The sequence below is a fragment of the Pseudomonas sp. Xaverov 259 genome, assembly GCF_019352915.1.
GTDB lineage: Bacteria > Pseudomonadota > Gammaproteobacteria > Pseudomonadales > Pseudomonadaceae > Aquipseudomonas.
In genome coordinates this window covers 1-114,705 of sequence record NZ_JAAAFV010000005.1, presented here as the reverse complement: position 1 = coordinate 114,705, position 114,705 = coordinate 1, and the positions used below count along the sequence as shown (strand labels likewise).

Here is a 114,705-nt window from a genome sequence, read left to right as displayed (position 1 = left end):
CAATGCCGATGCCGAGCATGCCCGGAGGGCACCAGCCGGCGCCCATGGTCGGAACGGTCTTGAGCACCCAGTCGACGATCGAGTCGGACGGGTTGAGCATGGCCATTTTCGACTTGTTCTCGGAACCGCCGCCCTTGGCTGCCACGTCCACTTCCACGGTGTTACCCGGGACGATGGAGTAGTGGATCACAGCCGGGGTGTTGTCCTTGGTGTTTTTACGGCTGCCTGCCGGGTCGGCCAGGATGGAGGCCCGCAGGACGTTTTCCGGCAGGTTGTAAGCCTGGCGCACGCCCTGGTTGATCATGTCGTCCAGACTCATGGTCGCGCCGTCCCAACGCACGTCCATGCCTACGCGCACGAACACGGTGACGATACCGGTGTCCTGGCAGATCGGGCGATGGCCGGTGGCGCACATGCGCGAGTTGATCAGGATCTGGGCGATGGAGTCACGGGCTGCCGGCGATTCTTCGCGCAGGTAGGCTTCGTGCATGGCCTGGATGAAATCAACGGGGTGGTAATAGGAAATGAATTGCAGGGCGTCGGCAACGCTCTGAATCAGGTCGTCTTGCTTGATCACGGTCATGAGTCGCGCTCCTCTATAAGGGAACATTCAATAAAGGTGGCTTCAGTGTTGCATCGGTCGGCTGAAACCACCTTTCCAAGGCACGCCAATGGTGCAGGCGCGACGCTAAAAAGGCGCGGCAGTATAACCCGACGCGGTGGCCGATACACCCGACTATGGTCAAACTGTCGCAGGCATGATTCCCTGTGCGGGTCCCTTCTGATTGAGCCTTTATATGCCTGAACTGCACGTCGGCGAACGCCACTGGTCGGTAGCCACCGGCAGCAACCTGCTGGATGCCTTGAACCAGGCGGGTGTGGCCGTGCCTTACAGTTGCCGGGCGGGCAGTTGCCATGCGTGCCTGGTGCGTTGCCGTGGTGAGGTGGGTGATAAGCAGCCTGATGCCCTGAGCCCGGCGCAGCGTCAGGACGGTTGGCGTCTGGCCTGTCAGTGTGAGGTTGTCGCAGATTTACAGGTTGAAGCATTCGACCCACTGCACGATGGTTTGCCCGCGCAAGTGGTGGGTGTCGACTGGTTGAACGCCGATGTACTGCGCCTGCGTCTGCAACCCGAACGTGGCCTGCGCTATCGCGCCGGGCAACATCTGGTGCTGTGGGCAGGGCAAGTAGCGCGCCCGTATTCGTTGGCCAGCTTGCCCCAGGAAGACCCGTTTCTGGAGTTTCACCTCGATTGCCGCCAGCCGGGCGAATTCAGCGATATTGCCCGGCAGCTACAGGTGGGCGACAGCCTGCGCCTCGGCGAATTACGCGGTGGGGCACTGCAATACGATCCTGACTGGCAGTCGCGGCCACTTTGGCTGCTGGCGTCGGGCACCGGCCTCGGGCCGTTATGGGGCGTGCTGCGCGAGGCGCTACGGCAGGATCACCAAGGCGCCATCCGCGTGATTCACCTGGCCCATGATGCCGATGGGCATTATCTGGCCGAACCCTTGGCGCAATTGGCTGCGCAGCACGCGAACCTGACTGTGGAGCTGTGGACGGCGGCTGAGTCGGCCCAGGCATTGGCGCAACTGCGGCTTGTTTCGCGGCAAACTCTGGCCTTACTCTGCGGGCACCCCGCCAATGTCGAAGCGTTTTCCAAACGCCTGTTCCTGGCGGGGTTGCCGCGCAATCAACTGCTGGCCGATGTGTTCCTGCCGCGTGGTTGAGCGCTGACTTTTCCAGCCGCGAGATTCGCCATGACCGACGCCATCCTGCTGCAACGCGAAGGCGGGCTGCTGACCCTGCAGCTCAATCGCCCTGACAAGAAAAATGCCCTGACCCGCGCCATGTATACGCAACTGGCCGAGGCGCTGGAGCAGGCTGATGCGGACTCAGATATCCGTGCGGTGCTGATCCAGGGCAGCAATGCGTGTTTTACCGCCGGCAACGACATCGCCGACTTCCTCGAACAGCCGCCCAGTGATCTGGACAGCCCGCCGTTTCACTTCATGAAAAGCCTGCTCAACTGCCGCAAGCCGGTGATCGCGGCAGTGGCGGGTGCGGCGGTTGGTATCGGTACGACCCTGTTGCTGCATTGCGACCTGGTGTATATCAGCCGCGATGCACGCTTGCGCATGCCTTTCGTCAACCTGGGGCTGTGCCCGGAATTTGGCTCCAGCCTGATCCTGCCTCGGCTGTTGGGGCATGCGAAAGCGGCTGAATTGTTGCTGTTGGGCGAAGGCTTTACCGGCGAGCAGGCGGCGGCGTGGGGGATTGCGACTGAGGCGATGGGTAGCGGTGAAGCGGCGCTGGCCAAGGCTCGGGAGGTCGCGCAGCGTTTTGAAACCCTGGCGCCGGGAGCGGTGCAGGTCAGCAAACAGTTGATGAAAAGTGTCGACCGTGAACAGTTGCGGCAGGTGATCGAGGAAGAGGGGGCTTTGTTTGTGCAGCGTTTGAAGTCGCCGGAGGCGATTGCGGCGTTGTCGGGGTTCATCACCCGGCGCTGATGAGGCTATCGCAGGCAAGCCAGCTCCCACATTGGAATGCGGTCAAGTGTGGGAGCAGGCTTGCCTGCGCTGAGGCCCTTTGATTCCACACATTCCCAGGCCTTTAAATACAAAAAGCCCCGCCATTCACATGGCAGGGCTTTTGTTTTTCAGCGTGTCAATCAGTACTGCGGGTCGCCCACGTGCAGGATCTTCATGCCATTGGTGCCACCGGTAGTGTGGTAGCTGTCGCCCTTGGTCAGGATGACCCAGTCGCCTTTCTCTACGACGCCACGCTTGACCAGTTCGTCGATCGCCTTCTGGCTCACTTCGTTAGGGGCCAACGAAGCCGGATCGAACGGGATGGTATACACGCCACGGAACAACGCCGCACGGGCCTGGGCTTCGCGGTGTGGGGTGAACGCGTAGATCGGTACCGACGAACGGATACGCGACATGATCAACGGGGTGTAGCCACTTTCGGTCAGGGCAATGATCGCCTTGACGCCCGGGAAGTGGTTGGCGGTGTACATGGCAGCCAGGGCGATGCTCTGGTCGCAGCTTTCGAACACTTTGCCGATACGGTGGCTGGAGGTCTTGCTGGTCGGGTGCTTTTCGGCACCGACGCAGATACGCGCCATGGCCTGTACGGCTTCCAGCGGGTAAGGGCCGGCAGCACTTTCAGCCGAGAGCATCACGGCATCGGTGTAGTCGAGTACGGCGTTGGCCACGTCGGACACTTCGGCACGGGTCGGCATCGGGTTCTGGATCATCGACTCCATCATTTGGGTCGCCACGATCACGGCCTTGTTGTGGCGGCGTGCGTGCAGGATGATCTTCTTCTGGATACCGATCAGCTCGGCGTCACCGATTTCCACGCCCAGGTCGCCACGGGCAACCATCACGGCGTCGGATGCATTGATCAGGGCGTCGAGGGTTTCGTCATCGGCCACGGCTTCGGCGCGTTCGATCTTCGCCACCAGCCAGGCGGTGCCGCCGGCTTCGTCGCGCAGTTTTCGGGCGTATTCCATGTCGGCGGCGTCGCGCGGGAAGGACACGGCGAGGTAGTCCACTTCCATTTCGGCGGCGAGCTTGATGTCGGCCTTGTCTTTTTCAGTCAGGGCTGGCGCCGTAAGGCCACCGCCGCGACGGTTGATGCCTTTGTGATCGGACAGCGGGCCACCGATGATCACGGTGCAGTTCAGCTCTGTCGAGGAGGCCGTGTCGACGCGCATGACCACGCGGCCGTCATCGAGCAGCAGTTCGTCGCCGACGCCGCAGTCCTTGACCAGATCCGGGTAGTCGATACCGACGACTTCCTGATTGCCTTCGGTCAGCGAATGGCTGGTGGAGAAGGTGAACTTGTCACCGATCTTCAGCTCAATGCGCTTGTTGGCGAATTTGGCGATACGGATTTTCGGGCCTTGCAGGTCACCCAGCAGGGCCACGAAGCGGCCGTGCTTGGCGGCCAGGTCACGCACCAGCTTGGCGCGAGCCTTGTGCTCGTCCGGGGTGCCGTGGGAGAAGTTCAGACGGGCAACGTCCAAACCAGCCAGAATCAGCTGTTCGAGGACTTCCGGCGAGTTACTGGCCGGGCCAAGGGTGGCGACGATTTTGGTACGACGGACGGACATGCACAGACTCCTGAGTTCAAGCGCTGGGGAAGGCTACTATGCTCTTTGGTTGTAGTCATTGTTCGTTTGCACTACTTATCGAAGATTCGCTTGTTTTCGCTCCAATTGAATAGATGAACACCCTTGAAGATTTTCGACGCGGGGTCGATACACTGCACAAGACAGGAGAACCCCCATGCGAATTTTGCTCATTGCTGCCCTGGCCGTCAGTGTTGTCGGCTGTACCCGTTGGTCGATGGACCATCATTTGAACAACGCTTACCGCGCCTATGGGGTGGGTGATTGCGAGCGCGTGACCCTGGAATTGTCCCAGGTGGACCGCGAGAGCCGTACCCGTCGGTATGTGCAACCGGAAGTTTCGATGCTGCGCGGGCAATGCCTGGAGCGCCAGAAGCTGTTTGTCGATGCGGTGCAAACCTACCAGTTCATCATCAATCAATACCCGTCCAGCGAGTATGCCTACCGCGCCCGCGCCCGGCTCGACACCCTGCAGCAACTGGGGCATTACTCCGGCGCGAGTGTCGCGCAGCCACGACCCGCATCACTTTGATGATATTTATCATTCCATAGCTGGCCCGTCGCCAGTCTTAAGCTATTCTTTGAATGTCTGTTTGTACAAGTTTATGTTCAAACGGATGAGTTGCTTGGGATTGGCAGCAGTAGGGCGATCAAGCGCACGCTGATTTCGCACCAATTTCCAGGGAGAGCGAACATTCAGTGTTCGTTCCGAATAACTGGCGCGGCCACTGATATGGCCAATGGATGGCGATTTCATCATGTTTACCGACCGAAGGATTCAGCGGCATCAGTTGTCTGGTTTCTTGAAAGTGTTCAACCGGCTTACGGATAAGCCTATTGGCTACTTAGGGAATCTATCCGAAGATGGGCTGATGTTGATCAGCCAATTACCCATGATGGTTGATGTAGCATTTGAACTGCGTTTGAAAATCCCCATGGCAGACGGCGAGTTCCAGGCCATTGACCTCACGGCGATGTGCTTGTGGAGCCACGAAGATGTCAATCCGCAGCACTATGACTCAGGGTTTCGCGTGGTCGAAGCGCCTGAGGCTTATGGGCAATTGATCAGTGCCCTGTGCCACTACTTCAGCTTTGATCCTCTGCAGGCTTCCGCCTAGGCCTGGCGCGCTGTCGACCCGGCTCGGATGGGGTTAGCCGAGCGTGTGGTCGTGTGCTTGAGTCATAAAACACCGGCCTTTTTCCAGTTCAGATAACGCGTCACCAAGGCGGCCCCCAGCCCCGAAGGTGGCGTATCGAGCACCGATAAACCGTGGGCACTCAAGCGCTCATGCAGATCGTTTCTCTTGTTGAGATAGTCGACAGTCCCGCTGTAGGCCAGCGCTTCAGGCAAGGTTTGCACCGGGGCCTGGCGCAGTTGGTCGAGTACGTCTTCGCGCAGGCTGGCGACCAGCACCCGGTGTTGCCGGCTGATGCGCTTAACCGCTGCGAGTAATTCCTCATCATCTTCATCGCGAAGATTGGTCACCACGATCACTAATGCCCGACGTTTTTGCCGGGCCAGTAATTGGCTGGCGGCGGCCGCATAGTCGGCAGTGCGTCGGGTGGTATCGAGGTCGTAAACGGCATTGAGCAATACGTTCAGTTGGCCGCTGCCCTTGACGGGCGCCAGGTAGCGTGGCTGGTCGCAGGCAAAGGTGCACAGGCCCACGGCATCGCCTTGGCGCAAGGCAACGTAACTGAGCAACAGGCAGGCATTGAGGGCGTGGTCGAAGTGAGCGAGCTCCGAGTCCTGGCTGCGCATGCGCCGGCCACAATCGAGCATGAACACTATCTGCTGGTCGCGTTCGTCCTGATATTCCCGCGCGATGGGCGTGCGCTGGCGCGCGGTGGCCTTCCAGTCGATCTGCCGCAGGCTGTCGCCTTCGCGAAACTCGCGCAACTGATGAAACTCCAGCCCCAACCCGCGCCGTTGGTGTTGCCGAACCCCCAACTGGCTCAACCAATTGTCCACGCCCAACACCTGTGCGCCGTACAAACGGGCGAAGTCCGGGTACACACGGGTTGTATCGCGGGCCTCTACAAACCGCCTCGCAGACCACAGCCCCAGAGAGCTGGGCAGGTGAACCTCGCAGTGACTGAAAGTAAAGTGCCCACGCCGCAAGGGCCGCAATCGATAGCCCAGTTCGCTTCGCTGGCCTGGGAGCAGTTCGATGGCCTGCGGCATATGCTCCACGCTCAGCCCGTCGGGTGCGTGGTCGAATACCTGCACGGTCAGCGGCTGCGGGTAGTCATGTTCAAGGGTCAGGCGTACCTCACCCCAACGGCCCAGGGCCAGGCTGCCGGGCATCTGCCGTTGCACCCGTGGGCACGGAAGGCGCCGCAGGCGCAGGGCGTCCAGCAGCGCCAACAGAAACAGCGCCAGCAGCAGGCCCCACGCCACCTTATGCAGCGTGTCGGGCACCTTGAGCTGCAGGGCCGTAGCCGTACCCAAGAGGGTGTTCAAACCCAAGAGGACACCGAGCCAGATCAGCAGCAGACGAGTTGGCTTCATGGCCGGGTCATTGCCGAGGTGCCGGAATCTGGTCCAGCAGTTGCTTGAGCACCTGGTCCACTTCCAACCCGTCAATGTCCAATTCGGGAGCGATACGCACCCGATGGCGCAGCACCGCCAAGGCGCAGCCCTTGATATCGTCCGGGGTGACGAACTCGCCGCCGCGCAGCAGGGCCCGGGCGCGGGCACCGCGTACCAGAGCGATGGAGGCGCGCGGCCCTGCACCGATCGTCAGCCCTGGCCAACTGCGAGTGGCGCGGGCCAGGCGCACGGCGTAGTCGAGTACTTGCTCATCCAGCGGCAGTTCGCTGGCAATTTGCTGCAGCTGCAACACGTCCTCTGCCTGCAGCACCGTGCGCAGTGGCTGCACATCCAGCATGTCGGCCCTGGAAGAACGGGTAACTTCGCGCACCATCTCCAGTTCCTGCTGCGCATCGGGGTAGTCCATGCGCACTTTGAGCATGAACCGGTCCAGTTCGGCCTCGGGCAGGGGATAGGTGCCCTCCTGTTCGATGGGGTTCTGGGTTGCCAGCACCATGAACGGTTGGCCAATGGGCAGCGCCTCGCCCTCGAGGGTGACTTGGCGCTCCTGCATGGCTTCAAGCAGGGCGGCCTGGGTCTTGGCGGGCGCGCGGTTGATCTCATCGGCCAGTAACAGGTGGGTGAACAGCGGCCCCTTGCGCAGCTTGAACTGCTCACTGTGCAGGTCGTACACGGCGTGGCCGGTGACATCGCTGGGCATCAGGTCCGGAGTGAACTGGATACGTGCAAAGTCACCACCAAAACAGCGGGCCAGCGCGCGAACCAACAGGGTTTTGCCCAGGCCTGGCACACCTTCGAGCAGTATGTGGCCGCCGGCGATCAAGGCGGTGAGTACGTCGTCGATCACCTGGTCCTGGCCAATCACCGCCTTACGCAGTTCAACACGCAGAGCCTGTGCCTGCTGGCTGGCCTTGTGAAGGCTTTCGGCAGTCGGGGCGGTAGCCGTTGGAAATTCGCTCATAGGGCATTCCTGAGAGTTTGCAGGCTCGCCACCTGACGGCTGAAATCGGCGCTGGTGAGCCGTTTTGCCGGGAGTGGGTCGAGGGCCTGGCGGATGACGTGGGAGGGTTGGCGCGTCAGGCGTTCGAGGACCTGCCACTGTGCGTCGCTGTCGAGCTGTTCAAAACCTGGGTGGCGCCGTCGTGCAGCCCGCTGGATATCACGCTGCAAGGCGTGCAGCAGCGTGCCATGGCCACTGCGGCGCAGCAGGAAGTCGGCACTGGCCTTCAAGTGTTCCTGTAACTGGCGACGGGCCTTGGGGGCGGGCGCCTGGGTCGGCCCCTGACGCATGCCAGCGTGCCAGAGTGCCAGGGCAATCAGTGCGCAGAGCGCCACCAGTGCCTGGGGGAAGTTGCGCATTAACAGGGTAAGCAGGTCGTCCACGTCGCTGTTGAACAGCAGCGTTACCTCCGTCCCCCGGTTGAGATACCACAACAGCCAGGCGTTATCGTGTTTGCCGATGCCTGGGGTTTTCCACAGGTCGCTGTCGGTCACAACCGTTACGCTGCCTTGCCCGAAGTTGCGTTGCATCAAATGGCTGGATTTGGCGCTGTTGGCGGAAAACTGTGCCAGGTGCTTGGGGTCGGTGAGGCTGAAGGTGGTATAGAAGCTGAAATAGGCCGGGGCGGTCTCATTGTCGACGTAGAGTTTGGTCAGGTCCGGTACTTTCTTTTTGCGTGGGGAAGCAAGCTCGTCAAGGCCCACGCTGAGTGTTTGGTGGAAGTCCAGTCGATCCAGCAGCAGGTCGCCGCTCTTGCCGGTTTCCTCATCCCAAAGCGCTTCGGCAACCAGCAGCAGATGGCCGCCGGATTTTGCCCAGTCCAGCAGTTGCTCAGCCTGGCGTGGGGTCATGTTGCTGCGCTCGCCCAGCAACACCAGGCTATGTCCTATGGCTGGCAGGTCGGCCAGGTGTTCAAGGCTGTAGGCGTGTTCCACTGCCAGACCCTGCTGGCGCAGGAAGTATTCGGCCGCAAGGTAGGGGTTGGCCGTGGCTTGTGGGGACGGGCCGCGATCGACTATTTCGTCGTAGGGAATCGCTTTGTGCCAAACGTAAAGGCCACCGGCCCCAAGCAGGCAGGCCAGTAGCAGCCCGACCCATAGCAGGGGGCGCTTCATTGGGCGACTCCGGTATTGAACAAGGCGCGCCAATCGCGGCACAGTTGCTGGTGTACCAACGCCGGCGGAAGGCGGTGGCCATAGGCGAGGTTTTGCCAGTGGTGTGTCAGTGCGTCACTGAAGGCCTGCAGTTGTGGTTGTTGCAGCAGGTGGATGCGCTCCAGAACCTGGCCTTCGGTATCGGCGCTTTTCAGGGGCAGGTTGAAGTCGTGCAGCAGCCGGTTGAGCAGCCCGCGATACAGCAGACCGAGGGCTTCCCTGGGGTGGGTGGGCCACAGTTGTTCGGCGGTGCTGGCGATGTCGTCAGGCAAGGTGTCGCTGCCCAACGCCAGGCCGAATAATTGCGCCGGGGCCGCCTTGGCGGTTTTGGCTTTGGCGGGGCCGCGTCGACTGACAAAGGTGTGCAGCCACTCCCTATAGCGCCAGACCACCAGCGCCAGGCCAGCCGCCAACAGGCTCCAGAGCAGAACCTCCAGGCCGAGGGCGGCGTTTCTGAAGGTATCGCTGTTGAATCTGTCCAGTAGCGCCTGAAGCCAGGCCGGAAGTTTACCGTCACCCTTTACCTTGGGTTTCGCGACGTTTTTTTCGTCACCAAAACGATAGCGTGTGACGGTTTCCGGGTTCTTGAACGGGGGGCTGTCCAGCAGCGTCTTGATCGATTGGCTGGCGGCCTGGGTGGTGACCTGCTTGGCCGGCTCGGGTTCGTCCGCCATGGCCGGGTGGCTGAATGGTACGAGTATCAGCACAGCCACCAGCAGCAACGGTGCGACGCTGGTCAGGCGTTGGCGTAACCGGCGGAACACCAGTTCAAGGTCCCAGGCTTCCAGCACGGTGCGGCGGTTGAGGTACAGGCTGAAACCGCAAGCGACATAGATGGGCTCCCAGAACACCAGAATCAGCGCGTAGAAGGCGTTACTCAAATGCTCCAGCCACAACCCTTCCGAGCCGCTTGCCAGCGCCAACCGTTGCCAGTCCCAATCCAGTTCCAGTTGCTGTGGGATGAACAGGTAGAACAGTGCCATGCAACCGAACCACAGGCCGATTTCCATATGCACGCCAATCGTGGTCAGCCAGCGTGCAGCACCCGCGTTGCGTTGCAGCAGCATCCCCAGGCGTTTTTGACGGGCATCGCCATCCAGGCCTTCGAGCTGGCTCACCGGCATGACAAAGCTGCGGCTCAGGCTCAGTCGCCTCCAGGTCAGGCTGGCCAGCAGTTGGCCTTTGAGCAGGCGCGGCCATTGGCGCACAGCCTGCTTGAGGCTGGGTGTCTCGCCAAACAAGGCCTTGGAGAAGATGTACAGTGGCAATCGGTCAAAGGCCGGTTTTAACCACCAGAACACAAACATGGCCATGGACGGGTAGCGCCACAGCAGCACGGTCAGCAAAATGAATATCGGCAACGTCACCATTGCCCAACTGCTCATTAACAGCAGTCGATATTCCTGGGCCATCAGTACACCCAGGTCCATGGCCTCCCAGGAAGTGCGGGGCCGAATCACTACGCTGGCCTCACTCAGGCGCATGCTGAGTCCGCCCGGCAAGCGTGAGGTAGGCGGCAACCAATAGCCACAGCCCGGCGCCCGTCAGGTATTTGATCCAGGGAGCGATGGTGGTGGAGGAAGACCAGTAGGCTTCAATAAACGCCGCGATCAGCAGCAATAGCATGACGCCGCAGAGCATCCGCACGCTTTTGCGTGCCGCCAGCTGCAGCGATTCTCCGCGTGTCAGGCGCCCGGGAGCAATCACCGCCCAGCCCAATTGCAAGCCTGCCGCCCCGGCCAGGGCGATGGCGGTGAGTTCGAACGCACCGTGGCCGATGACAAACGACCAGAAGGTCTGGCCATAGCCGATCTCGGTGAGGTGGCCGGAGATGGCGCCGATGATCAGGCCGTTGAAAATCAGAAAGAACACGCTGCCCAAACCAAATAGCAAACCGGCGGCAAAGGTCTGGAAGGCAATCCCGATGTTGTGCATCACGTAGTAGCCGAACATCATCCAGTCTTCACTGGAAGCGCGGTCGGCGGCACGCCCCAGGTGGCCAGCATCCGGGTCATACATGCTGTGCATTTCGGCGACCTGCGCGGGGCTCACGATGCTGTAGATAAGGTCTGGAAACAGGTAGACCAGCAACGCAACGCCCACCAGGCTGCCGAAGAACAGCACGCCGGCGATTAACACGAAACGCCATTGTTCGCGCACCAGGCGCGGGAAGCCCGCCAGGATGAAACCCAGTACATTCGCGCCCAATTGGCTGCGGTGGCGATACAACTGCTGGTGGCCCCGCAACGCCAGTTGTTGCAGGGGATCTATCAGATAGCTGCTGTAGCCACGCTCCTGGGCCAGGGCGAGGTGCTGGCACAGGCGTCGATAATGGTGGGGGAAGTCAGACATATCGCTGGCCTTGGCCTTGCCTTGCTCCAACTGTATGAGTTGTGCGGTGAAGGCTTGCCACTGCGGCTGATGGCGGCTCTCGAACAGGCTCTGCTTCATGCTGGCCCCACTAAGCCGCGCGCCACGCCATTGAGTTGTTCTACCGCGCGAGCCGGCGATACGTGTAACGGCGTTGCCAGGATGGACGCCAGTTCGTGCACCCGATCGGCGGACAACTCACTTTGGCGTTCAGCGAAACCCAGTATGGCGCGTTGTTCGCTCAGCTCCAGCGTGAAGGGCAGGCGCAGGGCGGCGGCTTGAGGCACCTTTGGGCGCGCCAGTGGCTGTTCGCGGTAGACCACCAGGGTGCCCGCAGCGAGGTCGCCGAGCCGTTTGAAGTGAGGGTGTTGCAGGCAACTGATGGCGCCGAGGAAGTAGCCCAAAGGCAGCATGTCGACAAAGCGCAGCAGGTTGCGGATGAGTGAGGCGGGCCAGCCGATGGGGGTGCCATCGTCCTGAATGACGCGCAAGCCCATCACCTGCTTGCCCGGAGAGCAGCCCTGGTTAAGGACTTCGAACAGCACCATGTACCACCAACTGATCAAGAACAGCAGCAGCGAGCCCAAGCCAATCCCGATATTGCCAAGCAACGCCAGCGGCACGAGCAGGATGCCCATGATCAAGCCGCGCACACCCAGGTCGAAAGCAAACGCCAGTGCCCGTGGCATCAGGCCGGCCGGGCGCAAGGGCAGGTCTATGCCCTCGGGAGTCTCGATCGGGTAGTGGGTATCCAACGGAACTGATGGCATTGCGATCCTTGGCAGTGCAGGTGGCTTGAAGACACGGATGCTAGCAGTGTCGACGATGGAAGCAACCTTTCAAGGTTTTGCTGGATATTTGTACAGCAATCTATCGCTGGCCCCGGGTGCCTTGCAGCGCCTAGACTTTGCCAATCTTCAGTACAGGAACAGCCCGTGACCACCATTTTCTGGTACGACTATGAAACCACCGGCATCAACCCGCGCAGCGATCGCCCGTTGCAGGTCGCTGGTATTCGTACCGACCTCGAGCTCAACGAGGTCGGCCCACCGGTCAACCTTTATTGCCAGCCAAGCGACGATATCCTGCCGCATCCGGCTGCCTGCGCCATAACCGGTATCACTCCCGGCATTCTGGCGGAAAAAGGCCTGGCCGAAGCCGACTTCATGACCCGCGTGCACGCCGAGCTGGCTGCGCCAGGGACCTGTGGTGCCGGCTACAACACGTTGCGCTTTGACGATGAAATGACGCGCTACAGCCTGTACCGCAACTTTTTTGACCCGTATGCCCGAGAGTGGCAGGGCGGCAACAGTCGCTGGGACTTGATCGATGTGGTTCGCACGGCTTACGCACTGCGCCCCGAAGGTATTGAGTGGCCGCAGCAGGACGGGCGAGTCACCCTCAAGCTTGAGCGTTTGACCCAAGCCAATGGCATTGACCATGGACAAGCTCACGATGCCCTGTCGGACGTGCGTGCCACCATAGCCCTGGCCCGTCTGATCCGCGAGAAACAGCCAAAACTGTATGACTGGCTGTTTCAACTGCGCAGCAAGCAGCGGGTGATGGATCAGATCCGCCTGTTGCAGCCCATGGTGCATATTTCCGGGCGTTTCTCCGCCGAGCGTCATTACCTGGGTGTGGTGCTGCCCCTGGCCTGGCACCCGCGCAATCGCAATGCGTTGATTGTCTGTGACCTTGGCCTCGACCCGCAGGGCTTGCTCGACCTGGACGCAGAAACCTTGCGCCAGCGGCTCTACACGCGCCGTGATGAGTTGGCGCAAGGTGAGTTGCCAGTGCCGCTCAAGTTGTTGCATATCAACCGCTGCCCGGTGGTCGCGCCATTGAGTGTGCTGCGCGCACAGGATCGCGAACGCTTGAACTTCGATATGGACGTGTGCCAGGCACGGGCACTGCGACTAACTGACGCACAGGAAGTTTGGCGCGACAAGTTGGCCGCCGTTTATGCCGAGGAAGACTTCGCGCCGAGCACCGACCCGGAGCAGCAGCTCTATGACGGTTTTATCGGTGACCGCGACCGACGGTTATGCGAACAAGTCCGAGTGGCTGAACCCTCACAGTTGGCTCGTCAGCAGTGGCCTTTTGATGATCATCGATTGCCGGAATTATTATTCCGTTACCGCGCTCGTAACTTTCCTGACACCTTGGACAACGATGAGCAACAACGCTGGAAACTTTTCTGTCAGCAACGTTTGTCAAACCCGGAGTGGGGCGCACCCAATACCCTGTTGGCATTTAAACAGGCGCGTGAGGAGTTGGCTGTTAGTGCTACATCGTTTCAGTGCCAGGTGCTGGATGAATGGCAGGAGTATGCCGACTCTTTAGCCGCTCGCCTGGACCTGTAGTCAGGCACTTGCAGAGTATTCGGACAATAAAAAACGCCAGCAAGCTGGCGTTTTTAATGTGTTACCTAGCAGGCCGTAGCCCGATCAGGCTTAGCCCAGCAGGGTAGCCCAACCTTCAACCACGTCGCCGCCCCACTTGGCTTTCCACTCTTTCAGAGTCTTGTGGTTGCCACCTTTGGTTTCAATCACTTCGCCGTTGTGCGGGTTTTTGTACTGCTTGACCTTACGAGCACGTTTGGTGCCGGTAGTTTTCACAGCGCCACGCGGGGCTTTAACTTTAGATTCCGGATCCAACAGCGCGATGATGTCACGCAGGGATTTGGAGTACTCACCCATCAGGGTGCGCAGTTTGCCTTCGAATTCCAGCTCGGTTTGCAGCTTGTCGTCTTGCGACAGGTTCTTCAAGCGGGCTTGCAGTTCTTTGATAGCTTCTTCGGTGGCGCGGTATTCGTTGATCAGGGACATGTGGACTACCTTATGTAGAGCGCTGATTGACAGTGAGTGGCCTAATAATAGTCAGGCAATTTCCGCAAGTAAACATTTAAGGAAGCATTTATGTGAATTACGTCGAGTGTTTGTGGCCCTGCTATGCAATCGAGTTAATTAGTAGGTGGTAGGCATAAAGATAATTCTGTTTTATTTCGGATAATTGCCTGCGTGTGACGGGGGCGCTCATATAACGGCGGTAAAACCTTACGCTATTAAGGGGTGTCACCCGCGCCGGGCGACAGAATAAGGTGCAAGGAATACTGCAGTTTTTCTGCGTAATCGCTAGAATGGCGGCCTTTGCGAAGTTCTGGAGTTTCCCCCTAATGCGCACTTTTCGGCTGGTGATTGCTTGCCCGGACCGGGTTGGCATCGTTGCCAAAGTCAGTAACTTTCTGGCCTCCCACAACGGCTGGATCACCGAGGCGAGCCATCACTCGGACGATCTCAGCGGTTGGTTTTTCATGCGTCACGAGATACGTGCCGACACGCTGCCCTTTGGTCTTGAAGCGTTTCGCGAGGCGTTTGCGCCGATCGCCGAAGAGTTTTCGATGACTTGGCATATCACCGACACGGAGCAGAAAAAACGTGTTGTGCTGATGGCCAGCCGCGAGTCCCACTGCCTGGCCGACCTGCTGCACCGCTGGCACAGCGATGAGCTCGACTGCGAGATAGCCTGTGTGATCTCCAATCACGATGACCTGCGCAGCATGGTCGAATGGCATGGCATCCCGTACTACCACGTGCCGGTCAACCCACAGGACAAGGAACCGGCATTCGCCGAAGTCTCCCGCCTGGTCAAACAGCACGAAGCCGATGTGGTCGTGCTGGCGCGTTACATGCAAATCCTGCCGCCGGAACTGTGCAGTGAGTACGCCGGCCGAGTGATCAACATTCACCACAGCTTCCTGCCGTCGTTTGTCGGGGCCAAGCCCTACCACCAGGCCTCCCTGCGCGGTGTGAAGTTGATTGGCGCAACGTGCCACTATGTCACTGAAGAGCTCGACGCCGGTCCGATCATCGAACAGGACGTTGTACGCGTCAGCCACAGCGACAGCATTGAAGACATGGTGCGTTTCGGCCGTGACGTCGAGAAGATGGTGCTGGCCCGTGGCCTGCGTTACCACCTGGAAGATCGCGTGCTGGTACACGGCAACAAGACTGTGGTGTTCTGATAGCCGCGTTTAAGTTGTAGAAAAAAGGGCCTGGGCGTTAAATCGTCCCAGGCCCTTTTTTGTCCGCAATGAAGGATTAAGCGATGAGCGATCCACTCGATAAAGCCACCTCCAAAGCCCCGGCGACGCTGGGCGAAGGGTGTTTGAGCCGTTTTGACCCGGATGACCTGGACGCTGAGGACGGCACCGAGTTTCCCGGTGCCGCCGAGTTGTGGCGCCAGGAACACACTAAAACCGATCCCGAGCAAGCCTAGCGGCCCGCCGCCTTAACGCTCGGCGGGCGCAGGGGTCAGATGCGGAAGCTGCCCACCAACTGTTTCAAGCGTGCGGCCTGTTGTTCCAGGTCGGTACAGGCGCGTAGGGTGGATTGCAGGTTTTCCACACCTTCCTGGTTGAGGGTGTTGATCTCGGTGATGTCCATGTTGATCGACTCTACTACCGAGGTCTGTTCCTCAGTGGCGGTGGCCACGGACTGGTTCATGCCGTCGATCTCGCCAATGCGCTGGGTCACGCTGTTGAGGCGCTCGCCGGCCAGGTTGGCGATGTCCACGCTCTCCAGGCTATGGCGCTGGCTTTCACTCATGGTGCTGACTGAATCGCGGGCGCCGACCTGCAGCTCCTCGATCATCTTTTGCACTTGTTGCGCCGACTCCTGCGTGCGGTGCGCCAGGTTGCGCACCTCATCGGCCACTACCGCAAACCCACGCCCGGCTTCCCCGGCCCGCGCGGCTTCGATGGCGGCGTTCAGCGCCAGCAGGTTGGTTTGCTGGGAGATGCTGGTGATCACTTCCAGAATTTGCCCGATGTTCACGGTCTTGCTGTTGAGCGCTTCGATATTGCTGCTGGAGGCGCTGATCATCTCGGACAGTTGGTTCATTGCCTTGATATTGCGCTCGACCACTTGCTGGCCGTCTTCGGCCAAGTGCCGGGCATCGCTGGCCTGATGGGAAGCCTGGGCGGCGTTACGTGCAATTTCCTGTGCAGCCGCGCCCAGTTCGTTGATGGCGGCGGCCACGCTGTTGGTGCGGTTGGCTTGCTCGTCAGAGTTGACCATCGACGAGTTGGAAGCGCTGACCACACGCAGGGCCACTTCATTAACCTGCTCGGTGGCCGAGGACACTTCGCGAATCGAGGTATGAATACGTTCCACGAAGCGATTGAAAGCGTTACCCAGTGTGCCGAACTCGTCGTGATTCTGGATGTTCAGGCGGCGGGTCAGGTCACCCTCGCCATCGGCGATGTCCTGCATGGCGCGGGTCATTACGTGCAGGGGTTGCAGCAGCACACGGATCAGCATGCCGAGCAGCGCGATGATGATCACGACCGCGATAATCGTGGCGATGACGGCCGAGGTGCGAAATTTGCTGAGCATGGCGAAGGATTTATCTTTATCCACCGAAATGCCCAGATACCAGTTCACCGACGGCAGGCCTTTGATGGGGGTAAAGGTCACGATGTTGTCTTTGCCATTGGCCTCGACTTCGCTGAAATCACCACTGATCTTCGGGGTGTTTTTCGGGTACATGTCGGCGAGCGTCTTCATCACCAGGTTCTTGTCCGGGTGCACCAGCACTTTGCCGTCAGCGCTGACCAGGAACGCGTAGCCCATGCCGCCGAAGTTCAGCGCACCGATGTTATCCACCAGCGTTTGCAGGCTCAGATCGCCGCCGACCACGCCGATGCTTTGCCCGGCCTTGGCGCTGGGGGTGGCGACGGAAATGATCAACTGGCCGGTCGCCGCGTCGATGTAAGGTTCGGTCAGGGTTGAGCCGTTGCTGCTTTGGGCGCCTTTGTACCAAGGGCGCACCCGAGGGTCGAAACCGTCCGGCATCTTGGTGTCAGGGCGGATGGTGAAGGCGCCTTTGCTGTCGCCCACGTAGGTGGCCATGAACGAGGATGTCAGACTTTTCTGTTCGAGCAGGCCAGCAACTACGGCGGGTTCAGGGTTGATGGCGATGTTCTGTGCCGCGTTTTCGACCAGGGCAATACGCCCGGTGAGCCAGGTTTGAATGTTGCTGGCGGTGACATCGCCCATTTCGTGCAGGTAATTATTGAGGTCGTCGCGAATCGCGTTGCGTTGCAGGTAGTCGTTGTAGAGGGTAAACAGTGCAAAAGCGGCGATGACGATAAGGGAGGCTGCAAGCAGGATTTTGTGGCTGAAGCGCAGGTTTTTATTCATGGCTTGTAGGGTCCGCTATGGTCTTAATATCCGAAGCGCGTCCTCGTGGGACGCGCAAAATGACAGCGTCAAAAAAGGTGTGATACTGCTTGTGATAATTCCGGTGGTCCCTGTGAGAACTATCTGACCTATTTTTAGACTTTGTGGGTCTTACCTCTGTCTGTATCGACCTGACGGCACTAAAGATTAACCAAAGGTGACGAAATGCCTGATTCCTCGCAACTCCTTATCGGCGCCGGCCTGGACGGCCAGCCCATTGCCCAGGCCATGCGCCTGGCCAATCGTCATGGGTTGATTGCCGGCGCCACCGGCACAGGTAAAACCGTCACGTTGCAGCGCTTGGCGGAAGCCTTCAGCGATGCGGGTGTGGCCGTGTTTGCCGCTGATATCAAGGGTGACCTGTGCGGCCTTGGCGCTGCGGCCAACCCGCAAGGCAAGGTGGCCGAGCGCATTGCTGGCATGCCCTTCCTTAATTACACGGCCAAGGCGTATCCGGTAACACTGTGGGATATCCACGGGCAGTCCGGTCATCCATTGCGCACTACCATCAGCGAAATGGGGCCGTTATTGCTTGGCAGCCTGCTTGAGCTTACCGACAGCCAGCAATCGGCACTCTATGCGACCTTCAAGGTGGCCGACCGCGAAGGCCTGTTGCTGCTGGACCTCAAAGACCTCAAGGCCTTGCTCAACCATCTGCGTTATCACCCGGAGCTGCTGGGCGACGACGCGGCGCTGATGACCACCGGCTCCAGCCAGGCGCTGTTGCGGCGTTTGGCGGTGCTGGAGCAGCAGGGCGCCGAAGCCTTGTTCGGCGAGCCGGCCCTGCAACTTGAAGATATCTTGCAGCCGGCCAGCGATGGTCGCGGGCGCATCCACCTGCTGGACGCAAGCCGTCTGGTGCATGAGGCGCCCAAGGTCTATGCGACCTTCCTGCTGTGGCTGCTGGCCGAGTTGTTCGAGCAACTGCCCGAGCGTGGCGATGCCGACAAACCGCTGCTGGCGCTGTTTTTCGACGAGGCGCATTTATTGTTCGCCGATACGCCCAAGGCATTGCAGGATCGCCTGGAGCAAGTGGTGCGGTTGATTCGTTCCAAAGGCGTGGGTGTGTACTTTGTCACTCAATCCCCAGGGGATTTGCCCGACACGGTATTGGCGCAACTGGGCCTGCGTATCCAGCATGGCCTGCGGGCGTTCACCACCAAAGAGCAGAAATCCCTGCGTGCGGTGGCGGACGGTTTTCGCCCCAACCCGGCGTTCGATACCTTGTCGGTGTTGACCGAGTTGGGCACCGGTGAGGCATTGGTAGGTACGTTGCAGGAAAAGGGTACGCCGGAAGTGGTCCAACGCGTACTGGTGGCGCCGCCGCAATCGCGGATCGGGCCGCTGAGCGAAGCCGAGCGCGCCGCGATCATCGCCAGTTCGCCTTTATTGGGGCGCTACGACAAGCCGATTGACCGTGAGTCGGCCTATGAAGTGCTGATGGCGCGCAAGGAGCTTGGCCCGACGGAGGAGGCCAAGCCGACCGCCGAAGAACCGAGCTTTACCGACAAGGCTGGGGCGTTCCTGGGGACTACCGCGGGCAAGGCGCTCAAATCCGCCATGCAGCAGGCGGCCAATCAAATGGGACGGCAGTTGGTGCGCGGGTTGTTGGGCTCGTTGCTGGGCGGCAGCAAACGCAAGTAGTGGCTCAGGGCTTGGGCCTGGCGTGGGCGGCCAACCGCTCCAGTGCTGCGCGCAAGCCCGGATCGCTGATGCCGTCGGCCGTGGCTTGAATGGTTTCGGCGGCGTTCTGCGACAGGTCCATGGTGTGGCCCACTGCACCTTGCTGCACGGTGGGCGGCTGCACCTTGAACTGGATGCGGGTCAGGCTCGCAAACTCATCAAATGCCATTAATTGCCGCTGCAAGCGTTTTTGCTGGTAGCGCAGGCGGGTTGCCCAATGCCCGTCGGTGACAATTAACAGTAAATTGCCTTCGCGCCACGACGCCACATGGCAATGTTCGCGTGCGGCAGGTTGCAGTTGGCTCTCTACAAGGCGTTGCAAATGGCCCAAGCGTTGCGCGTGGCCGAAGATGGCTTTCAACGGTTTGGCTTCGCGGAGCAACACGCTGGGCGCGCGGGCTGTAAGTGGGCGAAACGCCATGTCTAGACACCTTAAGTAACAGAGCTGCCATCTTAGCAGAAAGCGCCTGTGCGGCCCCAGGCAAAGCGATAGCAGGGCAATGCGAGTGAAATCAATAGGTAACTTCTGCGCTTGATGGGTTGAAGTTCCGGCAAAAGCCCTTATTTTAAACAAGCCCTCTCACAGCGCCATGCCAGCATCGGGGAATAACGCCACTTTCCTCACCCACGATTCCGGGTAGAATGCGCGTTCGCATGCGGCCGTGAGGGCTGCTCGGGCCACTCACGGTGCGCCCTCCATCCCTATGTGTGGAAGAACCTGCCGATATGTTTGCGCCTTTGTTAAAGAAACTTTTTGGAAGCAAGAATGAGCGCGAAGTCAAACGCATGCTCAAGACGGTGCAGCTGGTCAATGCCTTCGAAGAGCAGATGGTTGCCCTGTCGGACGAGCAATTGCGCGCCAAGACCGAAGAGTTCAAGGCCCGCATAGCCAAAGGTGAAACCCTCGACAAGCTGTTGCCTGAAGCCTTTGCGGTCGCCCGTGAAGCCGGTAAGCGTGTCATGGGCATGCGCCACTTCGACGTACAGTTGATCGGTGGCATGACCTTGCATGAAGGCATGATTGCCGAAATGCGTACCGGTGAAGGCAAGACCCTGGTGGCAACCCTGGGCGTTTACCTCAACGCATTGTCCGGCAAGGGCGTGCACGTTGTGACGGTGAACGACTACCTGGCTCGCCGGGACGCCAACTGGATGCGCCCGCTGTATGAATACCTCGGCCTGACCGTCGGCGTAGTCACGCCGTTCCAGCCGCCGGAAGAAAAGCGCGCCGCTTACGCGTGTGACATTACCTACGGCACCAACAACGAATTCGGTTTCGACTACCTGCGCGACAATATGGCGTTCAGCATGGAAGAAAAATTCCAGCGCGAACTCAACTTTGCCGTGATCGACGAAGTCGACTCCATCCTCATCGACGAAGCGCGTACCCCGCTGATCATCTCCGGCCAGGCCGAAGACAGCTCGCGCCTGTACACCGAGATCAACAAGTTGATCCCGCGCCTGGTGCAGCACGTTGAGGAAGTGGAAGGCGTGGTGACCAAAGAAGGTCATTTCACCATCGACGAGAAGACCCGCCAGGTCGAACTCAACGAAGCCGGTCACCAGTTTGTCGAAGAGATGCTGACCCAGATCGGCGAGCTGGCCGAGGGCGAAAGCCTCTATTCGGCGCACAACCTGGGCCTGTTGACCCACGTGTATGCCGGCCTGCGCGCCCACAAGCTGTTCCATCGCAACGTTGAATACATCGTCCAGGACGGCCAGGTCGTACTGGTTGACGAACACACCGGCCGTACCATGCCGGGTCGTCGTCTGTCCGAAGGCCTGCACCAGGCCATCGAAGCCAAGGAAATGCTCAACATCCAGGCCGAGAGCCAGACGTTGGCGTCCACCACCTTCCAGAACTACTTCCGTCTGTACAACAAACTGTCCGGCATGACCGGTACAGCCGACACCGAAGCGTTCGAATTCCACCAGATCTACAGCCTGGCCGTGATGGTGATCCCACCGAACAAGCCGCTGGCGCGTAAAGACTTTAACGACCTGGTGTTCCTGACGGCCGAAGAGAAGTACGCGGCAATCATCAACGACATCAAGGACGGCATGGCCCAGGGTCGTCCGATCCTGGTGGGTACTGCCACCATCGAGACTTCCGAGCACGTGTCCAACCTGCTCAACAAGGAAGGCATCGAGCACAAGGTCCTCAACGCCAAGTTCCACGAAAAAGAAGCCGAGATCATTGCCCAGGCCGGTCGCCCAGGCGCACTGACCATCGCCACCAACATGGCCGGTCGTGGTACCGACATCCTGTTGGGCGGTAACTGGGAAGTGGAAGTTGCAGCACTGGAAAACCCAAGCCCTGAGCAAATCGCTCAGATCAAGGCTGACTGGCAGAAACGCCACCAGGCGGTACTGGAATCCGGTGGTTTACAGGTGATCGCGTCCGAGCGTCACGAATCGCGCCGTATCGACAACCAGTTGCGTGGTCGTGCCGGTCGCCAGGGTGACGCCGGTTCCAGCCGCTTCTACCTGTCGCTGGAAGACAGCCTGATGCGTATCTTCGCCTCTGATCGGGTGAAGAACTTCATGAAAGCCTTGGGCATGCAGTCCGGTGAAGCGATCGAGCACCGCATGGTGACCAACGCCATCGAGAAGGCCCAGCGCAAAGTTGAAGGCCGCAACTTCGACATTCGTAAGCAACTGCTTGAGTTCGATGACGTCAACAACGAACAGCGTAAAGTGATTTATCACATGCGTAACACGTTGCTGGCCGCCGACAACATTGGCGAAACCATCGCTGATTTCCGTCAGGACGTGCTCAACGCCACCGTCAGCGCACACATCCCGCCACAATCCCTGCCTGAGCAGTGGGATGTTGCCGGCCTGGAAGCTGCGTTGAAGAGCGACTTCGGTGTGGACTTGCCGGTTCAGCAGTGGCTGGACGAAGACGACCACCTGTACGAAGAAACCCTGCGCGAGAAGCTGATGACCGAGCTGCTGGCCGCGTACAACGAGAAAGAAGAGCAGGCGAGCGCCGAAGCACTGCGCACCTTCGAGAAGCAAATCGTTCTGCGTGTGCTGGATGACCTGTGGAAAGACCACCTGTCGACCATGGACCACCTGCGTCACGGTATCCACCTGCGTGGCTACGCCCAGAAGAACCCGAAGCAGGAGTACAAGCGCGAGTCGTTCACGCTGTTCTCCGAGCTGTTGGATTCGATCAAGCGCGATTCGATTCGCGTGCTCTCCCACGTTCAGGTGCGCCGCGAAGACCCGATCGAGGAAGAAGCCCGCCTGCGTCAGGAAGCCGAGGCACTGGCTGCGCGCATGCAGTTCCAGCATGACGAAGCACCGGGCCTGGAAGCGCCGGAAGTCTTGGGCGAAGAGGTCGATGTGGCCCTGGCTCAAACCCCGGTTCGCAATGACCAGAAGTTGGGCCGCAACGAGCTGTGCTGGTGCGGTTCGGGCAAGAAGTTCAAACACTGCCACGGCGAAATCAACTAAGATTTTTGCCTGACGCTGCAACACCCTGCGCCGCGACCGGCCTTTGCCGTCGCGGCGTTTTGCCATTAATTTCACCGTCGATCACGACGGCACAGACATCACCTATTTTTAAGGAGCGCATTCATGGCTGTTGGTCTTGGTCCTTTGCCCACTTTGCACCCGGTCGCCGGTTTTGAACTCGGTATCGCTTCGGCCGGCATCAAGCGCCCAGGGCGCAAAGATGTAGTGGTGATGCGCTGTGCCGAAGGCTCGACGGTTGCGGGTGTGTTCACGCTCAACGCGTTTTGCGCCGCACCGGTGATCCTGGCCAAGCAACGCGTGGCCGGCTCGATCCGTTACCTGCTGACCAACACTGGTAATGCCAACGCCGGTACCGGCGAGCCAGGCCTGGTTGCCGCTGCGCGCACCTGCGCCAAGCTGGCCCAACTGACCGGCGTGGATGCCAGCCAAGTGCTGCCGTACTCCACCGGTGTGATCGGTGAGCCGCTGCCGGTGGAAAAAATCGAAGGTGCGCTGCAAGCCGCTTTGGACGACCTGTCTGTGGATAACTGGGCGGCTGCGGCCACCGGCATCATGACCACCGACACCTTGCCCAAAGGCGCGAGCCGCCAGTTTGTACACGATGGCGTGACCGTCACCGTCACCGGCATCAGCAAGGGCGCGGGCATGATCCGCCCGAACATGGCCACCATGCTCGGCTACATTGCCACCGACGCCAAAGTCTCTCGTGACGTATTGCAGCGCCTGATGCTCGACGGCGCCAACAAGTCGTTCAACCGCATCACCATCGATGGCGATACCTCGACCAACGACTGCTGCATGCTGATCGCCACCGGCCAGGCCAACCTGCCGGAAATCACCTCCACCGAGGGCGCGCTGTTCGCCGCATTGAAGCAGGCGGTGTTCGAGGTGTGCATGGACGTGGCCCAGGCCATCGTGCGTGACGGCGAGGGCGCAACCAAGTTTGTCACGGTTGAAGTCAACGGCGGCGGCAATCACCAGGAATGCCTGGATGTGGGTTACACCGTGGCCCACTCGCCACTGATCAAGACCGCACTGTTTGCTTCCGACCCGAACTGGGGCCGCATCCTCGCTGCCGTCGGCCGTGCCGGTGTGCCGGACCTGGACGTCAGCAAGATCGACGTATTCCTCGGTGACGTGTGCATTGCCAGCCGTGGTGCTCGCGCCGAAACCTACACCGAAGCCCAGGGCTCGGCGGTGATGCAGCAGGAAGAAATCACCATCCGCATCGAGTTGGGTCGCGGCGAGTGCAGCGAAACCATCTGGACCACCGACCTGTCCCACGAGTACGTGAAGATCAACGCGGAATACCGCACCTGAAAGCCAAGAGGAAAGCCTGGTGAAACGAGTGCATGTAGCAGCCGCGGTGATCCGTGGCGTCGACGGCAGGATCCTGCTGGCACGCCGTGCCGATACCCAGCATCAAGGCGGTCTCTGGGAGTTTCCCGGCGGCAAGGTGGAGGCTGATGAGTCGGTCGTTGCCGCGTTGTCTCGCGAGTTGCAGGAAGAGCTTGGCATTGAGGTCAGTACGGCGCGCCCGCTGATCAAGGTGCAGCATGACTACCCGGACAAGCAGGTGTTGCTGGATGTCTGGGAAGTCTCGGCCTTTACCGGCGAGCCCCACGGTGCCGAAGGGCAGCCGCTGGAATGGGTGATGCCACGGGACTTGCTCAACTATGAGTTCCCGGCGGCGAATGCACCGATTGTTGCAGCTGCCCGTTTGCCCGCTGAATACCTGATTACCCCGGGTGAGCTGGAAACGCCGACCCTGCTGCGGGGCATTCAAAAAGCCATTGCCGGTGGCATCAAGCTGATTCAACTGCGTGCGCCCAATGGTTACGACCCTAAATACCGTGACCTGGCGGTGGACGCGGTGGGGCTGTGTGCCGGCAAGGCGCAACTGATGCTTAAAGGGCCGTTCGAATGGCTGGGGGATTTCCCTGCCGCCGGCTGGCACATGACCTCGGCGCAATTGCGTAAATACGCGAGCAAAGGCCGACCGCTGCCGAAGGATCGCTGGTTGGCGGCTTCTTGCCACAACGCCGAGGAGCTGGCGCTGGCAGAGATGATGGACGTGGATTTTGTCACGCTGTCGCCGGTGCAGCCGACCCAGACTCATCCTGATGCCCAGCCGTTGGGTTGGGAGCAGGCGGCAGAGTTGATCCGTGGGTTCAGCAAACCGGTGTTTCTGCTGGGCGGTGTGGGGCCGGCTGAGCGGGAACAGGCTTGGGCAGCCGGGGCTCAGGGTGTGGCAGGTATTCGCGCGTTCTGGCCTGAGGTTTGATGATCGTTCCCACGCTCCGCGTGGGAATGCAGCCATGGACGCTCCGCGTCCCAAAGCGTGACGCCGAGCGTCACAAGAGGCATTCCCACGCAGAGCGTGGGAACGATCTTAGTGGGGCTTCGCCGCCGCCTGCCACAACACTTCCGCTACACCCTGGCGCTTGGCAATCACCCGCGCCGCCACAAACAACACATCCGACAACCGATTGATATACGCAAGCCCCACGCCTTCCAACGGCTCAATCGCATTCAACTGCTGACACCGCCGCTCCGCACTGCGCGCCAGGCTGCGGCACACATGGGCCTGGGCAATCAACGCTGAACCGCCGGGCAAGATGAAGTTCTCCAACGGCCCGACCTCCTCGTTCCAACGATCAATCGCCGCTTCCAGCCGGTCGACTTCTGCGGCATTCAACGCTTTGTACACGGGCATCGCCAACTCACCCCCCAAGTCGAACAAGCGGTGCTGGCAAGGTGTCAGCACCTCAATCAGCTCGTTGAGCTGCGGGTGCTTGCCGCTCTGTTCTTCAAGGCTGGCCAGCAGCAAACCCAACTGGCTGTTGAGCGTATCCACCTCGCCAATCGCCTCCACGCGAGGGTGGTCCTTGGGTACGCGACGGCCATCGCCCAGGCCTGTCTCGCCCTTGTCGCCGGTGCGGGTGTAGATCTTCGACAGGCGAAAGCCCATGGTCATTGCTCCAGTTGAGTCAGTTCATAGGGTGGGATTTGGCTGCTGGCCAACGGCAGGCGCAGGGTAAAACAGGTGCCCTGGCCGAGGGTGGAATGCACTTCCATCTGGCCTTTATGGTTATTGGTGATGATGAAGTACGACACCGACAGCCCAAGCCCGGTGCCTTGGCCGATTTCCTTGGTGGTGAAGAACGGCTCGAACGTGCGTTTGCGCACGTTTTCGCTCATGCCGATGCCATTGTCTTCCACCTGGATCTCCGCCCACGGCGGGTTGAGGCGGGTGCGCAGGATAATGCGCCCCGGCTCGCTGTCGTCTTCGCGCAGGTGAATGGCCTGCGCAGCGTTTTTCAGCAGGTTGAGCAGCACCTGTTCCAGCTCGTTGGCGGTACCCGGCACCGGGCCCAGTTGTGGGTCGAACTGGCGGATGATCGCCTGGCCCTTGAAGTCAAAGCCGATGGTCAGGTCGAAGTCGTTACCGGCAATTTCCACGGCCTGGTCGATCAGTGCCGGCAAATCGCACGGCGCCATCTGGCGGTTGCTGCGGCGGCTGAAGCTGAGCATATGGGTGACGATCTTCGCCGCCCGCGCACCGGCTTGCTGGATGCCATCGAGCAGTTGCGGGACTTCGCGGCTTTGCAGGTAGTGGTTGACCGTCTCCAGCTCGATCCCGGCCTGTTCGGCGTGTTCCAGGTTCCTGGGCAGGTCGGGAGACAGGCGTCGGCGGATGTTCTGTACGTTATGCAGGATCGCCCCCAGCGGGTTGTTGATCTCATGGGCCATGCCTGCAGCCAGGCCACCGACAGAGAGCATTTTTTCCGACTGCACCATCATTTCTTCCAGGGACAAACGCTGGGTGATGTCGTCGATACGGATCACCACGCCGCGCCCGGCACCGCCCATCAATGGGTAGAAGGTCAGGGCGTAATGCTTGGGTTCATCGTCCTTGATCCAGGTGACGCGTTCGATGCGTTCGACCGTGTGCTGCTCCACCGTGGCCTTTATCTGCGGCAGGTACGGTTTGAGCGGCTGGAAGGCGAGGAAGATCGGCTGGTTCAGCGCTTCATCCAGGCGTGTGCCGGAAAGTGCCGTGGCTTCCTGGTTCCATTGGGTGACGTAAAGTTGTTCATCCAGGGCTATCAGCGCCGACGGCATCGAGTCGATGATGCTGTTGAGGTAGTTCTGGAAACCGGTGAGCTTTTTCTCGATCTTGCTGCGCACCTGCACTTCCAACTCCAGCTTGCGGTTGGTGTGGCGTGTTTCTTCGGCCAGGCCCTGGGCCTGGTCGTAGGCTGCCTGAGAGTCGTCCCGCGCACGTTTGAGCTGCTGCTCGCGGGCTTCGATGCGCGACAACATGGTGTTGAAGGCTTCGGCCAGGCTGCCGATTTCATCATGGTTGCCGCGCCCGGCACGCAGGGCGTAGTTCTCTTCACGGGTTACCTGGCGTGAGAGTTCTTCCAGCTCATGGATCGGGCGGGTGATCAGGCGTTTGATCTGGCGAGCGATGACCAGCCACAGCAATACGCTGAAAATCAGGATGCCGAGGCTGGCAGTCAATGTGCCGGTATAGAAGGCCACCGGCAACTCACTGCTGGCCACCAACAGCAAATGCCCGGACGGCTGGCCGGCGCGGGGCAGGGTGATGACCTGGTTGCTGCGAAATTCGGTGAGGCGCCAGGCTTCGATATGTCGGTAGTTTTCCGGCAGGTGCAGGCGGTTGCCGTGCTGCATCTGTGCGAGCAAGGTGCCTTCGCCGTCGTACAGCGCGGCGGCGCGCAAGGGTGAATAGCTGGTCAACTCATTGAGCAGGGCGTCGGCCTTGGCCGGGGACTCAAGGGCTTCGGCGGCGAGGGCGGGGTTTGACACCAATCGACCGATGGCCTGCAGCGCCTGGGGTGCCATGCTTTCCTGGGAAATCCAATAGGCGGCGCTGATAAACGTCAGGTTGGCCACCAGCAATACGGTGGTCAACAGCACCAGCAGGGCGGCCAGCAGTTTCTGCCCTACCGGTAGGTTTTCTAGACGCTGGCGCAGTGGCATCAGGTTTTTTCCAGGTGATAGACAGGTAGGCAGGGTAGCGCGTGCCTCAGTCGCTGGCCAATCCGCGTGAGTGCAAGTCGTCGACCAGGCGCGCCTGCAACTGTTGCAGATGGGGCAGCACCAATTGATGGCGTGCTGCCGCCTGGCACGCATAGCCGAGCAGGTAGCTGATTTCGGTGCGACGGTTGTTGGCCACGTCCTGATACATGGAGGAATAGTTGGCCGCGGTGGCCTGGATCACCCGTTCCACTTCGCTGTGCAAGTCTTGTGCGGCGGCGGGTTGGCCGCAACATTCGAGCAACTCGCTCAATTCGGCGCACAACGTCGCGACTTCACAGTGATGGGCTTGCAGGCCACCGTTGCGGCACTGGTAAAGCACGGTCAATGGGTTGATGGCGCAATTGAGCGCCAGCTTGCGCCACAAGCGCGTGAGGATGTCGGTGCTCCAATCATGGGGAATGCCAGCGGCGTGCAGGTCGTCCAGCCACAGCGGGGCAGTGGGGTGGCTGGAGTCCCCCAGCCAGGTGAAGCCGTGGCCGGCGAAGACCACGCGCCAATCGCCGTCGCGAAACGCGCCTTCGGTGCTGGAGGCAAAGATACAGCGGGCCTGGGGCAATTGCGCGGCCACCGCATCCTGGCTGCCAAGGCCGTTTTGCAGCAGGATCAGTTCAGCGTCGGGTGCCAGTCGGTGTTGCAGCTGTGCGATGGCGCTTTGGGCGTCGTAGGCTTTGCACGCCACCAGCAGGCGATGAATCGGTCCGGGGCTGTCAGGTGTTTCGCCAATCACCGGGTAAGAATTTTCTATGCCGTGTTCCACCAGGGTCAGGCCGCCCGCCTCGCGATAGCTGGCCAGGCGCGCGGCATCGCGCACTATCAGCCGCACGGGCAGGCCCGCGCGTGACAAGCGCGTGGCCCAGAGGGTGCCCAGGCTGCCGGCGCCGAGAATATGCCAGGTGGTCGACATCAGTTTGTGCTCCGTAGGGTCGCCTGCGATGAATGGCGCGAAAGAACCGCTATAATGCCTCGGCATTTTAGCTTGGGCGCGCTCCATCTCTACTGAGCCCGCCCCTTATATTGGAGAAATGACATGCCTTCGTTCGACGTGGTATCCGAACTGGACAAACACGAAGTCACCAACGCCGTCGAAAACGCCGTCAAGGAACTGGACCGTCGCTATGACTTGAAGGGCAAGGGCAGCTTCGAGTTCAAGGAAAAGGAACTGACCGTCAACCTGACCGCTGAAGCCGATTTCCAGCTGGAAGCGATGATCGAGATCCTCAAGCTGTCGTTGGTCAAGCGCAAGATCGACGCACAGTGCCTTGAAATCAAGGACGCCTATGCCTCGGGCAAGCTGATGAAGCAGGAAGCCGTGCTCAAGGAAGGCATCGACAAGGAGCTGGCGAAGAAGATCGTTGCTCACGTCAAAGATGCCAAGTTGAAAGTCCAGGCTGCCATTCAGGGTGAGCAAGTGCGTATCACCGGCAAGAAGCGTGACGACCTGCAAGAAGCCATCGCCGCCCTGCGCGCCAAGACCTTCGACATGCCGCTGCAGTTCAATAACTTCCGCGACTGATGGCACATTGGGGAACCTGTAGGCGTTTTTAACGTCCCACGCCCCAGAAACAGTGCCTACACTTGAGCCCTTCGGGGCTCATTTGCGTTTTAAGGCAGTCAATTAAGCCGCACATCCGCGCAACAGGAGAAGATAGATGGATTTAAACGCTGAAATGGATCACCTGATCAAGACCTCGCAGTCCTGGATCCCCATGATCATGGAATACGGCAGCCGTGTGTTGCTGGCGGTGATCACCCTGGCCATCGGCTGGTGGCTGATCAACGTATTGACCCACCGCGTGGGGCGCTTGCTGGCGCTGCGTAACGCCGACCTGGCGTTGCAGCACTTCATCACCAGCCTTGCGAACATTGCGCTTAAAGTCATGCTGATCGTCAGTGTGGCCTCGATGATCGGCGTGGCCACCACCTCGTTTGTCGCCGCGATCGGTGCCGCCACCCTGGCCATCGGCCTGGCGTTGCAGGGCAGCCTGGCGAACTTTGCCGGTGGCGTGCTGATTCTGCTGTTCCGCCCGTTCCGCATTGGTGACTGGATCGAAGCCCAGGGCACGTCCGGGACTGTCGACAGCATCCAGATCTTCCACACCGTGCTGCGTACTGGCGACAACAAGACCGTGATCGTGCCCAACGGCATCCTGTCCAACGGCATCATCACCAACACCAACCGTCAGCCGACCCGCAAAGTAGTGTTTGATGTGGGTGTCGACTACGAAGCCGATCTGCAGAAGGCCCGTGAAGTGCTGTTGGAGCTGGCCAAAGACCCACGCGTACTGGCCGACCCAGCGCCTGTGGCCGTGGTGTCGACCTTGGGTGACAGTTCGATTACCGTCTCCCTGCGTTGCTGGACCAATACCCCGGATTATTGGGACGTGGTGTTTATGCTCAATGAACTGGCGCGTGATCGTTTGAAAGGCGCGGGTATTGATATTCCGTTTCCACAGCGAGTTATTCGCGTGATGCAAGAGCCGCTTGCCAAATAACTAAGCGGCAGGCTGTCGAACTTGGCCGTTAGGTCAGGTTCGACACCTGAGGTTAGTTTAGTTACTTAGCTTGCTAGTTATTTTTTCTTTGTAATAAAGCTGAAACAAAAAAGCCGCTCCCTTGCAAAACAGGGGAGAGGCTTTTTAATTAAGGCCCAAGCCTTAAGTCATCATTGTAATTAAATGGCTAATTACAAGATGTTCAGCGGGTATTGCGCGATCAGACGCAGTTCGTCGATCGACGCCGAACCGTAGTACACGCCATCAGACGAACGATAGGTCGCTTGACGAACGCGCAGGCTCAGGTCTTTTGCCGGGCCGCTCTGAACCACGTACTTGGCTTCGATGTCACGTTCCCACTCTTTGCCGTTCGAAGTGGTGCCAGTGTTGGCGCCGCTACCGCTGACATAACGAGTCATGAAGCTCAGGCCTGGCACGCCGAAAGTGGCCATGTTCAGGTCGTAGCGAGCTTGCCAGGATTTTTCGTCTTCAGCGTTGAAGTCGGAACGGGCAATGGAGTTGGCCAGGAAAATCGTGCCGCCGCCGTCTACGCCGTAGCCGTAGTCACCGTCACCGCTGACTTTCTGGTAGGCCAGGGTGAAGGTGTGAGCCTGGATGGTGTACGCGCCTTGCAAGCTGTACGCACGGTTATCCAGTTTGGTGGTGTTGTCTTTTTCTGCGCGTTGCAGGCCAAGACCATCGCTTTTGGTGCTGTAGATATTGAAGTCAACGGCCAAGGACTGTTCGTTGCTCAGCGCGTGAGTCCAGTTCAGGTTGGCGTAGGTTTTCTTCCAGTAGTCTTCGGTCTTCGCGTAGTAGAGGCTGGCGCTGACTTCCGGCGTCAGGGCGTAGACACCACCGATGAAGTCGGTTTTGGTCAGGCCCAGGCTGTCATGGAACGTCTGTGCTTGTGCCACGCTCGAGGTGAAGTGACCGCCTTCGAGTTTCAGGCCCTTGATCTCGTTGCTGGTGATCGAGATACCTTGCGGCAGCTCTGGCAGCAAGCGGCTGTCGTCGGAAGCGAACACCGGCGCGGTGGTGTACTGGTCGCCGACTTTAAGCACGGTGTCGGAGATGCGGAACTTAACGGCGCCGCCGCCTTTGGAGTAGTCGTCTTGCGAGCGACCGTCGGCCCCGGTAGGGAACAGGCCAGTGCCCGAACGACCCTTGCCGCTGTCCAGTTTCACGCCCAGCAGGCCGATCACGTCAACACCGACACCGATGGTGCCTTGGGTGTAGCCCGACTGGAACAGGCCGTTGAAGCCCAGGCCGGTTTCGTTGACGCGGCTTTTGCCGGTGTCGTTGTTACGGAAGTCGCGACCGAAGTTCAGGAGGCGAGTGTTGATGCTGAAAGTGCTGTCTTCAACAAAGCCCTTGGAATCGTCCTGGGCGGACGCCATTGCGAACTGCGAGGTGCCTGCTGATACAGCCAGGGCGATCATGCTCCACTTCATCACGCGCATCGTGATTTGCTCCTTTGGTTTTAGGAAGAGTACTGCCGTCCCACCTGTATTTTTATCTGGGCGGCTCTTTCTTTTTTGTGTCGGCGCAAAGTTATATCACGCAGACCCTATTGACGATACTTACTCATCTATCCTTTCAGCTTCTTTACGAGGCTGTCGTAAATTGCTATTTCCCTGTCGCAAATTCACAGCCCGAGTGTTACCAGGCTGACAACTAAAGTGCAGTGTTCATACCCCTTGCGAATTTTGAACTCATCCTTGAAATGCACCTGAACGCTACTGTTTCTTGTCGCGTAACACCTGTATCCAAACGGGTGCCGTTGCCGACGATACGGGTGTGAATGCAACAAGCGTGCACAAAGCGGTAACCGAATGTCATTTTTTCGTGAAAAACGTTACGGCCGTGTAAAAACCGCATAAGCACGGGCTTTTTACGTCGTTTGGTTTGGGCTTGACGCCCCGCTGAAACACCCGTTGGGAGGTACAAAAATCCTGTGCCAGGGCAAAGCGTTACCGGTTCACCCCTTGAGTGGGTAATTGGCGGATCCCTTTGAGGCACGGGTGGGTCATTTTGGTGCATCCCCCTGAGGCCCGATTTAGCGTAGCTCAAATATTTGTCTGCCTCGAAAGGGTGCGTACTTTTTTGCCCGGTTGCCTCAACGCTCCCGCATTCGCCGTGAAGCCTTGGGCATTCGAAGGTATGCTGGGCACCTGAAATTGACCTGCCGAACGGAGTGCCGCGTGTTCGCCTTAGACCAACGCCTGCAACAAGACACACTGGCCATTGGGGACTTCCCGCTCTGCCGCCTGCTGCTGTCCAACGACGCCAATTACCCCTGGTTCATTCTGGTGCCGCGCATCGACGGTATCAGCGAAGTGTTTCAACTGGATGTCGCCGATCAGCAGCGGTTGTGGCAAGAGACGACCGCCCTGGCACAGTTGCTTAATGAAGGGCTGGCGGCCGACAAGATGAACATCGGCGCGCTGGGTAATGTGGTCAGCCAGTTGCACGTGCATGTGATTGTGCGCAAACGTGACGATGCGGCCTGGCCGGCACCGGTCTGGGGCAAACACCCGGCCCGGCCTTATACCGACGAGCAGGTGGCGGCGATTCGCAGCCAATTGCGCGGGTTACTGCCTGCCGACTTCATCTTTACCCAGGACTGAATCATGGACCTGCAAGACCGCGTTACCGATCTGGAAAGCCGCCTGGCCTTCCAGGACGACACCATCGAGACCCTCAATGACATCCTGGTCACCCAGCAGCGTGCGGTGGAGCGCCTGCAAATGCAGATGACGGCGCTGCTCAAGCGCCAGGAAGAAATGGGCGGGCAGTTCGAGACCTCCGAAGAAGAAGCGCCGCCGCCACATTATTAAGCGGCCTTGGTTAAATAGCCGTGCATAAAAAACCGCGATCCAGCTCAGCCGGATCGCGGTTTTTTTATGCGCTGCGGGTAGGAATCAGCGACGCGGCAAGGCCGCAATCACGTCTTCGGCTTGCAGGCCTTTGTCGCGGTTCATGACGGAGAACTCCACGCGCTGGCCTTCGACCAGTACGCGATGGCCTTCGCCACGGATGGCCCGGAAGTGGACGAAGATATCGTCGCCCGAATCGCGGGAAATAAAGCCGAAGCCTTTGGAGGTGTTGAACCACTTGACGGTCCCGGTATCCCGGTTGGTCATGTCGTAGTTTTGCGACGCCGCGGCAGGCGACGAACGGTAGAAGCTGATGGCCAAGTGAAGAACGATGGCGACCACAGCAATCACCAGGCTGAGCAGGATGGCCGGGTGGCCGCCCACTTCAGGCATAGGTGCCAGGAGGGTGAGGGTTTGCACGACAACGGTCAGTACCAACAGCGCGCTGACCAGGTTTTGCAGTTGATGACGCGTGCCTTTGTTCCAGTAAGGGATTACCGGTGCGAGCGTCAGGTTAAGAAGGCCGAACAAGGCCAGGTACAGGGCGTCGTGTTGTTCCAGGTACGGCAGGCTTTCAGGCTGCAGACTCGGAATAAAGGACAGCAGCAACGCTGCAACGCCCGTCAGGAGGTGGACGATTTTCAACATTTTGATTAACTCACGTTAAGACGGATCACAAGGAAGAGCTGACTGGCACGGTTCGCTTCTGAACAATGGGAGGCGTTGGGCACGTGCGCGGGTATCAGCCTATGTGGCGTGCCGCAGAGATAAACGGCAACCACACGCCGTCTATTTAACAGCAAAGGCTGTGCCTACTCAAATCAAGCATTTCGGGGTGTTGCCAGCGCCATGGCATTTCTGCGTCAAACGCTTGTCCTAGACAGTGGCGTGCCGTGCGAGCGGTAATTTTAGCGTTTTCCGACTCGTCACACAGGTTAGCCCGTTGCTGACAGGCGCAGCCGTGGAGAGGGGCGATATGTCGCACGCTGCCTGCCTGTACCGGGCTGCACACCGTCGGCACTCTTGCTAGAGTGGACCTGCACCTGATCAATGAATGTTCGTCAATTGAAGGGGAAAGACATGGCAATCGATATTGGTATCAGTGAAGAAGACCGTAAATCCATCGTCGATGGGCTTTCACGGCTGCTGTCCGATACCTATGTACTGTATTTGAAAACCCACAACTTCCACTGGAACGTTACCGGCCCCATGTTTCGTACGCTGCACTTGATGTTCGAGGAGCAGTACAACGAACTCGCGCTGGCGGTGGACTCCATTGCCGAGCGTATCCGCGCTCTGGGCTTCCCGGCACCGGGAGCCTATTCGATCTATGCGCGGCTGTCTTCGATCAAGGAAGAAGAGGGCGTGCCCAGCGCCGAAGAGATGATCAAGCAACTGGTGGCCGGCCAGGAAGCCGTCACGCGCACCGCACGCGGTATTTTCCCGTTGCTCGACAAGGTCAGTGACGAGCCGACCGCCGACCTGTTGACCCAGCGCATGCAAGTTCACGAGAAAACCGCGTGGATGCTGCGTTCCTTGCTTGAAAACCAGTAAAAGCCCCCCTGAGTGGCGCCTCCCTGGCGTCGCTCGCTTGTTTCTCCGCACTTCCTGGCGTTGTCCTACAACTTTCCAATCCGCGTCTTCTGGCTGCCCCTCTCGCCCTGCTGTTTTATAGGCTCACTGCCCAATGGGAGAAACCCATGGGCTGCTGTTTGGCAATGGAGTGTCAGGTGTATGTCACGCGGAGTGGGTAATGGAGTGATGGAAACCACTGGTTTTCACAAGATAAAGGTCGACCCCTTTGCCAAAGGGTTCGACATGGGACTGGGCAAGCCGCTGTCCCGGTCGGTCAGGCTCAACGGGTTTTCCACCTGCCTGCGTCTGGAGCAGATCTATTGGAATATCCTCACGGAGATAGCCAGGATCAATGCCTGTTCAGTCAGCGCGTTGTTGTCGTACGTCGATCGGGAAGTGCATTTGCGTTACGGGGGAGTGAAGAACTTCAGCGGGCTGGTGCGGGTCGTGTGCGTGGTCCACGTATTAAAAGATCGCGCCAGCGCCACGGGCCTGGATTAAACCGCCGGTTACGAAGCGGCCCGCCGTCAAGGCGGGCCGGGCTTCGGGCAGAAAGCCGGCTGCACTGTGTCGATTTACCAGATATAATCCCGCGCTTTGCTGCGCGTCCCTGGCTTATCCACAGGGTGGGCGTGGTGCAGTTACGATCTGATCGCCGAGACATCTCCATGCCCATGTACGACTATCAATGTGCTTCCTGTGGTCATCAGTTGGAAGCCATTCAGAAGATCAGCGCCGCGCCGCTGGTCGATTGCCCAGCCTGCCAGGCACCTGAGCTGAAGAAGATGTTGTCCATGCCGGGCTTCCGCCTGAGCGGCGGCGGCTGGTATGAGACCGACTTCAAGACCGGCGCCAAGAAGAATCTGGCGGGCGGCGACAAAGCAGACTGAGTTGAACTCTACGCGCAGGCTCCTGCATTATCCGTCCCCTGCTTAACTGTACGGTGACGAGGCGAGCCTCCATCGAATTTCGAATTACGAGAAGTGAAACCACTACCATGATGCGCAGCCACTATTGCGGCCAACTGAACGAGACCCTGGATGGTCAGGAAATCACCCTTTGCGGATGGGTTCACCGTCGCCGCGACCACGGCGGGGTAATTTTCCTCGATATCCGTGATCGTGATGGTCTGGCCCAAGTGGTGTTCGACCCGGACCGCGCCGAGAGCTTCGCCGCCGCCGATCGCGTGCGCAGCGAATACGTCGTTAAAATCACCGGCAAGGTGCGCCTGCGCCCGGCCGGTGCTGTAAATGCCAACATGGCCTCCGGCGCCATCGAAGTGCTGGGTTATGAGCTGGAAGTGCTGAACGAGTCGGAAACCCCGCCGTTCCCACTCAACGAATACTCCGACGTGGGCGAAGAAACCCGCCTGCGCTACCGCTTCCTGGACCTGCGTCGTCCGGAAATGGCCGAGAAGCTGCGCCTGCGATCGCGCATGACCACCAGCATCCGCCGCTTCCTCGACGAAAACGGCTTCCTCGACGTCGAAACGCCGATCCTGACCCGGGCCACCCCGGAAGGCGCGCGTGACTACCTGGTGCCAAGCCGTACCCACGCCGGTTCGTTCTTCGCATTACCGCAATCGCCGCAGCTGTTCAAACAACTGCTGATGGTTGCCGGCTTCGACCGTTACTACCAGATCGCCAAGTGCTTCCGTGACGAAGACCTGCGCGCTGACCGCCAGCCTGAATTCACCCAGATCGACATCGAGACCAGCTTCCTCGATGAAAAAGAGATCATGGGCCTGACCGAGCAAATGATCCGCAACCTGTTCAAGGAAGTGCTGGACCTGGAGTTCGGCGAATTCCCGCACATGACCTTCGAAGAAGCCATGCGCCGTTACGGTTCCGACAAGCCAGACCTGCGTAACCCGCTGGAACTGGTGGACGTGGCCGACCAGCTCAAAGCAGTCGACTTCAAGGTATTCAGCGGTCCGGCCAACGACCCGAAATGCCGTATCGCCGCCCTGCGCGTGCCTGGCGGCGCGAGCATGCCGCGCAAGCAGATCGACGACTACACCAAGTTTGTCGGCATCTACGGTGCCAAAGGCCTGGCGTACATCAAGGTCAACGAGCGCGCCAATGGCGTTGACGGCCTGCAATCGCCGATCGTCAAAAACATTCCGTTGGACAACCTGAACGCGATCCTGGACCGCGTCGGTGCAGTCGATGGCGACATCGTGTTCTTCGGTGCCGACAAGGCCAAGATCGTCAGCGAGGCCTTGGGCGCGCTGCGTATCAAGCTCGGTCACGACCTGGACCTGCTGACCTGCAAGTGGGCACCGATGTGGGTCGTCGACTTCCCGATGTTCGAAGAAAACGACGACGGCAGCTTCAGCGCCTTGCACCACCCGTTCACCGCGCCGAAGTGCTCGCCTGAAGAGTTGGAAGCCAACCCGGCCGGCGCTCTGTCGCGCGCTTACGACATGGTGCTCAACGGCACCGAGCTGGGTGGCGGTTCGATCCGTATCCACCGCAAAGAGATGCAACAAACGGTGTTCCGCCTGTTGGGCATCAACGAAGCGGAACAGGAAGAGAAGTTCGGCTTCCTGCTCGACGCCCTCAAGTACGGTGCGCCGCCGCACGGTGGCTTGGCGTTCGGCCTGGACCGTCTGGTGATGCTGATGACCGGCGCCCAGTCGATCCGTGAAGTGATCGCCTTCCCGAAAACCCAGAGTGCTGCGGACGTCATGACCCAGGCGCCGGGCGTAGTGGATGCCAAGGCGTTGCGCGAACTGCACATCCGTCTGCGCGAGGCGCCGAAGGCTGAGTAAGGCTGCGGCGTGAAAGCGCAATAAGGTTTTACGCAGTCAAAAAGGCGCATCTTCGGATGCGCCTTTGCGTTTAAAAGAGGGAATTCCTGCCTGGGGCGGGATTGATAAGGTTTCTAGAGAATTTCGGAGTTGTGTTATGGCTGGCCATTCCAAGTGGGCGAACATCAAGCACCGCAAAGAGCGTCAGGATGCCAAGAAAGGCAAGATCTTCACCAAGTGGATTCGCGAACTGACCGTCGCCGCCCGCCAAGGCGGTGGTGACCCAGGTTCCAACCCGCGTCTGCGCCTGGCGCTGGACAAGGCCTTGGGCGCAAACATGAGCCGCGACATCATCGATCGCGCGGTGGCCCGTGGTGCCGGCGCTGCCGACACCGACGACATGGTCGAGCTGAGCTACGAAGGCTACGGCCCGGGCGGCGTGGCGGTGATGGTCGAGTGCATGACCGATAACCGCAACCGCACGGCGGCGGCTGTGCGCCATGCCTTCAGCAAATGTGGCGGCAACCTGGGCACTGACGGTTCGGTGGCTTACCTGTTCGAGCGCAAAGGGCAGATCACGTTTGCGCCTGGCACCGATGAAGACGCCTTGATGGAAGCCGCGATGGAGGCGGACGCCGACGATGTGGTGACCAACGAAGACGGCTCCATCGACGTGTTCACCTCGTTTGCCGGCTTCTATGCGGTGCGTAACGCGCTGGAAGCCGCTGGTTTCAAAGGCACCGACGCGGAAATCGTGATGCTGCCCACCACCAGTGCCGAGCTGGACCTGGACGGTGCACAGAAAGTGCTGAAGATGCTGGACATGCTCGAAGACCTGGATGATGTGCAGAACGTCTACTCGAATGCCGACATCCCGGAATCCGTAGCCGAGCAACTCACCTGAGCACAATGAAAATCCCCTGTGGGAGCTGGCTTGCCTGCGATAGCATCACCTTGGTTTTGCACAAGTACCGAGGTGTCTGCATCGCAGGCAAGCCAGCTCCCACATTTGATTGTTGTTGGCCGCAAGAATTGTGTTTACCCAACCCGCAGGCGTTATGACTTTAATCCTTGGTATCGACCCCGGTTCGCGCATCACCGGTTTTGGCGTGGTGCAACACACCCCGCGTGGCTGCATCTACGTCGCCTCGGGCTGCATCCGCACCGGCGCGGGTGAGTTGGCCGAGCGCCTGCAGATTGTGTATCGCGGCGTGCGTGAAGTGATCCAGACCTACGGGCCGGTCACCATGGGCATCGAAAAAGTCTTCATGGCCAAAAACGCCGATTCTGCATTAAAGCTCGGCCAGGCGCGTGGCGCTGCTATTGTGGCCGGTGCGGAGGAGGGCATGGAAATCGCCGAATACACCGCGACCCAGGTCAAACAGGCCGTGGTCGGCACCGGCGCGGCGAATAAAGAGCAGGTGCAGATGATGGTCATGCACATGCTCAAGCTCACCTCAAAGCCGCAAATCGACGCCTCCGACGCCCTGGCCATTGCCATTTGCCATGCGCATACGCGCTCCAGCCTCTTGCCACATGGCCTGGGCACTGCACGCAGTCGTGGCGGGCGGCTGCGTCTCTGATAGCATCAGCGCAATCGTTATTTCCGGTCAGACCGTGTTCTGACCCCAAGCTTTAAGGATCTGAACCGTGATTGGACGCTTGCGCGGCACCCTGGCTGAGAAACAGCCGCCGCACCTGATTCTGGATGTAAATGGGTTGGGGTATGAGCTGGAAGTGCCCATGACCACCCTGTATCGCCTGCCGTCGATTGGCGAGCCGATCACCCTGCACACGCATTTGGTGGTGCGCGAAGATGCGCAATTGCTCTATGGTTTCATTGGCAAGCGCGACCGCGACTTCTTCCGTGAGCTGATTCGCCTTAATGGCGTAGGGCCAAAGCTGGCGCTGGCGTTGATGTCGAGCCTGGAAGTGGACGAGCTGGTGCGCGCAGTGTCGGCCCAGGACACGTCAGCGTTGACCAAGGTGCCCGGTGTCGGCAAAAAAACCGCCGAGCGCCTGCTGGTCGAACTCAAGGACCGTTTCAAGGCCTGGGAAGTGGTGCCGAACATGTTTGCCCTGGTACCGAACCAGCCGGACATGCCGGCCGGCCAAGTCGCCAGTGCCGAAAGTGATGCCGTCAGCGCGCTGATTTCCCTGGGCTACAAGCCCCAGGAGGCCAGCAAAGCCGTATCGGCCATCAAGGACAAGAACCTGAGCAGCGAAGACATGATCCGCCGAGCCCTGAAGGGAATGATTTAAGTGATTGAAGCTGATCGTCTGATCGCGGCCACCGGTCCGCGCGACCGAGAAGAAGTCCAGGACCGCGCCATTCGCCCCGTCAGCCTTGCCGACTATATCGGCCAGCCGACCGTGCGCGAGCAGATGGAGTTGTTTATCCAGGCGGCGCGCGGGCGCAACGAGTCCCTCGACCATACGCTGATCTTCGGCCCGCCGGGCCTGGGCAAGACCACCCTGGCGATGATCATTGCCCAGGAGATGGGCGTGTCGATCAAGTCCACCTCCGGGCCGGTGCTGGAGCGTCCGGGCGACCTGGCCGCGCTGCTGACCAACCTTGAGCCGCACGACGTGCTGTTTATCGACGAGATTCACCGGCTGTCGCCGATCGTCGAGGAAGTGCTGTACCCGGCCATGGAAGACTTTCAGCTCGACATCATGATCGGCGAAGGCCCGGCCGCTCGCTCGATCAAGCTCGACCTGCCGCCGTTCACGCTGGTCGGCGCCACCACACGTGCCGGGATGTTGACCAACCCGCTGCGAGACCGTTTCGGCATTGTTCAACGTCTAGAGTTCTATAGCACGGCGGATCTCGCGACGATTGTCAGCCGTTCGGCGGGCATTTTGGGCCTGCCGCTGGACCCGGAAGGTGCGTTCGAAATCGCCCGTCGCGCCCGTGGCACGCCGCGTATCGCCAACCGCTTGCTGCGTCGTGTGCGCGATTTTGCCGAAGTGCGGGCCAAGGGGCATATCACCAAGGCCGTGGCGGATTTGGCCTTGAACCTGCTGGATGTGGACGAGCACGGCTTCGACCACCAGGATCGACGTCTACTCTTGACCATGATTGAGAAGTTTGACGGCGGCCCGGTCGGCGTGGACAGCCTGGCAGCGGCGATCAGTGAAGAGCGCCATACCATTGAGGATGTGCTGGAGCCCTACCTCATCCAGCAAGGTTACATCATGCGTACGCCAAGGGGCCGCGTGGTCACGCGCCACGCGTATTTGCACTTCGGGTTAAACATTCCGTCACGATTGGGCGAGATGCCTGTAGTAGACGAATTCCCCGATGCAGTGGACGATTAATAACACCACGCCAGACGATTTATCTGAAGTTTGTGCTGTCCTAGTGGCTGGTGTCGTCATTCAGTCGTTAGAAATGCTGAATAGAATGCAAAAACAGTTGCCCAGCCGGATTGGCAACCTGAGGAGTAAGCACTAGAGTATGCGCGCGCAAAACGGGGATCAGTCGTTCGCACATCGCTGTCGCGTTTATTACGAGGACACCGATGCCGGCGGCATCGTTTATTACGTCAACTACCTCAAGTTCATGGAGCGGGCTCGAACCGAGCGGCTACGGGAGCTGGGCTTTGCCCAATCCCAGCTGGCAGGGGAGGACCTGTTATTCGTCGTGCATTCCAGCGAGGCGCGCTACCACGCACCGGCGCGACTGGACGACGAATTGCTGGTCAGCGCTGAAGTTATCGAATTGAACCGTGTCAGCCTGCGCTTTAAACAGCAGGTCAGGCGGGCAACGGATGCAACGCTGCTCTGTGAGGGGCAGTTCCTGGTGGCCTGTGTGCGCACCAATAGTTTGAAACCCCGGGCCATTCCCGAAGCTCTACGTGCGGCCTTTGCCGGCGTAAGCGGCGCGGGTAAACAATCAAAGCAGGAGATTTAGCGTGGAACCTACCGTCGTCGACCATTCCTCCATGTGGAGCCTGGTCAGCAATGCCAGTGTCGTGGTTCAACTGGTGATGCTGGTCCTGGTAGCCGCATCGGTTACCTCTTGGGTCATGATTTTTCAGCGCAGCAACCTGCTGCGTGCCGGTCGACGTGCCCTGGAGAGCTTCGAGGAGCGCTTCTGGTCGGGTATCGACCTGTCCAAGCTGTACCGTCAGGCCGGTAGCAACCCGGACCCGGATTCGGGCGTAGAGCAGATCTTCCGCGCCGGTTTCAAGGAATTCTCGCGCCTGCGCCAGCAACCGGGCGTTGACCCGGAAGCAGTCATGGAAGGTGTGGCCCGTGCCATGCGCGTTGCCATCTCCCGCGAAGAAGAAAAGCTTGAGCAAAGCTTGCCGTTCCTCGCCACTGTTGGCTCCGTGAGCCCGTACATCGGCCTGTTCGGTACCGTGTGGGGCATCATGAACTCCTTCCGTGGCCTGGCCCAGGCGCAACAAGCGACCCTGGCCACCGTGGCCCCGGGTATCGCTGAGGCCTTGATCGCCACTGCGATCGGCCTGTTCGCCGCTATTCCCGCAGTAATTGCTTACAACCGTTTTGCCGCCCGTGGCGAAACCTTGATCAGCCGTTACTACACCTTCGCCGATGAATTCCAGGCGATCCTGCACCGTAAAGTGCACACCAGCGAAGAATAAGCAGGTAATTTCCAATGGCTTTAATCGCTCGAGCTCGCAAAAAGCGCAAGCCGGTCGCCGAGATGAACGTAGTGCCTTACATCGACGTGATGCTGGTGCTGCTGGTTATCTTCATGGTGACCGCGCCGATGCTCAATCAGGGCGTGAAGGTTGATCTGCCCAAGGTTTCCAGCGAAGCCTTGCCGCAAGACAACAACACTCAGGTCCTGACCATTTCGATCAAGGCTGACAAGACCTATTACTGGAACCTTGGCAGCGAAGTCGACACCCAGAAACAGCAGGACAAGGCCATGACCTTGCCGCAGATGACGGACGCGGTGACCAAGATCATCCGGTCCGGCAACGAAGGCGGCAAGCACACGCAGGTGTTCATTCGCGGCGACAAAGTGGTCGACTATGGCTCCGTCATGGGCGCCATGGGCGGGCTGCAGAAGGCCGGCGTGGGTAACGTTGGCTTGATTACCGAGGCGCCCTGATGCAGCAACAGCGAGAGCCGTCCGCCTCGGAAAGCTACTTCTGGCCTAGCGTCTGGGCAATTGCCCTGCACGTCCTGGTGTTTGGCATGCTGTTCGTCAGCTTTGCCATGACCCCGGACCTGCCGCCAGCCAAGCCGATCGTGCAGGCGACCCTGTATCAGCTGAAATCGAAAAGTCAGGCCACCACCCAGACCAATCAGAAGATTGCGGGTGAGGCCCAGAAGTCGGCTGCGCGCCAGACTGAAGTCGAGCAGATGGAACAGAAGAAGGTCGAGCAGGAAGCGGTGAAGGCTGCTGCGGAACAAAAGAAAGAAGAGGCGGCTCAAAAGGCCGAGGAATCGAAAAAGGCTGACGAAGCCAAGAAAGCTGACGAGGCCAAAAAGGCTGATGAAGCCAAGAAAGCCGACAAAGCTGCCGAAGCTAAAAAGGCTGAAGAGAAACAATTGGCTGATATAGCCAAGAAGAAGTCTGAAGAAGAAGCCAAAAAAGCTGCCGAAGAAGAGGCCAAGAAAAAGGCCGCTGAAGAAGCCAAGAAGAAAATAGTCGAAGACGCGAAGAAGAAAGCCGCCGAAGACGCCAAGAAAAAAGCTGAAGCAGACGAGGCGAAGAAAAAAGTCGCCGACGACGCGAAGAAGAAAGCTGCCGCCGACGCCAGCAAGAAAAAGGCCCAGGAAGCAGCGCGTAAATCCGCCGAAGAGAAAAAGGCCCAGGCCTTGGCAGATTTGCTCTCCGACACGCCGCAGCGTCAGCAAGCCTTGGCCGATGAGCGTGGCGATGAAGTCGCGGGCAGTTTCGACGACCTGATTCGGGCGCGGGCAGCGGAAGGTTGGACACGTCCACCTTCGGCACGCAAAGGCATGACAGTAGTGCTGCAGATCGGCATGTTGCCGGACGGTACGGTGACTTCGGTCAGCGTGTCCAAGTCCAGTGGTGACGGTTCGTTCGACAGTTCGGCGGTTGCCGCGGTCAAGAATATTGGCCGGTTGACCGAGATGCAGGGAATGAAACCAAGCGACTTCGCTCCCTATCGTTCATTCAAGATGACATTCACACCTGAGGATCTAGCCTTGTGAGAAACCTTCTTCGAGGAATGCTTGTCGTTATTTGCTGTATGGCAGGGATAGCGGCGGCGGATGAAAAGAACATCCTGGTTACCAGCGGCAGCGATCGGGCCACCCCGATCGCGGTAGTACCGTTTGGCTGGCAGGGCGGCAGCGTGCTGCCGGATGACATGGCCCAGATCGTCAGCGACGACCTGCGCAACTCCGGCTACTACGCGCCGATTCCGAAAGGCAACATGATCAGCCAGCCAACCCAGGCCAGCGAAGTCATCTTCCGTGACTGGAAAGCCGTAGGCGCCCAGTACCTGATGGTCGGCAGCATTACGCCGGCCGGCGGTCGCCTGCAAATCCAGTACACGTTGTTCAACGTGGCCACCGAGCAGCAGGTCCTGACCGGCAGCGTATCGGGTACCGCCGAACAACTGCGGGACATGGCGCACTACATCTCGGACCAGTCGTTTGAAAAACTCACCGGTATCAAAGGTGCGTTCTCGACACGTCTGCTTTATGTAACGGCTGAGCGTTTCTCCGTAGACAACACGCGTTACACCCTGCAGCGTTCGGACTACGACGGCGCCCGCGCCGTGACCTTGCTGCAGTCCCGTGAGCCAATCCTGTCGCCGCGCTTTGCGCCGGACGGCAAGCGTATTGCCTATGTGTCGTTCGAACAGCGCCGCCCGCGCATTTTCGTGCAGCACATCGACACCGGTCGTCGTGAGCAGATCACCAACTTTGAAGGCCTCAACGGTGCCCCTGCGTGGTCGCCGGATGGTTCGCGCCTGGCGTTCGTGCTGTCCAAAGATGGCAACCCGGACATCTACGTGATGAACATGGCTTCGCGCCAGATCAGCCGTGTAACCAGTGGCCCGGGCATCAACACCGAACCGTTCTGGGGTAAGGATGGTTCGACCATCTACTTCACCTCCGATCGCGGCGGCAAGCCTCAAATCTACAAAACAAGCGTAGGTGGCGGTGGCGCAGAACGCGTGACCTTTATTGGTAACTACAATGCCAATCCTAAGCTTTCGGCCGATGAAAAGACGTTGGTAATGATTCACCGTCAGGATGGTTTCACTAATTTCCGGGTTGCGGCCCAGGATTTGCAGCGTGGAACGGTAAAAATCCTCACAGATACCAACCTTGATGAGTCAGCCACTGTTGCGCCCAACGGCACCATGGTAATCTACGCCACCCGCCAGCAGGGCCGGGGAGTCTTGATGCTCGTGTCCATTAATGGACGCGTAAGGCTCCCGCTTCCTACCGCACAAGGCGAAGTCAGAGAACCATCCTGGTCCCCTTACCTGAACTGACGCGGCGCTACAAAAAGAATTGCTTAACACACTGGGGTTCATTAGGAGTTTCACGATGGAAATGCTGAAGTTTGGTAAGTTTGCTGCTCTGGCTCTGGCTCTGTCCGTAGCCGTTGGTTGCTCGTCTAAAGGCGGCGACAACGCCGGTGAAGGCGCAGCTGTTGATCCAAACGCTGGTTACGGCGCTAACACTGGTGCAGTTGACGGCTCCCTGAGCGAAGAAGCTGCTCTGCGCGCTATCACCACTTTCTACTTCGAATACGACAGTTCTGACCTGAAGCCAGAAGCCATGCGCGCTCTGGACGTTCACGCGAAGGACCTGAAAGCTAACGGCGCTCGCGTTGTTCTGGAAGGTAACACTGACGCCCGTGGTACTCGCGAGTACAACATGGCACTGGGCGAGCGTCGTGCGAAAGCCGTTCAACGCTACCTGGTACTGCAAGGTGTTGCTCCAGGCCAACTGGAACTGGTTTCCTACGGTAAAGAGCGTCCAGTTGCAACTGGCAACGACGAACAGTCGTGGGCTCAAAACCGTCGCGTCGAACTGCGTAAGTAATTCGTCATGCGAACGTGCCGTCGTGCTCTAACTGTATTGGCTCTCAGCCTCGCACCGCTTGCGGTGTGGGCTGCGGTTCCTGTGGAAGATAGCAACTCTGGCTATAACAATAGCGGGAGCAGTTATCCGCCAGCGGGTTATGGCACGAACGGCGCCTATGCTGGGGGGCCGGCAACTGCCGCTCCCTCGGCACAGGGCGAACTGTTCAACCAGCTGCAACGTATGCAGGATCAATTGTCGCAGCAACAAGGCACCATTGAGATCTTGCAGAACCAAGTGAACCAGCTGAAGCAAGAAGGCCTGGAGCGTTACCAGGATCTTGATCGACGTATTGGAGCCGGCGTAACACCTGCCGCAACTCCTGATAATTCTTCTGCCGGTGGTGCGCCAAGCGCCGCCGCCGGTGGTGCAGCAGCAGGCGCAGCGGCGGCCAGCCAAGCGCCTGCCGCCAGCAGCGAACCAGGTGATCCGGCCAAGGAAAAGCTGTATTACGATGCAGCTTTCGACCTGATCAAAGCCAAGGATTTCGATAAGGCCAGCCAGGCCTTTACCGCATTCCTGCGCAAATACCCTAACAGCCAATACGCGGGCAATGCCCAGTACTGGCTGGGTGAGGTGAACCTGGCAAAGGGTGATTTGCAAGCGGCAGGCCAGGCCTTTGCCAAGGTCAGCCAGCTGTACCCAAAGCATGCCAAGGTGCCTGACTCGCTGTATAAATTGGCTGATGTAGAGCGCCGCCTGGGTCACACCGACAAGGTCAAAGGCATTCTGCAACAGGTGGTTGCCCAATATCCGGGTACCTCCGCAGCCCAGTTGGCCCAGCGGGATCTGCAGCGCTTGTAAGCGATGCAGCCCGTTTAGAAGAAACCCGCGCCTGGCGCGGGTTTTTTCGTTAGAATCCACGCCCTTTTATGAAACACGCTTTTTGGGGCCTACGCGTTGGCGGGGTTCCTTGAAGTGCCTGACGGAGGCGGACAGCCTGTTTAGCTGTTACGCCCGTGGCGACTATGCAAGACACATTACGTATTACCGAAGTTTTTTACTCGTTACAGGGTGAAACGCGCACCGCTGGCCTGCCTACCGTATTTGTACGGCTGACCGGCTGCCCGTTGCGTTGCCAATACTGTGACAGCGCCTACGCCTTCAGCGGCGGTACCGTGCGCACCCTCGACGACATCATCGAGCAGGTTGCCGGCTTCAAGCCGCGTTACGTCTGTGTGACCGGTGGTGAGCCCCTGGCCCAGCCCAATGCCATTCCGTTGCTCAAGCGGCTGTGTGACGCTGGCTACGAGGTGTCACTGGAAACCAGCGGTGCCCTGGACATTTCCGCGGTCGACGCGCGGGTGAGTCGGGTGGTTGACCTCAAGACCCCAGGTTCCAAGGAAGCGCACCGTAACCTCTACGACAACATGGACTTGCTGACGGCCAACGATCAGGTCAAGTTCGTGATCTGTTCGCGCGACGACTATGACTGGGCGGCCTCCAAGCTGATCCAGTACAACCTCGACCGCCGTGCCGGCGAGGTGCTGTTCTCGCCGAGCCACCATGACCTCAACGCCCGCGACCTGGCCGACTGGGTGGTAGCGGACAACCTGCCGGTGCGCCTGCAATTGCAGTTGCACAAATACCTGTGGAACGATGAGCCGGGGCGCTGACATGACCGAGCAAAAGCGCGCGGTCATCCTGCTCTCTGGCGGTCTCGATTCCGCCACGCTGGTAGCCATGGTCCGTGCCCAAGGCTACCGCTGCTACACCCTGAGTTTCGACTACGGCCAACGCCACCGCGCCGAACTGCACGCTGCCGAGCGTGTTGCCCGCGACCTGGGCGTGGTCGAGCACAAAGTGATCGGCCTCAACCTCAATGGCATCGGCGGCTCGGCCCTGACGGACAGCAGCATCGATGTACCTGAAGCGCCCAGCGAAGGTATTCCGCTCACCTACGTGCCGGCGCGCAACACCGTATTCCTGTCCCTCGCGCTTGGCTGGGCCGAAGTACTGAAGGCCCGCGACATCTTTATCGGCGTCAATGCTCTCGACTACAACGGCTACCCGGACTGCCGCCCGGAATACGTCGAGGCATTTGAGCGTATGGCCAACCTGGCAACCAGAGCCGGTGTAGAAGGCCAGGGCTTTCGCATTCAGGCACCGCTGCAGAACATGAGCAAGGCAGACATCGTGAAGGCTGGCGTAGGACTTGGCGTCGATTACGCGCTGACAGTTTCCTGCTACCAGGCAGACGATTCCGGCCGTGCCTGTGGGAAATGTGACGCTTGCAGACTGCGAGCAGAAGGCTTCGAAAACGCCGCAATTGCGGACCCAACGCGTTATTTCTGATTTATTTAAAATAAGGTGTTGAATAATCCTTAGAAATCAGTATTATACGCGCCACCACACAGCGGGTCGTTAGCTCAGTTGGTAGAGCAGTTGGCTTTTAACCAATTGGTCGTAGGTTCGAATCCCACACGACCCACCATTTTTGGCGGTTTAGAAAATCCGGAAGGCCCACGCAAGTGAGGATTTCCGGGTTTTTTTTTGCCTTTGATTTGAGCGGTGCTTGCCGGCGCTCAGCCTGCATAGCCCTCACGGTGATAATGCCCGGGGCAGGCGAGCGACGACCGCATTCGCTGAGTGCCCATGGGCCGAGCGCAGCTGTTTAGCAGCCGGCCGGACTTGTACAGAGTGATGCTGCTTAACTTCCCGTCTTGAAAGTGCCAATGCGTTGTCCGTCTCTCAGCCCTAGCCATCCAATTGAATATTGTCAGTGCTTGATAAAGTACTAATAATTGACACCGTGTCTTTTCTTATAAGGCGCGGTTTAACCGTTGTTAACTAGTTGCATCGGCTTATTGATTTTTTAAATTCCAGCCAGCAGGCCGAGTTTACGCTAGTCATTACGAGGGTGTGACGCTCTGTGGCGGCGGCCACTTGAAAAAAAAGCCTATGCGTCATATTGACACTCCCAAAGCGATCTACTTAACTGGCCGCAGTCACGGAAGTCGAGCTGGAACCTAATCACGGAAGACTCTTATGAATGTGCTCTTGATGCATCCCATCGCGGATTGGTCGGTCCAACGCATTGCGCAGCTGTGTAAGGTTAATGGTTGGCAACTGACTATTATGACCATTCGCTCTTCTGGTGTGGGTGACGGTATTTCCGGTTTGCATGAGTGGCTGCGGGTCGACAAGTTAAGTGAGGCACTCGCCGATATGCGTGAGGCGATCGGCGATCGTCGTTTTGATGTTGTTATTCCCGGTAATGAGTTTGCCGTGGTCGCAGCAGAAGTGTTAGCCAAGTGGCTGGGCATTTACCATAACGATATTGATAAAATTAAGTTGGCGCGCAATAAGGCCGCTATGCGCCAGGCGTTTGAGGCGGCGAATATACCGCAGCCGAAAGTCAGGGCGCAGGTTGCTTCGATGGAGGCGTGTCGTGCGCTTGACTGGGCTGCTATTGCCATGCCGGTGATCGTCAAACCGGTGGATATGGCGAGCAGCCTGTTTGTCCGCAAGTGCGACACGGTCGAAGAAGTGGAGCACACGCTGGCGCAGATCTTTGCGTTTGAGCGCTCAATGATTACCAACTATGACTTTCAGCGACAGGCCTTGATCGAGGAGTTTGTCGAAGGCCCGGAGTTCAGCCTGGAATGCGTGATTGATCAAGGTGTCCTGCGCCAGCAACTGTTGACCAAGAAATTCGTTTCGCCCTTTCCCGGCTGCTTCGAGATCGGCCACATCAGCGGGGTTGCGGTCCCGCCCAGGCATGTCGAGGCGCTGAGCGTGCTCAGTGAAAAGATCGCGGCCATGTGGGGCATGCCCAATGGCATCATGCATATCGAATTCAAAATGACCGACGAACACCTGTGGGTGATCGAAGCCGCCGCTCGGGTGCCCGGCTGCCGGATACCCGAACTGGTGCAAATCCGGCATGGGGTGCAGATTGAAGAAACCTTCATTCGTTTGCGCGCAGGCTTGCCCTGGACACCTGTCGAAGCTTCAACCGATGCGCATGAAGAATGGGTAGGTATTCGCTTTTCCTTCCCAGAGCGCGCGCAGGCGGTGGTGACGTCCAATATCCAAGTTCTCCAGGAACACCACGACGACGACCATGTCATGGACGGTGCGGATGCATTTTCGGTCGATCGGCGTACGGGTTTCGTATTTGCCCGCAGTCAATCATTTGAAGAACTTTGTCGTTTTATCGGTGAAGTCTGACGTTGTTACTTCAATCGCGTTTATAAGCTCGGCCAGTAAGGCGTGCGCGTGCGCTTGTCGAACTGTTAGTCGTTGAGTTGTTTAATTCGTTCCGTTACTGAGACCTGTGAATAACGGCGCCTAATAGCGTCGCTATTCCGAATGCGTCGCAGGTGCGAGTGGTCAAACAGTCTGTAGTGGAACTATTGCTGTCTCACTTACGTCCATGTGTGTCTATTACTATGCATAAAAAAACGATAGAAACGCTCACCGATATTGAGATTCGTGGTCTTTCTTCACACTACAGTCTGGCGGATGGGCATGCGTACCAAGATGTCGATGACTGTTATAAAACTATTATCAATAGTTTGCCGGAGTGTTGGGGTGAAGCGCGGACTCGGCCAATACCTCAGTTGGAGTTTGCGTTTAAACAAGCGTACGCCACCCTGGCGGGATCGCCTGCACTGGCCGGCATTACGCAGTTCAAGATTTGCCCTACGGCATCGAACTCGATTGATATCGTTGGCGCCTTTTTGGCGGAGCTGAATATAAAGACCGCCCTGATCGAACCCACGTTCGATAACCTCGCCTTATTGTTGAAACGCCGTTCGGTAGAGTTGGTCTCCATTTACGATGATCTGCTGGTGGACGCGGCGCGTCATGATGGATTAGGCCCGGATGTGCTCGACGAGAGTATTCGCGCGCTGTTCCTGGTCAACCCTAACAACCCCACCGGGCGCGTGTTGAGCGAGCCGGAATTTCGCGCCATCGTCGATTACTGTGCGCAGACCGGCACCAAGGTCATCCTTGATAACAGCTTTCGCCTGCATAACCGTCGCCCCTTTGACGACTACCGGTTGCTGGTGGAGTCCGGTGTCTCGTTCATTTGCATCGAGGACACCGGCAAGGTGTTCCCGACGTTGGACATGAAAGGCAGCCTGCTGGTCTATTCCGAAGACAACCGTGTGCTGATGGACCGTATCTACAACGAGATTTTCCTGTGTACTTCGGCGTTTTCCCTGGTGGTGCTGGAAAAATTCCTCAGCGTTACCGCCCAAGTGGGTTTGCATAAAACGGTATGGCGCACGGTTGATACGCACCGTCAGTTACTGCGTGCGGCGCTGGACCTCTCGACCCTGGAAGTGGACCTGAGTGCGCGCCATTCCTCCTTGAGTGTCGAATGGCTCGATTGCAGCCTCGCCGGTCTGGATGACTTTCGCGTGTGCTCACAGTTCGAACAACAGGGCATCACCGTGCTGCCGGGGCGAATGTTCTATTGGAACAGTCACCACGTGCCTGCTCACCAGCACAACTTGAGGGTCAGCCTGCTCAAACCCCATGCCAAGTTCGCGGATGCGGTGGATCGCCTGAGCCTGTCTGTCGGGCGCAAGCTGATCATGCCGTTGGGCGTGCCTGCCACGCTCGGTAGCTGAGGCCGGATCAAGATGACGATCTACGATACCCAGGCACACCACGCCGACATCGAAGCGATCCGTTATTTGTCCAAGGTCGCCAGCACGAACCAGCGTACCGACGCCAAGCAGGTGTTTTATTCGCGCCAGGCCTACGACACCCTGGAAAACCAGCAGCACGTAGCGCGCCTGCTCCCGGCCCGGCTCAAGGCCTATCGGGCCGCGTCGCGGGGTGAACCGCTGGAAGGGCCGTCCATGGTTGCACGGCTGTCGGCCTTGGTGGATCACGCATTCCAGAACACGGTGCTGTATCGCAACCTGTATACGGCAGCAGGTTTCACACTCGGCGACATCCGCACACTGGCTGATTTTGCGGCGTTGCCGGTGATCACCAAGCAGGATTTGCGCGATTGTCCCGAGCATGAGCGTATCTGTCAGTCAGTTGCACAGCCGTCCTACACGTCCAGGACTTCCGGCTCGTCCGGCGCGGCGTTGAGTGTGAAGTACGGTGACCAGCAGTATGTGGAGTCGATGACCCACTACCTGTGGCAATTGGAGCAGGCACTGGGTAAGCCGGTGGATCCGCAGCGCTGGATTTACAACATCCATCATGCGCGCTGGTGGTTGTCTTCGGTGCAGGGCCAATACCGCACGTTTGCGATCAATGATTTGCCCCCGCTGGAGGCATTGGCGGCGCACCTGGACGTGCTGCGCCCACAAGTGCTGGTGACCTTGCCCAGTTACCTGGCGACCCTCGTCGCCCATGGGGTTGACCTCAAGCAATACGGGGTCGAGGCGATCACCACCAATTCGGAGCAAAGCTCGCCCCTGGAACGCCGCCAGTACGAGGCCTACTTCGGCATGCCCGTGCGCGATGAGTATTCCAGCGTTGAACTCGAACAAATCGCCTTCGAGTGCTCCCACGGGCGCCACCATGTGCTTGAGGGCAGTGTGTACGTTGAAACCCTTGATCCGGATGCGGACGGCGTCGGCACGGTAGTCGGCACTAATCTGCAGGCATGGCACATGCCCATGATCCGCTACAACCAGGGTGACCTGGCGGTGATGGCGCAAGAGCCCTGCGGGTGCTCGGCACACACGCCTGCGCTGATGCATTTGCACGGGCGCCGTAATGCCTCGTTTCAGGCGCGCGATGGGCGCGTGGTGCCGTCGGCCTCGATATTGGGCATCGTCGATGACTTTCTGATGCGCACCGGCAATGGGGTAGAAGCCTATCGGCTCTACCAGATGAGTGTTGACGAAATGGCGCTGTACCACACCGGGGCCTGCCAGCGACTCGACAGCACCGCCCTGCAACAGCAACTGCAGCGTTTGTTCGGGCACGCGTTGGTATTGAACCTCAAGCACGTCGACGAGTTGCCGCAGCAAGCCAGCTACAAACGACAACTGCTGGTCAGCCTGGTCATGGCGTGAGCCGGTCATTCACAGTCAGGGATGAACATGAAAAAACTTCTAGTCACCGGTGACGGTTACGCGCCTCATCATTTTGCCTCGCTGCGCACGGCAGGCTACGACATCCGTCATCTGCCGGGAGATGCGCCCCACTCGCAGGTACTCGATGAGCTGGCGGATACGTCGGTGCACCTGCTGGGTGGTTCGGAGCGCTTTGGCGCGCACGAGTTTGGCCTGGCGAAAAAGCTTGAGTTGATATCGTTCGTCGGCACGGGGATTGGTGCCTTTGTCGACGAAGCGTTGGCGCACACCCATGGCGTCAAGACCCTGCACACACCGCCAGTAATGGCGCCTGCTGTCGCTGAGCTGACCGTAGGCCTGTTGTTGTGCGTGTACCGTGCCATCTGCGTACAAAACCGTGAGGTCAAGCAGTCGCAGGCTTCGCCATTGGTATCCCGCGAGCTGGCGGGGGCGCGAGTCGGGGTGATTGGCCTGGGCAATATTGGTCGGCGCGTTGCGGCCATGCTCAGTGACACCTTTGGCGCGCAGGTCGCTTACCACTCGACAACCCGCAAGCCCGAGGCCGAGCAGGCACACAACTTAAGCTACATGGCACTCGATGACCTGCTGCGTCGCAGTGAGGTGGTTGTCCTCGCGTTGCCGACCAACGCCCAGACCGAAAACATCATCAACGCGGCGCGTCTTGCGCTGTTGCCAGCGTCCGCTGTGCTGATCAATACCGCAGGTCCGCGGCTGGTCGATCCGCACGCGCTCAAGCTGGCCCTGGACACCGGTGCATTGGCCGCTGCGGCATTTGACGGTTACTACGCCGAGCCTCTGCCGCATCCGGCCGACGACCCCTGGGGCTTGCTGGCATTGCCGGATGACAAGTTCATCATCACCCCGCACACCGCCGCCAAAACCCCGCAAACCTGGGAGCGTATGGTCGAGCACGCGGTCAGCAATGTCCTTAACCATGCGCGCGAGGCCCAGCGATGAGTGTTGCTCAAGCCAAGGCAGTGCCAGGCGCGGAGGCGATCGAGCGGTTTGTGCGCACGTTGCCCTGTGAAGTCATCACGCTCCAGGATGCGCATTACGACGAAGCGCGACAGATCTACAACCGTTTTCACGATATGTACCCGGCCGCACTGGTGCGCACGCTGGATCATGCTTGCCTGCGCCAAGTGCTCAGCTTTGCCATGGCGCAGGGTGTGGAGCTGGCGATTCGCGGCGGTGGTCATCATATCGGCGGCCTGGGCACCAGCCATCAGGGCATCGTGATTGATTTTTCGCCGTTCCAGCAGGTGCAGTTGGACCCCGCCAATGGCGTTGTTCATGTGCAGCCGGGCGCCACCCTCAAAGCGCTGGATGAGGCCCTGTGCCCGCATGGCTGGGTGGTGCCCACCGGCACCGTGAGCCAGACCGGCCTGGGTGGCCTTACCCTCGGCGGCGGTATTGGCTGGCTGGTGGGCGCCTATGGGTTGACGTGCGACAACCTGGTCGGTGCCGATGTCATGCTCGCCGATGGCAGTGTTGTGCGTGCCGGGGAGGGCGCGCACAAAGACTTGTTATGGGCGCTGCGCGGCGGCGGTGGCAATTTTGGTGTCGTGCTGTCTTACACCTACCGTCTGAATCGATTGCCCGACGTGTGTTGCGGTGCGTACCGGGTGCAGTGGTCCAGGGTGCCCGACGTGCTGGCCAAGCTGGTTGAATTCATGCTGCAGCGCTGCCCGCCGCAGTTGACCATCGCGCCGGCTTTCTTGCGCGATGCCGACGGTGAGCCCTACCTCTCGATTGATTTCTGCGGCTTTGAAGCATGCCCGGACGGTTTGCGTGAGTTGGCCGTGGTAGCCGCCGGCTGTGAGCCCGACAACATCCGCCGCTGGGACTTTGCCGACTGGCAAAGCAGCTTCGATGCAAACTTTCTCCCGCCCATGCGCGGTTACTGGAAGGCCAAGTACCTGACCCAACTGACCGCAGCGGACATTGCCCTGTTAATCACCCACTACGAGCAGGCACCGCGCGCGGCCCGTTGCACTATCACCCTTGAACATCTGCACGGTGCTTTCCGTGAAATGCCTTGCGAGGAGTCTGCCTTCGGCCACCGGCAGATGAACTTTGGCGTACTGATATCGACCCGCTGGCCCACGCCTGCGGACGACCCAGCGCACGTGGGCTGGGTACGCGGGGTGGCCAGCGAACTGGACCCCCATGGCCGTTGTGGCAGTTACGTCAATTACAGCCCGCTGGACAAGGATGACCAGGTGAGCAGCCTGTACGGCGATCACCACCAAAAGCTCAAGCGCCTCAAAGGTCTTTACGACCCGCAGAACCTGTTTCGCCGCAATCACAACTTATAAGAAACCGCGCAGGCAGTATGCGCCACCGGGACGTGTGTACTTATGGACAATTCAGCTTCGGACGATGTGACCTCCAGTGGCGCCCTATGGCGTCATGCCAGAAGCCATGGCTATGCGGCCCGGCTCAAAGACCTTCAGCAGCGCCGAGCCTTGGCCACCGCCTGGGCAATCGCGCTGGATTACCTGTTGATCGGCGCCGCCATGCTGGTGACGTTCAACCTGGGCTGGCTGGCGCTGTTGCCGGCGTTATTGCTGATCGGCAATCGACAGCGCGCGCTGGTGGTATTGATTCACGATGCGTCGCACCGCTTGCTCTGCAACAGCGGTAAAGCCAACGACCGCATCGCCAAGTGGCTGTTGTGCCCGCCGATGCTGATTTCCCTGTCGCGTTATCGCACCCTGCACTTGCAGCATCACCAACACCTGGGCGACCCGCAAAAGGACACCGATTACCTGCACGACGAGGCCCTGATTGCCCAGGGTTGGTGGGCTACTTACCGTACGCAGTTGCTGGGTCGCAGCAATTTGTTCACAGCCTGCTTTGGCATGCTTGCCCGCATGACGCCAGGCGAGCGGTTGACCACCGCCACGTGGTGGGCGCTGGCCTTGGCGGGCGTTACGACTGCCTGGGGCGTGCAAGGGCTGGGGTTGTTTATGGCCTTATGGGTGACGGCGAGAATAGGGGTGTACCACCCGATCATCAGCTTCGTGATTATTTCCGATCACGTCGGCCTGGTACCCGGCACAGTCGTCAGCTTTACGCGTAACCACCCCGGCAATCTGGCCTCGCGGTTTATTCATCCCCACAACAACGGTTGGCACCTGGCTCACCATTTGATGCCGGGCCTGCCTTTTCACGCGTTGCGTTCGGCCCACGGGGTACTGATGCAATGGCCGCCGTATCGCGATGCCGAGCACTGCGAAAAGTACTTCAGCGGCCCGCAAAGTGTCGTCGCGTCCTGGTGTCGCAAAAGCCGCCGTTGGACGCTGCCGGCCCTCGACCTGCTGTCGCGCCGCTGACCCACAAGGATGAACCCTATGAACGACACAAAAAAGGCGTTTGCCAACAGCGAGTACGCCGCCGTGCGTGAGGTCCTGCTGTGTGTGCCTGCCCTGCACATGCCCGCGCCGGGTAAGCAGGTATTTGCGGCGCCGCAATTGGCCAGTCAACAGCATCTGTGCCTGGTGCAAGCGTTAACGGATGAGGGCGTGGTCTGCCGTTTCATTGAGTCCGACCCGCAGCTGCCGTACCAGTGCTACACACGTGACAGTTGCGTCATTACTCCCTGGGGCCTGCTCGTCACCCGCATGGGCTTCACGCCACGCAAGGCCGAACAGGACGCGATGCTGCGCTACGCCAAGGCCAGCGAGACCCCCATCTGGCAGCAGGTGAGTGTCGGCTCGCTGGAAGGCGGCGACGTGATGCTCATACGGCCAGGGCTGGTGCTGATCGGCGTCAACGGCGTGCGCACCACTCGAGAGGCTGCCGAGCAGGTTGCGCACTGGTTTGAAGCCGAGGGCTGGAGCGCGCGCGTCGTCGAATACCCCACGACCTTTCGGCACCTGGACATTCTTGTGGGCGTGATTGGCTCGCACGACCTGCTGTGCGCCACCGATGCGCTGCACCCGGCCGACCTGGCCTGGCTCAGGGCGCTGGGCTACCACCTGCATACGGTGCCGCTGGGTGAATGTCGCACCATGGCGTGCAATACCCTCAACCTGGGTGACGGCAGAGTCGTCACCCATGCGCGAAACGCCTTCGTCAATCAATACCTCTCGGGCCTGGGGGTGCGCACGGTGCCGGTTGACATCAGTGAGTATGCCGACGATGACGGCGGTGTGCATTGCCTGGTCCAGGCACTGGTGCGAGATGCGGCACCGACGTTGAACCGCGCGGATCTTCTTCCATCGGCAGGGGCTTTTCATGTTTAAACGCGATTATCAGTTTCCGGGCTGTGAACACTACCTGGACGCCTCGGCGAATTTGAAGCAGTTGCTCGCCAACGACGACGTAGCCACGCGCGATGGCATTCACCGTGCCTTGCTGGTGTGGCGCGGCGGGTTTGCCTCCAACGCTTTATCAGCGGCTTTCGATACTGCTGACTGGCCGATTCGGCTGTTGGAGGCGATGCCGCCGTCCGAGGCCTGGCCGTGGAAATGGGTTGGCGCTGACACCAGCGAAACCGACCCGACCAGGATCATGCAGGCCGTTCAGCGCGCCAGCGGTGTTGAACACACGCCACAGGGCAATGTGCACCTGACCCTTGAACTGCGTCGCTACGAAGAAAAACACAGCACCGTAGGCGACCTGGCCTGGTGGAAAAGCCGTCAGCAGGTGCTGGAACAGAGCGGCGAGTTTGGCCGCGCCTTTATTACGACGCTGCTGCGCGCGTTCGAGAGCGCGCAGGCCGCCGGCTCTGAGTTGTTCACCGAGCAGCTGTCAATTGTGATCTCAAAAGATCCGCAGTCCGTGCTCTTCACTCTGACCCCGACCCTGCACGCCGATGAGTATTACGCTCGCCGCCAGACTGCCATTGTCTCGTTGCTGGAAACCGGTTGGGACAGCATCGGTGGTGCCGTCTTCCTGCCTAAACGTTCAATGCAGGCGTTATGGCACCTGCGCCCGATCACCTTGCAACGGCTGCAAGACGAATTCGACGATGAAGTGCTGCTGCGCACTGAAAGCGGCGACGTAATGATCTACGACGGGATGATTAACGAGGAGGGGGTCGTGGTGCGAGACAAAGGCATTCCGCATATCTCGCCGGATGCCGTGGGCAAGACCTCGAGGCTCTGTGTATTGATGTACCACAAGCGCTGAAGCCACGACGGCATCGCTTGCGACAGTGGGCGAACGGACTGATAAGAAGGGCCAAATGAGCAAACTTGTATTACAGGATGTCGAGCTGGGCTACACACAACCGCTGGTGAGCGACGTGAATCTGCGTATCTCCAACCAGGAAAAAGTCGGGGTGGTGGGCATTAACGGGGCGGGCAAATCCACCCTGATCAAATGCATTATCGGCGAATTGGAACCCTCCCAGGGCCATGTGTCGACCCAGCGCGGGCTGCGAATCGCGCATATCGACCAACATGTGCCCGGCGCGCTGCTGGCCACCACCTTCCAGCAATGTGTGGCACAGGCGTTGCCGCCCAGCGAACTGGCCGCGCGCGAATGGGAGGTCGACTATATTCTCGACGTGCTCAATGTACCGGCACGCCTTCGCCAGTACCAGTTGGCCGACCTGAGTGCCGGCTGGCAGCGTTTTGCGCTGATCGCCAGGGCCTGGCTGGGCAACCCGGACATTGCCCTGCTGGACGAACCCACCAACTTTCTCGACCTTGAAAAAGTGCTGGTTCTCGAACGCTGGATGCGGGATACCGCCGGCGATACCCCGATGATCATCGTCAGCCACGATCGCCGTTTCCTCGACAACGTGACGGACTCGACGCTGTTCGTGCGGCCCTTGCGTTCGCGCTTCATCAACCATCCGTATACCAGGGCTGTCGAGTTGCTGGAGGCGGAGGACCGCGCCGAAGAAAACCGCCGTGAGCGCGATACCAAGCAGCTGGACCGCTTACGCAAAAGTGCCCACCAACTGCGCCAGATCGGCGTGAATAAACACAGTGACACGGCGCTCAAGCGCTCCGCCCAGCTGGATAAAAAAATCGAAGCGCTGGCCGACGCACTGCCCCGCGCCGTGCGTGAACAGCCGCGGGAGATTCAACTGAGCAACAGTGGCACCCATGCCAAGGTGGTGCTGGAGTTCCAACAGTTCAAATTGCGTACGCCCGACGGCCAAGTGTTGCTCGGTATCGATGAGCTGCGCATCTGGCAGGGTGAGCGTGTGGTCATCCTGGGGCGTAATGGCGCGGGGAAGACGCGGCTGATCCAAGCGATCCACGCTGCGCTGCTGGACCGCGATGCTGGCGCGCAACGTGGCATCCGCATTCCGCCGTCGATCTCCTGCGGCTACGTCGACCACGGCATGCAAGTACTGGAGGGGGGCGCTACGCCCTTGCAATTTATCAGCGAGCGTTTTCGCCTGCATGAAAACCGCACCACCTCCCTGCTGGTGTCCACCGGCTTCGAGCTGGGCCTGCATAACCGGCCGATCGCGCAGCTGAGTGCGGGGCAACGGGTGCGCCTGCTGCTGCTGGTACTGCGCCTTGAGCAACCGAATTTCTACCTGCTCGATGAACCGACCAACCACGTCGATATCCAGGGCCAGGAAGCGCTCGAGCAAGAGCTGGTGCATCACCAGGCGACCTGTGTGTTCGCCTCCCATGACCGCGAGTTCATCGACCGGGTGGCGACGCGCTTTTTTTGGATCAAGGGGCAGCGCCTGGTTGAGGTGCAATCACCTGACGCTTTCTATCGCGAGTTGCGTGAAGTGGCCCTGGCGTAGTTCAGACCATGCTTGCTCATCCAGACCCATCCAGACCCATCCAGACAAGGTAAGGAGATTTTGTTATGACGCTTCGGATTTCGCTCTTGGCCGGCGGCGCCTGCACGGCCCACGATGCTTCGCTGCTGATGCTCAAAGCCATGGCCGATGACATCGGCGCGGATACGGCGGGTTTGGTTCAAGTCGAACATATCTACTACATCGAGCGCGGCGGCGGCATGCGGCACATCGCGGTCGGCGCCGGTGGCGACCTGTCACGGGCGGTGACTGCGCAGCAGTTGGCGCAGGCGCAACCGATGTCGGTGGCCGAGTTTGTCGACAGCGTAACGTCGAACCAGCATTACGTGTTTTCCTTGCTGCAAGGCACTGACGGGGAAGACGGGGTCTATCAGGGTTTTTTCAAAGTACTGGGCGTGTTGTCCAACCTGGGCAGCGTTTACCCGGCAGCCATCAGCCGTCACAAGTGGGCCCAGTCACTGGTTGCCGAGCATCTGGTCGATGGCTTGAAACCCATTCGCACCGCACGGTTCAGCGCCGATTCGAGCCTTTCGCAACTGACGCGCATCGTGACCGATTTCAGTGGCATCGAGTGCATTGTCAAACCCAACGACCTGGGGGGCTCGGTACACACCAGCGTGCTTGGCCGTGTGACGGTGCCTGCGTTGCAGGCCTACCTGCGCCAGGCCCAGGGGTATGCCCAAGAGTACCTGGTGCAGGAGCGCATCCTCGGCGAGGAGTACACCGTCGGCTGCGTGCGCATCGATGGCCAGACGGTTGTACTGCCGGTGGCCCAAGTGCTGACCCCCAAAGCGTTTCTGGGCTTTACGGAAAAATGGACGGAACCTGGGTATCGCATCCATTTTATCGCTGAGGACGATCCGCGCACCCGGTTACTGGGGGATATAAGCCGGGTGCTGTTCGATGATGTAGGGTTTGATACCGCCTGCCGTTTTGACTTTATTGTGTCGGCGCAAGGCGTGTACTTTCTGGAGGCCAACTCCAAACCGGGCCTGGCCTGCGACAGCTTCCTGACGTGCATGCTGCGTCAGCGTGGCATGAGCCTCGCGGACTTCGCCGTGCTGTGCTTTGAGGATGCTTCGCGGCAATGGCGGCGCAAAGTCGACATCGATTATGCGACGGAAGTGGCACGGGAGGCGCAAACCCAACCGGCCAGCGCGCAAGCATGATTCAGTTGATCGTACCGGCGCAGCGCGGTCGCTTGCTCGACCGCATGGCGCAAGCCATTGCACGTATCGCCCGGCAGCAGCGCCTGACCGACCAGCCGATCCAGGTCACCCATCGGCCCGTCAGTGCGGTGGGTACACTCACCGACAGCCTGCGCGCGGCGTTGCCCGACAGCCTGAGCCTGTTGCTGGTGGGGGACCGCAGCTATGCCGGCATGATGATCAAGCGCCAGCCTGGTTGGCAGCAGCTGGCGGCTGTCGCCGGCCTGGCCACCGAAGATTCGTTGTTATGGGTCAACAGCCAGAGCCCAAACGCGTCGCTGGGCCAGTGGGTCGAAGCGATGGGCAACGCACCCACTGCGCCGATGGTGGGCGGTGATGGTTCCAATACCCAGGACCACCTGCTCTGGAGGCTGCTGCAAGCCTCGTTGCATTTGGACCTTCAATACGTCCCCTATCAAGGCAGTGGTGCCGCCTCGGTACAGTTGGTGGATCGGCGCATCGAAGCCCATGTGAATTCGGCCGGCGAAGAAATCGAAAACTGGCGGGCGGGGCGGGTGAGGCCGCTGTGCCTGTTCTCTGAGCACGCGCGCACCTACACGGGGGCCACGCCTGCCGGTGTCGGTGCCGTCGAGGTTCCCAGCGCCGCCGCCCAAGGTGTCGATCTGTGCTACCGCTCGACCTATGGGGTTTTGGCTGCGGCAGATTGCCTGCCGCGTGATGTCAGGGAAGGCGCGCAGTTACTCGCCAATGTGTGTGCAACCGATGATTGGCAGGCCTTTCTCGCCGCCGAGTACCTCAATGCCGGCTATCTGTCGCCGGCACAGTTCGAGGGGTATTTAAAAAACGACTTTGACAGGCACGCGACACTATTGTCAGGTGTGTCGCTACAGTCGCCATCCGTCTACGGTTCCCGACCGTCTCGAGCAAACGGATGAAACCGAACGTACAAGGAGAGACGTTATCCATGACCGCTGCCACTTCTGCGCGCATTGCGTATCCGCCCGTATCGCCCACGCTGACGGCTATTCGTGAGCGGGGCTTTTTGATTTGCGGTGTCAACGTGCACCTGGCCGGTTTCGCGTTGCCCGAAAGCCCCAGCCGCTGGAGCGGTTTTAACGTCGACTACGGCCACGCCATCGCCGCCGCGATCTTTGGGGACCCCAGCCGTGTGCAATTCGTCCCATTGGACGCCGGGGTACGGTTTCATGCATTGGCCACGGGCGAAGTCGACGTGCTGGTCAGGAACGCCAGTTGGACGATGACCCGTGAATGCAGCCTGGGCATCGAGTTTGCCGCGACGGTGTTTTATGAAACCCAAGGTGCCATGGTCCGGCTTGAGCGGCAGGCGCAATCGCTGCAGGATCTGGACGGCTGTACGCTGTGCATTGTGCGGGGTGACGCAGGCGACAATCACACCACCAGCGGGCAGAACATTATCGAGTACTTCACCCGCCATGGCCTGGCGTTCGAGAAGCTGTATGTACACGACGACGACGAGGCCTTGATGGCCTACCTCGAAGGTCGCTGCGATGTTTTCACCAGTGGCGTCTGCGGCCTGCACGCCGAACGGATGCGGCTGGGCGCGCCGGAGCAGCACGTGATTTTGCCCGACGTCGTGGCCAGGGAGCCGCTCTCGTCGGCGGTGCGTGAAGGGGATACGCAATGGGCCAGGGTGGTCCGCTGGGTGCATTTCGCGCTGGTTGCCGCCGAGGAATATGGCCTGGATGCCGAAGCGGTAGCTCGCCTGCTTCACGCTCCGGTGTCGGGCGCCGAGCTGCCCTGGGAAGCCCGCCGACTGCTGGGGCTGGAAGGCGACCTCGGTGCACTCTTGGGCTTGCGCAGCGACTGGGCCGCGCACGTGATCGCCAAGGTGGGCAATTACGCAGAGATTTTTGCTCGCAACTTCGGTGAGGAGTCCGACCTGCAAATGCCCCGTGGCCTGAATAAACTGTGGAACCAGGGCGGCCTGCTGTATGCGCCGGTCTTCAACTGACAACAATAATGACAGCGGCCAGCCCGACAGGAAGCAGCAATGACGAGTAACAAGGCAGTGTTCACCGAGGGCTCGTTGCTTCGGCATATGGTGATCATGACATGCACCAGTGCCACCAGCCTGTTGTCGATCTTTTTGGTCGACATCCTGACAGTTGTCTATATCGCAATGCTGCGTGACGATGCGTTGCTGGCGGCGATTGCGGTGGCCAAGACGCTGATGTTTTTCATCACCTCCATGGTCCTGGGCGTGGCGGTGGCGGCAGGTACGGTGGTGTCCAAGCGCTTGGGCGCCGGCAAGCCGCAACGAGCACGCCAACTGGCGAGCACCGGGTTATTGCTGGCGGTTGTTGTGGCCGTGGTGGGGGCCGCTATCCAGTTGCTGTTCCTCGACGCCGCCGTGCACCTGCTGGGGGCCGACGGCAATGCGTTTGCGGCGGCTCGATCGTATTTGTGGATTACCCTGCCGGCGACTGTGCTGATGGCGGTGGGGCAAATGTGCGCGCAACTGCTGCGCACCGCCGGCCTCAGCCGACAGGCCATGTGGATCATGCTGGCGGCCACCGCGGCCGTGGCGGTGGCTGACCCGGTGCTGATCTTCCTGTTCGACCTGGGGCTGGACGGTGCCGGCTATGCCTACGTGCTGTCCTGCACCATCACCGCGAGCGTAGGCGGGTACTACGTACATCGGGTGGCGCGCCTGACGTCGCGGCTCGAACCCGTGCAACTGTGGGCGGATATCGGGCATATCTGCCGCATCGCGGTCCCCTCTGTTTTTGGCAACTTGGCGACGCCGGTGGGCATGGCGTACTTGATGGCGACGGTGGCGCAATTCGGTTCACAGGCGTTGGCGGGCATTGCGGTGGTTGATCGGGTCATTCAATTCGCGTTCTGCGTGTTTTTTGTGTTGCCCGGCGCCCTGAGTCCCGTGCTGGCGCAGAACCTGGGTGCGCTGAACAAAGCGCGAGCGGCCCAGGCCATCCGCCTGACGTACTGGCTGGTGCTGGGATATGGCGCGGGTATTTCGCTGTTGCTGGCCGTGTCGGCAGGCCTGATGGAGAGGCTTTTTCATGTGGAAGGCGAAGGCCTGTTGATTCTGCAGGCCTTCTGCCGGTTTGGTGGGGTGCTGTGGACAGTGATTGGTCTGCAGTTCATCGCCACCTCGGTCTTCATTACCACCGGCCGCGCCCTTTACGTCACGGTCTTTGGCTGGCTTCGCGCCAGCCTCGGGACGGTGCCGTTTGTCTGGTATGGCGCGCACACCCTGGGCAGTTCGGGCGCCTTGCTGGGGCAGTTGCTGGGTAATGCGCTGGTGGCGTTGGTCGCCTGCCTGATGGCGATGGTGGTGTTGCGCAATGCATTGACTGAAATGGACGGGCCTGCATCCGCCACCCTCCTGGCCCGTCGCTAAAACCGGTGTTGAAGGGCAAGCGGGTGGTAAGCAGGACCGACATCAGGTTCGGACTCAATTGAAAAAAAGGAATTGATCAGTGGAAATTCGTGAATGGGTGGGCAACAAGAATCGATTCGTGGACACCTGCAACGAGCTGGGGTTGGGGCTTTTGCAAACGCATTGCTGCGAACCTGAGCAACAGTTCGTCGACATCGAACGCCGGCTGGATCCCCAGGTTGGCTACATCATCAAGCCCGCGACGGATCGTACTCGGTTCGAAGACCAGCGCCGGCGCTTCTACCGTCTACCGGACGTTGCGGCCTTGCAGCAGTTCATGGCCTCAGACGTCGGACAGGCGATGATCGGCGAGGAATACCAGGTCCAGGAATACATCGATTTTCATCGCGCCAATGTGGCGTACTACAACGTCACCTTCGAGGTTGCAGAGGTTGTACGGCCACGCTTGGTGACCCGGCAGATCCTCAACCTGTCAGCCATTCATAACAACTGTGAAGCCTTGCACTGGGGCAATGCCAGCGTGGCCGACCTGCAGGCTGTGGAGGAGGGCGTTGCCGGGTGCCAGCAGTTGGTTGCGCATTACCACCGTGCCGGTTATCGCGGTGAAATCGGCATCGACTTCGGGATGGCGGATGGGCGTTGTTTCTTCCTTGAGGCCAATGCCAGGGAAAATAACGGCACCCGCCTGCATACCCATCTGCAGGCGCTGGATGTCGATGCCAAACGCCAGGGGTTCCTGTTCATGCGCAATATTCCCTTCCGCCTGATGCAGGAAGAAAAAGCCCGACGTGGCAAATCCCCCCATATTGCGGGCGTCATCGATTGCGGCGATCGCCAACTGGTCCTCGGCGACCCTCGGCGGGTCATCGCACCACTGGTGGCCTTGCTGGAAAAAATGACCCGTCAGCAACCGCCCTTCCCTTATTGATCCCTGTTTGCGCGCCTCTCCTTCATACATTTTTTATGGGCTGGAATTGAAATGACTGAGTTTGTACTTGCCATCCATGGTGGCGCTGGCACGCTGAAACGCGGAACGATGGCGCCTGAGCAAGAGCAGCAGCATCGAGCGGCCCTTGAGCAGGCTTTGTTGGCCGGGCACGCCGTGTTGCAGCAGGGCGGCAGCAGCCTCGACGCCGTGGTCGCCGCCACCCTGGTGCTGGAGGATTGCCCACTTTTCAATGCCGGGTGTGGGTCGGTGTTTACCCACGAAGGCCTGCATGAAATGGATGCCGCCGTGATGGACGGCCAGACCCGGCGCGCCGGGGCCATTGCCGGGATTTCCCAGGTGCGCAACCCGGTGTTGGCCGCACGACGGGTGATGGAGCAAACCGGGCACGTGCTGCTGTGCGGCGCCGGCGCCGAAGCGTTCGTACGCGACCAGGGCCTCGACACCGCCGACGCTGCCTATTTTCACACCCCGTTGCGCTGGGAACAACTGTTGGCGGTGCGTGAGACGACCCAGGCGATACTGGACCATACCGAGCTCAAGGCACCGAGCGAAACCAAGTTCGGTACGGTTGGCGCGGTGGCGTGCGACGGCGCCGGCAACCTGGCTGCCGCGACCTCTACGGGCGGCCTGACCAACAAACGTTATGGACGGGTCGGTGACAGTCCCATCATCGGCCAGGGTACCTATGCCGATACCCAGGTGGCCGTGTCGGCAACCGGCATGGGTGAAGCGTTCATGAAGGCCATGGCCGCTTATGATGTGGCAGCGCGTATGAAGTATGGCCACGCGAGCCTGGCCGATGCAGCCCATGCGGTTATCCATGACTCGGTGCTGCAGTTCGGCGGCTATGGCGGCTTGATAGCTGTGGACCATCAACGAAATGTCACCCTGCCGTTTAATACCGAAGGCATGTATCGCGGGGTTATTCGCAGCGATGGCCGCCCCCATGTGGACATTTACCGGGCGTAAATCCTGTCGCGTTGCGCCATTGGGAGGGCGTAGAAAGCCGCCTGCAAAGAGGCGGCTCATTGGCGGTTTTCAGCCAAACCGCCCGGTAATGTAATCCTCGGTCTGCTTCATCTTCGGTGTGGTAAAGATCTGATCGGTCTTGCCATGCTCAATCAATTCGCCCATGAACATAAACGCAGTGCTGTCCGACACCCGCGCGGCCTGCTGCATGTTGTGGGTCACGATGATCACCGTGTACTGCGCCTTCAGCTCCGTAATCAACTGCTCGATACGCCCGGTGGAAATCGGGTCGAGGGCGGAGGTCGGTTCGTCCAGCAGCAACACTTGCGGGCGCAGCGCGATGGTGCGGGCGATGCACAAGCGTTGCTGCTGGCCACCGGAGAGGCTTTGGGCGCTCTGGTTGAGTTTGTCTTTGACCTCATCCCACAGCGCGCCGCCACGCAGGGCCTGTTCGACGCGGTCGTTCATTTCGCGGCGTGAGAGTTTTTCGTGGTGGCGCACCGCGTAGGCGATGTTGTCGTAGATCGACATCGGAAACGGCACCGGCTTCTGGAACACCATGCCCACGTGGCTGCGCAGGCGGTTCATCGAGTAGCCGGGGGCGAGGATGTTTTCGCCGTTGAGCAGCACTTCGCCGCGCGCCTCCTGCTTGGGGTACATCGAGTAGATGCGGTTGAACACCCGCAGCATGGTGGACTTGCCGCAGCCGGAGGGGCCGATGATGGCGGTGATGCGTTTTTCCGGGATATCCATGTTGATGGATTTGAGCGAGCGTTGGTTGTTGTAGAAGAACTCCAACCCACGCACCTGGATTTTGGTTTTGTCGCAAGCAATGCCGGTGGCGTCCATCAGTGAGACCTATTGCGTAAAAGAATCAGGCGGGATGCCAGGCTGAGTACCAGCACGAACAACGTCAGCACCAGTGCACCGGCCCAGGCGAGTGCATGCCAGTCGTCGAACGGGCTCATGGCGTACTGGAAAATAACCACGGGCACGCTGGCAATCGGCTTGAGCAGGTTGCTGCTCCAGAATTGATTGCCGAAAGCGGTGAACAGCAGCGGCGCGGTTTCGCCGGTGATGCGCGCCAGGGCGAGCAGGATGCCGGTGACCACGCCGGCCTTGGCCGCCCTCAGCACGATTTGCAGCGTCAGTTTCCACTGCGGCACGCCGAGTGCCAGGGCCGCCTCACGCATGGTGGACGGTTGCAGCTGGAGCATTTCATCGGTGGTGCGCACCACCACCGGAATCACCAGCAGCGCCAGCGCCAGCGCACCGGCGATGGCAGAGAAGCCGACCTGATGATTGGTCAGCAGGTTCAGCGGCAGGATTACCCCGGTGTAGATGAACAAACCCAGCACAATCGACGGCGCCGACAGCAGGATGTCATTGATGAAACGCACCGTAGTCCCCAGGCGCGAGTGGCGTGCGAATTCTGCCAGCCAGATGCCGGCCATCAGCCCGATGGGCGTACCGATCACCAGCGCGATAGCCGACATCAACGCGCTGCCATAAAACGCATTGGCCAGGCCGCCTTCGGTGCCGGGCGGTGGGGTCATCTGGGTAAACAGACGCAGGTTCAGGGCCTGGAAGCCGTTGATGATGGTGGTCAGCAGAATCCACGTCAGCCACAGCAAGCCAAAGGCGGTGGCGCCGCAACTGAGGAGCATGGCCACGCCATTTTTAATGGCGCGTTTGCGGTACAGGCGTTCGTTGGCGTTCATAGCCCTTCCTTGCGCGACAAGCGCATCAGCAGCAGCCGCGCCAGCGCGAGCACGACGAAGGTCACGATAAACAGCAGGAAGCCCAAGGCGATCAGCGCAGAGCGATGCAGGTCGGTGTAGGCCTCGCTGAACTCGTTGGCGATCACCGAGGCGATGGAACTGCTGGGCATCAGCAACGAGGCGGAAAACTGTTGCGCGTTACCCAATACGAAGGTCACCGCCATGGTCTCGCCGAGGGCGCGGCCGAGGCCGAGAAAAATACCGCCGACCACCGCCGAACGGGTGTAAGGCAGAACAATGTCCCACACCACTTCCCACGTCGTGCTGCCCAAGGCGTAGGCGGATTCTTTCAACTGTGTGGGCACGCTGCGAAACACCTCATGCATCACCGAGGTGATAAACGGCATGATCATCACCGCCAGCACAATCCCGGCGGTGAGCATGCCGATCCCCAGTGGCGGCCCCTGGAACAACGAGCCCACAAAGGGCAGGGCGCCCAGGTAATCATTGATCAACGGCGACAGGTGTTCGGCCATAAATGGCCCGAACACGAACAGGCCCCACATGCCATAGATGATCGACGGGATACCGGCCAGCAACTCAATCGCCGAGGCCACCGGCATTTTCAGCCAGGGTGGCGCAACTTCAGTCAGAAAAATCGCGATGCCGAAACTCACCGGGACGGCTATCAGCAAGGCGAGAAAGGAGGTGACCAAGGTGCCGTAGATCGGCACCACGGCACCAAAGTGGTTATTGACGGCATCCCACTCGGTGCTGGTGATGAAACCGAAACCAAAGGTCTTGAACGCCAGCCCGCCGCCCCACAGGGTCGAGGCGGCAATAGCGCCCAGCAGCGCCAGTACCAGCATGGCGGCGCCGAACATCGAGCGTTTGAACCACAGGTCGTGGCGTTGATCGCGGGCGGCGCGGCGGTCGCCCCCGGTGTCGCTCGCGTGAGTAGTCATAACCAGGGTGTGGACCGTGTCGTTCATATCAGAGGTGCTCAGCGCCTTCCTCAGTTATCGAGGAAGGCGTTTGTAGGGCGAATCAGTGGGCGAAGTCAGACTTCCAGTAATCTTCGATTCGCGACACCAGGGAGCCCGGCAATGCGACGTAGTCCAGGGCTGCAGCCTGTTCCTGGCCTTTTTCCAGCGACCACTTGAAGAAGCTGAACGCCGCCTGGCTTTGCTCGGCATTCTTGGGCTGCTTGTACATGATGATCCAGGTGGTGGCCGTGATCGGCCATGCGCCTTCACCTGGGGCGTTGGTCATGATCAGGTTGAAGTCTTTGGCACTGGCCCAGTCGGCGGTGTCGGCAGCGGCCTGGAACGCCTTGGCGTTAGGCTCGACGAACTTGCCGGACGCGTTCTTCAGTGAGGCAAAGGTCATTTTGTTCTGCAGGGCGTAGGCGTATTCCACAAAGCCGATCGAGTTCTTGATCTGCTTCACGTAGGCCGAAACGCCTTCGTTGCCCTTGCCGCCCACACCGACCGGCCACGGCACGGTGGTGCCGAAACCAATCTTGGTTTTCCAGCTGTCGCTGACTTTGGCCAGGTAGTTGGTGAAGTTATACGAGGTGCCGGAGCCGTCGGAGCGGTGCACCACAGTGATGTTCGCGCTTGGCAGCTTCACGCCAGGGTTGAGTGCGGCGATGGCCGGGTCGTTCCAGGCCTTGATGTCACCGAGGAAGATTTTTGCCAGGGTGTCGCCGTCGAGTTTCAACTGGCCTGCGGCCACGCCTTCGACGTTCATCACCGGCACGATGCCGCCGATCACGCTGGGAAACTGACCCAGGCCGCCGGCTTTGAGATCGTCGGCCGACAGTGGCGCGTCAGAGGCGCCGAAGTCCACGGTGGCTGCCTTGATCTGGGCGATGCCGCCGCCGGAGCCGATCGACTGATAGTTGATGCGGTTGCTGGAATTCTTGCTGTAGTCCTGCGACCACTTGGACAGCACCGGGTAGACGAAGCTGGAGCCGGCACCGGTAACGTCGGTGGCGTGGGCCATGCCGCTCAGGCACAGGGCGCTCAACAAAACAGACAGACTTTTTTTAGTCGGCAACATCACGACAACACCTCAAGGGAAGGGGTAAGTGGGTAGGCCCACCTGTCTAAGACGTGACGATTTAATTCCTGATATGTTGCTGTTTAATGACGGTTTGGCTTTATGAAGAAACATTTAGAAATGTTTGCCTGGGTGGCAGCGAGCCTGGCCGCTGCCACCCAAGCATTGCTACTTAGCTGCCTTTTTGATCAATCCCCGCCTGTAATTCCTGGCTATCACTGTGCCCGCCAACCCGCAGCGGCCCAAGGTTGAAAGCCTGGTCCTTACGTGTGGCGTCGTCCTGTTTCTGGGTCAGTTCGTCCTTAGCGCCCAGCGCCAGGTTGACCGGCGATTTCGACAGATTCAGCCCGACATCGGCGCGATAGTCGCTGCCCGCCAACGTGGTTGCCGTCACCTTGGAGCCGCCCAGCTCGACTTTGCCGCTTTCGGCACTGATCCGCGCGCCGGTCAGCAGCGTGTCGCCCGCCACCGCAAGGTTTACGCCCTGAGCACCACGAATGCCCGAGGCCTCAGTCACGCTGTCTTTCACCACATGGCTGACGTCCAGGTTCAGTGTCGGCGTGTAGCTGGTGTTGCCGCTCTTATCACCGAACAGTACGTTTTGCGCGGTATCGGCCACCTTGCTGCCGGCGGTGTCCTTGCCGCTGACGGTGTAGCTGTCGCTGTTTTTTGGCCAGACTTTGTCCTTGAAGCTGGACAGGCGCGTGCCCAGTGCATCTTTCTTGTCCGCGAGATAGGTCTTGGCCTGGTCCACGCGGGTGCCGATGGCGCCACGGGGTTCAGGGTTGACCTCGTAGCTGCCACTGCGGCTGAGCTTTTCGCCCAGGCGCTCCTTGGCGTTGACCACGCTGTCCTTGGCCGAGGCGAGGTGCTCGGTGCCCTTGTCGACGGCGTTTTCCAACTTCTCCCGATGCTTGTCGAACGCGCCTTCAGCCTTGGCTTGCACCTTGTCCTTGAGCGGCCCGGTGGTCTTGGCGAGTTTGTTGACCACGCCGGGTTGGTTTTTTTCGACATCAAGCTTGGCGTCGACGTTGACCTGGGTGCTGCTGACCTGGTCTTGGCGGCTCTCGACCACAAGATCGCCGCCGACTTTACCGCTGACCTGATTCGCTTCAATCCGCGCACCCGCCAGACGGGTATCACCGGCACTGTTGATCGCCACGCTATCGGCCTTGATCAGGCTGTCGTGCTGGGTGGTACCTTGCACGTGGTCCACATCGACTTTGGCGCGTGCATTGATGCCGAGTTGGGTCTTGGGTACGTCATGTTCACCGGCGTCGGCCAAGGTGGTTTTACCGCCGCTGCCACCCGCGCCCAGGGTGATGCCCCAGCTGTTGTGGGCCTGGGTGGATTGCGCCGACTCTTGCACGATGCCGCCGTTTTGCGCATCGAGGCTGACCGTCTTGGCGGCGATCTGCGTACCTTGCAGATGGAGATCGTCGGCGCTGGTGAGGCTCACGTTACCCTTGCTGTGCAACTGCCCGACCACCACGCTCTGATCGTTTTCCGCCACCTTGCCGATGTTGAAGTTGGCGCTCAGGCTGCCGGTCTTGCCGCTGCTGTCGGCGCTGCTGGTTTTGCCGGCGCCGATGTTCAGGCCGCCGCCGAGGCTGCTGCCATTACTGACATGCGTGCTGGTGGCCGCTTGCAGGTCCAGCTTGCCGCCAGCGTTGACGCTGATATCACCGCTGCTGTCGATCTGCGTGCCTTGCAGGGTCATGTCGGCGCCGCTGCTGAGCTGAATCGGCCCGCTGCCTTGAAGCGTCGCCACTCGCGCCTGGCTGTCCTGGGTAGCCAGCTGCTTGTTGTCCAGTTGCACACCGGCGCCGAGGTTGACGTTGGTACCGTTGGCGCCTGGCGCAGTGCCCACGGTCAATGAACCAGTGCCGCGCAGGCTGTTGCTGGATGTGCTTTGCGTGTCGTTGGCCTGATCAAGCGCCAACGCGCCGCCCGCCTTGAGATTGACGCCCGCCTGGTCACCGTTGAACTGGCTGCCCGCGTAACGCGCATCGCCCTTGGCCGTGATGTTCACGCCTTGAGTGCCCGCGTAGCTGCCAACCACCGCCGTGCTGCTGGCTTCGCGCACATCGCTGCTGCCACCTGCGCCGCTGCCGCGCACGTTCACGTCTTCACCGGTGGTGGTATAGACCCGCACGCCGGCCTTGGCGTCCACGCTTTGTTCGCTGCTGCTGTGGGTGTTGGCGGCGGCGCTGGCGATATACTCGCCGGCATCGATCTTCAGCCCACCACCGGTGGCACGGTACTGAGTGCCTTCATCCTGCAACTTCCCGGCAACATTGACTTGCACCTTGGCGCCACTGAACTGGCTGACTACCGCCGTGCTGTCCTGCTGGGTGCGGGTCTTGTTGGTGTGACCGACTTCCACGTCCAGCCCGACATTCGGCTGCTCGAAAGCATCGAGCAAACCGGGCTGGTGGAATTTGGCCTGGGCCACACCTTCGACGGCTTTTTCGATCGGCCGGGTGATGCCTTTGTATTCGACATTGGCGCCGACATCGGCGGTCCAGCCGTTCTCTTTGTGGCTGCTGGTCCGGCTGTTATGCGCCGCCTGGTTATCGACGGTGCCGGCGTTGACCTGCAATTCGGAGCCTGCCTTGACCTGCGCGCCCTGGCTGGTGAGGGTGTTGCCGGCGTTGAGGGTCAGTTTGCCGGCCGCTGCGACGTTGCTGGTTTGCGCGGTGGTTTTGCTGCTGCTGTCGTGGCTGCTTTGATGGCTGAACTGTGCGCCGTTGCCGGCCTTGTCCAGGCCGCCGGTGTAGTACACGCCACCGCCGGTGGTGGTCTTGTCAGTGGTGTTGCGTGTGCTGTTTTCGGTCGCGAGCAACTCGACGTTTTTGCCGCTCAAGGTTGCATCGCCCTGGGTGGCTTGGACGTCGGAACCTTTGATGCTCAGATTGCCACCGGCCGTGACCGCCACGCTGGCGCCGCTGAGGCTGGAAGCTTGCTGTTTGGTGGTGTCGGTGTTGCTGGTTTGCTGCTGGTCCTCAAAGCTCACACCCGCGCGATACTGGCGGGTGCCAGCGGCGGTTTCCTTGGCATAACCATCGAAACCACGGGTGTGAGTGGTGGTGGTGTCGTGTGTGGTGTTGTCAGCCGAAGCGATCTTGATATCGCCCTTGGCGTCTGCCTGCAATACACCCGCAGCCGACACCTGCGAGCCACTGACTTGAATGTCCTTGGCGCTTTGCAGCTTGAGGTTGCTGTCCGAGCGCAGGTCGCTGGCCACGACGGTGCTGTCCTTGAGGTTCTTGCGGCTTTCATCCTTGGAGATGCCAAAGAACTTGCTGTCGTTGCTGTAGCTATTGTCGTGTGATGTGTCTTTTACGCCGTCGATCACCAGCGAGCCTTTGTCGCTGATCACGCTGGCCTGCTTGCCGCCGCGCGCCTGGCTGCCGCTGATGCGCACGTCGTCGGCTTTGACGATCAGTTTGCCGTCGGCGTTAACCTTGCTGCCGGTGTTCAGGGTTTTGCCCTTGTCGCCATCGCCGGTTTTGCCAAAGAAGCTGCCGCCGGTGAGGTCGCCGGAGTAGGCGTTGTCGCGGCTAACCTGGGTGCGGCTGGCGCTGGTGATCTCCACTTGGCGGCCGGTCAATTGAATATCGCCCGGTGTTTTCAGTTCGGCGCCCTGCAATTGCAGTTTCTGCTGGCTGGTCAGCTCCAGGGTTTTGCCGGCCTTGAGGCTGCTGGTGATGCTGCGTTGTTCACTGCTGGACTTGTCCCAGTTGGCTTTCCACAGATGTTTGCGATGGTTGCCTTGATCGCGGGTTTCATGGGTTTCGGTGGCGGCGTTTACCTGCAGGTCGGCGCCGCTGTTCACGCGCAAGGCATTGCCCGCTTCGACCTGGCTGGCGTTGATCTCGGCCTTGGCGCCGGAAGACAGCGTGGCATCCTGCTGCGCAACCACCTTGTTACCGTGCTGGCGCGAGTCTTTGTCAGTGGTGGTGCGGTCGTAGGTTTCATAGGTGAACAGGAAGTTGCTGTTGTTCCACTGCTCACGTTTTTCCTGGAGCTTGCGGCTTTCCAGGCTGCTGAGGGTCAGGTTGCGACCGGCGTCGAGCTTCACGTTGCGCCCGCTGACGTCGGTGGCGGCCAGGTGCAAGTCCTTGGCGCTGTGCAGATCCACATCGCCGTGCTGGCTTTGCACACCGGCGCGGGTGGCGTCCAGGCTGTTGGCGTGGACCTGGCCGCTGATGTCGAGGTCGCCGGCCGAGCTGACGTTGACGCCGTCGCGACCTTCCACTTGCACGGCGCCTACGCGCACGCCGGCCCCTTCGGCGGTGCTGATGATGTTGATGCGCCCGGCCTGCATGGCACCGAACAGGCTGGCGTCGATACGCTGGTCCTGGGACTTGCTGGCCGGGTCGACCTGGCGCACTTGCCCGCTGGCGAAGTCGACCTGGTTGCGGCCTGCGGTGAGATTCAGTTGATCGCGGGCACTCAAGCGCCCGTCGCTGTCGATGCGCGGCGCAATCAGGTTGATCGAGCCCTCGCGGTTTTGCAGACCCTGGCCGTGCACCGTCAATTGACCGTTCGCGTCGCGGGTGTTCAAGGCTTGCAGCTTGCCGTCGTTAAGCTCGGGGCGGCCCACTACCAGGTTGGCGTTCGGCGTGTTGATGAAACTGCCGCCATTTACCGAAATACCGTTGGGGTTGGCCAACACATAATCGGCCGCCTTACCGAAAATCTCTTGGGCGCCGTTTAAGGTCGAGGCGTTGCGGCTGATCACTTCGTTGAGGATCACGCTCGCCGCCTGGCCCTGGAACTGCGGGTTCGCCGCCAGTTGCCCGGCGAGTTGCGACTGGCCGGCCTGCAGGGCGTTGTTCAACACCACGCCCTGGCGGTCGACGTTGTAGTCCAGGAACTGGTTATGGGACAGGCCGCCCGCATTCGGCGCGACGATATTGACGATGGGCACGCCTTGCTGGTTTTGCAATTGCGGTATACCGCCAGGCCCTTCGACCACGGTGATACCGGCGGCCAATGCCAGCTGCGGCAGCAGGAACAGGCTGGCGATGGCCCAGCGCAGTTTGCCCTGGGGTGAAAGGTGAAACGTGTGGGTGTCAGTCGGCATAAGTAAGTTCGCTCTGTGTTGGCTGATCCGCCTCGTGCGTTGTTCGTTGCAACGCTACTGGGGTGGTCAGGTACGGCGGTTGTTTCAGGCTAATCGGGTGTTGGCTTAAATCTGCACACTCATATCTGCAAGCTAAGTCGCGTCAGCCAGACCTCCGGCTCCTGGCCAAAGCCGGTTGGCGTGTGCAAATTGCGTTGGTAATCGAAGTCCAATTGCACGTTCTTCCAGCTCAGGTTGAGCCCGGCACTCGCGCCGCTCAGGCGTTGGCCTGGAGCGCCGTGTTCGCGCTTGACCCAACCGTTGTCCAGGCCCAGGCGCGGGGTGATTTTTACCGGCAGGTCGCTGTTGAGCGGCAGGCGCAAGGTGTTGCGCCACACCCCGCCGATGGCGCCGGAGGCACTGTTTTCACGGTAGCCACGCACGGCCGAATCGTCGGTGCCCAGCAGTTGTTCGATGGCGGGCAAGCGGTCTGGGCTGTATTGCGTGGACAGCTGGCTTTGCCACTGCCAGGGTTGCGTGCGCCATTGGCCGTTGCGCCATTGGGTGAGGTTGGCGCGGTACTTGTGGAACTGCGCTTGCGGCAGGTTTTTCTGCACTTGGTCAGCATCGCGATCAGCGCCGAACCAGGTCAGGCCCTGGGCGTAATTGACGTCCAGGTTCCACACCGCGCTGTTGAGCCAGAACAGATTCAAACCGGCCTCGGCCACGCTCAGCGTTGGGCTCTGAATGCCCAAACGGACCTTTTGCAGGTAGCTGTCGACGTCCTTGTAGGCCAGTTGCAGGTTGGCGCTGAGTTGATGGCCCTGGTCGCGCCATAGCACGCGGTCGGTGCGCAAGCTGACCTGATCGGTACGGCCGCTGTTGTACAGCGTGGTGCTGCTGACCTTGAGCGGTGCGCGGTATTCGGCATGGCTGGCGAACAGGCTGTAGGTCCAGTAGCCGTAGGGGATCGAATAAAACAGGCTGTGGCTGCGGCTGTAACGCGGGCCGTGGTTGAGCGTGTCGCTGAAGCTCAGGTTGAGTGAATCGTTAAGCTGCAACGGGCTGTCCAGGCTCAGGCTGATGGCGTTGCGATCACGCCCGGTGCCGGCACTGCCGAGGTTATCCACACCCAGGCCCAGCCCCCAACGTGAGGCGCTACTGCGCGAGCGCAGGATGATGCGCGAGGCGCCAGGTTCACTGCCGGGGGCGATATCGGCGGTGAGGTCCACCGAGCGCAGGCGGTTGAGCTGGTCCAGGCCTTGCTCCAGGTCGCGCAGGTTCAATGGCTTGCCGAGCAGCCCGGGGAAGGCGCCGGCCAGGGACACCGGCAGGCTTTGGTCGGCCAGTTCGATGGCTTCGAGGTAGCCTTCTTCGACATGGATATCCAGCGGTTGCCCGGCGGCCGGAGTGCTGATCAGGTACGGGCGGCTGGCGATATAACCGGCCTCGACGTACAGGCGGGTGATCTCGGCCAGCAGGCGGTTGATTTGGGTGACGCCCATGCACGGGGCCACATAGGGCTCGATGTGTTTATTCAGCTCGGCCTTGCTGAACAGAGTGACACCGGCCACGCGTGTGCCGTTGAGCGGCCAGCAGCGTTCATCCTTGCGGATGTCGGCAGGCAGGGCCGGCGTAACGGGTTGTGTGCCGAAACTGCCTCGTTGCATCTGCCGCTGGCGTTGTTCCAGTTGCAATTGCTGCAGGTCGCGCTGCTGTTGTTGCTGCAGGCGCAGGGCTTCCTGGCCGGGTTGTGGGCCATCGGCGGCGGCCACTGGCAGTGTGCAGAGGCAGAGCAGGGCGAAGCCCAGTGTGCGGCTAGGGCGCAAGCGTTCGGTTGAGGGCTGATTCGGCACTCGACATCCTTAACGTAGAAATACACACGATTCATGCCCCGGAGCCAAACCGTAAGCTCGGGGACTTGCCGCTCTTGAGTCATGTTTAAACGGATTGTTACATCGTCTGTAGGATTTATTACATAAAACGTGAGGAATGCCGCGTTATTCAGCAAATAAATGCACAAAATTAGTGCAAATTGCCGGGTGAGGGCTATCAGCCCCCTGGATTTACGGGGTGGGTAAGTCGATCAGGGGATGTGGGAGGGGTTTGATTGTTGCAGCAAGACGACTTAATCGGCGTGTTTATAGAGTCCTATGCCGTCGAGGTGGCTATCCAGCTGTATTGGCGTTGAAATTGACAGCTTTGCGACGGTGAAACCGGACAGTCACAATCAGGTTAAAAAGTCATAAAAGGATACGAAAAATCAGGCAAAGTCTTTGAAAAGCCTGAGATTGTCCGACAATCCACAGCATGAAAAACTCTTCATAAACGCCCCGCTCGAACGTTGGTAGTTTCCCCAGCGCTGCCCAATAATTCGAGTCCTAATAATGAATAACAAAACTCTTAAAGGCGCCTTGGCGCTCTCCATTTCGCTCGCCTCCACACACCTGCTCGCCGGTGGTTTTGCACTCAACGAGCAAAGTGTCAGCTCAATGGGTACAGGCTACGCCGGGCGCTCTTCCGCGGCCGACGACGCCAGCACGGTGTTCGGTAACCCGGCCGGCATGTCGCGCATCAAGCACAATGAAGTCAGCATCGGCGCGACTTACCTGGATGCCAAAACCAACATCAAGGACGCCAGCTCCTCTCAAGGCGGCGCCGACAACCCTGGCACCAACAAAGGCGACATGGTCCCCGGCATTGCCGTGCCGATGGGTTACCTGGTGACGCCGATTGATGAACACTGGGCCTTTGGCCTTGGGGTCTACGCACCGTTCGGCCTGGTGACCGACTATGAACACAGCTTCCAGGGCAATGGCTTTGGTAACAAGAGCAAGGTTCAGGTCCTCACCGTGCAGCCGACGGTCAGCTATGCGTTCAACGACAAGGTCTCGGTAGGTTTCGGCCCGACCTTCAACAAAATCACCGGCGAGCTGGACTCCAAAGTCCCGGCGTTTGGCTTGGGCACCGAGACGGCCAAGATCAAGGGTGACGACACCGCGATGGGCTTTAACGCCGGTATCCTGGTGCAGGCCCTGGACAGCACTCGCGTCGGCGTCACTTACCACTCGCAAGTGGTCTATCACCTGAGCGGTCATACCAACGCCTCGGGTGTGCTCTCGGATTTGCTCGACGGCGGGGCGCAGAAGTATGACGCCAAGCTGAACGTCACTACGCCATCGTCCGTGGACTTCTCAGTTACGCACCAACTCACCGACGCCCTGACCCTCTACGTGGGCAGCACCTACACGCGCTGGAGCCAGTTGAAGAAAATCACGGTCAACAACTCTGGCGTTTCGGACATTACCGCTGAGCTGGCCGGCCTGAACTCCATCACCGAAGAGCAGCATTGGCACGACACCTGGTCCCACGCGATCGGCCTGTCGTACCAGCTCAACAAGCAGTTGGTGCTGCGTACCGGCTTCTCGGTGGACCAGACGCCGACCAACAACACCGACCGTTCCGTGCGTATCCCCACGGGTGACCGCACCGTCTTCAGCCTGGGTGCCGGTTGGACGCCCGTCGACAACCTGACCTTCGACGTGGCCTATTCCTACCTCAAGGAAGAGCCGATCAAAGTGCGCGATAACAACCCACAGCTGGCGCTCACCTATGACGCCAAGTATGAAAACAGCGCCAATGGGTTTGGTGGTTCGGTCACTTATCGCTTCTGACCTGGGCAATACGGCAAAGAGCCAGTTTTTTGCATGGCTCTTTGTCAGTTATTTCGGCTGCCAGGCTTTCAATCACGCTGGGTCTTGGTTAGTTAGATTGAAGGCTAATCAGCTTTTAAGACACGGACTGTCATGACTACGCTCACGCCGATCATCGCGACCAATCCCCTCATTGTGCGCACTGCCGCGACTACACCGCCAGCGACGCTTGCGAACACCCTCGATGTCTCAGCGGCCAGGCCATCCATGTTGCAGGACGACCCGGATGTGTTGATGCGCTGACGCTCGACGTAATCAAAACGGGAAGGCTCAGAGATGAGCCTTCCCGTTTTTTTTGCCCGATCAGCGTAACGCGCCATCCCAGATTAGGCTTTTGAATCGATTCGATATTCTGTAGCCTTGCGCAGCTTCAACCGTGCTTGATGAACACAATCACTTCGTCCGGCGGCGCCCGAAGGGCTCCAGAGCCGGTGGTACACTCGACTTTCGCGCTTACTGCGCTTGCAGGTCTTGCGAACATGACGCAAATTTCCGAACGCCTACTGGTTCAAGCCCACCTCGACGCCAAGCAGCCCAAGGCGCTGAGCGCCGATGAAGAGGCGAGCCTGCGCAGCGCCATCGCCGCCGAGCTCAAGGCTCAGGACGCGGTGCTGGTTGCCCACTTCTATTGCGACCCGGTGATTCAGGCCCTGGCCGAAGAGACCGGTGGCTGCGTCTCCGACTCCCTGGAAATGGCGCGCTTCGGCGCTGCCCACCCGGCCAAGACCGTGTTGGTCGCCGGCGTGCGTTTCATGGGCGAGACCGCCAAAATCCTTACTCCCGAAAAACGCATCCTCATGCCCACCCTGGAAGCCACCTGCTCCCTGGACCTGGGCTGCCCGGTGGATGAGTTCTCGGCGTTCTGCGACCAGCACCCAGAACGCACGGTGGTGGTGTACGCCAACACTTCGGCGGCGGTCAAAGCCCGTGCCGACTGGGTGGTTACCTCCAGCTGTGCGCTGGAAATCGTCGAAAGCCTGATGGACAACGGCGAGACCATTATCTGGGGCCCGGACAAGCACCTGGGCACTTACATTCAGCGCCAGACTGGCGCAGACATGTTGCTGTGGGACGGCGCTTGCATCGTCCACGAAGAGTTCAAGTCCAAGCAGCTTGAAGACATGAAGGCGCTGTACCCGGACGCCGCGATCCTGGTACACCCGGAGTCGCCGACGGCGGTGATTGAATTGGCTGACGCGGTAGGTTCCACCAGCCAACTGATTGCCGCAGCCCAGCGCTTGCCGAACAAGACCTTTATCGTGGCCACGGATCGCGGCATCTTCTACAAGATGCAGCAGTTGTGCCCGGATAAAGTCTTTGTTGAGGCACCGACCGCCGGCAACGGCGCGGCCTGCCGCAGTTGCGCGCACTGCCCGTGGATGGCGATGAATACGCTGGAACGCACGCTGCAGTGTTTGCGAGAGGGCAGTAATGAGATCTTCGTCGAGCCGTCGGTGATCCCGCACGCCGTGCGCCCGCTCAAGCGCATGCTGGATTTCACCCAGGCTGCGCGCCTCAAGCTGGCTGGCAACGCCTGACCCTGAGTTGAACACTAAACAAAATGTGGGAGCTGGCTTGCCTGCGATAGCGGTCGTTCAGTCACAGCAATATTGACTGATAGGCCGCCATCGCAGGCAAGCCAGCTCCCACACTTAATCTCTAGTGTTCTTGGGTTACTTTTTCTGCTTGGGGATTCGCACCAGCTGCGTATCCGAGTAGATGTCATGCCAGCTGCGCTTGCGCTTATCAAACAGCGCCCAGACAAACCCCAGCCCCACGCACAACCACGACGCAATCGCCACCACGAACCGCAGCAGCGCCTGCCACAGGCTGATGCGCGAGCCGTCGGCGTTCTGCACGCGCACGCCCCACACCTGCATACCCAGCGTCTGCCCCGAGTGGGTCCAGAACTTGGCGAAAAAACCAAACAGCACAAAAAACAGAATCGTCGACAGCAGCGGGTCGCCGTCCAGCGCGCCGGATTCGGTGAGTGTGCGCATTTTGGCTTCGCCGATAAACGCCATCCACACCAGCTTGTAGATAAACGCGGTGACGATCAGCAGGGCGGTACACAACAGGAAGTCATAGAACATCGCTGCCAGACGACGGCCCAGGCCAACGGCGGGGAATTCGCCTTGGGGGCTCAACAAAGGTTTGGGCATGGCCGTCTCTCTTGAGAAAAAAGCCATTTTACGAGCAAACGCACATAAAAAAGCCCCTGATGTCAGCATCAGGGGCTTTTTGTCGCAGTAAGGATCAACCTTCTGCTTGTACTTCGTCAGCCTGCATGCCTTTCTGGCCTTGCACGGCAATGAAGCTGACTTTCTGGCCTTCTTTCAGGCTCTTGAAGCCGTTGCCCTGAATAGCGCGGAAATGCACGAACAGATCCGGACCGCTTTCTGGAGTGATAAAACCAAACCCTTTCTCGTCGTTAAACCACTTGACGGTACCGCTCTGACGATTCGACATTTCTTCTTTCCTTTGACGCTAAAAATTAATGACAGCCCCTTTCACATGAAAGAGTACTGGGCTGGGTTGCAGGAAAGTAAGAGACGTCGAACGGGTTGTAGCAAACTTATAGCTACTGCCCAGGTCCAGGTTCAAAGCGACCCATGCAAACACAGTGGCTAAACTCTACGTCAACTAATATGGAAAAAACAAGCCCCGCAGAATCCCCAGGTTTTGCTCGGCCATATGACACTTCGTTGACTAAAAGTGGATCCCGCATATTCGATAGCGTTGCTCACTTGTTATAGGCGGGTGCCTATTAAAATGACTATCGTCAATGCACTCTTTTATGGCGGTTGCGTTACAAATTAGTGCGCGTTAACGCAACCGCGTTACTTATAGGAACAGTCAATCAGCCGCGGTAGTAACGTTGCGGTACAAATGGCATTTTACTTACACGTAGTGGCACCTTTTTCCCACGTACCAACGCAGACACTTCGGTGTCCAGTGCGACAAATGCGCTGTCCAGGTAACCCATGGCCAGTGGGCCGCCCAAGGTTGGGCCAAAGCCGCCGCTGCACACGCTGCCGATCACCGTGCCGTGCTCATCGACGATTTCCGCCCCTTCACGCACCGGGGTACGTTCCTGTGGCAGCAGGCCCACGCGCTTGCGGCTTACACCGGCTTGCTGCTGGGTGAAGATGCGGTCGGCGCCCGGGAAGCCACCGGCACGTGCGCCATCAGCGCGACGGGCCTTGGAGATGGCCCACAGCAGGCTGGCTTCAATCGGCGTGGTTTCGGTGTTCATGTCATGGCCGTAGAGGCACAGGCCGGCTTCCAGGCGCAGGGAATCACGGGCGCCCAGGCCGATGGCTTGAACTTCGGTTTCGGCGAGCAGGCTGCGCGCCAGGCTCTCGGCATTGGCCGCCGGTACGGAAATCTCAAAACCGTCTTCGCCGGTGTAGCCCGAGCGGCTCACGTAGCAGTCCACGCCCAGCAGGCGCAGGGTGGCGAACTGCATGAAGGTCATCTTGGTGACTTCCGGCGCCAGGCGCGCCAGCACTTTCACTGCTTCCGGGCCTTGCAGGGCCAGCAGGGCGCGCTCTTCGAACAGCGGCTCGATGCTGCACTGCTCGCCGATGTGTTTGCGCAGGTGGGCCAGGTCCTGATCCTTGCAGGCCGCGTTGACCACCAGGAACAGTTCGTCGTTGCCCAGATTGGCCACCATCAGGTCGTCGAGGATGCCGCCCTGGTCATTGGTGAACATGGCGTAGCGCTGCATGCCCACGGGCAGGTCGATGATGTCGACCGGCACCAGGGTTTCCAGGGCCTTGGCGGCGTTGGCGCCGGTCAGGCGGATCTGGCCCATGTGGGACACGTCGAACAGCCCGGCCTGATCACGGGTGTGCAGGTGTTCCTTCATCACGCCCAGCGGGTATTGCACCGGCATGTCGTAGCCGGCGAAGGGCACCATACGCGCGCCCAGCTCGATGTGCAGTGCGTGCAATGGGGTTTTCAACAGGGTTTCGGTGGACATGTTCAGCTCCTGAAAAACGTGCGGACGCGCTGGTGGGCGTCAGCACTCGATAATGTTGACGGCCAAACCGCCACGGGCGGTTTCCTTGTATTTGCTTTTCATATCGGCGCCGGTCTGGCGCATGGTGCGGATGACTTTATCCAGCGAGACGAAGTGTTGCCCGTCGCCACGCAAGGCCATGCGCACCGCATTTATGGCCTTGACCGAGCCCATGGCATTGCGCTCGATGCACGGCACCTGCACCAGCCCGCCAATCGGGTCGCAGGTCAGGCCGAGGTTGTGTTCCATGCCGATTTCGGCGGCATTTTCCACCTGGGACACGCTGCCGCCCAACACTTCACACAAGGCGCCCGCAGCCATGGAACAGGCCACGCCGACTTCGCCCTGGCAGCCGACTTCGGCGCCGGAGATTGACGCGTTTTCTTTGTACAAAATCCCGATGGCGGCGGCGGTGAGCAGAAAGCGCACCACGCCGTCCTCGTTCGCGCCGGGGATAAAGCGCATGTAGTAATGCAGCACCGCCGGTACGATCCCGGCTGCACCGTTGGTGGGTGCGGTGACGACGCGCCCGCCGTTGGCGTTTTCTTCGTTGACCGCCAGCGCATACAGGTTGACCCAATCCAGCACCGACAACGGGTCGCGCAATGCCGATTCGGGGTTCTTGCACAGCTGCCGATGCAACGCCGCCGCACGGCGCTTGACCTTCAAACCACCAGGCAAGATGCCTTCGTTGCGACAACCGGCATCCACGCAGTCCTGCATCACCTGCCAGATGTTCAGCAAGCCGGCGCGAGTCTCCGCCTCGGGGCGCCAGGCACTTTCATTGGTCAGCATCACCTGGCTGATGGACAGCCCGTAGGTGGCGCAATGGCCAAGCAAATCCTTGGCGTGCTTGAAAGGGAAGGTCAGCGGCGTGGTGTCTTCGACAATCCGGTCAGCGCCGGCAGCGTCTTCATCCACCACAAACCCGCCGCCGACCGAGTAATACTCGCGGCTGCGGATCTGGATACCGGCGGCGTCGAAAGCACGAAAAATCATGCCATTGGGATGGTAGGCGAGAGGCTTGCGAATCATCGCCAGGTGTTCTTTCTCGTTGAACGCAATGCTGTGTTCGCCGAGCAGGTTCAAGCGACCGTCACCGCGCATTTGCGCAAGGCGTGCGGCGACGGTTTCGGTATTCACGGTGTCCGGGTGTTCGCCTTCCAGGCCCAGCAACACGGCCTTGTCGCTGCCGTGACCTTTGCCGGTGGCGCCCAGCGAACCATAGAGCTCCACCTTGATGCCGGTGGTGGCGCTCAGCAGGTTGTCGCGCTTGAGGCCCTCGACGAATCGAGCGGCGGCGCGCATCGGGCCGACGGTGTGGGAGCTGGAGGGGCCGATGCCAATCTTGAACAGGTCGAACACGCTAAGGGACATGGTTGTTCTCCGGTTTCTTATTATTTTGGAAGACTTGCTCGCTCAGTGTAGAAACCGGGCTTGTGTGGGAGCTGGCTTGCCTGCGATAGCATCACCCTGGTCTACCTGATAGACCGAGGTGCCCGCATCGCAGGCAAGCCAGCTCCCACAAAAGCCAGCTCCTACATTTGACCGAGTTCAGTCAGTCAGATCACGCGTAGCTCTCGATCGACGGGCACGCACACACCAGGTTGCGATCGCCAAACACGTTGTCGACCCGGCCAACCGGCGGCCAGTACTTGCCTTCGATCAACGACGCAACCGGGTACACCGCTTGTTCGCGGCTGTACGGGTGGCTCCATTCACCGACGATTTCAGCCGCCGTGTGCGGGGCGTTTTTCAGTGGGTTGTCGTCCTTGTCCAAGGTGCCGTTTTCGACTGCGCGAATTTCCTCGCGGATGGCAATCATGGCGTCACAGAAGCGGTCCAGTTCTTCCTTGGATTCGCTTTCGGTCGGCTCGATCATCAAGGTGCCCGCCACCGGGAACGACATGGTCGGCGCATGGAAACCAAAGTCGATCAGGCGCTTGGCCACGTCATCCACGCTGATGCCGCTGCTGTCTTTCAACGGGCGCAGGTCGAGGATGCATTCGTGCGCCACCAGGCCGTTGCTGCCGGTGTAGAGCACGGGGTAATGCTCTTCGAGGCGACGGGAAATGTAGTTGGCGTTCAGGATCGCCAGCTGCGAGGCGCGCTTGAGGCCCGCGCCGCCCATCATGCTGATGTACATCCAGGTGATCGGCAAAATGCTCGCGCTGCCAAATGGCGCCGCGCACACCGCGCCTTCCTTGCGCTCCATGGCCGCGTGGCCTGGCAGGAATGGCGTGAGGTGGGATTTAACCCCAATCGGGCCAACGCCCGGGCCGCCACCGCCGTGCGGGATGCAGAAGGTTTTGTGCAGGTTCAGGTGGGACACGTCGCCACCGAACTTGCCCGGTGCGCACAGGCCGACCATCGCGTTCATGTTGGCGCCGTCGATGTACACCTGGCCGCCGTTGTCATGAATGATGCCGCAGATTTCGCGGATGCCTTCTTCGAACACGCCGTGGGTGGACGGGTAGGTGATCATCAGCGCAGCGAGGTGTTCGCGGTGCTCGATGGCCTTGGCGCGCAGGTCTTCGATGTCCACGTTGCCGCGTGCGTCGCAGGCGGTGACCACCACGCGCATACCGGCCATGTTGGCGGTCGCAGGGTTGGTGCCGTGGGCCGAAGACGGGATCAGGCAGATGTCGCGGCGTTCTTCGCCACGGCTCTGGTGGTAAGCACGAATGGCCAAGAGGCCGGCGTATTCACCTTGGGAACCGGCGTTCGGTTGCAAGGAGATCGCGTCGTAACCGGTGGCCGCGCAGAGCATGGCTTCCAGGTCGGAAGTCAGCTCCAGGTAGCCGGCGCTTTGTGCGGCCGGGGCGAATGGGTGCAGGGCACCGAATTCGGCCCAGGTCACCGGGATCATTTCGCTGGCGGCGTTGAGTTTCATGGTGCACGAACCCAGCGGGATCATGGTGCGGTCCAGCGCCAGGTCCTTGTCGGCCAGCTTGCGCAGATAGCGCATCAGCTCGGTTTCGGAGTGGTAGCGATTGAACACCGGATGGCTGAGGATCGGCGACTGGCGCAGCAGCGCGGCAGGCAAGGTGCTCTCGGTAGCAGCAAAGGCTGGCAGTGCCTTGCCGTCGGCGAAGATCGACCACAGGGCTTCGATATCGGCCTGGGTGGTGGTTTCGTCGACCGACAGGCCAACGCGCTCGGCATCCACCACACGCAGGTTGATGCGCTGGGCGCGGGCCTTGTCGTGCAGGGTGGCGGTGTTGGCGCCAGTGTTGAGAGTGATGGTGTCGAAGAAGTTTGCCTGCTCAACCTTAAGGCCCAGGGCGGTCAAGCCTTTGGCCAGGATCGCGGTCAGTTGGTGAATGCGCTGGGCGATCTGGGTCAGGCCTTTAGGGCCGTGGTACACGGCGTACATGCTGGCAATGTTGGCCAACAGGACCTGCGCGGTGCAGATGTTGCTGGTGGCTTTTTCGCGACGGATATGTTGCTCGCGGGTCTGCATGGCCAGGCGCAGGGCCGGCTTGCCGAAACGGTCGACCGACACACCGACCAGACGGCCGGGCATGTCGCGCTTGAACGCATCCTTGGTGGAGAAGTACGCCGCGTGCGGGCCACCAAAGCCCAGCGGCACGCCGAAGCGTTGCGCGCTGCCGATGGCCACGTCGGCGCCGAACTCACCCGGCGGGGTCAGCAGGGTCAGGGCCAGCAGGTCGGCGGCGACCGCGACCAAGGCATTGGCAGCGTGGAAACGCTCGGTCAGTTCGCGGTAATCAAACACATCACCGTTGCTGGCCGGGTATTGCAGCAGGGCGCCGAAGAATGCGCTGACGTCGCTCAGCTCGCGTTCATCGCCCACCACCACGTCGATGCCCAACGGCTCGGCACGGGTGCGCAGTACGTCGAGGGTCTGTGGGTGGCTATGCACGGAGGCGAAGAAGGCGTTGCTGCCCTTGTTCTTGCTCAGGCGCTTGCAGAAGGTCATGGCTTCGGCGGCGGCGGTGGCTTCGTCGAGCAAGGAGGCGTTGGCGATCGGCAGGCCGGTGAGGTCGCTGATCAGGGTCTGGAAGTTCAACAGCGCTTCCAGGCGGCCTTGGGAAATCTCGGGTTGATACGGGGTGTAGGCGGTGTACCAGGCCGGGTTTTCCAGCAGGTTGCGCAGAATCGGCGACGGCGTGTGGCAGTTGTAGTAGCCCTGGCCGATGTAAGTCTTGAACAGCTGGTTCTTGCCGGCGATGGCCTTGATCTTGGCCAGGGCCTGGGCTTCGCTCAGGCCGTCTTCCAGGCCGAGCACGCTGGTGCCCTTGATGCTTTCCGGGATCACACTGGCGCTGAGGGCTTCGAGGGAATCAAAGCCTAGGCTTGCGAGCATGTGCTGCTCATCTTCCTGGCGCGGGCCGATGTGGCGGGCGATGAATTCGTTGGCGGTGCTGAGATTGATGGTCATGGTGCGCTCCTCAGGCTTCAGCGTTGGCTTTGATCAGACGGTCGTACGCATCCTGATCCAGCAGTTTAGCTACCGCCTCGGCGTCGGCCGGTTTAAAGCGGAAGAACCAGCCTTCGCCCATCGGGTCTTCGTTGACCAGTTCCGGGCTGTCGCTGAGCTTGTCGTTCACTTCCAGCACTTCACCGCTCAAAGGCATGTACACGCCGCTGGCGGCTTTCACCGATTCCACGGTGGAGGCTTCGGCGCCCTTGTCGTAAGCCTGCAACTCCGGCAGTTGCACGAAAACCACATCACCCAGCGCGTTCTGCGCAAAAGCGGTGATACCCACGGTGACGCTGCCATCGGCTTCGGCGCGCAGCCATTCGTGATCTTCAGTGAAACGCAACTCGCTCATGGAAACTCCTCAGGGCCAGATTCGTCTGGTGGACGGGATTGGAATAATGGGGAGTTGCTTAGCAATATTGCGGCCAATGTTATTAAGTCTATATAAATCAATCACTTAATTATTTTGGTTATGACAGTATGATTTTCAGCTGTAGCGATTTCGCTACACTCCGGCGCGCCAAAAAAAGCCTATGTGGATCAAAGCCTTGCATGGCGCGCAAAAAACAGGGTTGTATCGATATCGTTACGCTGTAGCGCTTTCAGTACAGTCAGTGTCGTTTCTAGACTAGATTTGGAATGCAGTCCATGTGGGAGCGGGCTTGTGTGGGAGCTGGCTTGCCTGCGATGGCATCACCCTGGTTTGGCTGAAAGACCGAGGTGCCTGCATCGCAGGCAAGCCAGCTCCCACACAAGCCAGTGCCCACAGGTTGATCAGCGTTTAGTCACGGCTTATTGGGAATGCCGTACTTGCGCAGGCGATGGGCAATTGCCGTATGGGACGTTTGCAAGCGGCTCGCCAGCTGGCGGGTCGAGGGATAACTGGCGTAGAGGGTTTCCAGCAGATTGCGCTCGAAGTCTTCCACCGCTTGTTCCAGGCTCTCGACTTCGCCGTCGTTCTGGCGGGCCACCGAGGTGCCGGCGATGTCCAGATCGCCAATGTCCACCAAGGTACTTTCGCAGATGGCGGCGGCGCGAAAGATCACGTTCTGCAACTGGCGCACATTACCCGGCCAGCGGTTGCCCAGCAGCGCCGGGTAAGTGCCCGGCGCCAGGCGGCACACCGGGCGCTGGATCTGCGCGCAGGCTTGCTGCATGAAGTAGCGCGCCAGCAGCAGAATATCCTGGCCGCGCTCGCGCAGCGGCGGCACTTCGACGTTGAGCACATTAAGGCGGTAGAACAGGTCTTCGCGGAAGGTGCCCTCGCTGACCATTTTTTCCAGGTCGCGATGAGTAGCGCTGAGGATGCGCACATTGACCTTCACTTCACGGTCGCCGCCCACCCGGCGAAAGCTGCCGTCATTCAGAAACCGCAGCAGCTTGGCCTGCAAGTACGGCGACATTTCACCGATTTCATCGAGGAACACCGTGCCCTGGTTGGCCAACTCCATCAGCCCCGGCTTGCCGCCACGCTGCGCGCCGGTAAAGGCGCCCGGCGCATAACCGAACAATTCACTTTCGGCGAGGTTCTCCGGCAACGCCGCGCAGTTCAACGCTAGAAACGGCGCACTGTGCCGCGCGCTGATCGCATGGCAGGCGCGCGCCACCAGCTCTTTACCGGTGCCGGTTTCGCCCTGGATCAACAGCGGTGCATCCAGCGCCGCCACCCGTTGCGCCCGCGCCTTGAGGGTGCGGATCACCGGCGACTCGCCCAGCAGCGCATCAAACCCTTCGGCATGGTCGTGATGCAGCGCCGACAGTTGCTCACCGATGCGGTTGGGTTGGTACAGCGTCAGCAGGGCGCCGGCGTCGGTGATCGGCGTGGCGTCGAGCAAAAAGGTCTGGCCGTTGACGCTGATTTCGCGCAACGGCAAACGAAAGCCCTGTTCAAGCAAGGTCTCCAGCAGCGCCGGGTCGTTGAACAACGCGCTGATACTTTCGCCCGCCGGTTCGCGGCCATACAGCGCGATCAGCGCCGGGTTGGCCAGCAGGATCTTGCCCGCGCTGTCCAGGGCCAGCACCGGGTCGGTCATGGCCGCCAGCAGCGCGTCAAGTTGCAGGTGGCGGCGTTGGCCGGGGAGGATATCCACCACAGTGACCGCCTGCACACCGTGCACGCTGAACAGCGCATCGCGCAGCTCTTCGAGCACCTCGGCGCTCAGGGTCGGCGCGTCGATGTACACGTTGGGCGGCACCATTTCCACCGCATCCAGGTTGAGATTGCGCCCACCGAGCAAGGCCAGGACTTCCTGGGTAATGCCGACGCGGTCGATGAAGCTGACGTGGATACGCATGGGGTGGCGACAAATCTGCAGAGCGAGAGGCCGCAAGTATGCCTTGCAGCGGATGGAGATCAAAATGTGGGAGCGGGCTTGCTCGCGAATGCGGCGTGTCAGTCTCTTAATTTATTGACTGAAAGACCGCATTCGCGAGCAAGCCCGCTCCCACATTGATGGTGTTGTGACAGTGCAAACTTGTTATTCCAGGTGCTCGGGTTTTACCGGATCGCCCGGCTTCACATCCAACTGATGCCTTACATCCTCAAACATCTCGTCGTACTGTTTGTGCATCGAACCGTTCAACACCGCAATCTTTGGCATCCCGTATTTATGAGCGATATTCATCGCATGCCGGGCAAAGTCGAAGGCCTGGTCCTTGGGTAAAAAGAATTCTTCCTTGAGGTCCTTGCCCTGCACCGAGCCATGCAGCTTGAAGAGCATTCCCTTGCCTTCCTTTGGATCCTGGCTGACCTCGTAGTCGATGCACAGGTTGTAGCTGTAGTCCTCCTTGTTGAGCGCGTGACGTTCGATGTGCAGGTGACCGGGTTCAAAGGTGGCCATAGGCGTTTCTCCTCTACTTCACAGGTAGGTGATGCCAGGTTTTGCCGTGCTGATACGCGTGCCGGCCGTGCCCTGGACAATGGCTTCGATGTCCGAGAGTGAACCGATCACTGCGGTTTTGCCAGTCTGGCGGGCGAACTCGCAGGCCGCTTGCACCTTCGGCCCCATGGAGCCGGCGGCGAAGCCGAGCTTCTCCATGTCGTCGGGATGGGCCTGGCCGATGGCCTTCTGGCTCGGCTTGCCGAAGTCGATAAAGGCGGCGTTGACGTCGGTGGCGATCACCAGCAAATCGGCGTCCAGTTGCGCGGCCAGCAAGGATGAGCACAGGTCTTTGTCGATCACCGCTTCAATGCCGCGCAGCTTGCCGTCTTCTCCATACATCGTCGGGATGCCGCCGCCGCCGGCGCAAATCACAATGGCGCGTTTTTCCAGCAGCCACTTGATCGGGCGGATTTCAAAGATGCGTTTGGGGCGTGGGCTGGCCACCACGCGACGGTATTTGTCGCCATCGGGGGCAATGGCCCAGCCTTTTTCAGCGGCGAGTTTCTCGGCTTCGGCCTTGGAGTACACCGGGCCGATGGGCTTGGTCGGGTTCTGGAAGGCCGGGTCTTTGGCGTCGACTTCCACTTGGGTGAGCAAGGTGGCGAACGGCACTTCGAAGTCCAGCAGGTTGCCCAGTTCCTGTTCGATGATGTAGCCGATCATGCCTTCGGTCTCGGCACCGAGCACGTCCAGCGGGTAGGGCGAAACCTGGGTGTAGGCCGCTGCCTGCAACGACAGCAGGCCGACTTGCGGGCCATTGCCATGGGCAATCACCAGCTCGTTGCCGGGGTGGATTTTGGCGATCTGTTCGGTGGCGATGCGGATATTGGCGCGTTGGTTGTCCGCCGTCATGGGTTCACCACGGCGGAGCAGGGCGTTGCCGCCCAGGGCTACGACGATGCGCATAATGCATTCCTTTTAGAAGGATCGTTCCCACGCTCTGCGTGGGAATGCCTCACTGGACGCTCTGCGTCCGCTCTTGTGACGCAGAGCGTCACTGGCTGCATTCCCACGCAGAGCGTGGGAACGATCAGAGTGGGGTTAGATATCCGCCAGCGCCGACACCAGAATCGCCTTGATGGTATGCATGCGGTTTTCCGCCTGCTCAAACGCGATGTTGGCCGGCGACTCGAACACTTCCTCAGTCACTTCCACACCATTGGCCAGGTTCGGATAGCGCGCGGCGATGTCCTTGCCCACCTTGGTCTCACTGTTATGGAACGCCGGCAGGCAGTGCATGAACTTCACGCGCGGGTTGCCCGAGGCTTTCATCATCTTGGCGTTGACCTGGTACGGCAGCAGTTGCTCGATGCGCTCGTCCCACGCTTCCACCGGCTCACCCATCGACACCCAGATATCGGTGTGGATGAAGTCCACGCCTTTGACGGCTTCTTTCGGGTCTTCGGTGATGGTGATGCGCGCGCCGCTTTCTTCGGCAAACGCCTGGCACTGTTTGATGAAGTCTTCGTGTGGCCACAGCGCTTTCGGCGCGCCGATGCGCACGTCCATGCCCAGTTTGGCGCCGATCATCAGCAACGAGTTGCCCATGTTGTAGCGCGCGTCGCCCAGGTACGCGTAGCTGATGTCATGCAGCGGCTTGTCGCTGTGCTCGCGCATGGTCAGGGTGTCGGCGATCATTTGCGTTGGGTGGAATTCAGCGGTGAGGCCGTTGAACACCGGCACACCAGCGAACTTGGCCAGCTCTTCGACGATTTCCTGTTCAAAGCCACGGTACTCGATGGCATCGAACATCCGGCCCAATACGCGGGCGGTGTCTTTCATGCTTTCTTTGTGGCCGATCTGCGACGACACCGGGTCAATGTAGGTGACGTGGGCACCTTGGTCATGGGCTGCCACTTCGAACGCGCAACGGGTGCGGGTCGAGGTTTTTTCGAAGATCAGCGCGATATTCTTGCCCTGCAGGTGCGGACGCTCGGTGCCGGTGTACTTGGCGCGTTTGAGGTCGCGGGACAGGTCCAGCAGGTAGTGCAGCTCGCGGGTAGTGTGGTGCATCAGCGACAGCAGGCTGCGGTTGCGCATGTTAAAAGCCATGATGAGTCTCCTTAATAGTCGATTGGGTCGCGGATGATCGGGCAGGTCATGCAGTGGCCGCCGCCACGGCCTCGGCCCAGTTCACCGGCGCTGATGGTGATGACTTCCACACCGGCCTTGCGCAGCAGGGTATTGGTGTAGGTGTTGCGGTCGTAACCGATCACCACGCCAGGCTCCACGGCCACCACGTTGTTGCCGTCGTCCCATTGCTCGCGCTCGGCGGCGAAGCTGTTGCCGCCGGTCTCGACCACTCGCAGCGCTTTGAGGTTGAGCGCTGCGGCCACGGTTTCGAGGAAGTTGGTTTTCTCCCGCTGGATGTCGATGCCGTGTGGCTTGCTTTCATCCGGGCGCAGGGTGAAGGGCACGATCTGGTTGACCACTTCGGGGAAGATGGTCACCAGGTCGCGGTCGCAGAAGCTGAACACGGTGTCCAGGTGCATCGCCGCGCGGGACTTCGGCAGGCCGGCGACGATCACGCGTTCCACGGCCTTGTTCTTGAACAGGTTGCGCGCCAGTTGGCCAATGGCCTGGTGCGAAGAACGCTCACCCATGCCGATCAACACTACGCCATTGCCAATCGGCATCACGTCGCCGCCTTCGAGTGTGGCAGCCCCGTGTTCCTGGTCGGGGTCGCCATACCAGATCTGGAAGTCGGCGTTGGTGAACTCGGGGTGGAATTTGTAGATGGCGCTGGCCAACAGGGTTTCCTGACGTCGCGCCGGCCAGTACATCGGGTTGAGCGTCACACCACTGTAGATCCAGCAAGTGGTGTCGCGTGTGAACTGGGTGTTGGGCAGCGGCGGCAGGATGAAGCTCGAGTGGCCGAGGAAGTCGCGGAACATCTCGATGGTTCGGCCACCGAAGCTGCTCGGCAGGTCATCGGCGGACACGCCGCCAATCAGGAACTCGCTGATCTTGCGCGGCTCCAGGCTGCGCAGCCACGAGCCGACTTCATCGACCAGGCCCAGGCCAACGGTGTTGGCGGTGATCTTGCGCTCCAGGATCCAGTCCAGCGCTTCGGGGATGGCGACGATATCGGTCAGCAGGTTGTGCATTTCCAGCACATCAATGTCCCGCTCGCGCATCTTGGTCACGAAGTCGAAGTGGTCGCGCTTGGCCTGGGCCACCCACAACACGTCATCGAACAGCAGTTCGTCGCAGTTGTTGGGGGTCAGCCGCTGGTGGGCCAAACCTGGGGAACACACCATGACTTTGCGCAGTTTGCCGGCTTCGGAATGTACGCCGTACTTCACTTTTTCCGTGGTCATTACAGATCCTCCAGTCAGAATTACAGAGTCAGGAAGCCGTCGTAGAGGCCATAGGCAGCCACCAGGGCGCCAATGACGACTGCGGCAAAAATCAGCTTCTCGACGTTGGTGAAAATTGGTTTGCCCAGTTCATGCTTGGCCTTGGCGAACAGGATGGCGCCGGGGGCATAGAGCAGGGCGGACAGCAGCAGGTATTTGGTGCCGCCGGCGTAGAGCAGCCAGACCGCGTAGATCAGGGCGATGGCGCCGATGAACAGGTCTTTCTTGCGCTCGCGCAGGGCGTTTTCGTAGGTCTCGCCGCGCACCGCCAGCAGCAGCGCATAGGCCGCCGACCACAGGTAAGGCACCAGGATCATTGAGGTGGCGAGGTAGATCAGCGACAGGTAAGTGCTGGCCGAGAACAGTGTGATCACCAGGAAAACCTGAACCATCGCATTGGTCAGCCACAGGGCGTTGACCGGCACATGGTTGGCGTTTTCCTTGCGCAGGAACTCCGGCATGGTGTGGTCCTTGGCGGCGGCGAACATGATCTCCGCACACAGCAGCACCCACGACAGCAGCGCACCCAACAGCGAGATGATCAAGCCGACGCTGATCAGCACCGCGCCCCAGTGGCCCACCACATGCTCCAACACGGCCGCCATTGATGGGTTCTGCAGTTTGGCCAGTTCCGGTTGGGTCATGATGCCCAGGGACAGCACGTTCACCAGCATCAGAAACAGCAGCACGGTGATAAAACCGATCACGGTGGCCTTGCCGACGTCACTGCGTTTTTCTGCACGGGATGAGAAGATGCTCGCGCCTTCGATGCCGATAAACACCCACACGGTGACCAGCATCATATTGCGCACCTGGTTCATCACGCTGCCCAGGTCGGGGTTTTTCACGCCCCAGATGTCAGCGGTGAAAATGTCCAGCTTGAACGCGAACAACGCGATCAATACAAACAGCACCAGCGGCACCACCTTGGCGACGGTGGTCACCAGGTTGATGAAGGCTGCTTCCTTGATTCCGCGCAGTACCAGGAAATGCACGGCCCACAGCAGCACCGAGGCGCCGATCACCGCCGCTGGCGTGTTGCCTTCGCCGAAGATGGGGAAGAAGTAACCGAGGGTGCTGAACAGCAACACGAAGTAACCGACGTTGCCCAGCCAGGCGCTGATCCAGTAGCCCCAGGCCGATGAGAAACCCATGTAGTCGCCAAATCCGGCCTTGGCGTAGGCGTACACGCCGCCGTCGAGGTCAGGTTTGCGATTGGCCAGGGTCTGGAACACGAAAGCGAGGGTGAGCATGCCGATGGCGGTAATGACCCAGCCGATCAACACCGCGCCGACATCGGCGCTGGCGGCCATGTTTTGCGGCAGTGAGAAGATCCCGCCGCCAATCATTGAGCCCACGACCAGCGCAACCAGTGCGCCGAGTCGAAGTTTTCCGGGAGTTTCAGACATTGCATGACTCCAATGCAGGAGAAGAGAGACCACAGAATAATTCCGTGCGCTAATCAAACAGCTGACTCAGATCACTTCATTGGCACATTCCATTGTGAATTAATGACTTAAGGGTAAAATCCCGAGGCAATAGTTTGCCCCGCAAAGGCGCTTTCCAGAGCGGCTCGTGCGTTTTGATTAATCATTTAGTCCGAGGTATGGACGTTTGACGCTAGCCCGTTTTGCAGAATGTGCAAACTTTTCTCGAATACCTCGCTTAGCCTTCATAAAGTGGCAAAGTGCCTTGCGTATTTAAATTCTAAATAAGCCTAAACTTTATAAACTGTCATGCCATTGCGTTATGAGCGTGACGGTTTTATCGCGGTCTTTAATAAACGCTACACTCGCTGAGTTAATTAGTTGAGTGCACGCGTGTTATCTCAAACTATTTTATTTCAGGAGTTTTCATGTCCCAACCGGCCGAGAAACTACGTCTCAGCGCGTTGATTGCCCTGGTGGTGGGTTCGATGATCGGCGGCGGGATTTTCTCTTTGCCGCAGAACATGGCCGCACGCGCCGAAGTGGGCGCGGTGCTGATCGGCTGGGCCATCACCGCCGTCGGCATGCTCACCCTGGCGTTTGTGTTCCAGACCCTGGCCAATCGCAAACCCGAACTGGATTCCGGCGTGTACGCCTACGCCAAGGCCGGGTTCGGTGACTACATGGGGTTTTCGTCGGCCTGGGGCTACTGGATCAGTGCGTGGATGGGCAACGTCGGTTACTTCGTGTTGCTGTTCAGCACCCTCGGCTACTTTTTCCCGGTGTTCGGCCAGGGCAATACACCGGTCGCCATCGGCTGTGCCTCGCTGCTGCTGTGGGCGGTGCATTTTCTGGTGCTGCGCGGCATCAAGGAGGCGGCGTTCATCAACCAGATCACCACAGTGGCGAAGATCGTGCCGTTGCTGATGTTTATCGTAATCGCCGCCGTGGCGTTCAAGGCGGATATTTTCACCCGCGATATCTGGGGCCTGGGCAACCCGCAATTTGGCAGCGTGGTTGATCAGGTGCGCAACATGATGCTGGTGACTGTGTTTGTATTTATCGGTATCGAGGGCGCCAGCGTGTATTCGGCGCGCGCCGAGAAGCGCTCGGACGTGGGCCGCGCCACCGTGATCGGTTTTCTCGGCGTGCTGGCGCTGCTGGTGCTGGTGAATGTGCTGTCCCTGGGCATCATGAGCCAGCCGGAGCTGGCGCAATTGCAAAACCCGTCATTGGCGGGTGTGCTGGAACATATCGTCGGGCCGTGGGGCGCGATGGCGATCAGCATCGGGTTGGCCGTGTCGCTGCTCGGCGCCTTGCTGTCATGGGCGCTGCTGTGTGCGGAAATCCTCTACGCCACTGCCCATGACAAGACCATGCCGGCGTTCCTGAAAAAGGAAAACCCCAATCGGGTGCCGGTCAACGCGCTGTGGCTGACCAACGTGATGATCCAGGTGTTCCTGGTGATCACGCTGTTTTCCCACAGCACCTACACCACCCTGATTTACCTGGCCTCGTCGATGATCCTGGTGCCGTACCTGTGGTCGGCAGCCTACGCGGTACTGTTGAGCGGGCGCGGTGAAACCTATGCCGGTGCCCAGCGCCAGCGCTATAAGGATCTGCTGGTCGGTTTGATCGCCCTCGGCTATGCCGTCTGGCTGCTGTACGCCGGCGGCTTGAAGTACCTGCTGCTCTCGGCGTTGTTGTATGCGCCCGGCGTGATCCTGTTTGCCCTGGCCAAGCGCGAGCAGGGCCAGCCCTTGTTTACGCACATGGAAAAAGGCATTTTCAGCTGCGTGATCGCGGGCGCTGGGCTGGCGGCTTATGGGCTGTATAGCGGGGTGTTGTCGTTGTGAGATTGGCGTATGAGCCGCCCTATGACTGGGCGGCAATGCTGGGCTTTTTATCGGCGCGGGCCATCACCGGGTTGGAGACCGTACAGGCCGGCGTGTATCGGCGCAGCATCAGCGTGAACGGGCAGCACGGTTGGATCAGCGTGGCGCCGGGCGCAGGCGATTGGCTGGAAGTGGGCGTTGAGTTTCCCGACATGGCGTCGTTGCCCGAGATCGAGCGGCGCCTGCGGGCGATGTTCGATCTGGATGCCCAACCTGGGTTGATCAATGCACAACTGGCCGCCGACCCGTTGATGGCGCAGCTGGTGGCTGCCCGCCCTGGCCTGCGTGTGCCGGGCACGTGGGACGGTTTGGAACTGGCGATTCGCGCCGTGCTGGGCCAGCAGATCACGGTGGTCGCGGCCATTCGCCTGGCAGGTAAATTGGTGGCGCAGTATGGCCAGCCGCTGCACACGCCCTATGCCGGTATTACTCATGTGTTTCCTGCTCCTGAAGTCTTGGCGGCGGCGGACCTGGCGACATTGGGCATGCCCAAGGCGCGGGGCCGTACCTTGTCGGGTGTGGCTCAGGCGTTGCTGGATGATCCATCGCTGTTTGAGCCTAAGGCCAGCCTCAAGGACGGCGTGGCGCGGCTGGTAGCCTTGCCGGGCATTGGCGACTGGACCGCGCAGTACATCGCCATGCGTCAGTTGCGTGAGCCGGATGCGTTTGCGTCGGGGGATATTGGTTTGATCAATGCACTGGCGGCGTTGGAAGGCGGACCGGTGTCGGCGCGGCAGTTGTTGGCCAGAGCTGAGGCGTGGCGGCCTTTAAGGGCGTATGCGGCGCAGCATTTGTGGACGTCGTTGAGCAGAATGGACTGATGACATCTGTCAGGGCCTCTTCGCGAGCAAGCCTGCTCCCACACTTGACTGAGTACATCCTTTGGAATGGGGCCCAATGTGGGAGCGGGCTTGCTCGCGAAAGCGGTTTTCAAGTCACCACTGAGCCCGGTGCGAGCCCAATTCCCCGGCGGGCAAATCCCACTGCAACGGCGTGCCACTGATGGTCACCGGCGCCAGCAAACGATGGGCCTGGCCCCAGGCTGTCTGTTCCACCACCAAGCCCTGATCGCCCGGGTCTTCTGCCCGTAACGCCGGCTGCTCCGGCACTTGCCCGGCCTCCACCAGCAACTTCGCCGTGCGCGCCAATGACAACCGCGCCGAACCACCGCGTCCGGTTTTCAGGCACTCGCTCAGCGCTTGAATGGCACTGGCCGCCATCAAATACCCGGTGGCATGATCCAGCGCCTGCAACGGCAGCGGCACCGGTTTATCCGCCTGTTTCCAGGCCATGCCGGCTTCGGCAATGCCGCTGCTCATCTGCACCAGGCTGTCGAAGCCGCGACGGTTACGCCACGGGCCGCTCCAGCCGTAGGCGTTGAGGCTCACGTCGATCAGGCCAGGGGCGAGGTTTTGCAGTTCAGTTGCGGTGTAGCCCAGTTGCTCCAGTGCGTCGGCGCGGTAACCGTGGAACAGGATGTCGGCGTCTTTGAGCAGGCTTTCAAACACCTGGCGGTCTTCGGCTTTCTTAAGGTCCAGGCGCGCGCAGCGTTTGCCCAGGGTCATTTCCGGTACTACGCCGGGCTCGTTCCAGGTCGGTGAGTCGATGCGCAGTACATCTGCGCCCAAGCCTGCGAGAAAACGGCTGGCCACGGGGCCGGCCAACACACGAGTCAAATCCAGCACCTTGATGCCCGCGAGCGGGCGCGCCACCGAGCCGAGCCAGGGTTTGTGACAGGTGGTGTCGAAGGTCTGGCGCTGCACCAGTGCCTCGGCGTTTACCGCCAACCCTTGCGGATGGGTTTGCCAGGCCTGCCATGTGCGCATCTGCGCCGCGCAACCGCCGGCTTCGACGATCGCCTGTTCCAGTTCGGCGGCGTTCCAGGTCGCGACTTTACTGGCCATCTCGGCGCTGTCATTGACCTTGCCCAGCACGCGCTCGGCGGCAGCACGGTGATGGGGCGCATTGGTGTGCAAACGGATCCAGCCGTCGGCGCTGGCGTAGTCGCCGGCCACCGGGTCCCACAGCGGCGGCACTTGCCAGCCCACCGGGCGAATCGAGGAGGAGAACCAAAAGGACGCGAGGCGCCGGTCCACGCTCACGCTGGGCAAGCGCCCGGTTTGTTGCTGGATAAGTTGAGCAACCGCCTGGCCGGCAGCACCGAGGCTGGCGCTGGCCAGTTCGGTCACGGCAAAGGTCGAGGGCAGGGCGCCGGCCTCGGTAAACGTCAGCGGGGTTTGCGGTAAATCGAGTGCGGCTTGGATGGGTGTCAGCAGGTCAGTCATCAAAGGCCCTCCGTTAGAGAAGGGCCACTATAGAAGATCCTCACACGGCTGTGACCACTCCCGGCACCAACGGCAAGTCGATGCTGGCGATAAAACCGCCGTCCGGGTGATTGCCCAGGATCAGGCTGCCGCCATGGCGTTCGGCGGCGCGACGGGCAATCGCCAGGCCCAGCCCGTGGCCTTGGGCGGCTTGGCCGGGCGCGCGATAAAACGGCTCGCCCAGCTGGCTCAGGTGTTCGGTTTCAACGCCGGGGCCGTGGTCGCGCACGCTGATCAGGATGCGCTCGCCCTGGTGCTGGGCGCTTAGCTCGATGGGCTGGCCCACGGGGGTAAAGCGCTGGGCGTTACGCAGCAGGTTGTCCACGGCGCGCTCGATCATGGTCGGCCAGCCCTTGAGGTGCAGTGCGGGCTCGGCGCTCAGTTGCACCACCTGTTCCGGCGCACTGAGTTGGGCATCCTTTTGCAAGGTCTTGAGCAGTGGGGTGAGGTCCACATCCTCTGCGCTGGCGTTGTCGGCATCCACACGGGCGAGTACGAGGATTTCACTGATCAGCGCTTCCAGGCGGTCGCACTCGCGGGTCAGGCGCGGCCACAGCCGTTCGCGTTCTTCGGGGTTGGCGCGTTCGGCCAGGGCCAGGGCGATGCGCAGGCGGGCCAGTGGTGAGCGCAGTTCGTGGGACACATCGCGCAGCAATTGGCGCTGGCTGCCGATCAGGCTTTGCAGGCGCGCGCCCATGCGGTTGAAGTCGGTGGCGAGCACGCCGAACTCATCGCGGCGGTTGGCCAATTGCGCCAGGCTGTTTTGCTGATAGGTGGTCTGGCCCAGGTCATGCACTGCGCCGCGCAGGCGGCTGAGTGGGCGGGTGATGGACAAGGTTACCAACAGGCTGAACAGCGTCAGCACTACCAGGGCAATGGCCAGCGCGCTCAACGGCCACAGCAGGCTGCTGCGGTGCCAGGCGTCCAGCTCCGGGTGGGGAATGCGGTAGATCAGCAGGTAAGTGTCACCGGTTTTTTCACTGGTGTACTCGGCGGTCAGGCGGCGCCAGGGCAGGTGGCTGTCCTGGTTGTCATTCTGGCGGGCTTCGAAGGCGGCGGCGCGGCGCGGGAAGGTGCCACGTACCACCGGGTCGCCGCTTTCGTTGAGTACCTGCACGTCGATGTGGTACTGGCGTTTGCGTTGTTGCAGCAACTCCTGGGCGGCGTCCTCACCCTGGGCTTCGTAGAGTTGCGTCCACTCTTGCGCCAGGTTGTTGAGGCCGGGATGACGGCTGAGAATCCAGGCATCCTGGTTAAGCATGTGCCCAAGCAGGATCGACAGCCCGGCAACCAAGGCGATGGCCAGCCAGAAACTGGCCAGGATGCGCCAGAACAATGAACGCACAGGAAACCCTCAAGCAAGAAAAGCCCAGCGGCGCGAGCCACTGGGCTGGGAGGTAACGCTAGAGCATTATTGCGCTTTTTGCGGCTGTTGCGCTTTCCAGGCCTGGAATTCCTTCCACTCGGCGCGGCGCTCGGCTTGCTTTTTGACGATGTCGTCGTATTTCTTCTGTTGATCGGGTTTGAGCACGGCACGAATGTCAGCCTGGGTTTTCTGCTTGGCGGCGGCCATGTCGTTTTTCATGGCCTGCTGGTCAGCGGCTGGCAGTTTGTCCAGGTACTTGCGCACGATCTCTTTGCGGCCGTGCCATTGTTCGCCCATCAGCTTGCCGATTTGCTCGCGCTGTTCGCGGCTCAGGTCGAGCTGGCTGAAGGGGCCGCCTTTGCCACGCGGACCGTGTTCACCGCCGTGGCCAGGGCCGCCCATCATATGGCCTTCAGGGCCGCCCATCGGGCCTGGGCCTTCTGGCGCTGCGGCCATGGCAACGGTTGGCAGGGCAGCGGCGAACATCAGAGCGATAAGGGTCTTGCGCATGGTGTTTCTCCTGTCTCTATTCCGGTGAGTCCGGATGTGAGTAGGTTACGCAGCGCAAGGTCAGCGGCGGTCAGGGGAGGGTAAAGCTTGGGTAAAGAGGGTTTGTTGCGAGGTTTACATTGATCGTTCCCACGCTCTGCGTGGGAATGCATACCGTGACGCTCTGCGTCACCGGCGTACACAGCGGGATGCAGAGCGTCCCAGGCGGCATTACCACGCGGAGCGTGGGAACGATCTTTAGAGGCTGTAGTAGTAGCCGCGGCTGCGCAGCGCCACGATCCGTGGACGGCCATCCGGGTGCGGGCCGATCTTTTTGCGCAGGTTGCTCACGTGCATGTCCAGGCTGCGATCGTAAAGGGTCAGCTTGCGGCCCAGGGCGATCTGCGCCAGTTCCTGCTTGTCCAGCGGCTCGCCGGGCTGGCGCAGCAACGCTTCGAGCAGGCGGCTTTCGGACACGGTGAGGGTGAATTCCTGCTCATCGATGCTGACCACGCCGCGCACCGGGCTGAAGCACAGGTCTCCCAGTTCCATCTGCGTCGACACGGCCGCCGGGTGGCTGCGGCGCAGCACGGCGCGCAGGCGCGCAGTCAGTTCGCGTGGGTCGCAAGGCTTGGCCAGGTAATCGTCGGCACCCAGTTCCAGGCCGAGGATACGGTCCAGCGGCTCGCCACGGGCCGAGAGCATCACCACCGGCAATTCCGGGTGGTCATTGCGCAATTGCTTTAGCAGCTCCAGGCCGCTGCCATCCGGCAGCATCACATCAAGCACAACGGCGGCGGGTGCGGCTTCGGCCAGGGCTTTGCGGGCGCTCAAGCCATCGTGGCAGGCGCGCACCTGGAAACCTTCCTGGCTCAGCCAACTGGTCAGCAGCTCACAGAGCTCCTGGTCATCATCTATCAGTAACAGCTCGCTCATTACTCACTCAATTTAGCCATTGTCGACGGCGACGGTGCCCACCGCTGGCGAAGATCCCGCACAGCAAGGCGATCAGTGCGACGGCCCCGCCGGTAACAAACCACTGTTGTTGCTCGGTCAGCCAGCGGGTCAGGGTGCCGCCCTGTGTCTCTTTGAGTTGCTGGGCCAGGCGTTGGTTCTCCTGGCGCAAGCGATTCAGTTGAGCGCTTTCACGGGCGGCCTCTGTGCTTTGCAGTTGTTTGCTCAGTTCTTCACGCAGCCGTTCGCTTTCTTTCAAGCGTTGCTGCAACTCGGTGATCTGGCTGCCGGCACTCAGGGACAAGGGCGTGGAGCTGCCGGTGTTCGAGGTTTCTTCAGCGTGGGCGGTCGCCCCGATCATTAACACTGCCAACAGACACAACGGACGTAAGCGCATCGGAACTCCTGATTCCACACGAATATTCAGAACGTTGTCGGCAGGTTACCGAGAATAATGAGCAATTAGGAGCGCGCCGAACCGATTAGGTTCAGCGCAGCCGGGCTTAAGGCAGGACTTGCTTGAACGGTTTGACCACTGCATCAGCGTAGACGCCTGCGCCGATGTACGGGTCGGCGTTGGCCCAGGCCTTCGCGTCGGCCAGGGAGGCGAACTCGGCAATGATCAGGCTGCCGGTGAAGCCGGCGGCGCCTGGGTCATTGCTGTCGACGGCCGGGTGCGGGCCTGCGATCACCAGGCGGCCTTCGGCTTGCAGGGTTTTCAGGCGCTCAAGGTGCGCCGGGCGCACGCTCAGGCGTTTTTCCAGCGAATCGGCAACGTCGGTAGCAATGATGGCGTAGAGCATGTCAGTCCTCGGTTTTCGGCGTGGTAGGGGCGGTGTCATGCAGATGGCGCGACAGGTAGATACCTTGGCCGACCAGAAACAGTACGGTCATGCCCAGGCTGCCGAAGACTTTAAAGTCCACCCAGTAATCCTGGAAGGTAAAGGCCACGAACAGGTTGGCGGCGCCGCAGAACAGGAAAAACACGATCCAGGCCACGTTCAAACGCACCCATACCGGCTCCGGCAGGGTCAGCGCGTGGCCCATGATGCGCTTGATCAACAGGCGGTCACCGATGAAGTGGCTGCCGATAAACACCAGCGCGAACAGCCAGTTCACCACCGGGGCTTTCCATTTAAGGAAGGTTTCGCTGTGAAAGGCCAGGGTCAGGCCGCCGAACACCAGGCAGGCAACCAGGGTCAGCCATTGGCTTTTTTCCAGTTTGCGCTGGGAAATGAAAATGGCGCCGTAGACTACGATAGAACTGACGATCAGCACGGCGGTGGCGCTGTAGATGCCCCCGAACGAGAGCTGATGACCGGCGATATCAATGACCCTGGGGTCGAGTTTGGTAACGATGAAAAACAGCAACAGCGGGATGAAGTCGATGAATTGTTTCACAGTAAGAGCCAGAAGCTGGATGTGGCGGCATAATAACAAACATCCTTGGTAGCGAAAGCGCCAGCTGACTTGAGGTTACACACTCCCGTGAATGTTGATTTGCACTGCCACAGCACGGCCTCCGACGGCGCCCTGGCGCCCGCGGTACTGGTTGCGCGTGCGTTTGAAAAAGGCGTGCGAGTCCTGTCGTTGACCGACCACGACACCCTCGAGGGCCTCGACGAGGCCCGCACGGCGGCGCATGCGCTGGGCATGCAACTGGTCAACGGCGTGGAATTGTCCTGCACCTGGGGCGGCGCCACCATTCATGTGCTCGGCTACGGTTTCGATCAAAACGCAGCGCCGTTAGTGGCGGCCATCGCCCAATTGCACGATGGCCGTTGGCTGCGGTCCGAAGAAATAAGCCGCAAACTCAGCCTTAAAGGCATGCCCAATGCGCTCGACGGCGCGCGCGCCATCCAGCAGGAACTGGGCGACAGCGGCAACGCACCGGCCCGGCCGCACTTTGCCGACTGGATGGTGCGTGAAGGTTTTGTTAAGGACCGCGCCGAAGCCTTTCGCAAGTGGCTGGGCGCCGGCAAGTTGGGTGATGTGAAGCAACACTGGCCGACGCTGGAAGATACGGTCGGCACATTGCGCGCCTCCGGGGCCTGGGTGAGCCTGGCGCATCCCTGGCATTACGATTTCACCCGTAGCAAACGCCGCAAGCTGATTGCCGACTATATTGGAGCGGGCGGCCACGCAATCGAAGTGGTCAACGGGCATCAACCCGCTGATCAGGTGGGCAGCCTGGCGATTCTTGCCCGCGAATTTGGTCTGCTGGTCAGCGCCGGCAGTGATTTTCATGGCCCAGGCGGCTGGTCCGAGATTGGCGAGTACCGCCAGGTCCCGGAAGACTTGCCGCTGTTGTGGGGGCGATTCAAGCATGACCCCATTATTGCCACCGTCTGAACAGGTAGAACACGTGAGTCAATTCTTCCAGATTCATCCGGAAAACCCTCAAGCGCGCCTGATCAAACAGGCCGTGGAGATCATTCGCGCCGGTGGCGTGGTGATCTACCCGACTGACTCGTCCTACGCCATTGGTTGCCAGATCGGCGACAAAAGCGCGGTTGAACGGGTCAGACGCCTGCGTGAACTGGACAAGAACCACAACTTTGCGTTGATCTGCAGCGATTTGTCGCAACTCGGCTTGTTCGCCAAGGTCGACACCGGCACCTTCCGCCTGCTCAAGGCCCACACGCCGGGGCCGTACACCTTTATTCTCAACGCCACCCGCGAAGTGCCGCGCCTGTTGCTGCACCCCAAGAAGCGCACCATCGGCCTGCGTGTGCCCGAGCACCCGATTGCCCTGGCGTTGCTGGCTGAACTGGGTGAGCCATTGATGAGCGTGTCGCTGATTTTGCCCGGTGAAGAAGAGCCGCTGTACGACCCTTACGAGATGCGCCGCCTGCTGGAAAAACACGTCGACCTGATCATCGACGGCGGCTACGGCGGCAACAAGGCATCCACCGTGATCAACCTGGCCGACGGCGAGCCGGAAGTGGTGCGCGTGGGCTGCGGCGACCCGACACCGTTTATGGTTGAGGCCTGAATGTCGGCCGTGGAAACCGCTGATCCCCAGGCGGGCGCCCAGCAAGAACTGCCCTTTGCCATGGTGTATGGCCAGGCGGTCATGGAAATGCCGCTCGACCTGTATATTCCGCCGGATGCGCTGGAAGTCTTCCTTGAAGCCTTCGAAGGCCCGCTGGACTTGCTGCTGTACCTGATCCGCAAGCAGAACATCAATATCCTCGATATCCCGGTGGCGGAAATCACCCGCCAGTACATGGGGTACGTCGAGTTGATGCAGTCGGTACGCCTGGAACTGGCCGCCGAGTACCTGGTGATGGCTGCCATGCTCGCCGAGATCAAGTCGCGCATGCTCTTGCCGCGCGCCGAGACCATCGAGGCCGAAGAAGACGACCCGCGTGCCGAACTGATCCGCCGCCTGCAAGAATACGAACGCTTCAAGGCCGCCGCCGAAGGCATAGACGGTTTGAGCCGCGTGGGCCGTGATGTGGTGGTGCCCAAGCTTGACGCGCCAGAAGCGCGGGCGCGCAAGCTGTTGCCGGATGTAAGCCTGGAAGAATTGCTGATGTCCATGGCCGAGGTGCTGCGCCGTGGCGATATGTTCGAAAGCCACCAGGTCAGCCGCGAGGCGCTGTCGACCCGCGAGCGCATGAGCGATGTGCTGGAGCGCCTCAAAGGCGGCGGCTTTGTGCCGTTTGTCGAGCTGTTTACCAAGGAAGAAGGGCGTTTGGGGGTGGTGGTGACCTTTATGGCGATCCTTGAACTGGTCAAGGAATCCTTGGTCGAGCTGGTCCAGAATGAGCCTTTTGCGGCTATCCACGTGCGGGCGCGAGCCGAATAAAGAGCTGAATCGATGAATTTGACTGAACCCCGCGAACTGGCGCCCTTGCTGGAAGCCTTTCTCCTGGCCTCGGGTAAACCGCAGTCTCTGGAACGCCTGTTCGAGTTGTTCGAAGAGGCCGAGCGGCCTGAACCGCCAGTGTTTAAAAAGGCGCTGGAGATTCTGCGCAAGTCCTGCGACGGTCGCGCCTTTGAACTGCGCGAAGTGGCGTCAGGTTATCGCCTGCAGATTCGTGAGAAGTTTTCGCCGTGGGTCGGCCGCTTGTGGGAAGAGCGCCCGCAGCGTTATTCCCGCGCGATGCTGGAGACCATGGCGCTGATTGCCTATCGCCAACCGATTACGCGCGGCGAGATCGAGGATGTGCGGGGCGTGGCGGTCAACAGCCATATCGTCAAGACGCTGCTGGAGCGCGAGTGGATCCGCATCGTCGGCTATCGCGACGTGCCCGGCAAACCGGCGATGTTCGCCACCACCAAGGTGTTTCTCGACCACTTCAACCTGAAAAACCTCGACGACCTGCCGCCGCTCGCCGAACTGCGCGAGATGGAAGCCGAGCCGGTGCTCGACTTCGACGATGCACCGGTGCCGGCCAGCCTGCAGGAATTGGCCGACGCCACCGCCGAGCCGGAAGAGCCGAAGGACGAAACCAGTTTCCATACCTTGTTGCTTGAGCTCGATGACATGGAGCAGGGTATCAAGACTGACTTTGATGATTTGTTGCGTGATGGCGATGCCGAGTCGCAAACCCAACTGAACAATGAAGTCGCGCCTGAAGTCGAACAGCCAGCGCCTGAAGAACCGGCGCCAGAAGAACCAGAGCCAGAGCCTGAAGAAGACATCCTTGGCGTCGCGCAAGCCCGCGAGAAACTTCTGGCAGCCGTCGCCGCACTTGAGCAACCGCCCTTGAGCGACGAGGAAGACGAGGCCCGTGCGTTGGCTGAGGCGATTGAAAACGAGCGCCGCTCGTTTGAGCCCTGATCAGTAAACGGGCCTTGTTACACAGGTCCTACCTGTTAGTTCTGACAGTTGCGTGGTGTTGAGTCTCGGCATTAACTCGCTGAACACCATTGTGGCTGAGCTGTTTGATCGGTGGTGGTGTGATCCCTTTCTTTGAATATGGATGACTCATCATGAAAAGCACTCTTCAACGCTTCTCCCATTCAGTTGGGGGAGCGGTATTGGCAAGCTCGGTGGTTTTTGCCGCTGGTTATGCGGTGGCCACCGTTTATGCACCGTTGGACGGCGATCAAAGCGTGAGCATTGTTGCTGGCGCCGACCCCACCGGCGCTATCGGTATAAGCAAAGGGACGGCGGGCGAGCGCCCCGTGTACTACCGGCCTGCTTCGTCGAAGGCGTTATGGATTGGCGCTTCCAACGCGCTGCCGATGGGCTGCAAGCCCACGCAATTCACGGACGATGACGGCACGAGTATCCCGGTCCAGATCAAACTCGACTGTAACGGGCAAAGCTGGCAGGCCAAGCTGTCCCGGACCGGCGAAAAATTCAGCGTTAAACGCTTGCCCTGAGCCCAAACGATCGTTCCCATGCGGAGCGTGGGAACGAGAGTAGTAGTGATGAGTTCAACCAAAGATCCCTGCATCAGCATCTGCAAATTCACCGACGACATCTGCGTCGGCTGTGGCCGCAGCAAGCGCGAAATCCGTGCCTGGAAGAAGCTCGACAAAGCTGACAAACGCACCGTTCTGGCCGAAGCCGAGCTGCGCCTGCTGGCCCTGGGCGCCACCGGTCGGCGGAAAAGCAAATGACTTGGGCCTTATCGACTAGTCTGTGATGCGAAACCCGCGCCATGCGCGTATGATTCGCGACCCTTTGCCGACCTATTCGGCCAAAGCCCCGCTTTCAATACTCTTCAGGCCACGCCTGAATCGACCCACCGGGAGGTGCTTAAGATGAACGACCAAGACCAGAACGACAGCCAGGAAATCGGCCCAGCAGGCGAAAAACTGCAAAAGGTGCTGGCGCGTATCGGCGTGGGCTCACGCCGCGACGTCGAAGCCTGGATCACCCAGAAGCGCATCAAGGTCAATGGCGTCGAGGCTACCCTCGGCCAGCGCGTCGACCTGCACGATGCAATCACCATTGATGGCAAGGTCATCAAGCGTGAAGAGGCCGCCGAATCGGTGCGCCGCGTGATCATGTACAACAAGCCCGATGGCGAGATCTGCACCCGTGACGACCCGGAAGGCCGTCCGACCGTGTTCGACAAGATGCCCAAGCCCAAAGAAGGCCGTTGGATCAACATCGGCCGCCTGGACATCAACACCACTGGCTTGCTGATGTTCACCACCGACGGCGAACTGGCCAACCGCCTGATGCACCCGTCCTACGAGATGGACCGTGAATACGCCGTGCGTGTGCGCGGCGAAGTCGATGACGAGATGATCGAACGTCTCAAGGCTGGCGTGGTGCTGGAAGACGGCCCGGCCAAGTTCACCGACATCAAGCAGGCGCCCGGTGGTGAAGGTTTCAACCACTGGTACCACTGCGTGGTGATGGAAGGCCGTAACCGTGAAGTCCGTCGCCTGTGGGAATCCCAGGGCCTGGTGGTCAGCCGCTTGAAGCGCGTGCGTTTCGGCCCGGTGTTCCTCAACTCCGACCTGCCGATGGGCCGCTGGCGCGAAATGAGCCAGTACGAAGTCGACATCCTCAGCGCCGAAGTCGGCCTGACGCCGGTGGCCATGCCGCAGATGAACGCCAAGAGCAAAGACAAGCTTGAGCGTATGCAGCGTAAATCCTCGCGTCCTGTGGCGCGTACCGAACGTGTTGCCCGCACCTTGCGCCCGGCGCTGAATGCACCGGCAACCGGTGGTCGTATCTCCCGCGAGCCGCACATCGAAGGCGAGCGCCGCCCAACCGCACCATCGCGTCAGGAAGGCGAGCGTGCGCCACGCACCCCGCGTCCTGCCCGTGGTGAAGCGCCAAGCGGTGGCCGTAGCAACCGTGGTGAGGCGGACCGCCCAGCGGACAACGCCAGCACCAAGCGCCCAGCCAAGCCAGCGGCGAACAAGCGCCCTGGCCCGAAACTGGTCGCCGACGAGCCGTCGGGCAAGCGCCGTGGCGCGCCGGCCGGTTCCGGTCAGCGTCCGGGTTTTGGTCGCAAGAAGCCGCAGTGATTTGATTGCGGCATAAAAAAACGCCAACCCTCGGGTTGGCGTTTTTTTTGGGCTCTGAAATTTGATAACCCAATCAACTATGGGAGCGGGCTTGCTCGCGAATGCGGTGTATCAGCTTGCACATGCATTGACTGATCCACCGCATTCGCGAGCAAGCCCGCTCCCACAGTGGATCGGTGTTTAGAACGCAAACCTGCCATCAAACACCGGCTTGTCATCCAGTGCCAACACGCCACTCTCAAAGATCAGATCCAGGTGATGGCTGCCTTTCTGCCCGCCACCCAAGCCCAGGTGCAACCCGCAATGGCGCTCCTCAAACCCGGCGTTGCGCGCATATAAGTCTTTAACCCCTTCATTGGTGCCAATCCCCAATTCCTCGACACGGCGATTCGACGGGTTGGCATTCAGGTACTTGTTGAAGTCATCCGCCAGCCCCGGCACGTCGCTGGCTACGCTGCAAATCGTCGAGTTCTCGATCCACAACTCCAGCGGTGATTGCAGCACGCCGTATTTGCGCGCAAACGGGATGGTGCTGAGAAAGGTGCCGACAAACCGCACCTGGCCGTTGATGGCCTCGCTGTGGGTGGCGATTTCGCCCGGCGCCAGGTCGTGGTTGCCGACCCCGTTGATATTGGTCCACTTCTTGATGCTGCTCAGCGGCGCTTCAAGGCGTGAGCCGTGTTTGTCGGTAAAGCTCAGCACGCTGGCCTGAGACATGCGCCGGATCAGCGTGGCGTTGAGGTCGGCGATGCGCTGCGGCTCGACGCTGAAGGTGTCGTAGAAATAGTCGCCATAATCCTTGAACAGCAGGGATTTCTTCCAGTGCTCGGCCATCACGCCTTGCAGGGCGCGAATAAAGTCAGGGCCTTCGGCGCGTGGGTTGGGCAGGGTCGAAGAGTCATACAGAAACAGGTACAGGTCGCAGGCTTCGATGGCGTGGGCCAGGGTGTCGCTGGGCGTCAGGTCCAGCCGTTGGCATTGGAAGTTGAAGCGTGCGGCGCTGCTATGGGTGATGGCTTCGGCGATGGCGTCGTAGCGCTCGGTATGGCCCAGCAACACGGTAGGGCGGCTCAGGCCGTTGAGTGCCGGGTGGTGCGCGAGGTAGTAGAGAAAGTGTTCGACGGCGCGGGCCTTGTCCATGACGGGTGTCCTTCTGTGCCTTGGGTAAGGGGGCAGATGCAGTGCACTGCATCTGCCGGATGCCTGCCGGGTGTTAGAAAGGCCACATCGCGGTGCCAAAGGGCACAACGGCGTCGGCTTGCATCATTTCAACGGCGGCCTCATGGGTCGGCGCTTCAAACCAATCGTCAAGTTGCAGTTCGGTTTCCAGGTCGTTTTCCAGTGCTTGCATGGTGTATCTCCTAGAGGACGTTGTTTGAGAACGGCTTGCCAACGGGCTTCGCTGGCAAGTGAAAGAACCTAGGAGAGAGTGTTTGAAAATGCAAAATATTTATTGACACGGTTTCATTTGGATTTTTTCTTCTGTTTTTTCGCAGTGATTTTTTATCCAGAAAAAACAGCACATTGGCTGAACCGATTATTCAGATGTTTCTCACTGACAGTTTTCCGTTGGCCGACAAAAAAGTCTGGCTGTAACGCTTATTTTCCGGGGTGTAACGATAGTTTTACGGGTTTGCCCCGGCATTCCTGAGTGGTGTTCGGCTGTAAGGATTAGCTTACAGTTTGTCGCGTGCACCCTGTTGGGGCGTGCTGAAGCTGTCGAGCGGTGTACAATGCGCCGCGTTTTACTGTGACCCTCCTTGCGTATCCACGCAAAAGGCCAAGACCTCAGGGTTTACCCACCCTGATCACTCCGTCCGGCCACGAGTCGGACGGGTTCGATTTCGTCACAGATAAAAACAAACAGGTGACGCATGACCGTTAGAAAGACGCTGTACTCCTGGTGCCTGCGCTGGGGTTTGAGCGGCGCTGCTTGAGTCGGTAATTCAAGGCAGCAACCTGCATTCGATATTCTCAAACCTTGCGTGAGACCCTTTTCATGAGTGGACCCCAATCTTCTTCAGGCGAACTGAAACGCGGCCTGAAAAATCGGCATATCCAGTTGATCGCCCTCGGTGGCGCCATCGGCACCGGCCTGTTTCTAGGCTCGGCCGGCGTGCTCAAATCCGCCGGCCCATCGATGATCCTGGGTTATGCCATCTGCGGCTTCATCGCCTTCATGATCATGCGCCAGCTCGGCGAAATGATCGTCGAAGAGCCGGTCGCCGGTTCCTTCAGCCACTTTGCCCACAAGTACTGGGGCGGTTTCGCCGGCTTCCTGTCGGGCTGGAACTGCTGGATTCTGTACATCCTGGTGGGCATGTCGGAGCTGACTGCGGTCGGCAAGTACGTGCACTACTGGTGGCCGGAGATCCCGACCTGGGTCTCGGCGGCGGCGTTCTTCGTGTTGATCAACCTGATCAATCTGGCCAACGTCAAAGTCTTCGGTGAGGCCGAATTCTGGTTCGCCATCATCAAAGTCGTGGCTATCGTCGGCATGATTGCCCTGGGCAGCTACATGCTTGTCAGCGGCAGCGGCGGCCCGCAAGCGTCGGTGAGCAACCTGTGGGACCACGGCGGGTTCTTCCCCCATGGCGTCGGTGGCTTGGTGATGGCCATGGCGATCATCATGTTCTCGTTCGGCGGTCTGGAAATGCTTGGTTTTACCGCCGCTGAGGCTGATCAGCCACGTACGGTGATCCCAAAAGCGATCAATCAGGTGATCTACCGCATCCTGATTTTCTACATCGGCGCGCTGGTGGTGCTGTTGTCGCTGACGCCATGGGACAGCCTGCTGGCGACCCTTAACGCGTCGGGCGATGCCTACAGCGGCAGCCCGTTCGTGCAGGTGTTCTCGATGCTGGGCAGCAACACCGCCGCGCATATCCTCAACTTCGTGGTGCTGACGGCGGCATTGTCGGTGTACAACAGCGGCACCTACTGCAACAGCCGCATGTTGCTGGGCATGGCTGAACAGGGCGATGCGCCCAAGGCATTGGCCAAGATCGACAAGCGCGGTGTACCGGTGCGCTCGATCCTGGCGTCGGCGGCGGTCACGCTGGTGGCGGTGTTGATGAACTACTTCATCCCTCAGCACGCGCTGGAACTGCTGATGTCGCTGGTGGTAGCCACCTTGGTGATCAACTGGGCGATGATCAGCTTCTCCCACCTCAAGTTCCGCCAGCACATGAACCGCACCGGCCAGGTGCCGTTGTTCAAGGCCCTGTGGTATCCGTATGGCAACTATCTCTGCCTGGCGTTCGTGGTGTTTATCCTGGTGATCATGCTGATGATTCCGGGGATTCAGGTGTCGGTGTACGCAATCCCGGTGTGGGTAGCGTTCATGGCGGTGTGTTACGGGATCAAGAACAAGCGCAGTGCTGACGCTGCGTTGACCACGGCGAGTGCAGCGCTGAAGTAAGCGGTGCTTCATCGGTTATCAATACCCCTCTATTGAGGGGTATTTTTTTTGCGATGAAATTCATCGGCTGTTTGAAATAACGCCACTCATGTAGTCGTTGAGGTCGCGAAAATCCTTGACGCTCCAGGCATGCGGCGCAACCTTCACGCCATTGTCTTGCAGGGTTTTTGGGATCAGGTTGCCATTGGGGCGAAGGATCACAGAAGACACAATAACGCCTGGATAATCCGCCAGCCGTTTTTTGAAAGCAGGCGCTGTAAGGTCAGGCGTGGCAGGGCTGCTTTTCCTGGCCAATGGCCCGCTGGCCTTGAGGTCTGGGCCGTGGCACATGGCGCATCGCTGTGAATACAGGTTTTTGCCGTTGGCATTGTCCGCGAAGGACAGTGACGTTTGAATGAGTGATAAAGTGCCGAGCACAGTGATGAATAGCCTTTTCATGTTCCTGCGTCCTTGTTGTTTATGTTGTTGTCGCCCGTTGCCTAAGGTTTTTGATTGATGCTGGTAATTTCCAACAACGTGCACTTGCCCGATGCCGAGATCGAGTTGACCGCCATTCGCGCCCAGGGCGCCGGTGGGCAGAACGTCAACAAGGTGTCGAGCGCGGTGCACCTGCGGTTCGACATCCCGGCTTCATCGTTGCCGGCGTTCTATAAGGAGCGTTTGCTGGCGCTACGTGACAGTCGTATCACCAGTGAAGGCGTGCTGGTGCTCAAGGCCCAGCAATACCGTACTCAGGAGCAGAACCGCGCCGATGCGCTGGAGCGCCTGGTGGAGTTGATCCTCAGTGCCACCAAGGTCGAGAAGAAGCGCCGCCCGACCAAACCCACCCTGGGCTCGAAGAAGCGTCGACTGGAATCCAAGACCAAGCGTGGCAGCATCAAGGCTGGGCGCGGCAAGGTCGACTTCTAGGCGTCGCGCGCCTCACGGGCCTTGGGTGCTTGCCGGTACAAATACACACTCAACAGTAGGCCACCGACGGCAGCCAGGGCAGCAAACAGGAAGATCGACGCAAAGCCGAAACCTGCCGCCACCGCCCCGGCCAGTGGGCCGGTGATACCCAACGACAAGTCGATAAACAACGAATAAGCCCCCACCGCCGCGCCACGGCTGGAGGCCGGCACCAAATTGACGGCTTCTACGCCCAGCGCTGGAAACACCAACGAAAAGCCAAACCCGCTCAACGCCGCACCGGCGAGCGCCCATTGCGCGTCGGGTGCCATCCACAGCAACAGCAGGCCGAGGGCTTCTACCGACAGGCAGGCAATTGCTACACGAAAGCCGCCTATCCGGTTGATCAAATTGCCGAACAGCAGGCGTGCGCCGATAAAACTGGCGCCGAACAGGCTCAAGGCCCACACCGCGTTGTCCCAACTCTGGGTCGTGTAATACAGCGTGATAAACGTGGCGATGGTGCCAAAACCAATCGAACCCAATGCGAGCGCGCAGCCGTGGGGCAGCACGCGGCCCAGCACATTCATGAAGGGCAGACGTACGCCGGCTACAATCGGCGCGGCTTCCTTGTTCCAGGCCAACAGCACGCCGAGCACTGCCAGCAGGATGATGCTGACGCCCATGCTCCACAGCCCCAAGTGGCTGACCAGCAACACGCCCAGCGGCGCCCCCACGGCCAGCGCCCCATAGCTGGCGATGCCGTTCCACGAGATGACCTTGGCCGTGTTGGCGGCACCGACCCGGCCGATGCCCCAGCCGATGGCGCCCGAACCCACCAGGCTTTCGGCGCTGCCCAGCACCAGTCGGCCAATCAGCAGGCTGATCAGGCTGACGCCCGGCAGGCTGGAAAACCACGCCGCCAGCAACATGAACACGCCGCTCAGGCCGCAACCAACCAAACCGATCAGCACCGCGCGCTTGCTGCCCAGGTTATCGATGATTTTGCCGGCATACGGACGGCTCAGCAGGGTGGCCAGGTATTGCACGCTGATCACCAGGCCCGCGATGACCGCGCCGTAGCCCAGTTGGCTGTGCACATAGCCCGGCAAAACGGCCAGGGGAATGCCGATGTTGAGGTAGCCGATAAAGGTAAACAGCACGATGGAAACAACTTGCAGCGTGACCGCCATGGGGCGCTGGGTATTTGGCATGGGGGAGGTCCACCGTTGCAGCAGGTAAAGATAGGCTGCTAATGATACCGATGCTTTGGCTTGCGCAGGGCGGTAAAAAGCAAAACGTCAGCGCAAAAACACCTCAGGCCTGGGGCGAGGCCAGCATTTGCGTGGTTACCAGGGCGGCCAGGGCGTTTTCCTGGGTGCCAAAACGCTTGAGCAACCGGGCTTGTTTGTCGGGGCTGAGGCGGTTCCAGACTTCGATCATCTGCAAGGCAGCGTCGAGTACGGCGGCGTCCGGGGTGTCGGGGAGGGTGTCGGTCATGGCGGGGGTCTCGGTGATTCAGGCAGTGTGGAAAGCGCTTGAAGTGCGCTTTCCACACGGTCTGGTACGGCGTCAGTCCTGGCTTTTGCTGTCGACTGGTTTTGCTTCTTTGGCCTCAGGCTGCTTGTCACTGGCCTGCTGCGGTGTTGGCTGCTCAGTTGGGTGCAGGCTTGGGAAGGGGAGATTAGGTATCTCGTGCATCGTCGTCGCTCCTCGCAAGATCTGTTTTATCAATCGCAGGTGATTCCGCGCTCTCAAAAAGCCTTGGCAGGATACAGCACTGAAAATGACAAAAAGAATTTTATGTCGGCGGATGGATGAATTTTCATTCTTTTACGCAAGTGGCATGGGGTCGCAGGCTGGGTGTCTGGGTGTCTGGGTGTCTGGGTGTCTGGGGGTGTGTTGGGTTTGGGGGTATATCCGTTATTTGGGTGATGGCCACTTAGGGTTCCGCCCTGACGGCGGGTCACTTTTTGAAGGACCAAAAAGGTAACCAAAAAGTCCTCGC

At 60.0% G+C, this 114,705-nt stretch carries 107 protein-coding genes and 1 tRNA gene (1 of these 108 only partly in view); 61 read left to right on the top strand and 47 right to left on the bottom strand.

Annotated features, from left to right (window positions below; translation table 11 throughout):
* Positions 1-583 carry the start of a fumarate hydratase gene (locus K0H48_RS01175; RefSeq protein WP_138814020.1) on the bottom strand. The gene continues 941 nt to the left of window position 1, outside the view, so only the first 583 of its 1,524 coding nucleotides appear in the window; the start codon lies at positions 581-583; its stop codon lies off the left edge, out of view.
* A 214-nt stretch (positions 584-797) separates the two neighbouring features.
* Between K0H48_RS01175 and K0H48_RS01170 the strand changes: the two genes are divergently transcribed.
* Both K0H48_RS01170 and K0H48_RS01165 read left to right on the top strand, forming a co-directional pair.
* On the top strand, positions 798-1,730 hold the full coding sequence (locus K0H48_RS01170) for an iron-sulfur-binding ferredoxin reductase (RefSeq protein ID WP_219265986.1): 933 nt from the start codon (positions 798-800) through the stop codon (positions 1,728-1,730).
* Positions 1,731-1,760: 30 nt separating this feature from the next.
* Entirely contained in the window at positions 1,761-2,510 is a 750-nt protein-coding gene (locus tag K0H48_RS01165) for an enoyl-CoA hydratase-related protein (RefSeq protein WP_219265984.1), read from the top strand.
* 161 nt (positions 2,511-2,671) lie between these two features.
* Here K0H48_RS01165 and pyk read toward each other — a convergent pair whose 3' ends face one another.
* Positions 2,672-4,123 carry a pyruvate kinase gene (gene pyk, locus K0H48_RS01160; protein ID WP_219265983.1) on the bottom strand — a complete coding sequence of 484 codons (1,452 nt, stop codon included), beginning with the start codon at positions 4,121-4,123 and terminating at the stop codon, positions 2,672-2,674.
* A gap of 175 nt (positions 4,124-4,298) precedes the next feature.
* Between pyk and K0H48_RS01155 the strand changes: the two genes are divergently transcribed.
* Positions 4,299-4,673 (top strand): tol-pal system YbgF family protein, encoded by a 375-nt coding sequence (locus K0H48_RS01155; RefSeq protein ID WP_017139782.1) that lies wholly within the window; start codon positions 4,299-4,301, stop codon positions 4,671-4,673.
* A gap of 226 nt (positions 4,674-4,899) precedes the next feature.
* Positions 4,900-5,259, top strand: coding sequence for a PilZ domain-containing protein (locus K0H48_RS01150; RefSeq protein ID WP_219266020.1), 360 nt, complete (start codon positions 4,900-4,902; stop codon positions 5,257-5,259).
* A gap of 62 nt (positions 5,260-5,321) precedes the next feature.
* Here the strand turns inward: K0H48_RS01150 and K0H48_RS01145 are convergent, their stop codons facing one another.
* The 6 genes from K0H48_RS01145 to K0H48_RS01120 are packed head-to-tail and all read right to left on the bottom strand — an operon-like array spanning position 5,322 to position 11,989.
* Positions 5,322-6,653, bottom strand: coding sequence for a DUF58 domain-containing protein (locus tag K0H48_RS01145; protein WP_219265981.1), 1,332 nt, complete (start codon positions 6,651-6,653; stop codon positions 5,322-5,324).
* Between the two features lie 7 nt (positions 6,654-6,660).
* Entirely contained in the window at positions 6,661-7,656 is a 996-nt protein-coding gene (locus K0H48_RS01140) for a MoxR family ATPase (RefSeq protein WP_219265979.1), read from the bottom strand.
* Positions 7,653-8,810, bottom strand: a complete 1,158-nt coding sequence (locus tag K0H48_RS01135) for a DUF4350 domain-containing protein (protein ID WP_219265977.1) — start codon at positions 8,808-8,810, stop codon at positions 7,653-7,655. Before K0H48_RS01135 ends, K0H48_RS01140 begins: the two co-directional genes overlap by 4 nt.
* On the bottom strand, positions 8,807-10,333 hold the full coding sequence (locus K0H48_RS01130) for a DUF4129 domain-containing protein (RefSeq protein WP_219265975.1): 1,527 nt from the start codon (positions 10,331-10,333) through the stop codon (positions 8,807-8,809). The genes K0H48_RS01135 and K0H48_RS01130 overlap by 4 nt, the downstream gene beginning before the upstream one ends.
* On the bottom strand, positions 10,320-11,300 hold the full coding sequence (locus K0H48_RS01125) for a stage II sporulation protein M (RefSeq protein ID WP_219265973.1): 981 nt from the start codon (positions 11,298-11,300) through the stop codon (positions 10,320-10,322). Before K0H48_RS01125 ends, K0H48_RS01130 begins: the two co-directional genes overlap by 14 nt.
* Complete coding sequence (locus tag K0H48_RS01120; RefSeq protein WP_219265965.1) at positions 11,297-11,989, bottom strand: RDD family protein; 693 nt, start codon at positions 11,987-11,989, stop codon at positions 11,297-11,299. The genes K0H48_RS01125 and K0H48_RS01120 overlap by 4 nt, the downstream gene beginning before the upstream one ends.
* Before the next feature lie 165 nt (positions 11,990-12,154).
* On the opposite strand from K0H48_RS01120, the gene sbcB reads away from it, so the two are divergent.
* Positions 12,155-13,582, top strand: coding sequence for an exodeoxyribonuclease I (gene sbcB / locus K0H48_RS01115; protein ID WP_219265962.1), 1,428 nt, complete (start codon positions 12,155-12,157; stop codon positions 13,580-13,582).
* A 90-nt stretch (positions 13,583-13,672) separates the two neighbouring features.
* On the opposite strand, the gene mvaT is transcribed toward sbcB, so the two are convergent.
* A complete protein-coding gene (gene mvaT, locus K0H48_RS01110) occupies positions 13,673-14,047 on the bottom strand; it encodes a histone-like nucleoid-structuring protein MvaT (RefSeq protein WP_005790963.1) in 375 nt (124 codons plus the stop codon).
* Between the two features lie 347 nt (positions 14,048-14,394).
* On the opposite strand from mvaT, the gene purU reads away from it, so the two are divergent.
* Positions 14,395-15,243, top strand: a complete 849-nt coding sequence (gene purU, locus K0H48_RS01105) for a formyltetrahydrofolate deformylase (protein WP_017139791.1) — start codon at positions 14,395-14,397, stop codon at positions 15,241-15,243.
* Between the two features lie 83 nt (positions 15,244-15,326).
* Positions 15,327-15,497, top strand: a complete 171-nt coding sequence (locus tag K0H48_RS01100) for a hypothetical protein (RefSeq protein WP_017139792.1) — start codon at positions 15,327-15,329, stop codon at positions 15,495-15,497.
* 35 nt (positions 15,498-15,532) lie between these two features.
* On the opposite strand, the gene K0H48_RS01095 is transcribed toward K0H48_RS01100, so the two are convergent.
* Positions 15,533-17,422 carry a methyl-accepting chemotaxis protein gene (locus tag K0H48_RS01095; protein ID WP_219265949.1) on the bottom strand — a complete coding sequence of 630 codons (1,890 nt, stop codon included), beginning with the start codon at positions 17,420-17,422 and terminating at the stop codon, positions 15,533-15,535.
* A gap of 204 nt (positions 17,423-17,626) precedes the next feature.
* On the opposite strand from K0H48_RS01095, the gene K0H48_RS01090 reads away from it, so the two are divergent.
* Positions 17,627-19,105, top strand: a complete 1,479-nt coding sequence (locus K0H48_RS01090; protein ID WP_200433040.1) for a helicase HerA-like domain-containing protein — start codon at positions 17,627-17,629, stop codon at positions 19,103-19,105.
* Between the two features lie 4 nt (positions 19,106-19,109).
* Here the strand turns inward: K0H48_RS01090 and K0H48_RS01085 are convergent, their stop codons facing one another.
* The gene (locus K0H48_RS01085; RefSeq protein ID WP_056858560.1) at positions 19,110-19,565 is read right to left on the bottom strand and encodes a DUF721 domain-containing protein; all 456 of its coding nucleotides are present in this window, start codon (positions 19,563-19,565) and stop codon (positions 19,110-19,112) included.
* Between the two features lie 305 nt (positions 19,566-19,870).
* Between K0H48_RS01085 and secA the strand changes: the two genes are divergently transcribed.
* From secA to K0H48_RS01070, 3 genes are all read left to right on the top strand, one after another.
* Positions 19,871-22,606 carry a preprotein translocase subunit SecA gene (secA, locus tag K0H48_RS01080; RefSeq protein ID WP_138814034.1) on the top strand — a complete coding sequence of 912 codons (2,736 nt, stop codon included), beginning with the start codon at positions 19,871-19,873 and terminating at the stop codon, positions 22,604-22,606.
* Between the two features lie 123 nt (positions 22,607-22,729).
* Complete coding sequence (argJ, locus tag K0H48_RS01075; protein ID WP_219265947.1) at positions 22,730-23,947, top strand: bifunctional glutamate N-acetyltransferase/amino-acid acetyltransferase ArgJ; 1,218 nt, start codon at positions 22,730-22,732, stop codon at positions 23,945-23,947.
* Between the two features lie 19 nt (positions 23,948-23,966).
* Positions 23,967-24,911 carry a Nudix family hydrolase gene (locus tag K0H48_RS01070; protein WP_219265945.1) on the top strand — a complete coding sequence of 315 codons (945 nt, stop codon included), beginning with the start codon at positions 23,967-23,969 and terminating at the stop codon, positions 24,909-24,911.
* A gap of 108 nt (positions 24,912-25,019) precedes the next feature.
* On the opposite strand, the gene K0H48_RS01065 is transcribed toward K0H48_RS01070, so the two are convergent.
* Genes K0H48_RS01065 through K0H48_RS01055 form a run of 3 tightly spaced genes read right to left on the bottom strand, consistent with a single transcriptional unit; the run spans position 25,020 to position 28,601 of the window.
* A complete protein-coding gene (locus K0H48_RS01065) occupies positions 25,020-25,598 on the bottom strand; it encodes a cob(I)yrinic acid a,c-diamide adenosyltransferase (RefSeq protein ID WP_219265944.1) in 579 nt (192 codons plus the stop codon).
* 2 nt (positions 25,599-25,600) lie between these two features.
* A complete protein-coding gene (locus K0H48_RS01060; RefSeq protein ID WP_219265942.1) occupies positions 25,601-27,637 on the bottom strand; it encodes an ATP-binding protein in 2,037 nt (678 codons plus the stop codon).
* A 46-nt stretch (positions 27,638-27,683) separates the two neighbouring features.
* The gene (locus tag K0H48_RS01055; RefSeq protein ID WP_219265940.1) at positions 27,684-28,601 is read right to left on the bottom strand and encodes a putative 2-dehydropantoate 2-reductase; all 918 of its coding nucleotides are present in this window, start codon (positions 28,599-28,601) and stop codon (positions 27,684-27,686) included.
* 123 nt (positions 28,602-28,724) lie between these two features.
* Between K0H48_RS01055 and K0H48_RS01050 the strand changes: the two genes are divergently transcribed.
* Both K0H48_RS01050 and K0H48_RS01045 read left to right on the top strand, forming a co-directional pair.
* Positions 28,725-29,210: a YajQ family cyclic di-GMP-binding protein gene (locus tag K0H48_RS01050; protein ID WP_003209785.1), complete on the top strand. Its 486-nt coding sequence runs from the start codon at positions 28,725-28,727 to the stop codon at positions 29,208-29,210.
* Between the two features lie 136 nt (positions 29,211-29,346).
* Positions 29,347-30,189 (top strand): mechanosensitive ion channel family protein, encoded by an 843-nt coding sequence (locus K0H48_RS01045; protein ID WP_138814041.1) that lies wholly within the window; start codon positions 29,347-29,349, stop codon positions 30,187-30,189.
* A gap of 191 nt (positions 30,190-30,380) precedes the next feature.
* Here the strand turns inward: K0H48_RS01045 and K0H48_RS01040 are convergent, their stop codons facing one another.
* Complete coding sequence (locus K0H48_RS01040) at positions 30,381-31,652, bottom strand: OprD family porin (protein ID WP_219265938.1); 1,272 nt, start codon at positions 31,650-31,652, stop codon at positions 30,381-30,383.
* A 741-nt stretch (positions 31,653-32,393) separates the two neighbouring features.
* Here K0H48_RS01040 and K0H48_RS01035 point away from each other — a divergent pair.
* The gene (locus tag K0H48_RS01035; protein WP_219265930.1) at positions 32,394-32,819 is read left to right on the top strand and encodes an HIT domain-containing protein; all 426 of its coding nucleotides are present in this window, start codon (positions 32,394-32,396) and stop codon (positions 32,817-32,819) included.
* Between the two features lie 3 nt (positions 32,820-32,822).
* The gene (locus K0H48_RS01030; RefSeq protein ID WP_017139805.1) at positions 32,823-33,029 is read left to right on the top strand and encodes a SlyX family protein; all 207 of its coding nucleotides are present in this window, start codon (positions 32,823-32,825) and stop codon (positions 33,027-33,029) included.
* Between the two features lie 84 nt (positions 33,030-33,113).
* Here the strand turns inward: K0H48_RS01030 and K0H48_RS30920 are convergent, their stop codons facing one another.
* Positions 33,114-33,716: a cold-shock protein gene (locus K0H48_RS30920; RefSeq protein ID WP_003193875.1), complete on the bottom strand. Its 603-nt coding sequence runs from the start codon at positions 33,714-33,716 to the stop codon at positions 33,114-33,116.
* Between the two features lie 432 nt (positions 33,717-34,148).
* Here K0H48_RS30920 and K0H48_RS01020 point away from each other — a divergent pair, with 432 nt between their 5' ends.
* The 33 genes from K0H48_RS01020 to K0H48_RS00860 all read left to right on the top strand — a co-directional run bounded on the left by K0H48_RS01020 (position 34,149) and on the right by K0H48_RS00860 (position 65,704).
* The gene (locus K0H48_RS01020; protein ID WP_003193874.1) at positions 34,149-34,622 is read left to right on the top strand and encodes a Dps family protein; all 474 of its coding nucleotides are present in this window, start codon (positions 34,149-34,151) and stop codon (positions 34,620-34,622) included.
* A 180-nt stretch (positions 34,623-34,802) separates the two neighbouring features.
* Entirely contained in the window at positions 34,803-35,144 is a 342-nt protein-coding gene (locus K0H48_RS01015) for a ribbon-helix-helix domain-containing protein (RefSeq protein ID WP_219265928.1), read from the top strand.
* Between the two features lie 167 nt (positions 35,145-35,311).
* On the top strand, positions 35,312-35,533 hold the full coding sequence (locus tag K0H48_RS01010; RefSeq protein WP_017139808.1) for an FmdB family zinc ribbon protein: 222 nt from the start codon (positions 35,312-35,314) through the stop codon (positions 35,531-35,533).
* Between the two features lie 107 nt (positions 35,534-35,640).
* Positions 35,641-37,416, top strand: a complete 1,776-nt coding sequence (gene aspS / locus K0H48_RS01005) for an aspartate--tRNA ligase (protein ID WP_219265926.1) — start codon at positions 35,641-35,643, stop codon at positions 37,414-37,416.
* A 136-nt stretch (positions 37,417-37,552) separates the two neighbouring features.
* On the top strand, positions 37,553-38,299 hold the full coding sequence (locus K0H48_RS01000; protein WP_017139810.1) for a YebC/PmpR family DNA-binding transcriptional regulator: 747 nt from the start codon (positions 37,553-37,555) through the stop codon (positions 38,297-38,299).
* Positions 38,300-38,453: 154 nt separating this feature from the next.
* The gene (gene ruvC / locus K0H48_RS00995) at positions 38,454-38,978 is read left to right on the top strand and encodes a crossover junction endodeoxyribonuclease RuvC (protein ID WP_032862494.1); all 525 of its coding nucleotides are present in this window, start codon (positions 38,454-38,456) and stop codon (positions 38,976-38,978) included.
* 67 nt (positions 38,979-39,045) lie between these two features.
* Positions 39,046-39,657, top strand: a complete 612-nt coding sequence (gene ruvA, locus K0H48_RS00990) for a Holliday junction branch migration protein RuvA (RefSeq protein WP_056858571.1) — start codon at positions 39,046-39,048, stop codon at positions 39,655-39,657.
* Complete coding sequence (gene ruvB / locus K0H48_RS00985) at positions 39,658-40,716, top strand: Holliday junction branch migration DNA helicase RuvB (protein ID WP_219265922.1); 1,059 nt, start codon at positions 39,658-39,660, stop codon at positions 40,714-40,716. It abuts the gene before it with no gap.
* Between the two features lie 139 nt (positions 40,717-40,855).
* On the top strand, positions 40,856-41,311 hold the full coding sequence (gene ybgC, locus K0H48_RS00980; protein ID WP_071484353.1) for a tol-pal system-associated acyl-CoA thioesterase: 456 nt from the start codon (positions 40,856-40,858) through the stop codon (positions 41,309-41,311).
* A 1-nt stretch (position 41,312) separates the two neighbouring features.
* On the top strand, positions 41,313-42,008 hold the full coding sequence (gene tolQ, locus K0H48_RS00975; RefSeq protein WP_003209819.1) for a protein TolQ: 696 nt from the start codon (positions 41,313-41,315) through the stop codon (positions 42,006-42,008).
* Positions 42,009-42,031: 23 nt separating this feature from the next.
* Positions 42,032-42,484, top strand: coding sequence for a protein TolR (tolR, locus tag K0H48_RS00970; RefSeq protein WP_161630238.1), 453 nt, complete (start codon positions 42,032-42,034; stop codon positions 42,482-42,484).
* On the top strand, positions 42,484-43,557 hold the full coding sequence (tolA, locus tag K0H48_RS00965) for a cell envelope integrity protein TolA (RefSeq protein ID WP_219265914.1): 1,074 nt from the start codon (positions 42,484-42,486) through the stop codon (positions 43,555-43,557). The genes tolR and tolA overlap by 1 nt, the downstream gene beginning before the upstream one ends.
* Before the next feature lie 17 nt (positions 43,558-43,574).
* Positions 43,575-44,855 carry a Tol-Pal system beta propeller repeat protein TolB gene (gene tolB / locus K0H48_RS00960; RefSeq protein WP_032865998.1) on the top strand — a complete coding sequence of 427 codons (1,281 nt, stop codon included), beginning with the start codon at positions 43,575-43,577 and terminating at the stop codon, positions 44,853-44,855.
* A gap of 55 nt (positions 44,856-44,910) precedes the next feature.
* On the top strand, positions 44,911-45,411 hold the full coding sequence (gene pal, locus K0H48_RS00955; protein WP_003193861.1) for a peptidoglycan-associated lipoprotein Pal: 501 nt from the start codon (positions 44,911-44,913) through the stop codon (positions 45,409-45,411).
* A gap of 6 nt (positions 45,412-45,417) precedes the next feature.
* On the top strand, positions 45,418-46,254 hold the full coding sequence (gene ybgF / locus K0H48_RS00950) for a tol-pal system protein YbgF (RefSeq protein WP_110621437.1): 837 nt from the start codon (positions 45,418-45,420) through the stop codon (positions 46,252-46,254).
* A gap of 164 nt (positions 46,255-46,418) precedes the next feature.
* Positions 46,419-47,066, top strand: coding sequence for a 7-carboxy-7-deazaguanine synthase QueE (gene queE / locus K0H48_RS00945; RefSeq protein WP_017139819.1), 648 nt, complete (start codon positions 46,419-46,421; stop codon positions 47,064-47,066).
* A 1-nt stretch (position 47,067) separates the two neighbouring features.
* Positions 47,068-47,745 carry a 7-cyano-7-deazaguanine synthase QueC gene (gene queC, locus K0H48_RS00940; protein ID WP_219265912.1) on the top strand — a complete coding sequence of 226 codons (678 nt, stop codon included), beginning with the start codon at positions 47,068-47,070 and terminating at the stop codon, positions 47,743-47,745.
* Positions 47,746-47,808: 63 nt separating this feature from the next.
* A tRNA-Lys gene (locus K0H48_RS00935) sits at positions 47,809-47,884 on the top strand.
* Positions 47,885-48,438: 554 nt separating this feature from the next.
* Positions 48,439-49,623, top strand: coding sequence for an acetyl-CoA carboxylase biotin carboxylase subunit family protein (locus K0H48_RS00930; RefSeq protein ID WP_219265909.1), 1,185 nt, complete (start codon positions 48,439-48,441; stop codon positions 49,621-49,623).
* Between the two features lie 392 nt (positions 49,624-50,015).
* Positions 50,016-51,035, top strand: coding sequence for an aminotransferase class I/II-fold pyridoxal phosphate-dependent enzyme (locus K0H48_RS00925; RefSeq protein WP_178112625.1), 1,020 nt, complete (start codon positions 50,016-50,018; stop codon positions 51,033-51,035).
* 12 nt (positions 51,036-51,047) lie between these two features.
* Complete coding sequence (locus K0H48_RS00920) at positions 51,048-52,448, top strand: phenylacetate--CoA ligase family protein (RefSeq protein WP_219265907.1); 1,401 nt, start codon at positions 51,048-51,050, stop codon at positions 52,446-52,448.
* A gap of 27 nt (positions 52,449-52,475) precedes the next feature.
* A complete protein-coding gene (locus K0H48_RS00915; RefSeq protein WP_219265905.1) occupies positions 52,476-53,426 on the top strand; it encodes a D-isomer specific 2-hydroxyacid dehydrogenase family protein in 951 nt (316 codons plus the stop codon).
* Positions 53,423-54,787, top strand: coding sequence for an FAD-binding oxidoreductase (locus K0H48_RS00910; RefSeq protein ID WP_219265903.1), 1,365 nt, complete (start codon positions 53,423-53,425; stop codon positions 54,785-54,787). Before K0H48_RS00915 ends, K0H48_RS00910 begins: the two co-directional genes overlap by 4 nt.
* A 42-nt stretch (positions 54,788-54,829) precedes the next feature.
* Positions 54,830-55,807 (top strand): fatty acid desaturase, encoded by a 978-nt coding sequence (locus K0H48_RS00905; RefSeq protein ID WP_219265880.1) that lies wholly within the window; start codon positions 54,830-54,832, stop codon positions 55,805-55,807.
* Positions 55,808-55,825: 18 nt separating this feature from the next.
* Positions 55,826-56,719: a dimethylarginine dimethylaminohydrolase family protein gene (locus K0H48_RS00900; protein ID WP_219265873.1), complete on the top strand. Its 894-nt coding sequence runs from the start codon at positions 55,826-55,828 to the stop codon at positions 56,717-56,719.
* Positions 56,712-57,608 (top strand): hypothetical protein, encoded by an 897-nt coding sequence (locus tag K0H48_RS00895; protein WP_219265871.1) that lies wholly within the window; start codon positions 56,712-56,714, stop codon positions 57,606-57,608. The genes K0H48_RS00900 and K0H48_RS00895 overlap by 8 nt, the downstream gene beginning before the upstream one ends.
* A gap of 55 nt (positions 57,609-57,663) precedes the next feature.
* Positions 57,664-59,196 carry an ATP-binding cassette domain-containing protein gene (locus K0H48_RS00890; RefSeq protein ID WP_219265870.1) on the top strand — a complete coding sequence of 511 codons (1,533 nt, stop codon included), beginning with the start codon at positions 57,664-57,666 and terminating at the stop codon, positions 59,194-59,196.
* Positions 59,197-59,261: 65 nt separating this feature from the next.
* Positions 59,262-60,383, top strand: a complete 1,122-nt coding sequence (locus tag K0H48_RS00885; RefSeq protein ID WP_219265868.1) for a hypothetical protein — start codon at positions 59,262-59,264, stop codon at positions 60,381-60,383.
* On the top strand, positions 60,380-61,318 hold the full coding sequence (locus K0H48_RS00880) for a tripartite tricarboxylate transporter substrate-binding protein (RefSeq protein ID WP_219265866.1): 939 nt from the start codon (positions 60,380-60,382) through the stop codon (positions 61,316-61,318). The genes K0H48_RS00885 and K0H48_RS00880 overlap by 4 nt, the downstream gene beginning before the upstream one ends.
* A gap of 29 nt (positions 61,319-61,347) precedes the next feature.
* Entirely contained in the window at positions 61,348-62,376 is a 1,029-nt protein-coding gene (locus tag K0H48_RS00875) for an amino acid ABC transporter substrate-binding protein (protein WP_219265864.1), read from the top strand.
* Between the two features lie 39 nt (positions 62,377-62,415).
* Positions 62,416-63,786: an MATE family efflux transporter gene (locus K0H48_RS00870; RefSeq protein WP_219265856.1), complete on the top strand. Its 1,371-nt coding sequence runs from the start codon at positions 62,416-62,418 to the stop codon at positions 63,784-63,786.
* A gap of 79 nt (positions 63,787-63,865) precedes the next feature.
* The gene (locus K0H48_RS00865; protein WP_219265855.1) at positions 63,866-64,714 is read left to right on the top strand and encodes a hypothetical protein; all 849 of its coding nucleotides are present in this window, start codon (positions 63,866-63,868) and stop codon (positions 64,712-64,714) included.
* A 51-nt stretch (positions 64,715-64,765) separates the two neighbouring features.
* Entirely contained in the window at positions 64,766-65,704 is a 939-nt protein-coding gene (locus K0H48_RS00860; protein ID WP_219265853.1) for an isoaspartyl peptidase/L-asparaginase family protein, read from the top strand.
* A 69-nt stretch (positions 65,705-65,773) separates the two neighbouring features.
* Here the strand turns inward: K0H48_RS00860 and pstB are convergent, their stop codons facing one another.
* The 6 genes from pstB to K0H48_RS00830 form a co-directional block, all read right to left on the bottom strand.
* Positions 65,774-66,553 (bottom strand): phosphate ABC transporter ATP-binding protein PstB, encoded by a 780-nt coding sequence (gene pstB / locus K0H48_RS00855; protein ID WP_219265852.1) that lies wholly within the window; start codon positions 66,551-66,553, stop codon positions 65,774-65,776.
* Positions 66,553-67,425 (bottom strand): phosphate ABC transporter permease PstA, encoded by an 873-nt coding sequence (gene pstA / locus K0H48_RS00850; protein ID WP_219265850.1) that lies wholly within the window; start codon positions 67,423-67,425, stop codon positions 66,553-66,555. The genes pstB and pstA overlap by 1 nt, the downstream gene beginning before the upstream one ends.
* Positions 67,422-68,417: a phosphate ABC transporter permease subunit PstC gene (pstC, locus tag K0H48_RS00845; RefSeq protein WP_017139135.1), complete on the bottom strand. Its 996-nt coding sequence runs from the start codon at positions 68,415-68,417 to the stop codon at positions 67,422-67,424. The genes pstA and pstC overlap by 4 nt, the downstream gene beginning before the upstream one ends.
* 55 nt (positions 68,418-68,472) lie before the next feature.
* Positions 68,473-69,489: a phosphate ABC transporter substrate-binding protein PstS gene (gene pstS / locus K0H48_RS00840; protein ID WP_200433028.1), complete on the bottom strand. Its 1,017-nt coding sequence runs from the start codon at positions 69,487-69,489 to the stop codon at positions 68,473-68,475.
* Positions 69,490-69,661: 172 nt separating this feature from the next.
* Positions 69,662-74,581 (bottom strand): hemagglutinin repeat-containing protein, encoded by a 4,920-nt coding sequence (locus K0H48_RS00835; RefSeq protein ID WP_219265847.1) that lies wholly within the window; start codon positions 74,579-74,581, stop codon positions 69,662-69,664.
* 119 nt (positions 74,582-74,700) lie between these two features.
* Entirely contained in the window at positions 74,701-76,389 is a 1,689-nt protein-coding gene (locus K0H48_RS00830; RefSeq protein WP_219266018.1) for a ShlB/FhaC/HecB family hemolysin secretion/activation protein, read from the bottom strand.
* 558 nt (positions 76,390-76,947) lie between these two features.
* Between K0H48_RS00830 and K0H48_RS00825 the strand changes: the two genes are divergently transcribed.
* Together K0H48_RS00825 and nadA are read left to right on the top strand one after the other, a co-directional pair.
* On the top strand, positions 76,948-78,234 hold the full coding sequence (locus tag K0H48_RS00825; RefSeq protein WP_219265845.1) for an OmpP1/FadL family transporter: 1,287 nt from the start codon (positions 76,948-76,950) through the stop codon (positions 78,232-78,234).
* 518 nt (positions 78,235-78,752) lie between these two features.
* Positions 78,753-79,811 carry a quinolinate synthase NadA gene (nadA, locus tag K0H48_RS00820; RefSeq protein WP_056858584.1) on the top strand — a complete coding sequence of 353 codons (1,059 nt, stop codon included), beginning with the start codon at positions 78,753-78,755 and terminating at the stop codon, positions 79,809-79,811.
* A 135-nt stretch (positions 79,812-79,946) separates the two neighbouring features.
* Here the strand turns inward: nadA and K0H48_RS00815 are convergent, their stop codons facing one another.
* From K0H48_RS00815 to arcD (K0H48_RS00760), 12 genes are all read right to left on the bottom strand, one after another.
* Complete coding sequence (locus K0H48_RS00815; protein ID WP_219265843.1) at positions 79,947-80,435, bottom strand: RDD family protein; 489 nt, start codon at positions 80,433-80,435, stop codon at positions 79,947-79,949.
* A 94-nt stretch (positions 80,436-80,529) separates the two neighbouring features.
* Entirely contained in the window at positions 80,530-80,742 is a 213-nt protein-coding gene (locus tag K0H48_RS00810; protein ID WP_017139143.1) for a cold-shock protein, read from the bottom strand.
* A gap of 391 nt (positions 80,743-81,133) precedes the next feature.
* The gene (gene gcvT, locus K0H48_RS00805) at positions 81,134-82,258 is read right to left on the bottom strand and encodes a glycine cleavage system aminomethyltransferase GcvT (protein WP_138453676.1); all 1,125 of its coding nucleotides are present in this window, start codon (positions 82,256-82,258) and stop codon (positions 81,134-81,136) included.
* A 39-nt stretch (positions 82,259-82,297) separates the two neighbouring features.
* Positions 82,298-83,674 (bottom strand): L-serine ammonia-lyase, encoded by a 1,377-nt coding sequence (locus K0H48_RS00800; protein WP_138814070.1) that lies wholly within the window; start codon positions 83,672-83,674, stop codon positions 82,298-82,300.
* Positions 83,675-83,864: 190 nt separating this feature from the next.
* Positions 83,865-86,702, bottom strand: a complete 2,838-nt coding sequence (gene gcvP, locus K0H48_RS00795) for an aminomethyl-transferring glycine dehydrogenase (protein WP_219265842.1) — start codon at positions 86,700-86,702, stop codon at positions 83,865-83,867.
* 10 nt (positions 86,703-86,712) lie between these two features.
* The gene (gcvH, locus tag K0H48_RS00790) at positions 86,713-87,096 is read right to left on the bottom strand and encodes a glycine cleavage system protein GcvH (protein ID WP_219265840.1); all 384 of its coding nucleotides are present in this window, start codon (positions 87,094-87,096) and stop codon (positions 86,713-86,715) included.
* Positions 87,097-87,529: 433 nt separating this feature from the next.
* Positions 87,530-89,038 carry a sigma-54-dependent transcriptional regulator gene (locus K0H48_RS00785; protein WP_138814073.1) on the bottom strand — a complete coding sequence of 503 codons (1,509 nt, stop codon included), beginning with the start codon at positions 89,036-89,038 and terminating at the stop codon, positions 87,530-87,532.
* A gap of 183 nt (positions 89,039-89,221) precedes the next feature.
* Positions 89,222-89,584 carry a DUF5064 family protein gene (locus tag K0H48_RS00780; protein WP_219265838.1) on the bottom strand — a complete coding sequence of 121 codons (363 nt, stop codon included), beginning with the start codon at positions 89,582-89,584 and terminating at the stop codon, positions 89,222-89,224.
* Positions 89,585-89,602: 18 nt separating this feature from the next.
* Complete coding sequence (gene arcC / locus K0H48_RS00775) at positions 89,603-90,532, bottom strand: carbamate kinase (RefSeq protein WP_219265836.1); 930 nt, start codon at positions 90,530-90,532, stop codon at positions 89,603-89,605.
* A gap of 135 nt (positions 90,533-90,667) precedes the next feature.
* Positions 90,668-91,678, bottom strand: coding sequence for an ornithine carbamoyltransferase (locus K0H48_RS00770; protein ID WP_027605559.1), 1,011 nt, complete (start codon positions 91,676-91,678; stop codon positions 90,668-90,670).
* Positions 91,679-91,689: 11 nt separating this feature from the next.
* A complete protein-coding gene (gene arcA / locus K0H48_RS00765) occupies positions 91,690-92,946 on the bottom strand; it encodes an arginine deiminase (protein WP_219265827.1) in 1,257 nt (418 codons plus the stop codon).
* A gap of 20 nt (positions 92,947-92,966) precedes the next feature.
* Positions 92,967-94,394, bottom strand: coding sequence for an arginine-ornithine antiporter (gene arcD / locus K0H48_RS00760; protein ID WP_110621409.1), 1,428 nt, complete (start codon positions 94,392-94,394; stop codon positions 92,967-92,969).
* A 446-nt stretch (positions 94,395-94,840) separates the two neighbouring features.
* Between arcD (K0H48_RS00760) and arcD (K0H48_RS00755) the strand changes: the two genes are divergently transcribed.
* Positions 94,841-96,268 carry an arginine-ornithine antiporter gene (gene arcD, locus K0H48_RS00755; RefSeq protein WP_065930455.1) on the top strand — a complete coding sequence of 476 codons (1,428 nt, stop codon included), beginning with the start codon at positions 94,841-94,843 and terminating at the stop codon, positions 96,266-96,268.
* Positions 96,265-97,128: a DNA-3-methyladenine glycosylase gene (locus tag K0H48_RS00750; RefSeq protein ID WP_219265819.1), complete on the top strand. Its 864-nt coding sequence runs from the start codon at positions 96,265-96,267 to the stop codon at positions 97,126-97,128. Before arcD (K0H48_RS00755) ends, K0H48_RS00750 begins: the two co-directional genes overlap by 4 nt.
* Before the next feature lie 114 nt (positions 97,129-97,242).
* Here K0H48_RS00750 and K0H48_RS00745 read toward each other — a convergent pair whose 3' ends face one another.
* The 7 genes from K0H48_RS00745 to K0H48_RS00715 all read right to left on the bottom strand — a co-directional run bounded on the left by K0H48_RS00745 (position 97,243) and on the right by K0H48_RS00715 (position 102,841).
* On the bottom strand, positions 97,243-98,592 hold the full coding sequence (locus tag K0H48_RS00745; RefSeq protein WP_219265818.1) for a CoA transferase: 1,350 nt from the start codon (positions 98,590-98,592) through the stop codon (positions 97,243-97,245).
* A 40-nt stretch (positions 98,593-98,632) separates the two neighbouring features.
* A complete protein-coding gene (locus K0H48_RS00740; protein ID WP_219265816.1) occupies positions 98,633-99,976 on the bottom strand; it encodes a HAMP domain-containing sensor histidine kinase in 1,344 nt (447 codons plus the stop codon).
* Positions 99,977-100,042: 66 nt separating this feature from the next.
* The gene (locus K0H48_RS00735; protein ID WP_219265809.1) at positions 100,043-100,507 is read right to left on the bottom strand and encodes an LTXXQ domain protein; all 465 of its coding nucleotides are present in this window, start codon (positions 100,505-100,507) and stop codon (positions 100,043-100,045) included.
* Positions 100,508-100,744: 237 nt separating this feature from the next.
* A complete protein-coding gene (locus K0H48_RS00730) occupies positions 100,745-101,422 on the bottom strand; it encodes a response regulator transcription factor (protein ID WP_056858601.1) in 678 nt (225 codons plus the stop codon).
* A 7-nt stretch (positions 101,423-101,429) separates the two neighbouring features.
* Positions 101,430-101,837, bottom strand: coding sequence for a translation initiation factor 2 (locus K0H48_RS00725; RefSeq protein WP_138814081.1), 408 nt, complete (start codon positions 101,835-101,837; stop codon positions 101,430-101,432).
* A gap of 106 nt (positions 101,838-101,943) precedes the next feature.
* The gene (locus tag K0H48_RS00720) at positions 101,944-102,243 is read right to left on the bottom strand and encodes a YciI family protein (RefSeq protein WP_219265807.1); all 300 of its coding nucleotides are present in this window, start codon (positions 102,241-102,243) and stop codon (positions 101,944-101,946) included.
* Position 102,244: 1 nt separating this feature from the next.
* Positions 102,245-102,841 carry a septation protein A gene (locus K0H48_RS00715; RefSeq protein WP_219265805.1) on the bottom strand — a complete coding sequence of 199 codons (597 nt, stop codon included), beginning with the start codon at positions 102,839-102,841 and terminating at the stop codon, positions 102,245-102,247.
* A gap of 87 nt (positions 102,842-102,928) precedes the next feature.
* Here K0H48_RS00715 and K0H48_RS00710 point away from each other — a divergent pair, with 87 nt between their 5' ends.
* From K0H48_RS00710 to rluB, 7 genes are all read left to right on the top strand, one after another.
* Positions 102,929-103,792 (top strand): PHP domain-containing protein, encoded by an 864-nt coding sequence (locus tag K0H48_RS00710; RefSeq protein WP_138814084.1) that lies wholly within the window; start codon positions 102,929-102,931, stop codon positions 103,790-103,792.
* A 13-nt stretch (positions 103,793-103,805) separates the two neighbouring features.
* Positions 103,806-104,435, top strand: a complete 630-nt coding sequence (locus K0H48_RS00705; RefSeq protein WP_058422259.1) for an L-threonylcarbamoyladenylate synthase — start codon at positions 103,806-103,808, stop codon at positions 104,433-104,435.
* 120 nt (positions 104,436-104,555) lie between these two features.
* Positions 104,556-105,254 (top strand): ScpA family protein, encoded by a 699-nt coding sequence (locus K0H48_RS00700; protein WP_219266016.1) that lies wholly within the window; start codon positions 104,556-104,558, stop codon positions 105,252-105,254.
* Between the two features lie 12 nt (positions 105,255-105,266).
* Complete coding sequence (scpB, locus tag K0H48_RS00695) at positions 105,267-106,232, top strand: SMC-Scp complex subunit ScpB (protein WP_219265803.1); 966 nt, start codon at positions 105,267-105,269, stop codon at positions 106,230-106,232.
* A gap of 152 nt (positions 106,233-106,384) precedes the next feature.
* Positions 106,385-106,780, top strand: coding sequence for a hypothetical protein (locus K0H48_RS00690; RefSeq protein ID WP_219265790.1), 396 nt, complete (start codon positions 106,385-106,387; stop codon positions 106,778-106,780).
* A gap of 48 nt (positions 106,781-106,828) precedes the next feature.
* Positions 106,829-107,020 (top strand): DUF1289 domain-containing protein, encoded by a 192-nt coding sequence (locus tag K0H48_RS00685; RefSeq protein ID WP_016973229.1) that lies wholly within the window; start codon positions 106,829-106,831, stop codon positions 107,018-107,020.
* Positions 107,021-107,164: 144 nt separating this feature from the next.
* Positions 107,165-108,388, top strand: a complete 1,224-nt coding sequence (gene rluB, locus K0H48_RS00680; RefSeq protein ID WP_017139164.1) for a 23S rRNA pseudouridine(2605) synthase RluB — start codon at positions 107,165-107,167, stop codon at positions 108,386-108,388.
* Positions 108,389-108,568: 180 nt separating this feature from the next.
* Here rluB and K0H48_RS00675 read toward each other — a convergent pair whose 3' ends face one another.
* A complete protein-coding gene (locus tag K0H48_RS00675) occupies positions 108,569-109,528 on the bottom strand; it encodes a leucyl aminopeptidase (RefSeq protein WP_219265789.1) in 960 nt (319 codons plus the stop codon).
* A 73-nt stretch (positions 109,529-109,601) separates the two neighbouring features.
* Positions 109,602-109,739 carry a hypothetical protein gene (locus K0H48_RS00670; RefSeq protein ID WP_003175756.1) on the bottom strand — a complete coding sequence of 46 codons (138 nt, stop codon included), beginning with the start codon at positions 109,737-109,739 and terminating at the stop codon, positions 109,602-109,604.
* Between the two features lie 648 nt (positions 109,740-110,387).
* On the opposite strand from K0H48_RS00670, the gene K0H48_RS00665 reads away from it, so the two are divergent.
* Positions 110,388-111,809: an amino acid permease gene (locus K0H48_RS00665; RefSeq protein ID WP_219265787.1), complete on the top strand. Its 1,422-nt coding sequence runs from the start codon at positions 110,388-110,390 to the stop codon at positions 111,807-111,809.
* Between the two features lie 60 nt (positions 111,810-111,869).
* Here K0H48_RS00665 and K0H48_RS00660 read toward each other — a convergent pair whose 3' ends face one another.
* A complete protein-coding gene (locus K0H48_RS00660) occupies positions 111,870-112,247 on the bottom strand; it encodes a cytochrome c (protein ID WP_219265785.1) in 378 nt (125 codons plus the stop codon).
* A 57-nt stretch (positions 112,248-112,304) separates the two neighbouring features.
* Between K0H48_RS00660 and arfB the strand changes: the two genes are divergently transcribed.
* Positions 112,305-112,718, top strand: a complete 414-nt coding sequence (gene arfB, locus K0H48_RS00655; RefSeq protein ID WP_017139168.1) for an alternative ribosome rescue aminoacyl-tRNA hydrolase ArfB — start codon at positions 112,305-112,307, stop codon at positions 112,716-112,718.
* On the opposite strand, the gene K0H48_RS00650 is transcribed toward arfB, so the two are convergent.
* The 3 genes from K0H48_RS00650 to K0H48_RS00640 form a co-directional block, all read right to left on the bottom strand.
* The gene (locus K0H48_RS00650) at positions 112,715-113,911 is read right to left on the bottom strand and encodes an MFS transporter (RefSeq protein WP_138814090.1); all 1,197 of its coding nucleotides are present in this window, start codon (positions 113,909-113,911) and stop codon (positions 112,715-112,717) included. The two genes, arfB and K0H48_RS00650, sit on opposite strands and share 4 nt — an antisense overlap.
* Before the next feature lie 103 nt (positions 113,912-114,014).
* On the bottom strand, positions 114,015-114,197 hold the full coding sequence (locus tag K0H48_RS00645) for a hypothetical protein (protein ID WP_219265775.1): 183 nt from the start codon (positions 114,195-114,197) through the stop codon (positions 114,015-114,017).
* A 254-nt stretch (positions 114,198-114,451) separates the two neighbouring features.
* The coding region (locus K0H48_RS00640) for a hypothetical protein (RefSeq protein WP_219265768.1) at positions 114,452-114,705 on the bottom strand (254 nt) is incomplete at its 5' end.

Bases quoted from the DNA above. Each gene is read 5' to 3' on its own strand.
- K0H48_RS00810 (WP_017139143.1), bottom strand. From the start codon at position 80,742: ATGTCGAATCGTCAGAGCGGTACCGTCAAGTGGTTTAACGACGAGAAA.
- K0H48_RS00685 (WP_016973229.1), top strand. From the start codon at position 106,829: ATGAGTTCAACCAAAGATCCCTGCATCAGCATCTGCAAATTCACCGAC.
- K0H48_RS01020 (WP_003193874.1), top strand. From the start codon at position 34,149: ATGGCAATCGATATTGGTATCAGTGAAGAAGACCGTAAATCCATCGTC.
- K0H48_RS00885 (WP_219265868.1), top strand. From the start codon at position 59,262: ATGACGCTTCGGATTTCGCTCTTGGCCGGCGGCGCCTGCACGGCCCAC.
- K0H48_RS00665 (WP_219265787.1), top strand. From the start codon at position 110,388: ATGAGTGGACCCCAATCTTCTTCAGGCGAACTGAAACGCGGCCTGAAA.
- K0H48_RS01120 (WP_219265965.1), bottom strand. From the start codon at position 11,989: ATGCCATCAGTTCCGTTGGATACCCACTACCCGATCGAGACTCCCGAG.
- arfB (WP_017139168.1), top strand. From the start codon at position 112,305: ATGCTGGTAATTTCCAACAACGTGCACTTGCCCGATGCCGAGATCGAG.
- K0H48_RS01015 (WP_219265928.1), top strand. From the start codon at position 34,803: ATGTCACGCGGAGTGGGTAATGGAGTGATGGAAACCACTGGTTTTCAC.
- K0H48_RS01030 (WP_017139805.1), top strand. From the start codon at position 32,823: ATGGACCTGCAAGACCGCGTTACCGATCTGGAAAGCCGCCTGGCCTTC.
- K0H48_RS01040 (WP_219265938.1), bottom strand. From the start codon at position 31,652: ATGCGCGTGATGAAGTGGAGCATGATCGCCCTGGCTGTATCAGCAGGC.
- K0H48_RS00835 (WP_219265847.1), bottom strand. From the start codon at position 74,581: ATGCCGACTGACACCCACACGTTTCACCTTTCACCCCAGGGCAAACTG.
- K0H48_RS01055 (WP_219265940.1), bottom strand. From the start codon at position 28,601: ATGTCGACCACCTGGCATATTCTCGGCGCCGGCAGCCTGGGCACCCTC.
- K0H48_RS01010 (WP_017139808.1), top strand. From the start codon at position 35,312: ATGCCCATGTACGACTATCAATGTGCTTCCTGTGGTCATCAGTTGGAA.
- pstB (WP_219265852.1), bottom strand. From the start codon at position 66,553: ATGGACGCCACCGGCATTGCTTGCGACAAAACCAAAATCCAGGTGCGT.
- K0H48_RS00930 (WP_219265909.1), top strand. From the start codon at position 48,439: ATGAATGTGCTCTTGATGCATCCCATCGCGGATTGGTCGGTCCAACGC.
- rluB (WP_017139164.1), top strand. From the start codon at position 107,165: ATGAACGACCAAGACCAGAACGACAGCCAGGAAATCGGCCCAGCAGGC.
- K0H48_RS01000 (WP_017139810.1), top strand. From the start codon at position 37,553: ATGGCTGGCCATTCCAAGTGGGCGAACATCAAGCACCGCAAAGAGCGT.
- K0H48_RS01100 (WP_017139792.1), top strand. From the start codon at position 15,327: ATGAGCGATCCACTCGATAAAGCCACCTCCAAAGCCCCGGCGACGCTG.
- K0H48_RS01170 (WP_219265986.1), top strand. From the start codon at position 798: ATGCCTGAACTGCACGTCGGCGAACGCCACTGGTCGGTAGCCACCGGC.
- purU (WP_017139791.1), top strand. From the start codon at position 14,395: ATGCGCACTTTTCGGCTGGTGATTGCTTGCCCGGACCGGGTTGGCATC.
- K0H48_RS00645 (WP_219265775.1), bottom strand. From the start codon at position 114,197: ATGACCGACACCCTCCCCGACACCCCGGACGCCGCCGTACTCGACGCT.
- gcvT (WP_138453676.1), bottom strand. From the start codon at position 82,258: ATGTCCACCGAAACCCTGTTGAAAACCCCATTGCACGCACTGCACATC.
- pstA (WP_219265850.1), bottom strand. From the start codon at position 67,425: ATGAACGCCAACGAACGCCTGTACCGCAAACGCGCCATTAAAAATGGC.
- K0H48_RS00895 (WP_219265871.1), top strand. From the start codon at position 56,712: ATGTTTAAACGCGATTATCAGTTTCCGGGCTGTGAACACTACCTGGAC.
- K0H48_RS00735 (WP_219265809.1), bottom strand. From the start codon at position 100,507: ATGCGCAAGACCCTTATCGCTCTGATGTTCGCCGCTGCCCTGCCAACC.
- pstS (WP_200433028.1), bottom strand. From the start codon at position 69,489: ATGTTGCCGACTAAAAAAAGTCTGTCTGTTTTGTTGAGCGCCCTGTGC.
- scpB (WP_219265803.1), top strand. From the start codon at position 105,267: ATGAATTTGACTGAACCCCGCGAACTGGCGCCCTTGCTGGAAGCCTTT.
- gcvP (WP_219265842.1), bottom strand. From the start codon at position 86,702: ATGACCATCAATCTCAGCACCGCCAACGAATTCATCGCCCGCCACATC.
- K0H48_RS00860 (WP_219265853.1), top strand. From the start codon at position 64,766: ATGACTGAGTTTGTACTTGCCATCCATGGTGGCGCTGGCACGCTGAAA.
- K0H48_RS00725 (WP_138814081.1), bottom strand. From the start codon at position 101,837: ATGCGCTTACGTCCGTTGTGTCTGTTGGCAGTGTTAATGATCGGGGCG.
- K0H48_RS01045 (WP_138814041.1), top strand. From the start codon at position 29,347: ATGGATTTAAACGCTGAAATGGATCACCTGATCAAGACCTCGCAGTCC.
- K0H48_RS00650 (WP_138814090.1), bottom strand. From the start codon at position 113,911: ATGCCAAATACCCAGCGCCCCATGGCGGTCACGCTGCAAGTTGTTTCC.
- gcvH (WP_219265840.1), bottom strand. From the start codon at position 87,096: ATGAGCGAGTTGCGTTTCACTGAAGATCACGAATGGCTGCGCGCCGAA.
- K0H48_RS00670 (WP_003175756.1), bottom strand. From the start codon at position 109,739: ATGCAAGCACTGGAAAACGACCTGGAAACCGAACTGCAACTTGACGAT.
- K0H48_RS00910 (WP_219265903.1), top strand. From the start codon at position 53,423: ATGAGTGTTGCTCAAGCCAAGGCAGTGCCAGGCGCGGAGGCGATCGAG.
- mvaT (WP_005790963.1), bottom strand. From the start codon at position 14,047: ATGTCCCTGATCAACGAATACCGCGCCACCGAAGAAGCTATCAAAGAA.
- tolA (WP_219265914.1), top strand. From the start codon at position 42,484: ATGCAGCAACAGCGAGAGCCGTCCGCCTCGGAAAGCTACTTCTGGCCT.
- tolB (WP_032865998.1), top strand. From the start codon at position 43,575: ATGCTTGTCGTTATTTGCTGTATGGCAGGGATAGCGGCGGCGGATGAA.
- K0H48_RS00915 (WP_219265905.1), top strand. From the start codon at position 52,476: ATGAAAAAACTTCTAGTCACCGGTGACGGTTACGCGCCTCATCATTTT.
- K0H48_RS01085 (WP_056858560.1), bottom strand. From the start codon at position 19,565: ATGGCGTTTCGCCCACTTACAGCCCGCGCGCCCAGCGTGTTGCTCCGC.
- K0H48_RS00660 (WP_219265785.1), bottom strand. From the start codon at position 112,247: ATGAAAAGGCTATTCATCACTGTGCTCGGCACTTTATCACTCATTCAA.
- ybgC (WP_071484353.1), top strand. From the start codon at position 40,856: ATGCGCGCGCAAAACGGGGATCAGTCGTTCGCACATCGCTGTCGCGTT.
- ybgF (WP_110621437.1), top strand. From the start codon at position 45,418: ATGCGAACGTGCCGTCGTGCTCTAACTGTATTGGCTCTCAGCCTCGCA.
- K0H48_RS00690 (WP_219265790.1), top strand. From the start codon at position 106,385: ATGAAAAGCACTCTTCAACGCTTCTCCCATTCAGTTGGGGGAGCGGTA.
- K0H48_RS00870 (WP_219265856.1), top strand. From the start codon at position 62,416: ATGACGAGTAACAAGGCAGTGTTCACCGAGGGCTCGTTGCTTCGGCAT.
- K0H48_RS01065 (WP_219265944.1), bottom strand. From the start codon at position 25,598: ATGGGCTTTCGCCTGTCGAAGATCTACACCCGCACCGGCGACAAGGGC.
- K0H48_RS00900 (WP_219265873.1), top strand. From the start codon at position 55,826: ATGAACGACACAAAAAAGGCGTTTGCCAACAGCGAGTACGCCGCCGTG.
- K0H48_RS00770 (WP_027605559.1), bottom strand. From the start codon at position 91,678: ATGGCTTTTAACATGCGCAACCGCAGCCTGCTGTCGCTGATGCACCAC.
- queC (WP_219265912.1), top strand. From the start codon at position 47,068: ATGACCGAGCAAAAGCGCGCGGTCATCCTGCTCTCTGGCGGTCTCGAT.
- K0H48_RS01125 (WP_219265973.1), bottom strand. From the start codon at position 11,300: ATGAAGCAGAGCCTGTTCGAGAGCCGCCATCAGCCGCAGTGGCAAGCC.
- K0H48_RS00815 (WP_219265843.1), bottom strand. From the start codon at position 80,435: ATGCCCAAACCTTTGTTGAGCCCCCAAGGCGAATTCCCCGCCGTTGGC.
- K0H48_RS00890 (WP_219265870.1), top strand. From the start codon at position 57,664: ATGAGCAAACTTGTATTACAGGATGTCGAGCTGGGCTACACACAACCG.
- K0H48_RS00920 (WP_219265907.1), top strand. From the start codon at position 51,048: ATGACGATCTACGATACCCAGGCACACCACGCCGACATCGAAGCGATC.
- K0H48_RS30920 (WP_003193875.1), bottom strand. From the start codon at position 33,716: ATGTTGAAAATCGTCCACCTCCTGACGGGCGTTGCAGCGTTGCTGCTG.
- K0H48_RS01130 (WP_219265975.1), bottom strand. From the start codon at position 10,333: ATGCGCCTGAGTGAGGCCAGCGTAGTGATTCGGCCCCGCACTTCCTGG.
- K0H48_RS01090 (WP_200433040.1), top strand. From the start codon at position 17,627: ATGCCTGATTCCTCGCAACTCCTTATCGGCGCCGGCCTGGACGGCCAG.
- K0H48_RS01150 (WP_219266020.1), top strand. From the start codon at position 4,900: ATGTTTACCGACCGAAGGATTCAGCGGCATCAGTTGTCTGGTTTCTTG.
- nadA (WP_056858584.1), top strand. From the start codon at position 78,753: ATGACGCAAATTTCCGAACGCCTACTGGTTCAAGCCCACCTCGACGCC.
- K0H48_RS00905 (WP_219265880.1), top strand. From the start codon at position 54,830: ATGGACAATTCAGCTTCGGACGATGTGACCTCCAGTGGCGCCCTATGG.
- argJ (WP_219265947.1), top strand. From the start codon at position 22,730: ATGGCTGTTGGTCTTGGTCCTTTGCCCACTTTGCACCCGGTCGCCGGT.
- K0H48_RS00745 (WP_219265818.1), bottom strand. From the start codon at position 98,592: ATGACTGACCTGCTGACACCCATCCAAGCCGCACTCGATTTACCGCAA.
- K0H48_RS01145 (WP_219265981.1), bottom strand. From the start codon at position 6,653: ATGAAGCCAACTCGTCTGCTGCTGATCTGGCTCGGTGTCCTCTTGGGT.
- K0H48_RS00800 (WP_138814070.1), bottom strand. From the start codon at position 83,674: ATGTCCCTTAGCGTGTTCGACCTGTTCAAGATTGGCATCGGCCCCTCC.
- aspS (WP_219265926.1), top strand. From the start codon at position 35,641: ATGATGCGCAGCCACTATTGCGGCCAACTGAACGAGACCCTGGATGGT.
- K0H48_RS00730 (WP_056858601.1), bottom strand. From the start codon at position 101,422: ATGAGCGAGCTGTTACTGATAGATGATGACCAGGAGCTCTGTGAGCTG.
- K0H48_RS01095 (WP_219265949.1), bottom strand. From the start codon at position 17,422: ATGAATAAAAACCTGCGCTTCAGCCACAAAATCCTGCTTGCAGCCTCC.
- pal (WP_003193861.1), top strand. From the start codon at position 44,911: ATGGAAATGCTGAAGTTTGGTAAGTTTGCTGCTCTGGCTCTGGCTCTG.
- K0H48_RS00825 (WP_219265845.1), top strand. From the start codon at position 76,948: ATGAATAACAAAACTCTTAAAGGCGCCTTGGCGCTCTCCATTTCGCTC.
- arcD (WP_065930455.1), top strand. From the start codon at position 94,841: ATGTCCCAACCGGCCGAGAAACTACGTCTCAGCGCGTTGATTGCCCTG.
- K0H48_RS00675 (WP_219265789.1), bottom strand. From the start codon at position 109,528: ATGGACAAGGCCCGCGCCGTCGAACACTTTCTCTACTACCTCGCGCAC.
- arcC (WP_219265836.1), bottom strand. From the start codon at position 90,532: ATGCGCATCGTCGTAGCCCTGGGCGGCAACGCCCTGCTCCGCCGTGGT.
- K0H48_RS01050 (WP_003209785.1), top strand. From the start codon at position 28,725: ATGCCTTCGTTCGACGTGGTATCCGAACTGGACAAACACGAAGTCACC.
- K0H48_RS00875 (WP_219265864.1), top strand. From the start codon at position 61,348: ATGACCGCTGCCACTTCTGCGCGCATTGCGTATCCGCCCGTATCGCCC.
- K0H48_RS00785 (WP_138814073.1), bottom strand. From the start codon at position 89,038: ATGCGTATCCACGTCAGCTTCATCGACCGCGTCGGCATTACCCAGGAA.
- K0H48_RS01135 (WP_219265977.1), bottom strand. From the start codon at position 8,810: ATGAAGCGCCCCCTGCTATGGGTCGGGCTGCTACTGGCCTGCCTGCTT.
- K0H48_RS00880 (WP_219265866.1), top strand. From the start codon at position 60,380: ATGATTCAGTTGATCGTACCGGCGCAGCGCGGTCGCTTGCTCGACCGC.
- K0H48_RS01060 (WP_219265942.1), bottom strand. From the start codon at position 27,637: ATGCCACTGCGCCAGCGTCTAGAAAACCTACCGGTAGGGCAGAAACTG.
- K0H48_RS01155 (WP_017139782.1), top strand. From the start codon at position 4,299: ATGCGAATTTTGCTCATTGCTGCCCTGGCCGTCAGTGTTGTCGGCTGT.
- arcD (WP_110621409.1), bottom strand. From the start codon at position 94,394: ATGTCTGAAACTCCCGGAAAACTTCGACTCGGCGCACTGGTTGCGCTG.
- K0H48_RS01165 (WP_219265984.1), top strand. From the start codon at position 1,761: ATGACCGACGCCATCCTGCTGCAACGCGAAGGCGGGCTGCTGACCCTG.
- K0H48_RS00780 (WP_219265838.1), bottom strand. From the start codon at position 89,584: ATGGCCACCTTTGAACCCGGTCACCTGCACATCGAACGTCACGCGCTC.
- K0H48_RS00720 (WP_219265807.1), bottom strand. From the start codon at position 102,243: ATGCTCTACGCCATCATTGCTACCGACGTTGCCGATTCGCTGGAAAAA.
- arcA (WP_219265827.1), bottom strand. From the start codon at position 92,946: ATGACCACGGAAAAAGTGAAGTACGGCGTACATTCCGAAGCCGGCAAA.
- pstC (WP_017139135.1), bottom strand. From the start codon at position 68,417: ATGAACGACACGGTCCACACCCTGGTTATGACTACTCACGCGAGCGAC.
- pyk (WP_219265983.1), bottom strand. From the start codon at position 4,123: ATGTCCGTCCGTCGTACCAAAATCGTCGCCACCCTTGGCCCGGCCAGT.
- K0H48_RS01140 (WP_219265979.1), bottom strand. From the start codon at position 7,656: ATGAGCGAATTTCCAACGGCTACCGCCCCGACTGCCGAAAGCCTTCAC.
- secA (WP_138814034.1), top strand. From the start codon at position 19,871: ATGTTTGCGCCTTTGTTAAAGAAACTTTTTGGAAGCAAGAATGAGCGC.
- ruvC (WP_032862494.1), top strand. From the start codon at position 38,454: ATGACTTTAATCCTTGGTATCGACCCCGGTTCGCGCATCACCGGTTTT.
- queE (WP_017139819.1), top strand. From the start codon at position 46,419: ATGCAAGACACATTACGTATTACCGAAGTTTTTTACTCGTTACAGGGT.